This window comes from Telluribacter humicola (genome assembly GCF_017355935.1).
In the GTDB taxonomy this organism is placed as follows: Bacteria; Bacteroidota; Bacteroidia; order Cytophagales; family Spirosomataceae; genus Telluribacter; species Telluribacter humicola.
Window position 1 is genome coordinate 57,672 of record NZ_JAFIQT010000003.1, and the last position, 115,343, is coordinate 173,014.

Annotated in this window: 99 protein-coding genes and 5 tRNA genes (2 of these 104 cut by a window edge); 38 read left to right on the forward strand and 66 right to left on the reverse strand. The window is 48.5% G+C overall.

All coding sequences use genetic code 11. The annotated features are described in order from the left end of the window. The 3 genes from JUB14_RS15560 to JUB14_RS15570 all read right to left on the reverse strand — a co-directional run. Positions 1–164 carry the 5' end (the start) of a c-type cytochrome gene (locus JUB14_RS15560; protein ID WP_207507257.1) on the reverse strand. 2,176 nt of this gene lie to the left of the window's left edge, so the window shows 164 of its 2,340 coding nt (coding positions 1–164); the start codon lies at positions 162–164; its stop codon lies off the left edge, out of view. Positions 165–426: 262 nt separating this feature from the next. After that, positions 427–819, reverse strand: a complete 393-nt coding sequence (locus tag JUB14_RS15565) for an ExbD/TolR family protein (RefSeq protein ID WP_207507258.1) — start codon at positions 817–819, stop codon at positions 427–429. 59 nt (positions 820–878) lie between these two features. Then, positions 879–1,553 (reverse strand): MotA/TolQ/ExbB proton channel family protein, encoded by a 675-nt coding sequence (locus JUB14_RS15570; protein ID WP_207507259.1) that lies wholly within the window; start codon positions 1,551–1,553, stop codon positions 879–881. A gap of 333 nt (positions 1,554–1,886) precedes the next feature. On the opposite strand from JUB14_RS15570, the gene JUB14_RS15575 reads away from it, so the two are divergent. The 12 genes from JUB14_RS15575 (at position 1,887) to JUB14_RS15630 (ending at position 11,305) form a co-directional block, all read left to right on the forward strand. After that, positions 1,887–2,237 (forward strand): hypothetical protein, encoded by a 351-nt coding sequence (locus JUB14_RS15575; protein WP_207507260.1) that lies wholly within the window; start codon positions 1,887–1,889, stop codon positions 2,235–2,237. Between the two features lie 49 nt (positions 2,238–2,286). Further along, positions 2,287–2,754, forward strand: a complete 468-nt coding sequence (locus JUB14_RS15580) for a hypothetical protein (protein WP_207507261.1) — start codon at positions 2,287–2,289, stop codon at positions 2,752–2,754. Continuing rightward, on the forward strand, positions 2,754–3,467 hold the full coding sequence (locus JUB14_RS15585; RefSeq protein WP_207507262.1) for a hypothetical protein: 714 nt from the start codon (positions 2,754–2,756) through the stop codon (positions 3,465–3,467). Before JUB14_RS15580 ends, JUB14_RS15585 begins: the two co-directional genes overlap by 1 nt. Positions 3,468–3,572: 105 nt before the next feature. After that, on the forward strand, positions 3,573–4,016 hold the full coding sequence (locus JUB14_RS15590) for an ABA4-like family protein (RefSeq protein WP_207507263.1): 444 nt from the start codon (positions 3,573–3,575) through the stop codon (positions 4,014–4,016). An 88-nt stretch (positions 4,017–4,104) separates the two neighbouring features. Then, entirely contained in the window at positions 4,105–4,506 is a 402-nt protein-coding gene (locus tag JUB14_RS15595) for a hypothetical protein (RefSeq protein ID WP_229367914.1), read from the forward strand. 134 nt (positions 4,507–4,640) lie between these two features. After that, entirely contained in the window at positions 4,641–5,474 is an 834-nt protein-coding gene (locus JUB14_RS15600; RefSeq protein ID WP_207507264.1) for an MbnP family protein, read from the forward strand. Positions 5,475–5,481: 7 nt separating this feature from the next. After that, positions 5,482–6,567, forward strand: coding sequence for a cytochrome-c peroxidase (locus tag JUB14_RS15605; protein ID WP_207507265.1), 1,086 nt, complete (start codon positions 5,482–5,484; stop codon positions 6,565–6,567). 41 nt (positions 6,568–6,608) lie between these two features. After that, positions 6,609–7,547: a transporter family protein gene (locus JUB14_RS15610; RefSeq protein ID WP_207507266.1), complete on the forward strand. Its 939-nt coding sequence runs from the start codon at positions 6,609–6,611 to the stop codon at positions 7,545–7,547. Between the two features lie 90 nt (positions 7,548–7,637). After that, complete coding sequence (locus tag JUB14_RS15615; protein ID WP_207507267.1) at positions 7,638–8,858, forward strand: thioredoxin family protein; 1,221 nt, start codon at positions 7,638–7,640, stop codon at positions 8,856–8,858. A 217-nt stretch (positions 8,859–9,075) separates the two neighbouring features. After that, positions 9,076–10,398 (forward strand): signal recognition particle protein, encoded by a 1,323-nt coding sequence (ffh, locus tag JUB14_RS15620; RefSeq protein WP_207507268.1) that lies wholly within the window; start codon positions 9,076–9,078, stop codon positions 10,396–10,398. Between the two features lie 61 nt (positions 10,399–10,459). Continuing rightward, on the forward strand, positions 10,460–10,924 hold the full coding sequence (locus tag JUB14_RS15625) for a hypothetical protein (protein ID WP_207507269.1): 465 nt from the start codon (positions 10,460–10,462) through the stop codon (positions 10,922–10,924). Positions 10,925–10,987: 63 nt separating this feature from the next. Beyond that, positions 10,988–11,305 (forward strand): DMT family transporter, encoded by a 318-nt coding sequence (locus tag JUB14_RS15630; protein ID WP_207507270.1) that lies wholly within the window; start codon positions 10,988–10,990, stop codon positions 11,303–11,305. Positions 11,306–11,362: 57 nt separating this feature from the next. On the opposite strand, the gene JUB14_RS15635 is transcribed toward JUB14_RS15630, so the two are convergent. Then, the gene (locus JUB14_RS15635; RefSeq protein ID WP_229367916.1) at positions 11,363–13,087 is read right to left on the reverse strand and encodes a S41 family peptidase; all 1,725 of its coding nucleotides are present in this window, start codon (positions 13,085–13,087) and stop codon (positions 11,363–11,365) included. Positions 13,088–13,199: 112 nt separating this feature from the next. After that, a complete protein-coding gene (locus tag JUB14_RS15640; protein ID WP_207507271.1) occupies positions 13,200–15,179 on the reverse strand; it encodes an acetoacetate--CoA ligase in 1,980 nt (659 codons plus the stop codon). Positions 15,180–15,470: 291 nt separating this feature from the next. Between JUB14_RS15640 and JUB14_RS15645 the strand changes: the two genes are divergently transcribed. Then, positions 15,471–17,186, forward strand: a complete 1,716-nt coding sequence (locus JUB14_RS15645; protein ID WP_207507272.1) for a pseudouridine synthase — start codon at positions 15,471–15,473, stop codon at positions 17,184–17,186. Positions 17,187–17,289: 103 nt separating this feature from the next. Here the strand turns inward: JUB14_RS15645 and JUB14_RS15650 are convergent, their stop codons facing one another. From JUB14_RS15650 to JUB14_RS15660, 3 genes are all read right to left on the reverse strand, one after another. Next, positions 17,290–18,177: an FKBP-type peptidyl-prolyl cis-trans isomerase gene (locus JUB14_RS15650; protein ID WP_207507273.1), complete on the reverse strand. Its 888-nt coding sequence runs from the start codon at positions 18,175–18,177 to the stop codon at positions 17,290–17,292. A gap of 166 nt (positions 18,178–18,343) precedes the next feature. Continuing rightward, positions 18,344–19,000, reverse strand: a complete 657-nt coding sequence (gene nth, locus JUB14_RS15655; RefSeq protein ID WP_207507274.1) for an endonuclease III — start codon at positions 18,998–19,000, stop codon at positions 18,344–18,346. A gap of 324 nt (positions 19,001–19,324) precedes the next feature. Further along, positions 19,325–19,924, reverse strand: coding sequence for an RNA polymerase sigma factor (locus tag JUB14_RS15660; RefSeq protein WP_207507275.1), 600 nt, complete (start codon positions 19,922–19,924; stop codon positions 19,325–19,327). 563 nt (positions 19,925–20,487) lie between these two features. Between JUB14_RS15660 and JUB14_RS15665 the strand changes: the two genes are divergently transcribed. Next, the gene (locus JUB14_RS15665; protein ID WP_207507276.1) at positions 20,488–20,793 is read left to right on the forward strand and encodes a (2Fe-2S) ferredoxin domain-containing protein; all 306 of its coding nucleotides are present in this window, start codon (positions 20,488–20,490) and stop codon (positions 20,791–20,793) included. Between the two features lie 57 nt (positions 20,794–20,850). Then, on the forward strand, positions 20,851–21,546 hold the full coding sequence (locus JUB14_RS15670) for a YjjG family noncanonical pyrimidine nucleotidase (protein ID WP_207507277.1): 696 nt from the start codon (positions 20,851–20,853) through the stop codon (positions 21,544–21,546). Between the two features lie 13 nt (positions 21,547–21,559). On the opposite strand, the gene JUB14_RS15675 is transcribed toward JUB14_RS15670, so the two are convergent. Next, complete coding sequence (locus JUB14_RS15675; RefSeq protein WP_207507278.1) at positions 21,560–21,958, reverse strand: group III truncated hemoglobin; 399 nt, start codon at positions 21,956–21,958, stop codon at positions 21,560–21,562. A 190-nt stretch (positions 21,959–22,148) separates the two neighbouring features. Between JUB14_RS15675 and argB the strand changes: the two genes are divergently transcribed. The 6 genes from argB (at position 22,149) to JUB14_RS15705 (ending at position 34,555) form a co-directional block, all read left to right on the forward strand. Next, a complete protein-coding gene (gene argB / locus JUB14_RS15680) occupies positions 22,149–22,934 on the forward strand; it encodes an acetylglutamate kinase (RefSeq protein WP_207507279.1) in 786 nt (261 codons plus the stop codon). 161 nt (positions 22,935–23,095) lie between these two features. After that, a complete protein-coding gene (locus JUB14_RS15685) occupies positions 23,096–24,412 on the forward strand; it encodes a cytochrome c (RefSeq protein WP_229367918.1) in 1,317 nt (438 codons plus the stop codon). A 19-nt stretch (positions 24,413–24,431) separates the two neighbouring features. Further along, a complete protein-coding gene (locus JUB14_RS15690; protein ID WP_229367919.1) occupies positions 24,432–27,848 on the forward strand; it encodes a VCBS repeat-containing protein in 3,417 nt (1,138 codons plus the stop codon). A 12-nt stretch (positions 27,849–27,860) separates the two neighbouring features. Next, positions 27,861–29,180: a vanadium-dependent haloperoxidase gene (locus JUB14_RS15695; RefSeq protein WP_207507281.1), complete on the forward strand. Its 1,320-nt coding sequence runs from the start codon at positions 27,861–27,863 to the stop codon at positions 29,178–29,180. A gap of 282 nt (positions 29,181–29,462) precedes the next feature. Further along, on the forward strand, positions 29,463–32,816 hold the full coding sequence (locus tag JUB14_RS15700; RefSeq protein ID WP_207507282.1) for a SusC/RagA family TonB-linked outer membrane protein: 3,354 nt from the start codon (positions 29,463–29,465) through the stop codon (positions 32,814–32,816). Between the two features lie 38 nt (positions 32,817–32,854). Further along, positions 32,855–34,555: a SusD/RagB family nutrient-binding outer membrane lipoprotein gene (locus JUB14_RS15705; RefSeq protein ID WP_207507283.1), complete on the forward strand. Its 1,701-nt coding sequence runs from the start codon at positions 32,855–32,857 to the stop codon at positions 34,553–34,555. 90 nt (positions 34,556–34,645) lie between these two features. Here JUB14_RS15705 and JUB14_RS28010 read toward each other — a convergent pair whose 3' ends face one another. The 3 genes from JUB14_RS28010 to JUB14_RS15720 form a co-directional block, all read right to left on the reverse strand. Next, complete coding sequence (locus JUB14_RS28010) at positions 34,646–36,172, reverse strand: FG-GAP repeat domain-containing protein (protein WP_207507284.1); 1,527 nt, start codon at positions 36,170–36,172, stop codon at positions 34,646–34,648. Next, positions 36,169–37,506 carry an argininosuccinate lyase gene (gene argH, locus JUB14_RS15715; protein WP_207507285.1) on the reverse strand — a complete coding sequence of 446 codons (1,338 nt, stop codon included), beginning with the start codon at positions 37,504–37,506 and terminating at the stop codon, positions 36,169–36,171. The genes JUB14_RS28010 and argH overlap by 4 nt, the downstream gene beginning before the upstream one ends. 189 nt (positions 37,507–37,695) lie before the next feature. Continuing rightward, a complete protein-coding gene (locus JUB14_RS15720; protein WP_207507286.1) occupies positions 37,696–38,730 on the reverse strand; it encodes a hypothetical protein in 1,035 nt (344 codons plus the stop codon). A 168-nt stretch (positions 38,731–38,898) separates the two neighbouring features. Here JUB14_RS15720 and JUB14_RS15725 point away from each other — a divergent pair, with 168 nt between their 5' ends. Beyond that, entirely contained in the window at positions 38,899–39,492 is a 594-nt protein-coding gene (locus JUB14_RS15725; protein WP_207507287.1) for a transposase, read from the forward strand. A 68-nt stretch (positions 39,493–39,560) separates the two neighbouring features. Continuing rightward, the gene (locus tag JUB14_RS15730; RefSeq protein WP_207507288.1) at positions 39,561–40,478 is read left to right on the forward strand and encodes a DUF1338 domain-containing protein; all 918 of its coding nucleotides are present in this window, start codon (positions 39,561–39,563) and stop codon (positions 40,476–40,478) included. A 77-nt stretch (positions 40,479–40,555) separates the two neighbouring features. Here the strand turns inward: JUB14_RS15730 and JUB14_RS15735 are convergent, their stop codons facing one another. Next, complete coding sequence (locus JUB14_RS15735) at positions 40,556–42,517, reverse strand: SGNH/GDSL hydrolase family protein (RefSeq protein WP_207507289.1); 1,962 nt, start codon at positions 42,515–42,517, stop codon at positions 40,556–40,558. Between the two features lie 92 nt (positions 42,518–42,609). Here JUB14_RS15735 and JUB14_RS15740 point away from each other — a divergent pair, with 92 nt between their 5' ends. The 4 genes from JUB14_RS15740 (at position 42,610) to JUB14_RS15755 (ending at position 46,165) form a co-directional block, all read left to right on the forward strand. Further along, entirely contained in the window at positions 42,610–44,004 is a 1,395-nt protein-coding gene (locus JUB14_RS15740; RefSeq protein ID WP_207507290.1) for a M24 family metallopeptidase, read from the forward strand. Positions 44,005–44,093: 89 nt separating this feature from the next. Then, positions 44,094–44,480, forward strand: a complete 387-nt coding sequence (locus tag JUB14_RS15745; protein WP_374757817.1) for a nucleotidyltransferase domain-containing protein — start codon at positions 44,094–44,096, stop codon at positions 44,478–44,480. Further along, positions 44,477–44,845, forward strand: a complete 369-nt coding sequence (locus tag JUB14_RS15750) for a HEPN domain-containing protein (protein WP_207507292.1) — start codon at positions 44,477–44,479, stop codon at positions 44,843–44,845. Before JUB14_RS15745 ends, JUB14_RS15750 begins: the two co-directional genes overlap by 4 nt. A 231-nt stretch (positions 44,846–45,076) precedes the next feature. Next, the gene (locus tag JUB14_RS15755; RefSeq protein WP_207507293.1) at positions 45,077–46,165 is read left to right on the forward strand and encodes a glycoside hydrolase family 43 protein; all 1,089 of its coding nucleotides are present in this window, start codon (positions 45,077–45,079) and stop codon (positions 46,163–46,165) included. A 104-nt stretch (positions 46,166–46,269) separates the two neighbouring features. Here JUB14_RS15755 and katG read toward each other — a convergent pair whose 3' ends face one another. The 14 genes from katG to JUB14_RS15825 all read right to left on the reverse strand — a co-directional run bounded on the left by katG (position 46,270) and on the right by JUB14_RS15825 (position 61,506). Next, entirely contained in the window at positions 46,270–48,540 is a 2,271-nt protein-coding gene (gene katG, locus JUB14_RS15760; RefSeq protein WP_207507294.1) for a catalase/peroxidase HPI, read from the reverse strand. A gap of 246 nt (positions 48,541–48,786) precedes the next feature. Beyond that, positions 48,787–49,431 carry a class I SAM-dependent methyltransferase gene (locus JUB14_RS15765; protein ID WP_207507295.1) on the reverse strand — a complete coding sequence of 215 codons (645 nt, stop codon included), beginning with the start codon at positions 49,429–49,431 and terminating at the stop codon, positions 48,787–48,789. 135 nt (positions 49,432–49,566) lie between these two features. Further along, a complete protein-coding gene (locus JUB14_RS15770) occupies positions 49,567–49,998 on the reverse strand; it encodes an outer membrane protein (RefSeq protein WP_207507296.1) in 432 nt (143 codons plus the stop codon). Between the two features lie 267 nt (positions 49,999–50,265). Continuing rightward, positions 50,266–51,222, reverse strand: a complete 957-nt coding sequence (locus JUB14_RS15775) for a DUF4249 domain-containing protein (protein ID WP_207507297.1) — start codon at positions 51,220–51,222, stop codon at positions 50,266–50,268. A 4-nt stretch (positions 51,223–51,226) separates the two neighbouring features. Then, a complete protein-coding gene (locus JUB14_RS15780; RefSeq protein WP_207507298.1) occupies positions 51,227–51,484 on the reverse strand; it encodes a hypothetical protein in 258 nt (85 codons plus the stop codon). Further along, on the reverse strand, positions 51,444–53,579 hold the full coding sequence (locus JUB14_RS15785) for a TonB-dependent receptor (RefSeq protein ID WP_207507299.1): 2,136 nt from the start codon (positions 53,577–53,579) through the stop codon (positions 51,444–51,446). Before JUB14_RS15785 ends, JUB14_RS15780 begins: the two co-directional genes overlap by 41 nt. Positions 53,580–53,797: 218 nt before the next feature. Beyond that, positions 53,798–54,592, reverse strand: coding sequence for a hypothetical protein (locus JUB14_RS15790; RefSeq protein WP_207507300.1), 795 nt, complete (start codon positions 54,590–54,592; stop codon positions 53,798–53,800). A 194-nt stretch (positions 54,593–54,786) separates the two neighbouring features. After that, positions 54,787–55,380, reverse strand: a complete 594-nt coding sequence (locus tag JUB14_RS15795) for a hypothetical protein (RefSeq protein ID WP_207507301.1) — start codon at positions 55,378–55,380, stop codon at positions 54,787–54,789. Positions 55,381–55,445: 65 nt separating this feature from the next. Further along, positions 55,446–56,072: an outer membrane beta-barrel protein gene (locus JUB14_RS15800; RefSeq protein ID WP_207507302.1), complete on the reverse strand. Its 627-nt coding sequence runs from the start codon at positions 56,070–56,072 to the stop codon at positions 55,446–55,448. Beyond that, a complete protein-coding gene (locus JUB14_RS15805) occupies positions 56,069–56,686 on the reverse strand; it encodes an outer membrane beta-barrel protein (RefSeq protein WP_207507303.1) in 618 nt (205 codons plus the stop codon). The genes JUB14_RS15800 and JUB14_RS15805 overlap by 4 nt, the downstream gene beginning before the upstream one ends. Before the next feature lie 168 nt (positions 56,687–56,854). Beyond that, entirely contained in the window at positions 56,855–57,733 is an 879-nt protein-coding gene (locus JUB14_RS15810; protein WP_207507304.1) for an NAD(P)-dependent oxidoreductase, read from the reverse strand. 142 nt (positions 57,734–57,875) lie between these two features. Next, positions 57,876–59,489, reverse strand: coding sequence for an acyl-CoA carboxylase subunit beta (locus tag JUB14_RS15815; protein ID WP_207507305.1), 1,614 nt, complete (start codon positions 59,487–59,489; stop codon positions 57,876–57,878). A 172-nt stretch (positions 59,490–59,661) separates the two neighbouring features. Further along, positions 59,662–60,654 carry an MlaD family protein gene (locus JUB14_RS15820; RefSeq protein WP_207507306.1) on the reverse strand — a complete coding sequence of 331 codons (993 nt, stop codon included), beginning with the start codon at positions 60,652–60,654 and terminating at the stop codon, positions 59,662–59,664. Between the two features lie 51 nt (positions 60,655–60,705). Beyond that, complete coding sequence (locus JUB14_RS15825) at positions 60,706–61,506, reverse strand: N-acetylmuramoyl-L-alanine amidase family protein (RefSeq protein ID WP_207507307.1); 801 nt, start codon at positions 61,504–61,506, stop codon at positions 60,706–60,708. 122 nt (positions 61,507–61,628) lie between these two features. Here JUB14_RS15825 and JUB14_RS15830 point away from each other — a divergent pair, with 122 nt between their 5' ends. Then, positions 61,629–64,496 carry a putative LPS assembly protein LptD gene (locus JUB14_RS15830; protein WP_310586154.1) on the forward strand — a complete coding sequence of 956 codons (2,868 nt, stop codon included), beginning with the start codon at positions 61,629–61,631 and terminating at the stop codon, positions 64,494–64,496. Positions 64,497–64,592: 96 nt separating this feature from the next. On the opposite strand, the gene JUB14_RS15835 is transcribed toward JUB14_RS15830, so the two are convergent. Continuing rightward, positions 64,593–64,997, reverse strand: a complete 405-nt coding sequence (locus tag JUB14_RS15835) for a DUF1573 domain-containing protein (protein WP_207507309.1) — start codon at positions 64,995–64,997, stop codon at positions 64,593–64,595. A gap of 224 nt (positions 64,998–65,221) precedes the next feature. Between JUB14_RS15835 and JUB14_RS15840 the strand changes: the two genes are divergently transcribed. The 4 genes from JUB14_RS15840 (at position 65,222) to JUB14_RS15855 (ending at position 70,163) form a co-directional block, all read left to right on the forward strand. Then, positions 65,222–67,630: an alpha-ketoacid dehydrogenase subunit alpha/beta gene (locus JUB14_RS15840; protein WP_207507310.1), complete on the forward strand. Its 2,409-nt coding sequence runs from the start codon at positions 65,222–65,224 to the stop codon at positions 67,628–67,630. Between the two features lie 11 nt (positions 67,631–67,641). Next, entirely contained in the window at positions 67,642–68,247 is a 606-nt protein-coding gene (locus JUB14_RS15845) for a sugar transferase (RefSeq protein ID WP_207507311.1), read from the forward strand. A gap of 121 nt (positions 68,248–68,368) precedes the next feature. Then, the gene (locus JUB14_RS15850; protein WP_207507312.1) at positions 68,369–68,974 is read left to right on the forward strand and encodes an acetyltransferase; all 606 of its coding nucleotides are present in this window, start codon (positions 68,369–68,371) and stop codon (positions 68,972–68,974) included. 55 nt (positions 68,975–69,029) lie between these two features. Further along, positions 69,030–70,163, forward strand: coding sequence for a DegT/DnrJ/EryC1/StrS family aminotransferase (locus JUB14_RS15855; protein WP_207507313.1), 1,134 nt, complete (start codon positions 69,030–69,032; stop codon positions 70,161–70,163). 52 nt (positions 70,164–70,215) lie between these two features. On the opposite strand, the gene JUB14_RS15860 is transcribed toward JUB14_RS15855, so the two are convergent. After that, positions 70,216–70,674, reverse strand: coding sequence for a thioredoxin family protein (locus JUB14_RS15860; RefSeq protein ID WP_207507314.1), 459 nt, complete (start codon positions 70,672–70,674; stop codon positions 70,216–70,218). 240 nt (positions 70,675–70,914) lie between these two features. On the opposite strand from JUB14_RS15860, the gene yihA reads away from it, so the two are divergent. The 5 genes from yihA (at position 70,915) to JUB14_RS15885 (ending at position 75,217) form a co-directional block, all read left to right on the forward strand. Further along, positions 70,915–71,532, forward strand: coding sequence for a ribosome biogenesis GTP-binding protein YihA/YsxC (yihA, locus tag JUB14_RS15865; protein WP_207507315.1), 618 nt, complete (start codon positions 70,915–70,917; stop codon positions 71,530–71,532). Between the two features lie 132 nt (positions 71,533–71,664). After that, positions 71,665–72,228, forward strand: a complete 564-nt coding sequence (locus JUB14_RS15870) for a DUF5606 family protein (RefSeq protein WP_207507316.1) — start codon at positions 71,665–71,667, stop codon at positions 72,226–72,228. Positions 72,229–72,334: 106 nt separating this feature from the next. Then, positions 72,335–72,994, forward strand: a complete 660-nt coding sequence (gene deoC / locus JUB14_RS15875; RefSeq protein ID WP_207507317.1) for a deoxyribose-phosphate aldolase — start codon at positions 72,335–72,337, stop codon at positions 72,992–72,994. After that, positions 72,991–74,136, forward strand: a complete 1,146-nt coding sequence (locus tag JUB14_RS15880; RefSeq protein ID WP_207507318.1) for a glycosyltransferase — start codon at positions 72,991–72,993, stop codon at positions 74,134–74,136. The genes deoC and JUB14_RS15880 overlap by 4 nt, the downstream gene beginning before the upstream one ends. Before the next feature lie 136 nt (positions 74,137–74,272). Then, positions 74,273–75,217 (forward strand): 3-oxoacyl-ACP synthase III family protein, encoded by a 945-nt coding sequence (locus JUB14_RS15885; protein WP_207507319.1) that lies wholly within the window; start codon positions 74,273–74,275, stop codon positions 75,215–75,217. A 92-nt stretch (positions 75,218–75,309) separates the two neighbouring features. Here JUB14_RS15885 and JUB14_RS15890 read toward each other — a convergent pair whose 3' ends face one another. The 19 genes from JUB14_RS15890 to JUB14_RS15980 form a co-directional block, all read right to left on the reverse strand. After that, the gene (locus JUB14_RS15890; RefSeq protein WP_207507320.1) at positions 75,310–76,554 is read right to left on the reverse strand and encodes an aspartyl protease family protein; all 1,245 of its coding nucleotides are present in this window, start codon (positions 76,552–76,554) and stop codon (positions 75,310–75,312) included. Between the two features lie 139 nt (positions 76,555–76,693). After that, a complete protein-coding gene (locus JUB14_RS15895) occupies positions 76,694–78,688 on the reverse strand; it encodes a M1 family metallopeptidase (protein WP_207507321.1) in 1,995 nt (664 codons plus the stop codon). A gap of 100 nt (positions 78,689–78,788) precedes the next feature. Beyond that, on the reverse strand, positions 78,789–79,118 hold the full coding sequence (locus JUB14_RS15900; protein ID WP_207507322.1) for a DUF3467 domain-containing protein: 330 nt from the start codon (positions 79,116–79,118) through the stop codon (positions 78,789–78,791). A gap of 99 nt (positions 79,119–79,217) precedes the next feature. Then, complete coding sequence (gene rpoC / locus JUB14_RS15905; protein WP_207507323.1) at positions 79,218–83,543, reverse strand: DNA-directed RNA polymerase subunit beta'; 4,326 nt, start codon at positions 83,541–83,543, stop codon at positions 79,218–79,220. Positions 83,544–83,641: 98 nt separating this feature from the next. Next, positions 83,642–87,502, reverse strand: coding sequence for a DNA-directed RNA polymerase subunit beta (gene rpoB / locus JUB14_RS15910; protein ID WP_229367921.1), 3,861 nt, complete (start codon positions 87,500–87,502; stop codon positions 83,642–83,644). A gap of 390 nt (positions 87,503–87,892) precedes the next feature. Further along, positions 87,893–88,276 carry a 50S ribosomal protein L7/L12 gene (rplL, locus tag JUB14_RS15915; protein ID WP_207507324.1) on the reverse strand — a complete coding sequence of 128 codons (384 nt, stop codon included), beginning with the start codon at positions 88,274–88,276 and terminating at the stop codon, positions 87,893–87,895. A gap of 98 nt (positions 88,277–88,374) precedes the next feature. Further along, on the reverse strand, positions 88,375–88,911 hold the full coding sequence (gene rplJ / locus JUB14_RS15920; RefSeq protein ID WP_207507325.1) for a 50S ribosomal protein L10: 537 nt from the start codon (positions 88,909–88,911) through the stop codon (positions 88,375–88,377). 2 nt (positions 88,912–88,913) lie between these two features. Beyond that, positions 88,914–89,612 (reverse strand): 50S ribosomal protein L1, encoded by a 699-nt coding sequence (gene rplA, locus JUB14_RS15925; protein WP_207507326.1) that lies wholly within the window; start codon positions 89,610–89,612, stop codon positions 88,914–88,916. A gap of 26 nt (positions 89,613–89,638) precedes the next feature. Then, a complete protein-coding gene (gene rplK, locus JUB14_RS15930) occupies positions 89,639–90,094 on the reverse strand; it encodes a 50S ribosomal protein L11 (protein WP_207507327.1) in 456 nt (151 codons plus the stop codon). A 77-nt stretch (positions 90,095–90,171) separates the two neighbouring features. Further along, a complete protein-coding gene (gene nusG, locus JUB14_RS15935; RefSeq protein WP_207507328.1) occupies positions 90,172–90,726 on the reverse strand; it encodes a transcription termination/antitermination protein NusG in 555 nt (184 codons plus the stop codon). Between the two features lie 35 nt (positions 90,727–90,761). After that, positions 90,762–90,953, reverse strand: a complete 192-nt coding sequence (gene secE, locus JUB14_RS15940; protein ID WP_207508071.1) for a preprotein translocase subunit SecE — start codon at positions 90,951–90,953, stop codon at positions 90,762–90,764. Positions 90,954–90,971: 18 nt separating this feature from the next. Further along, positions 90,972–91,042, reverse strand: a tRNA-Trp gene (locus JUB14_RS15945). Positions 91,043–91,154: 112 nt separating this feature from the next. Further along, positions 91,155–92,342: an elongation factor Tu gene (gene tuf, locus JUB14_RS15950; RefSeq protein ID WP_207507329.1), complete on the reverse strand. Its 1,188-nt coding sequence runs from the start codon at positions 92,340–92,342 to the stop codon at positions 91,155–91,157. Positions 92,343–92,653: 311 nt separating this feature from the next. Continuing rightward, positions 92,654–92,725: transfer RNA gene (locus JUB14_RS15955), tRNA-Thr, on the reverse strand. An 89-nt stretch (positions 92,726–92,814) separates the two neighbouring features. After that, a tRNA-Gly gene (locus JUB14_RS15960) sits at positions 92,815–92,887 on the reverse strand. A gap of 7 nt (positions 92,888–92,894) precedes the next feature. Continuing rightward, positions 92,895–92,980: transfer RNA gene (locus tag JUB14_RS15965), tRNA-Tyr, on the reverse strand. Between the two features lie 170 nt (positions 92,981–93,150). Beyond that, positions 93,151–94,209, reverse strand: coding sequence for an outer membrane beta-barrel protein (locus tag JUB14_RS15970; protein ID WP_229367922.1), 1,059 nt, complete (start codon positions 94,207–94,209; stop codon positions 93,151–93,153). Positions 94,210–94,274: 65 nt separating this feature from the next. Continuing rightward, the gene (locus JUB14_RS15975; protein ID WP_207507331.1) at positions 94,275–95,093 is read right to left on the reverse strand and encodes a hypothetical protein; all 819 of its coding nucleotides are present in this window, start codon (positions 95,091–95,093) and stop codon (positions 94,275–94,277) included. Continuing rightward, positions 95,074–95,664 carry an RNA polymerase sigma factor gene (locus tag JUB14_RS15980; protein WP_207507332.1) on the reverse strand — a complete coding sequence of 197 codons (591 nt, stop codon included), beginning with the start codon at positions 95,662–95,664 and terminating at the stop codon, positions 95,074–95,076. The genes JUB14_RS15975 and JUB14_RS15980 overlap by 20 nt, the downstream gene beginning before the upstream one ends. Before the next feature lie 91 nt (positions 95,665–95,755). Between JUB14_RS15980 and murI the strand changes: the two genes are divergently transcribed. Beyond that, entirely contained in the window at positions 95,756–96,565 is an 810-nt protein-coding gene (gene murI, locus JUB14_RS15985; RefSeq protein ID WP_207507333.1) for a glutamate racemase, read from the forward strand. A gap of 68 nt (positions 96,566–96,633) precedes the next feature. Here murI and JUB14_RS15990 read toward each other — a convergent pair whose 3' ends face one another. From JUB14_RS15990 to rpsA, 18 genes are all read right to left on the reverse strand, one after another. Continuing rightward, positions 96,634–96,921: a CAMCR motif-containing small membrane protein gene (locus JUB14_RS15990; RefSeq protein WP_207507334.1), complete on the reverse strand. Its 288-nt coding sequence runs from the start codon at positions 96,919–96,921 to the stop codon at positions 96,634–96,636. Then, positions 96,918–97,457 carry a DUF420 domain-containing protein gene (locus tag JUB14_RS15995; protein WP_207507335.1) on the reverse strand — a complete coding sequence of 180 codons (540 nt, stop codon included), beginning with the start codon at positions 97,455–97,457 and terminating at the stop codon, positions 96,918–96,920. The genes JUB14_RS15990 and JUB14_RS15995 overlap by 4 nt, the downstream gene beginning before the upstream one ends. Positions 97,458–97,465: 8 nt before the next feature. Further along, positions 97,466–98,131, reverse strand: a complete 666-nt coding sequence (locus JUB14_RS16000; protein ID WP_207507336.1) for an SCO family protein — start codon at positions 98,129–98,131, stop codon at positions 97,466–97,468. Between the two features lie 6 nt (positions 98,132–98,137). Continuing rightward, a complete protein-coding gene (locus JUB14_RS16005) occupies positions 98,138–98,470 on the reverse strand; it encodes a cytochrome C oxidase subunit IV family protein (protein ID WP_207507337.1) in 333 nt (110 codons plus the stop codon). Positions 98,471–98,508: 38 nt separating this feature from the next. Next, a complete protein-coding gene (locus JUB14_RS16010) occupies positions 98,509–99,279 on the reverse strand; it encodes a cytochrome c oxidase subunit 3 (protein ID WP_207507338.1) in 771 nt (256 codons plus the stop codon). 16 nt (positions 99,280–99,295) lie between these two features. Beyond that, positions 99,296–99,883: a cytochrome c oxidase subunit 3 gene (locus JUB14_RS16015; RefSeq protein WP_207507339.1), complete on the reverse strand. Its 588-nt coding sequence runs from the start codon at positions 99,881–99,883 to the stop codon at positions 99,296–99,298. A 25-nt stretch (positions 99,884–99,908) separates the two neighbouring features. Further along, positions 99,909–100,802, reverse strand: coding sequence for a heme o synthase (gene cyoE, locus JUB14_RS16020; protein ID WP_207507340.1), 894 nt, complete (start codon positions 100,800–100,802; stop codon positions 99,909–99,911). 51 nt (positions 100,803–100,853) lie between these two features. After that, positions 100,854–101,870 carry a COX15/CtaA family protein gene (locus JUB14_RS16025; RefSeq protein ID WP_207507341.1) on the reverse strand — a complete coding sequence of 339 codons (1,017 nt, stop codon included), beginning with the start codon at positions 101,868–101,870 and terminating at the stop codon, positions 100,854–100,856. Further along, positions 101,845–103,728 (reverse strand): cytochrome c oxidase subunit I, encoded by a 1,884-nt coding sequence (locus JUB14_RS16030; RefSeq protein WP_207507342.1) that lies wholly within the window; start codon positions 103,726–103,728, stop codon positions 101,845–101,847. Before JUB14_RS16030 ends, JUB14_RS16025 begins: the two co-directional genes overlap by 26 nt. Before the next feature lie 30 nt (positions 103,729–103,758). After that, complete coding sequence (locus JUB14_RS16035) at positions 103,759–104,892, reverse strand: cytochrome c oxidase subunit II (RefSeq protein WP_207507343.1); 1,134 nt, start codon at positions 104,890–104,892, stop codon at positions 103,759–103,761. Positions 104,893–104,915: 23 nt separating this feature from the next. Further along, positions 104,916–106,262 carry a quinol:cytochrome C oxidoreductase gene (locus tag JUB14_RS16040; RefSeq protein ID WP_207507344.1) on the reverse strand — a complete coding sequence of 449 codons (1,347 nt, stop codon included), beginning with the start codon at positions 106,260–106,262 and terminating at the stop codon, positions 104,916–104,918. Between the two features lie 30 nt (positions 106,263–106,292). Then, positions 106,293–106,946, reverse strand: coding sequence for a c-type cytochrome (locus tag JUB14_RS16045; RefSeq protein ID WP_207507345.1), 654 nt, complete (start codon positions 106,944–106,946; stop codon positions 106,293–106,295). A 12-nt stretch (positions 106,947–106,958) separates the two neighbouring features. Further along, positions 106,959–107,486 (reverse strand): DUF3341 domain-containing protein, encoded by a 528-nt coding sequence (locus JUB14_RS16050; protein ID WP_207507346.1) that lies wholly within the window; start codon positions 107,484–107,486, stop codon positions 106,959–106,961. Positions 107,487–107,547: 61 nt separating this feature from the next. Next, positions 107,548–108,975, reverse strand: a complete 1,428-nt coding sequence (gene nrfD / locus JUB14_RS16055) for an NrfD/PsrC family molybdoenzyme membrane anchor subunit (RefSeq protein ID WP_207507347.1) — start codon at positions 108,973–108,975, stop codon at positions 107,548–107,550. Positions 108,976–109,042: 67 nt separating this feature from the next. After that, positions 109,043–112,177 carry a TAT-variant-translocated molybdopterin oxidoreductase gene (locus tag JUB14_RS16060; protein ID WP_207507348.1) on the reverse strand — a complete coding sequence of 1,045 codons (3,135 nt, stop codon included), beginning with the start codon at positions 112,175–112,177 and terminating at the stop codon, positions 109,043–109,045. Between the two features lie 49 nt (positions 112,178–112,226). Then, complete coding sequence (locus JUB14_RS16065) at positions 112,227–113,552, reverse strand: c-type cytochrome (protein ID WP_207507349.1); 1,326 nt, start codon at positions 113,550–113,552, stop codon at positions 112,227–112,229. 277 nt (positions 113,553–113,829) lie between these two features. Next, positions 113,830–113,900, reverse strand: a tRNA-Cys gene (locus JUB14_RS16070). A 72-nt stretch (positions 113,901–113,972) separates the two neighbouring features. Further along, on the reverse strand, positions 113,973–115,343 hold the 3' portion of the coding sequence (gene rpsA / locus JUB14_RS16075; RefSeq protein ID WP_207507350.1) for a 30S ribosomal protein S1. It continues 468 nt past the right edge of the window; the window shows 1,371 of its 1,839 coding nt (coding positions 469–1,839); the start codon falls outside the window, past its right edge; its stop codon occupies positions 113,973–113,975.

Here is a 115,343-nt window from a genome sequence, read left to right on the forward strand (position 1 = left end):
TTGTCCAGTGCCAGCGTGAGCATACGGGGCTGCTTGTCCAGCACCGAGCGAAAAGCCCATACATCCCGTGGTCTCTGTAGCTTATCATCAGTTCCACCAAAGGCCTGAACCACTGTTAGACCCAGCCATAGCACCAAAACAGAAACAGGTATAGATCTTAACATCAGGGGTTAGGTTCCGGGAAGTACGATCCCTCTGGCAATAAAATGAGCATTAAGCGTTTTCTTACTGTAAAAAGTAGCTTTTTCTGCTTCACACTAATTGTTTTGATTTAGCTTTTGCCACCTCTTCCGGGAGCTGAGAAACTACACCGGTGCCACAGTCCGGAACTGTGGCACCGGTAGCCAAGCAGCCGTAAAAGCAAATCAGCCCGCACTTTCTAGATTCGTGCGGGCTGATTTGCAATAGTATTTATCGGTTCAGGTACTATCTGGCAGTAGCCATTACCATTTTGATATTCTGCCGGGCACCCAGTTCCAGTACATCCACCAGGTCCTGTACGGCCAGATTTTTATCTACGCGCAGTACTACGGTAGGCTCCTGTACATTGGCAAAAACGCCCTGTAGCTGGGCCTCCAGTTGCTCAAACGGCACGGGGTCTTTATCTATGAAGTAATTCTTATCAGCATCTACTGACAGGGTAATCTGCTTCTTGTATACCTGCTGTGACGAACCGGCTTTGGGTAAGAGCAGCTTTATCACGTTCGGGTTGGCCATCGTAGAGATGATCAAAAAGAACAGCAGCAGGAAAAACATGATATCGTTGAGCGAGTGCGTAAACACTTCCGGGGCAAACCGACTCTTCCGACGTATTTTCATCTAACTTAGGTATTAAAGAGTTAGTTACTAGCTTTCTTCGCAGTACCAGTCACTTATGACTAGCGTGAAGCTACCGGCTTCTGAAGTACATCCAGGAAGTCCGAAGCAGCCATCTGCAGCTTCAGCGCAAAGCGATCTATCTTCATGTTGAGCAGGTGATAACCCGCGTAAGCGATCAGACCAATGATCAGACCCGTACCTGAGGTAATCATCTTCTCGTACATACCACCCGCGATAGTACTAATGTTAAAGTCGTTGGAGATAGAGATATCGTAGAAGATACGGATGATACCCGAGATCGTACCTACGAAACCAAGCATGGGCGCGATACCCGCCACTACCCCCAGGTAAGGCAGGTTACCTTCCATCCGCTGCAGCTCGATCTGGCTGGCATTCTCAATAGAAGTTTCAATGTCTTTGATAGGGTACCCGATCCGGCCCGTAGCCCTTTCGAATATACGTCCGGCAGCGGTACGCTGGTTACGACAAAGTGACTCGGCTGATTTGAGATTACCCTGCTGAATAAAGTCTTTTACGTTATCGACAAAACCCTGTTCGATCTTGCCATTGGCGTTGATAGCCAAAAAGCGTTCAATAATCAAGAACAGCGTCCCTAGAAACAGCAAGCCAAGAGGAAGCATTACCCACCCCCCTTTCATAAGAAGATCAATGACAGAAAGGCCTTGCTCTGCAGCAGGAGCTGCCATGGTAGAGTCGACTTGAAGAAACATCATATGAACAGTAAAAGTGAAAAGTTAAGAGTGAATGGTACGATATCAATACATTTCTAAACAACTTCTGACAATAAACGGACGACACCCGCTCTTATTGTTCAAAGTCCAAAGATAGAGAATTTACTTTTCAGGAGGAATGTAACCTGTTCTTTCCTCCTTTCTCAATTTCATTTTGTCACCGACAGAGGCACTTCCGGACTAGTCAAAATCAGGAACAGGAAGATGCATTCATAGCCTCAGCAGCTTCTGGTAAGGATTACAGGAATGGTTTTTTACCTTTGTCCTCATTGATATTTCCCTTACCTAATCATCCCTAAATTTAATATATATCTAATGAAACCATTCTTCACTCCTCAGCTAATACGTCAAATCCCCGTAGCAGTAGTAAGCGGTGGTATCATAGCCATGGTAGGCTTTAAAAGTGAGACAGTACACCTTCCGTTTCTTATCAATGTACTTCTGAGTTTTGGGTTAGGCTGGTTACAGCCCCGCAAAGGGTGGTTTCTGGCCCTGATACAGGTACTCACTCTTTTGATTGCCTACTCGCTGTTCAGCAATAGCAGCCTTCTGGTAGCTACCAGTCCCGATATTGCCCGCTTTACCTCATTTCTCGGTGTATTTCCTACACTGGCCGGTGCACTTATGGGTGGACTACTAGGCCGAACGTTGAAGGAGAATAAGTAGACTGCCCCGACTTTAGCCCTTTTTACCTCTATCCTCTATCTAGTCAAACATGTTTAAATTTCTACGTGCCCTGATCCTGCTGGTACTCCCCTGGATCATGGTCAGTTGCTACGACTGTGGCCCTATGGGCGAACCGTTTGTTGACATCAGCCTGTCCCCAAAAAATCAATTAGTACGAATAAGCGCATTGGGCGCCAAGACTGACTCGCTATTCCGCCTGGACACTCTATCATCATTCGGATACCATGGCCAACTCCCCATCTCCCTGCTTCAGGATAGTACTACCTTTCTTTTCTACTTTCCTAACCACGTTGATACCCTTACCCTTTACTACCAACGGGTATTTGATGAGAGTAAGACATGTGGCTACTACAATGACATCAAGGCGCCTGTAAGGGGTCCCTCCTACCGAAGTACCTTTCCTGGTGTCCATGTAGAATATTATCCGTATCAGGGTTCGACGGCGCCCGGCCGTTATTTCCCGAGAGGTATCCACATCAATATTCAGAATCAATAATGAAAACACTACGTAAAGCACTGTGGATGCTGCTATGGCTTCCTTACCTACTGGTACACCCGGTTCATGGGCAGGTTACCGAAGTAGATACCACTTCAAAAAGTACCCATGCAAGTCAAGCGGGTAGTAAGTTCTCTGTGGGGTTAGATGTATTCAAAAATATCCCTTTGTGGCTCCAGGGAAATAAAGCTCCTATCTTCATAGAAGATAATGGTACCCAACATGACCGGCTCATTCTGGAAGTAGCGCTTCGTAAAAAGATAGATGAGGCTCACCACGCAGTAGCCTTGCTGGGATATACCCAGCTGGATGTTATACATTCGCGGGGAACACAAGATCGTAATCAGATAAAGGGCTGGTACATAAAGGGGGGCAAGGAGCGACCTATGTACGAGGGAGGCAAGCAAGCTCATATTGGTCTGCTGGGGATGGCTACCTTCTGCCAGTACCACACGTATCTCCGCTATTCGGGTCCCACCTACGGTGACTACACGGAGCACCGCCTCATCAACAACATTGGCATTGGGGCGGAGCCTTACTTTGCTTTTGATTTCTTTCCAGACTCCCGCTGGATGCTACGCTGGGTTACCCGTCTGAACTTTCACTACCGCCTGTTCGGCGAGGGGTACACCCCTTACTATCCCGGTATCGGTATTACGACTGGCTATAACTTTACCATGTCGGCAGGTACTACCTTGCAATTACATTATTAATTTAAAGGCCGTTAATCAGGCAGCCACTCCATTATATCTATTTCTGTTCTACAATACATTTTATTTATGTAAATTTCTCCTGTCACACACTCTACTCCTCATCCTATGACTCCCGATCAGGCTTTTCAGATCGCTAACCTGCTGGTACTGCCCCAGTGGTTGCTCATGGTAGTCGCGCCGCGCTGGCGTGTTACTCTGTGGCTGGTGAGATCTTTCATAATCCCGGTGCTGCTGGCGGTACTGTACGCTCTGTACCTGTTTGATGGCGGTCCCATTGATTTCGCGGCTTTTGGTACGTTGGATGGTATAAAGGGTCTTTTCCGGAACGGAGGGGATGGTGTCATGCTGGCGGGCTGGATTCATTACCTGGCTTTTGACCTGGTGGCGGGTAGTGTAGTGCTGCGCGACGCGCAGGAAAAAGAGATTCCCCACTGGTTGATCATAGTACCGCTGCTATTCTGCTTTATGCTGGGCCCTATCGGTCTGCTGCTGTACTGTCTTATCCGTACTATCCGACTACCAGGTACTGTACTCTCTCCTGAGAAGTAAAATTGCCCCGCGGGTAGCACCCCTCGGCTTTCGTTACTACCTTTGTGCCGAACACACTGACGCCTGGTATAGTAGCGTTACTCTCTTGATGAAGAACTCCAGCAGACAATGGGTGGCCCTGAGCTTACTGTTTCTGATGCTTGTGAAAGCATGGGTGATGCCCCTGTTGTACATCGACTACGAACTTCGACGCGACTACATCATCAAAAATCTGTGCGTCAACCGCACCCGGCCTCAGCTACAATGTAACGGCAAGTGCTACCTGGCCAAACGCATGGCCGCTACCCGCAAACAGGAAGAGCGCCAGGCCGAGCAAAGCTTCATGTACAACCTGCTCGTTCAGGTAGCGGAGGGGTGGGATCATCCATCGCTCTTTCAGATTCCCGGGCAGAGCGTAGTATCTGAGAACTCCCCGGCTTTTTCCTACTCGACCTCGTTAGTTTCTTCCACAGCCGTCGCGGACATCTTTCATCCCCCGTCGGTAGTCTAGTATCTACTTCTTTTATTTTCTAAATAAGCACCTGCTGTATAGTAGGCTGTTACGGCTTGTACCGTGACTGACCTATTCATTAGCATCGGGTACTACTTCTATTTATTTCTCATCATTAAATTACCTGCATTCCCATGAAAGGTCTTTCATACTCTATTTATAGCTTTTTTGTTGCCTTTACTTTCTCTGCATTTCTACTGGCCTGTAACAACTCCGATGATGTACCGCCTACGGGTACGGGTGAGGTTACACTAGAATTTGATAATGTAGCCGGCACCAAAAATCTAGTCTTGGGCAGTGGTACTTACCAAAACGCCGCGGGTGAAAGCTTTACCGTAGATATCCTCAATTACTTTGTATCCAATATCAAGCTCCTGCGTGCCGATGGCACCCACTATACCGTACCGCAGGACTCCAGCTACTTCCTGATCCGGGAAGCGGAGCGGGAGTCGCAGTTTGTGAAGCTGAAAAACATTCCGGCCGGAGAATACGTGGGCGTAGAGTTCGTGGTGGGAGTGGATAGCCTGCGTTCGGTATCAGATATCAGCAAGCGTACGGGAGTACTGGATCCAGCCGATGCTTCACACGAAGGCAACAGCATGTACTGGTCCTGGAACTCGGGCTATATATTCCTGAAGATGGAAGGCACCTCCCCCCAGGCTCAAACCGACGCCGCGGGCAATCGCAAATTCAGGTACCATATCGGCGGCTTTGGTGGGTATAGCGCTCCTACATTTAATAATATCCGCACCGTACGGCTTCAGTTTGGGTCTGATAAGGCGCAAGTAAGCCCCGGCTCCTCCCCCGAAATACACCTGCTGGCGGATATTCTTAAGATCTTTAACGGACCGACTCAGATAAGCCTGGCTACTAACCCGACGGTGATGGTATCTCCCTATTCGACTACCATCGCCAACAACTACCTTAACATGTTCAGCTACGACCACATGCACGTTCATAATGATTAGCGATACTATGAATCTTCTTCGTCTTTCCCTCTACGGTATACTGCTTTGTGTTGGCCTCATCCAGCTGTCCTGCCGGTCGGAGCAGGAGAGCCCGGAGCCGGAGCCGATTACTAAGCCCACCCCTTACACCTGGACCAAGCCCCGCCAATTTCCGGAGCCGGTGTATGACTTTCAGGCCAATCCGCTGACGGCGGAGGGCGTGGAGCTGGGCAAGTTCCTGTTTTACGACGGTATCCTGTCCCGCAACGGTCTCATTGGCTGCGGTACCTGCCACCAGCAGTCCTCGGCCTTTACGCACCACGGACACGACCTCAGCCACGGGGTAGATGACAGGCTGGGCAAGCGAAACGCGCAGGCCGTGCAGAATATGGCCTGGAGCGCGGTGTTCTTCTGGGACGGGGGCGTCCATAACCTGGACTTCGTCCCCTTCAATGCCATCGAGAATGAGGTGGAGATGGACGAAAAGGTCGGGAATGTACTGGATAAACTCCGTAAGAGTCCCGACTATCCGAAGCGGTTCCGATCGGCGTTTAGTAGTGAAGAGATTACGACCGAGCGTATGATGAAAGCCTTGTCGCAGTTTATGCTCACGATGGTGTCGGCCACTTCGCGCTACGACTACTACACCATGGGTGACGCCTCCGCGCTCAACGCGCAGGAGCGGCAGGGACTGGCCTTATTTAAGCAGCACTGCAGCTCCTGCCACAGCGGCGAACTATTCACCGACCACAGCTTCCGGAACAATGGCCTCCGTCCACTCCCCGGCAACGACCTGGGTCGCTTTGACGTTACGCAGGTTGAAGCGGATCGTTATAAATTTAAGGTACCTAGCCTGCGCAATGTAGGCCTTTCGTCTCCTTACATGCACGACGGGCGCTACTATACCCTGGAAGAGGTACTGGACCACTACACCGACAGTGTATACAGCTCTGCGACACTTGATCCTATCCTTAAAAATGACACGGGCAAATCAGGGCTGACGCTCTCCCCTACCGACAAACAAGCCATTATAGCTTTCCTGAAGAGCCTGACCGACGAGCAGTTTATCAGGGATCGTCGTCTGGCTGACCCCGGTATTGGTAATGCATTCTAACAGCGATTTATTCTTAAACTACTAATGATTTCTACGTCGTTATGACTACACATATATCCGTATGCACCAGCTATTGGCGCGTACTGCCTCTCCTGTTCACCCTGTTGCTGACGCCGGAGCTTACCTACTCGTGTGATGTGTGTGGCTGCGCCAACGGAGGCTCTTACTTCGGCATGATGCCTGAGTCGCATCGCGCCATGGCTGGTGTCCGGTACCAGTACCTGCACTTCAATACCCACCCTACCAGCCAGGTACTTCGTACCGAGGAAACCTTTCGTATTACCGAACTATACGGCCGGTTCTTTCCGGTACAGCGGGTGCAGGTTCTGGCTTTTCTGCCCTACCGGTTCGACGAGCAGGTGACTACCTCGGAGGTAAAGCAGCAGCAGGGCTTTGGTGACGCTACGGTACTTGCTTCCTACAATGTACTCAATAGCTTTATGGATAGCGACGAGTCCCGGCGCTTCAATCACACACTGCTTGTAGGGGGAGGTATCAAGCTCCCTACTGGTCGCTTCCGCTATGATACAGAGAATCCGCTGGAGGTAGCCAATGCCAATTTCCAGCCCGGTACCGGCAGCACAGACTTTATAACCAATGCTTTCTATACCCTCACTAAGGACCAATGGGGACTGGCTCTTAACCTTTCAAGGAAATTTAACACTACCAACTCCCAGGGATACCGATTCGGTAACCAATGGTACGGCACCGCCGAGCTGTACCGCACCTTCTTACTCAGTAACCTCTCGCTGGTCCCCCACCTGGGAGTATATGCGGAACATTCAGCGCACGGTAGCCAGGGTCATAAACTGCTAACCGAAACCGGAGGAAACTTGGTGAACGGCACGGCCGGTGCTACCCTGTTTGCCAGGCACTGGATGCTGGGAATTACGGCCCAGCGGCCCCTGGCTCAGAACCTGTCGGGTGGACATGTAGTAGCCCGGTCACGGGCTCTGGTGCAGGTAGCGTGGCTTTTTTAAAATACGGTTAATAAAGCGTTCATGGCACGTTTATTGGTTTTTCTTAACTTGCCCGGGTTATTCACCATCCTATATTATATCCACTCTTCTATGATTCGTACCCTTTACCTCTTCTGCCTTTTAGTATGTTTAGTTAGTACTGTTACTCCCGCCTCCGCCCAGATCCGGTTTGAAAAAGGCTCCTGGGAAACCATTAAGGCAAAGGCCAAAGCCGAAAAGAAACTGATTTTTGTAGATGTCTACGCTACCTGGTGCAGCCCCTGCAAGGTACTTGACCGACAGGTATTCAGTACCAAAGAGGCCGGCGAGAAAATGAACCCCTTCTTTATCAGCTACAAAGTAGATGCCGAAGCCGGCGGACGCCCCCTGGCGCTTCAGTACGCTGTCAAAGCCTACCCTACCGGCCTCTTCCTGGACCATGAGGGAAAAGTAGTACATCAGTTTGTAGGCTTCCGACCCGTACAGGCCTTTATTGCTGAGGCCGACCGCGCCTTCCGTACTACCGAAAATGGCCTGGTATATAGTTTATATGAAGAAGCATTCCAGCAAAAAAGAAGAGATTCGGAGTTGCTGCTTATCTACTTCAAATTCCGCCGGGTCTACAATCTGCCTACCCACGAACTACTGGAACAGGTACTGGCCGAAACTCCTGCCGACTCACTACAGGTACCCAACTGGCAGAAGTTCATAGCTCAGAATACGGAGTGGGCCCGGGGCAAAGGCTTTGAGTGGTTGCTAACCCAGAAGGAGGTTCCAAACATCAAAAACAGACTTGAATTCATCATCAGCAACACCGTCCGCCAGGCGCAGGAGACAAAAGACCATGACCTGTTCCGACAAACCCTGGCGTATCTGGATGAGATAGTAGAACCAGCTGCCGCCCGCGAACTGAAAACAAGGTATGAAATAGGTTTTTATACCGAAACCAAAAACATAGATCAGCTGACACGTTCGGCGGAGCGGTACCTTGAGGAGGAAGTAAGGCCCCACCTTACCGAAGAAACCAGGCAGAATGATCCGGAGGCTTACACCAAAGCTCAGGACCAGCTTACCTCGCTCTGCTGGACCTACGTCAATCACATTAAAAAAGACAATCTGTCCAGGATATGTGATTGTATGGCTGATATGATCCGGAAGGAGCAGAACCCACATTTGCTGAATCAGTATGCTTCGCTGCTCTATAAGCAGGGGAATAAGCAGGAAGCGATTGAGGCACAGACCCAGGCCGTTGCCCTCGCCCAGAACCTCAGCCCCGAAGAGCTGAAGGATTTTGAAAATACATTAAAACAGATGAAGCGTAACAAGTTGTAATCAAGCTGCTGCCCGGAAGAGTAGCGGCACGAGCTGACAAAAAAGCAGCAAATAGCCTCTACTCCGCACGATGTACTTATTCTTCTCACGATTCTTCGTAACTTTGTGAGTTAATAGACCTTGATTAGTATAATCAGCAGGTACCTATACACCAGTTCTTAAGGGTGGTACCTCTGTATATATCCAACTGATAACCGGGCACTAGCTCAACATAACCATGTTTGAAAGCTTACAAGATAAATTAAATAACGCCTTCCGCACGCTCAAAGGGAAGGATCGTATATCGGATATCAACGTAGCCGCTACGACCAAGGAAGTACGCCGTGCGCTGGTCGATGCCGATGTAAACTTCAAAGTAGCCAAAGAAATAACGGACCGTATCAAGGACAAGGCCATTGACCGGAAGATCCTGATTTCGGTAGAGCCGGGCCAGATGTTCGTGAAGATCGTACAGGAAGAGCTGACCGAACTGATGGGTGGACAGGCTGAGAGCATCAATATCAAAGGTGACCCGGCGGTAATCCTGATCGCGGGTCTGCAGGGGTCGGGTAAGACTACCTTCTCCGGCAAGCTGGCCAGTATGCTTAAGAAGCAGGGCCGCAACGTGCTCCTTACCGCCTGTGATATATACCGTCCGGCGGCGATAGACCAGCTCAAGGTACTGGGTGAGCAGATCGGGGTAGAAGTATACGCCGAACCTGAAAACAAGAATGCGGTAGATATAGCCCAGAACGCGATGGCGCATGCCCGCAAAACCGGCAAAAAGATCGTGATCGTGGATACGGCGGGACGTCTGGCGGTGGATGAGGTCATGATGCAGGAGGTAGAAAATATAAAGAAGTCTATCAATCCTAGTGAGATCCTGTTTGTGGTGGACTCCATGACTGGTCAGGATGCTGTAAACACAGCCAAGACCTTCAATGACCGACTCAACTTTGACGGAGTAGTACTGACCAAGCTCGACGGGGATGCCCGCGGTGGAGCGGCGCTATCTATCCGTCAGATCGTAGATAAGCCTATCAAGTTTATCAGTACGGGTGAAAAAATGGAGGCACTCGATACCTTCCACCCCGATCGTATGGCGAGCCGTATCCTGGGTATGGGTGACGTGATCTCACTCGTTGAGCGTGCTCAGCAGGCTTTCGACGAAGACGAAGCCAAGCGTATCAACGCCAAGATGCGTCAGAACAAGTTTGACTTTGACGACTTTCTGGGCCAGCTACAGCAGATCAAGAAGATGGGTAACGTGAAGGATCTGATTGGGATGATCCCCGGTATGGGTAATGCCATCAAGGATCTGGACATTGATAACGACTCTTTCAAACCCATCGAGGCTATCATCCAGTCCATGACTAAGAAGGAGCGCGAAAATCCGGATCTTATTGACGGCAGCCGCAAGAAACGTATTGCTACCGGTAGTGGTACTTCTATCCAGCAGGTCAATAACCTGCTTAAGCAGTTTGACGAGATGCGCAGGATGATGAGAAAGATGAATACCATGCAGGCAGCCGGAAAGGTTGGCAAAATGCTCAAAAAATAATATTCTTTATATCAAAATATGACCTCCAGGACTTTAACCTCTTGGAGGTCTCTTTTTATCCATGAAACGTTTTTTTCTACTACTACTTTTTGTGCTGGCTACAAATGGTGTTTTTGCCCAGGCATCGGTAGGCTACTATCCCTGGAGCGGGCTATTATCAGTTAGTACCAATCCCGAGCGGCCTCTTTGGCTGGATACTCGCGTGCAGACCAACTCACTCTTCAGCAGCCTTAGCCTGGACTTACTCCCCCTCATCACGATCAAGCGGACCGAAGTAGTGCAGTGGTACGCAGGTGGCGGTCTGCGCCTGAATCCGCTCTACCGTATTGCGGACAGCAGAGCCAAAGTAATTACGGTAGATGGCTTCTCTATCAATGCTGGGGTACGGGCGGCTCCCTTTGCGGCTAACCGCCGCATCCAGTTTGCCCTTGAGCTTAACCCTTACGTAAAGGATGACCTGGCCAGCGGAGTACTAAAAACACACTTTGGTATAGTGTACCATTTTGCCAAAAAAGAAAAAGAGTAAATTCTGGGAGTGTTCCCTCTCCTGTTTTTCATTCCTATTTACTTCTACTAGTAGTTTTTGCTGATGAGCTGGTTGTATCTGGTTATCGCCGGACTTTTTGAGATAGGCTTTACGACCTGTCTGAAGCTTTCCAATAACTTCTCCAACTTCAGGTGGAGTATTGGGTTCGTCCTGTGCATCAGCCTGAGCTTTTATTTTCTGAATAAAGCCATTCAGCATATACCTATGGGTACGGCTTACGCCGTCTGGACCGGTATTGGCGCGGTAGGTACCGCCATACTAGGTATTGTCCTGTTTCAGGAGCCGGCTGCCTTCTGGCGCGTGTTCTTTATCACTACCCTGATTGCTTCCCTCGTAGGTTTGAAACTGGTAGCGTCCTAAAACAAAAAGAGGTGCGGAGCTTTCGCTCCGCACCTCTTTTTGTGAATATTTACCTGATTACTCTACTTTTTTAGGCAGGTTCAGGCTACTAAAGTCTCCTTTTTCCAGCGCTTCGGCCTTGCTAAACTGATGCAGGGCTTCGCGATAGATATTATCCATAGGGTTCAGTACCTGATAGATCTCATTGCTCAATCCATCCTTGCGCTGGCGGCCCCATATATAACGGCCGATAAGCGCCTTCGTCTGTGCGACGATGATAGGCTTAGAGCGGGCGAGCTCATTATCATTCTGTTTGATACCGGCTTTTGAGGCATCCTGCACCAGATCAGCTACCATAGCATCCGTTACATTGAACGTATTGAGGTACTCTTTGAAGGTCATCTTCTCGAGCTTTTTCTGATTCGCGCTGGTGTAGCGAAGCGCATAGTCACGTATGATGTTCTTGGCGTAGAGCTCAAACAGGAACTTGCTGTTCATGCTGGTATCACGGGGCACGAATATATCCGGCATAATACCACCGCCACCGTATACCACGCGTCCGCCTTCGGTCTTGTACCGCAGCTTCGGATCAAACTTGATACTATCCTGTACGAATAGTTCACCACTCTCAAAGCGCTTCTTCATATCCTTCTCATACTCATCTCCCTTACCCAGTTCGTACGGTTTCTGAATACTGCGTCCGCTTGGGGTAAAGTAGCGTGAGATAGTCAGGCGTAATTCAGAACCATCCGAAAGTTTTACCGGCATCTGCACCAATCCTTTTCCAAAGCTACGACGGCCCACTACCAGCGCCCGGTCATGATCCTGCAGGGCTCCTGCCACGATTTCAGAGGCGGAAGCGCTTCCTTCATCAACCAGTACTATTACCGGTCCCTCTTCAAACATACCCGTAACATGAGCGCGGGTCTGACGGTCAAAGCGGCTGTCTTTTCCATCGGTATACACCAGCAGCTTATTACCGGCTATCATTTCGTCGGCAATACTGGTAGCGCGCTCCATGTACCCACCGGGATTACCACGCAGGTCAAGTACCAGCTTTTTCAGACCGCTGGCTTTTAGTGACGACAGCGCGTTCTTAAACTCATCATAGGTAGTTTCGGAGAAGCGGCTAATCTTGATATAACCAATTTCTTCATCCACCATATAAGCGGCATCTACTGAGTAGGTAGGTATACGGTCACGTTTTACGTTAAATACCATGTCTTTAACGCCCGTACGGCCTATCTCCAGCTTCACTTCGGTACCACGGCGGCCGCGCAGCATCTTAAACACCTTGGCGTTGGTAACACCGGGCCCGGAGAGCGGCTCGCCGTTTACTTTCAGTATCCGGTCACCGCTTTGTATACCCGCCGCTTCCGAGGGGCCTCCGCTTAGCGGAGTCACTACAAATACAGTATCATTATACAGATTAAACTCTACCCCGATACCATCAAAGCCTGACTCCAGCTGTGACCGGGCCGCAGAGGCTTCGTCAGCATTGAAATAGGTAGTATGGGGATCAAGCTTCTCAAGCATTTTCTCAATGGAATAATCTACCAGCTGGTCTGTATTGACAGAATCCACGTAGTTATTCTCAATCAGCATCAGTACTTCTCTGAACTTGGCGTAGCCTTTGGCTACATCGGTCAACTTCCTTCCTCCACTAAAAAAAGTAGCTCCCAGCAGCATTCCGGCCGCCATGGTAATACTAAGAATAATGGGCAAACGTACTACTGTACGTGAATTCTGAACAGGTTTTTCGGGTGTAGGTTCGTTCATGCGGTCTTCCTTTCCTTGCGTCATAATCACTTGCTTCCATTCTTTAATAATTCCTTAACGAGAAATATAAGGAATTCGTTGCGAAAAAAACAGGTTATTGGTCCTGCACCTGACCAAATTCTATTTGGCTCGCAGCTCAACCCACAAATTTTTCTCCCGCCATTTCTACAAAGTAGTCCAGCGATTCTGGGTTACGCATCGTATCGCGGCTTACAACCCGTGACGGGTCATGCCCCATCAGTATCTTCTTAACGGGAGCTTCCAGTTTCTTACCACTGATCGTATAAGGTACTTCGTGAATCTCCAGAATAGCATCGGGTACATGACGCGGGCTAAACTGCGTACGAAGCTCCTGGTTAATACGCGACCGAAGTTCGTCGGTGAGTACTGCATCCGGAGCCAGTACCACAAAAAGAGGCATATAGCCGCTACCATCTTCCCGCTCCAGGTATATCACCAGACTATCCCTCACCTCCGGTATACTTTCAACGGCACTGTATACCTCAGCCGTACCGATACGCACACCTCCCCGATTCAGGGTGGCGTCGGAGCGTCCGTAAATAATGACGGAGCCGCGGGACGTGATCTTGATCCAGTCGCCGTGGCGCCACACACCGGGGTACATCTCAAAGTAGCTACTCCGGTACCGCTCATTGTCCCGGTCATTCCAGAAGTAGATAGGCATCGAAGGCATAGGCTGTGTAATCACCATCTCGCCCAGCTGGTTCCGCACCGACTGCTGCTCGTCGTCATAGGCTTCGAGTCGGCAGCCCAGCATACGGCACTGGATCTCGCCGGCATAGACGGGCAGCATAGGGCTACCGCCCACAAAGGCACTGCACACATCAGTACCTCCGCTGAGCGAAATCAGCCAAACGTCTTTCTTTACCTTTTGGTAGATCCACTCATAGGCTTCGGATATAAGGGGCGAGCCCGTAGAGCCAATCGTCTGCAGCTGGCGCAGGCGCTCAGTAGGTACCTGTACATCGGCTTTCATACAGGCAATGAAGTAGGCAGCTCCGCCCCCAAAGTGGCTGATGCGAGCCCGGTCGGCCAGGGTCCATAGTACCTGCATAGTCGGGTAAGCTACGGCCCCATCGTATACTACCAGCGTAGCTCCCAGTAGCAGAGAAGCGACCGAGTAGTTCCACATCATCCAGCCGGTAGTTGAGTACCAGAAGTAGCGGTCGCCGGGCTTGACGTTCTGGTGCAGACCCAGCGCTTTCAGGTGCTCCAGCAGGCAGCCTCCTACGCTATGAGTGATGGCCTTAGGCTTACCTGTAGTACCGGACGAATACAGGACCCAAATCGGGTGATCGAAGGGCACCGCTTCAAACTCAAGAGTAGCCGAGGGCGTATCCAGTATATCATCCCAGTTGTTCACTCCTTCCATCTCGGCATTCTTGTCGAGGTAGTTGACTAGTACGGCCTCCTCTATTGAAGGCAGGGCATTCAGCAGGTCACGAAGTGCTGAGGTCTTGTCAAATGACTTTCCATTATAGGTATAGCCATCGGCGGCAATAAGTACCTTGGGTTCGATCTGCCGGAAGCGGTCAACGACGCTGGCATGGCCAAAGTCGGGTGAGCAACTGGACCACACGGCCCCTACGGCATTGGCAGCCAGAAAAGCCACCACCGACTCCGGAATATTGGGTAGTACGGAGGCAACCCGGTCACCGGGCTTTACGCCACGCTTGCGCAGCCAGGTAGCTACGGCCGCGACCTGCTGCTCGAGGGTAGCCCAGGATACTTCGGTCAATGACTGCCGTTCCGACTGGAAGAGCAGCGCCGGACGGTCTTTGGTTTTGTTACGAAATACGTGTTCGGCGTAGTTGAGAGTCCCCCGCGAAAACCAGCGGGTGCCAATCATGTTATTCCCATCGGACCGCCGCAACACATCAAGGTATATATCGTGAGACTTGATCTGAAAGTACTGCCAGATACTTTCCCAGAAATCTTCTATGTCGGTAACCGACCATTCCCACAAGTCATGATAATCACGGAAGTATAGCCCTTTTTTCACAAAGAGCCAGTCCATATATTTTTTCAGGTTAGACTGCTCAATGAAGGAACCTCTGGGCTTCCAAAGAGGTTGTACTGGTACATTCTGAGACATAAGGTTAGTGAAGGTAGGGGTGGACGAAATACCACTAATGAATTTCAGTTAATACTAACGACAATTCCTTAGTTTTAGGATAAATATGGATTAAAATTCTTCGTGCTGAAATTTCTCCTAACTTTGCACGCCCATTACAAAACCGGATATAATTTTCTGATAGTCAGCTCAGTCTCGAGCTATCAAATTTTGCAACAGCGTAAAACTTATCAATAATATTCCTCCTACTGTATTAGCATAATAAAAAATTTGGAAAGAGGATAAACCATCCAGTAGTGATACTGCATTCCTATGAAAAAACAAAATCGCAATTCCAAGAACACAAGATCATCGGGCCCGCGCAAAACTGGCTTCGCTCCTACCCCGGAAAGCCGGTTCAGCAAACCCAGTATAAAGAAGTCAAGCCTTAGAGCGGCAGCGTCTGCCCCTGCTAAGCGCAGAGAGGATGACCGTAGCGACAGACCCAGACGCGAGTTTGACAGCCGCCCTGAAGGTCGTACAGAAGGAGATAAGCGGTTCGGCAAACCAGGTTTTGGAAAGTCGGGCTTCGGTAAGCCGGGCTTCGCTAAGCCAAGTTTCGGCAAGGATCGTCCGGAACGCAGTGGAGACTCTTTCAAACCCAAAGGTGAGTTCAGACCACGCAGGGAGGAGGGATCTGACAGACCAGCTCGTCCGTTCGACCGTGAAAGAAATACCCGCTTTAAGTCAGAAGGTGATTTCAAGCCAAGAAGAGAAGGCGGTTTTGATAAACCTGGCTTTGACAAATCAGGCTCTGATAAGCCCCGCCGCCCGTTTAACCGCGACAATAACAATAACTCACAGGATGAACGCACACGCGGCGACTTCCAGCCCAGACGCGAAGGAGACTTTGACAGACCTAGCCGACCATTCAATCGTGACAACAACTCAAAGGATGAGCGCCCACGCGGTGACTTCAAAACCAGACGTGAAGGTGACTTTGACAAATCAAGCTCTGACAGATCTGGTCGCCCGTTTAACCGCGATAACAACTCACAGGATGAGCGTCCGCGTGGCGACTTCAAACTAAGAAGAGAAGGTGGTTTTGACAAGCCGGGCTTCGGTAAGTCGGACTCTGACAGACCTAGATTTGGCAGATCAGGAGCTGATAAGCTCAAATTTGACCGTCAGGACCAGGATCGCCCATCTCGCAAGAGTAATGATGAATCACCAGCCGAAGGACCTAGCCGTCGAGTAGGTCGCTTTGATAAAGCCCCCCGCTACGACTTCAGCCGCTACGAAGACAAACCTCGTGGCAAGCGCAAGGAAAGCGGTGAAGAAGATCTGATGCGTCTGAACCGCTATATCTCTAACGCCGGTATCTGCTCTCGTCGGGAAGCCGATGACCTGATCGCATCGGGACAGATCTCTGTCAATGGAAAAACCGTAACGGAAATGGGCTATAAGGTAAAGCCCGCGGATGTAGTAAAATACGGTAAGAAAGCTCTGAATCCGGAGCGTATGGTATACATACTGCTCAATAAGCCGAAAGATTATATCACTACTACCGAAGATCCGGAAGATCGCAAGACGGTAGTAGATCTGATTGCAGGAGCTTGTCAGGAGCGGGTGTACCCCGTTGGACGTCTGGACCGTAACACAACCGGTCTGCTGCTACTTACTAACGATGGTGAACTGGCCGAAAAACTGACGCATCCGTCGAGCGGTATGAAGAAGGTATACCAGGCCGAACTGGATAAGCCTATCACTACCGAAGACTTCGAGGCCCTGCAGCAAGGTCTGGAGCTGGAGGATGGTTTCATCAAGCCGGATGAAGTAGGTATCGTTACCCCTGATGCTATGGTAGTAGGTCTTGAAATCCACAGCGGACGCAACCGCATTGTACGCCGGATGTTTGAGCACCTGGGCTACGAGGTAAAGAAGCTGGACCGTACGGTATTTGCCGGCCTGAACAAGAAAGACCTGCCACGCGGTAAGTGGCGATTCCTGACGGAGAAAGAAGTAATTCGACTGAAATTCCTTTTGTAACGGTATCAATTGTACTGAGAATATAAAAAAGAAAAGCCCCGGCACATGAGGCCGGGGCTTTCTTGTTGTATTACTCTCTATTGGCAATTACGCTCTGGTACTATTACTTTACGCTTACTACCTCTACCTCAAAGGCCAGTGGCGCAAAGGGAGGAATTACATACTGCCCTGTCTGCTGGTTTATACGGCCACTACGGCCATAAGCCAAAGACGATGGGAATACCAGTACCGCTTTCTCACCGGTACGTAACTTACGGATTCCCTGATCAAATCCCGGAATCATAGTACCCATACCTGTTACGTATTCAAGGGTACCTTTATCAAACTCCGTGCCCTTTAACAGTTTACCCGAATAGTTCACTTTTACAGTCTTACCGGCGCCGATTGAATCACCACTTACGGTATTCTGACGGATGATGTGAAGATTATTAGCTAGCTTCTCGGTACCTGTGTACTCCTTTGTCGATATATAGTCACGAATCTGCTGTTGCTCGGTTCTCAGTCCGACCATCTCCATATCCACCCGGATTACCGAATACGCCGGAATATTACGATAGTCCACATTTCCAAAGGCCAGGTAGTACGGCAGCAATATCGTCGCCTTCTCACCGGTACGTAGCAGTCGGAAAGCCGCCAGTTCCATACCAGGTATTATTAACTGAAGACCTGTACCCACCGGAAATACAAGCGGCTTCTGCTTTAAGGTTTCGGTACTATCCAATAATGCTCCGTCGAGGGTATACATTCTGAAATAAATACTGGCCTCATCGCCGATCTGTGCTTTCTGTCCAGAGGGGTTCGTCTTCTGCATGATATAGAAAATGCCCGTTGTATCCTGCACCGCAGTTAGGTTACGTGTTGTCAAATACTTCTGAATCTGATCCACATTTTCCTGAACCTTATTGGAGTCCTCATTTTCCAGGAAATCATTACAGGCACTCAGCATCACTGCCAGTGCCATACACACTACTGCTGTCCACTTTTTAAGCATAAATAATGTAAAGTAAAATAGGGTAAAAAATTTGTATTGATGATTGGTTGAATTACTGCTTCACTTTATACGTAGCTTCAGATCCGTTTGTTGCATCGCTTCTCTCCTTCGCTATCTACTCTAAGAGTACAGCGAGGATAGGAAGGTTGGAAAGCCGTTTAAAAATTCAGGCTGATTTCTTTTTCTGGAGTTGTTCGTAGTACTTACAGAAATGAGTCAGCGGACACTCGTGACACTTAGGAGTACGGGCCAGGCAGATATACCGGCCGTGCAGAATCAGCCAGTGGTGTGACTTAGGTACCAGGTCCTTGGGTATGTACGGCATCAGGCCTTTCTCTACTGCCAGCGGCGTAGTAGCCGTACGGGGTACCAGTCCCAGCCGGTGCGACACCCGGAACACGTGTGTATCCACCGCCATGGTAGGCTGGTTGAATATAATAGAAGTGATTACGTGCGCGGTCTTGCGGCCCACACCGGGCAGACGCTGAAGCTCCTCCACCGTAGCAGGTATCTCGCCCCCAAACTCCTCCACCAGCATACGGGCCATCCCCACCAGGTGCTTGCTTTTATTATTGGGATACGACACTGACCGGATATAGGAGAACACCTCCTCGACCGTAGATGCCGCCAGCGACTGTACATCAGGGAAACGCTCAAACAACCTGGGGGTAATGGCATTGATACGCTTGTCGGTACACTGGGCTGACAGGATCACCGCTACCAGCAACTCATACGCGTTACCAAACTGGAGTTCTGTCTCGGGTTGGGGAAAATTAGTAGTAAAGTAATCGAGGAAAAATCGAAAACGCTCTTTCTTCTGCATGTTAATTTATACACTAACTATAAGGCAATAAAAATCTACCTTCCCGCTTGTGACACTGAAGCGGGAAGGTAGTCTAAAAACAAATCAACCGACGGAAATATCTATACAGACAGTTCGGCCGGTTGATTTATATTATATTGGCAGGAATAATCCAGAACCCTTTCGATAACCTGATCGGATGGTGTTCGAGAGATAAGGTTCATCTGGTGCTGTATCTCGAGCGCATCGAGATAGAAGTTCATCAGATTGTCGTCGAGGGCGAGTGCCTCAACAATCAGGGCGTTTTCCTCTTGGGTCGTTTCGGCATACAGATACCGTACAACATCATCGTAAGTAAAAGTTTTGGTCATATTGCGGAGTACGTTGGCTAAATTGCTTGCGCAAATTAATCAGCGCGTAGCGCATCCTCCCCAATGCCGTATTAATGCTCACACCCGTGGCGTCGGCGATCTCCTGAAAGCTCATGTCCTCATAGTGGCGCATGATGAGTACCTGCCTCTGCACGTCGGGTAACCGCTGGATCATCTCCCGCAGTTGCTCATGTGTTTCCTGACGAATCTGGATCGACTCTACCGAATCTTCCGAAAAGTCAAGTGTATTAAACACATTGCTTCCATCTTCAAACACTACATTGGGGTAGCGCTTATCACGTCTGAAATAATCAATTGCGAGGTTGTGAGCGATTCGGATAATCCATGGCAGAAATTTACCCTCTTCGTTATATTTACCTGACTTTATAGTATCAACTGCCTTGATCAGTGTGTCTTGCAACAAATCTTCGGCAACGTATTGGTCTTTTACAATCAGATAAATAGTCGTATAGATTCTGGACTTATGACGCTGAACCAGCTTTTCAAAAGCTTTTTCATTGCCACGGATGTACAGCGATACCAACTCACTGTCGCTAACTAGGACTTTATCCATTTAAGTTGTTCGATTTAGTTAACGTAGAGCCGTGTATCGATATTGTACCTCCTTTCGCTTTTAGGTTGGCTATTAATTGAAGCTTATTTTATTGTGTCTTTCGACTAACATATATCAAAGAAATATATTAGATCATTGATTTGCAAGTATTCTATTCGCTTTTTTTATAATAATACCGGGGATTAACACTTGTTAACAAGTTTTGGCCCTGATTTTAAAGGATCTACCCTTTTTTGGATATTTATACTCATTCAGTGAAAAAGTAGAACTATTGCAACTTTTATATCCAATAACTAAACTCTCACGAGCCTGCAGTAGTTCAGATATTTGGATATAAGTTTTTCAACTATTTAGTAAACGGTAAGCAAACTACTGACACCATAGTTCATCCGAGCGTGGTCACCACTAATCTAAACCCAAATCACTACCTTTGCCGGATCAGTAGAAATACCGGATTTAGAGTAGAAATACATATACGAGGATTCACTAAAAAAAGATCTAACGTCTTTAATTTTCAAGCATTTAATACCCATTCATCATAATTATAAGTACTACGAATACCTATGAAATATAGTAAACACGTTTTTATCTGTACAAATCAGAAAGATGCTCCCAAGAAATGTTGCGGTCGTGAGCATGGTCTGGCGCTGGTAGATGCCTTCAAGTCAGCTATGAAAGATCGGAAGCTTATGCCTGAGATGCGCGCCCAGGGTACTGCCTGTCTGGATATGTGCGCGTTTGGTCCGGCCGTTGTGGTATATCCGGAGGGAGTATTCTATGGTAATGTACAACTCTCGGATGTGGAGGAGATTGTAGAAAGCCACTTGGTCAACAATACACCGGTGGAGCGGCTGAAACTGGACGTTTAGGTCGGCCATCCGGCTTTCTGCTAAAAGTGAGGTAAGAGGAGATAAAAGGAATAACCTGTGAAGTACAAGCATCTATTTTTTGACCTGGATCATACCCTATGGGACTTTGAGCGTAACTCGTCCGAATCACTACTGGAAATCTTTGACCGGTTTGAACTGGCCGGACATGGTGTAGCCTCCTGTGACGAATTTATCAGTACGTTCTCCCGCGTTAACCTGGCACTGTGGAAGTCTTTTGACCAGGGTACCCACACCCATACCTATATCCGGGAGAATCGCTTCCGGATGGTATTTGAGGAAATGGGACTGGTAGCTCCAACCTGCTGTACCCAACTTGGTGAATGCTACCTGGAGCTACTCCCGGAGAAGAAGTACCTGCTCGAAGGAGCTATGGATGTACTGGACCACGCCACGGAGCAGGGCTATGTATTACACATAGTTACCAATGGCTTTGATCATGTGCAGGCCCGAAAAATGCAGAACTCGGGAATATTCCACTACTTCACCCATATTGTCACCAACGAAAGAGCACAGGCCAAGAAACCCGATCCGCGCATATTTGCTTACGCCCTGGACTTAGCCCGTGCCCGGCACGAGGAATGTATCATGATTGGTGATAACTGGGAAGCGGATATACTGGGTGCCAAGCGTTTTGGCCTGGATACCGTGTACTACAACCCGCTGGGCCTGCAGTACGATGAAGTACCCACGCACGACATCCGTCACTTACACGAACTAAAAGCGATATTCTAAAAAACGAGGCGGCCTACTGGGCCGCCTCGTTCATGTTATTGAGCTGCTCTACTCTGAACTCCATCATAGAGGCGATATTCAGAGCCCGTACCTTCACCTCAGCGGCTTTCTCGCCCTCAAACAATTGATCTACCGTTTCGTAAAACAGGACCAGCCACCGATCGAAGTGGTGGGGGCGCAGCGGATGCTGCTGGGTAAGCCGGAAGTGGGGCGGCATGGGCCGGCCCCGGTACCCACCCGTTCCGAACAGGATGTTTTCCCAGAAGTCGTACATCTTGGGCAGGTGCAGGTCCCAGTTGACCTGGGCGACTTCGCTAAACAGCGGCCCGATCAGTTCGTCCTCGCGGACCTTGCCATAAAAAGTATTGACCAGTAGCTCCACATCGGCTCTGGTAGTTATATCAGGAAGCATACACTTAGTTATATATACGGTTAGTACTACTACGGAAGCAGTACTCTACTCTCTTCAACACCACAAAGGTACTTCCGCGTTCGGTATGGGTGAATGACATTTATCAGCTACGGCATGATTCGGCAAATTCGGAGGCATTTGTATACCTTTGCTCCCCAAATTTCAAGAACACATCTTATTTCAGCGTCCTATGTCTGGTACCTTACTGGTAGTAAAGATCGGCGGCAACGTCATTGATAATCCCGAAGCCTGTTCACGTTTCCTCCGGGCCTTTGCTCAGCTCCCCTCTCCCAAGATACTTGTACACGGTGGTGGTAAAGTAGCTACGCAGGTAGCGGCGAAGCTACAGATAGAGACCCAGATGGTAGACGGCCGCCGCATTACCGACCGCCCGATGCTGAACGTAGTGACGATGGTGTACGGAGGGTTGGTGAATAAGAATCTGGTGGCGCAGCTACAGGCGCAGCAGTGCAACGCCATTGGACTCACGGGAGCCGATGGAGGCATTATCCGCTCGGTAAAGCGCCCGGTGAAGGAAATAGACTATGGATTTGTAGGCGATATTGAAGCCGTTAATACTGCTCAGGTAGAGGCACTGCTGCAAAGCGGACTGGTACCTATCATAGCCCCCCTTACTTATAGTACCGAAGGGGTACTGCTTAACACCAATGCCGATACCATGGCCTCAGCCATGGCCGTAGGTATGGCGGAGCGGTACGAGGTGAATCTGGTGTACTGCTTCGAGAAGAAAGGGGTCCTCTCCGACCCCGATGATGACAACGCCGTTATTTCTTCCCTGAACCCTGACTCCTACGCCAGCTACAAAGCGGAGGGTATTATCAATAAAGGTATGATACCTAAACTGGACAATGCTTTCAAAGCGCTACGGGAAAAAGTGAGCCGCGTGACCATCTGCCATGCCGATGATCTGGCTGCCGCTACCAGTGGTTCAGCGGGTACTATATTATCACTCTAATAGGCAACTGTACGGGTGTAACCGATTGATACATTAACAATTAGTTGTTATACTTTTTAAAATTTTTTAATTTTGAGGAGATAAATTGTGTAGATAGGTAGCAGTAATCCTCCTCAAATAGAATGTCTTGTCGAAAACTTAATCTTGCTGGCATATTACTGGTGGGCATCCTCTTTTTAACTATAAAAGGGTACTCCCAGTCCGTATCCTTCTATAAGGATGTACAGCCCATTATCCATAATAACTGCTCAGTATGCCATAGACCGGGCGAGGCAGCTCCCTTTTCGCTTATCACCTACGATGATGTAGCCAAGCGCTCCAAGTTTATCCGCCAGGTAGTGAGCAGCCGCTACATGCCCCCCTGGAAAGCCGATGACCACTACACCCAGTTTGCCAATAATCGTTCACTCTCTGAGAAAGAAATAGAAACCTTAGTGTCCTGGATTGATGCCGGTCTGCCAAAGGGAAAAGTAAAACAGGATGCTGAAAAGGCCCTGCTCGAGCGAGCCAACGCCGGTACTGCCTACCACCGCAAGCCGGACCTTACCCTTAAAATGAGCGAGGGCTATGTCCAGAAAGGCGACGGCAAGGAGCGCTTCATCATGTTCAAGGTTCCTTTTGAGTTAGCACAGCGTGCCAACATTGAGGCCATAGAGTTTACTTCTAATGATAAGAAGATCATCCACCACGCCAACTTTGCCATTCACCCCGTAGAGGATACGGTCATTAACCTCAATAATACGGTTAATGTAGTAGACCTGAACGGCGAGTCGGCCAGCCAATACTACCAGTGGGTGAAGTACAAGAAAGAAATGTCCTACTATGGTGGCTGGGTACCCGGTGCCACCTTCGAAACCTACCCCCAGGATATGGGTTGGGAGATGCCCCGCCGTGGTGTCATGCTGCTTACCGTACACTATGGCCCCTCAGCTCTGGACGCCGAAAGTATCAACGGCGTTAACTTCTTCTTTAAGAATACACCTATCAAGCGAAAGGTAAAGGTAATCAGCCTCGGGTCGGGAGGAATCGGGGAAAAAGATATCACCCCACCCTTCATGCTCTTTGCGGATGAAGTCAAGACATTTACCCTTAAAGTAGCCAATAATCAGCCTGATGTGTCGTTACTCTCAGCCTGGCCCCACATGCACCAGTTGGGCAAGTCTTATAAAGCCTATGCTACCCAGGCCAATGGTGATACTATTCCGCTGGTGCGGATACCGGAATGGGACTTCCGCTGGCAGGAGATATACCGCTATCAGAAGCCGGTACGGCTACCAAAAGGGGCCGTGGTGCACATAGAAGGTACTTACGACAACACCGCCCAAAACCCCATGAACCCGAACAATCCGCCCAAGCTGGTACTGTCGGAGGGAAATATGCGGAGCGATCAGGAGATGATGACGCTGCTGCTCATGTACGTAGTACGTGAGGAAGACGATGACCAACTCATATTTGACTGGCAGAACTCCATCAAATAGCTTCAAAAAAACAGACTATATGGCTGCTTACGCATCTGGTACTTACTGGAAGACTATTTCTATTCTGCTGGGGGGTATGATACTCCTGGAAGTAGAGGCATCTGCTCAGCCTCTCTTCACGCGTCTGACTCCCAAAGCCAGCGGTGTTGACTTCGTGAATAAGATTCAGGAAAATGACTCTCTGCATATATTCAGGTACGAGTACCTCTACAACGGCAATGGCGTTGGCATCGGGGACTTTGATGGCGACGGCCGGCCCGACCTGTTTGTGTCGGGTAATACTGTAAAGAACAAACTATACCTCAACCGTTCGGCTCAGACACCCGGTGGCATCCAGTTTGAAGATGTGACCCGCAAAGCTAAAGTAGATGGCAATGGTACCTGGAGTACCGGCGTCAGCGTGGCTGACGTCAACGGCGACGGACTACTTGATATTTATGTGTGCCATTCGGGCTTTTTCAGAGATTCCATTAAACTCTCCAATGAGCTATACATCAATCAGGGGGTAAAGAAGGGGGTACCTGTATTTAAGGAAATGGGAAAACAGGCGGGATTGGATGCGCCCGGTACCTTGTCTACTCAGGCGGCCTTTTTTGACTACGACCGCGACGGTGATCTGGACATGTTCCTGCTGAATCACTCCAACCATACAGTGAACCCGCTCCTGAATACCCGGCAGATACGTAGTACCCCAAGCCGTCAATTTGGCAACCGCCTCTTCCGGAACGACAGCCAGAACGGCAAATTGAAATTTACGGATGTAACGCAGAAGTCCGGGATCATCAACAATGCCCTCAACTTCGGACTGAGCATAACGGTAGCCGATATTAATCAGGATGGCTGGCCCGACCTCTACACCACCAGCGACTATACCGAGGTAGACTGCTACTACGTCAATAACCGCGATGGAACATTTACTGAGTCCCTCAAGCAGTCGTTCGCCCACGTTTCCAAGTTTTCGATGGGAGCGGATGTAGGTGATTTTAATAATGACGGCCGACCGGATGTACTCACGCTGGACATGCTGCCTGAGGACAACCACCGGCAGAAACTCTTGAAAGGTCCAGATCAGTACGACCAGTACCACCTGCTGCTCGATAGCGGTTACTACCACCAGCAGATGCGGAACATGCTCCACCTCAACGTGGGAATGGATGCGCAGAAGCGGGTAAAGTTTAGTGAGATAGGACAACTGGTGGGTATATCCAACACCGACTGGAGCTGGGCCGGCCTGATGGCTGACTTTGACAATGACGGCTGGAAGGATGTCCTGATCACCAACGGCTACCTGCGCGACTTCACCAATATGGATTTCCTGAAGTACACCGTAGCCGACGAGCAGCTCAAGGAAGCCGCGAAAGGCAATATGCAATTCAGAACGTACGGCCTGGTACAGAAAATGCCGTCCAACAAGCTACGCAACTACGTATTCCGCAATAGGGGTAGTGAAGCGGCTAATCTATTAGGGTTTGAAGATGTGTCGCAGTCGTGGGGACTGACCGAGGCTACCGTGTCCAATGCCGCCGCCTATGCCGATTTTGATGGGGACGGGGATCTGGATCTGGTAATCTCTAATATTAACGAACCTCTTTATATATACCAGAACAATGCTCCTAAGCAGCAGTACCTGACCGTCCGGTTGGAAGGCAAAGCTCCTAACCCACAGGCCTTAGGCGCCAAGGTATGGGTATATGCGGGGGGACAGCAGCAGTACAAAGAGCTGTATCCGGTACGGGGCTACCAGTCCTCTGTCACAACCGACTTGCACTTTGGGTTGGGCAAGGCTACCGCCATTGACTCCGTAGTAATCGCCTGGCCTACGGGTACGCGTTCAGTAGTATCGGCACCGACTCCTAATCAGTTACTGAAAGCAAAGGAACCGGCTACGGGTACTCATACGGTAGCTCTCACTCAGAAGGTAGCCCAGCCTACTTTATTCGAGCAGCTTTCTCCTGAAATGACAGGGCTGGACTTTTACCACCAGGAGAATGATTTTGTAGATTTCAAAGTAGAGGTACTCTTACCCTACCAGCTTTCGCGCATGGGACCGGCCCTGGCGCGGGGTGATGTCAACGGCGATGGCCGGGAAGATCTGTACTTTGGAGGCGCGGTCAATCAGTTCGGGGTACTGTACCTACAGACGGTCGATGGCAAGTTTATGGCCGCTCCCTCCCAGCCGTGGCGACAGCACGCGGTATCGGAAGAGGTAGGTGCGCACTTCTTTGATGCTGATCAGGATGGTGACCTGGACCTGTACGTCGTCTGCGGCGGAAACGAATACGATGACCAGTCACCCGAGTACCAGGACCACCTCTACCTCAACCAGGGCGACGGTACCCTGCTCTACGCTCCGGCGGCACTTCCGGCCATGCTCAGCAGCAAGCAGTGCGTGGTTAGCGCGGACATAGACGGTGACGGTGACCTCGACCTATTCGTAGGTGGACGGGCTGTACCCGGCTCCTATCCCGAAGCTGCCCGCAGCTACCTGCTACGCAACGATGGTACATCCGGTCAGCCCCGCTTCACCGATGTCACAGCCGAGTGGAGTCCCCTCCTGCTCAACCCAGGCATGATTACCGCCGCAACCTTTGCCGACCTGGATGCCGATGGCCGCAAGGACCTGGTACTTGTGGGCGACTGGATGGGCATCCGTACCTTCCGTAACAAGACGAATGGCTTTGGAGAAGTAACGGACAAGAGCCTGCTCCAAACCGAGGGCATGTGGGCTTCTATTACCGCTACTGACCTGGATGGGGATGGTGATATGGATTTCGTAGTAGGAAACAGCGGCCTGAACAACCAGTTTAAAGCTTCGGTAGATAAGCCCATGACGCTCCACTTCGATGATTTTGATAAAAATGGAGTCATTGATCCCATTACCAGCTACTACGTAGGCGACAAGAGTTACCCGATGTTTTCGAGGGATGAGATGCTGGACCAGATGGTACCGCTACGCCGCAAGTACACTTCCTACGCCTCCTATGCCGACGCTACCACCGAAGACCTGTTCGGTAAGGCTGCCGTTGAGAATGCCCGGAAGCTCTACTGCCGACAGCTATCGAGTGTAGTCCTGGAAAATAAAGGAGGCTTCAGCTTTGCCGTTCATGAACTACCCCAGGCTGCTCAGGTGTCCCGCATCAGCGGTATAGTGGCGGATGATGTGGATGGGGACAGTAAAACTGATTTGGTTGTAGCGGGTAACTTCTCGCCCTATCGGGTACAGCTAGGGCCCTGCGATGCTTCTTTTGGCCTGTTTCTGAAGCAGGTAGGTCCTATGCGTTTTGAGCCGGTTGGACCCGACCAGTCCGGACTTTGGGCGGGTGGCGACGTGCGCACCATGACGATTATCAACTCCGGTGCTCAGCAGAAGTGGCTGGTAGTAGGGCGTAATGAGGATGAGGTACTGGTATTTAAGATCAATCAAACCCACAAATAGAGACCGCAGGGAATGAGCTATTTTCGGATTTTACTTTTCTTACTGTTCTATTCTACCTGCACACTGTGCCAGGGAGAAGTATATTCGGGAGCCGCTACTCCTTCTACGGCGCTGTTCCACCGAGCTCAGAAGAACCTGACGCGCGCCATTGTTCATGATATCTTTTCGCCCCCGGTAGCCAGCCGCATATATCTATATGCCAATGCTGCCGCTTATGAGACTATCATCTGTGAAAAGGGGACCTACGCCAGCCTACATGGTCAGGTGGCAGGACTTCCTGATATAGCTCACATACCCACGCAGGGCGAGGTTAACTACCCACTGGCGGCACTGTACGCTTTCTTTAGAACCGGCGGACAGCTGGTTTTCTCCGAGCACCTGCTCAAGGATAGTGTAGAGGTACTGCTCAGGGAGGTAGGTGAGAAAAATACCGCCACCTACCAAAACTCCCTTCGTTACGGACAGGCCGTCAGCGATAGTATTATAAAGTGGGCCGCTGGCGATAATTACCTAGCCACCCGCAAGCGCAGACGCTACTCATACAGTAAGACTCCCGGCAAATGGATGCCTACACCTCCGGGCTTTATGGATGCCATCGAACCCTACTGGGGCAAGATCCGTCCCGTCGCTCTGGACTCAGCCCAGCAGTTCAAGCCCCTGCCACCGCCTGCTTTTAGTACGGAGAAGGACAGTGAATTTATGAAACAGGCGCGGGAAGTATATGATGTGACCCGACAGATGACTGATGAGCAGAGGCTGATGGCCAGCTACTGGGATTGTAACCCTTTTTTCCTCAATACCCAGGGCCACCTCAACTTCGCCACCAAGAAGCTCTCGCCCGGCGGACACTGGATATCTATAGTAGGCCTGGCGGCCACGGCAGCCGGTATGGACTGGCCCGCTACCTCGGCGGCCTATGTACTGACTTCAATCGCTCTGTTTGACGGATTTATCAGTTGCTGGGATGAGAAGTACCGTAGTCAGCTCATACGCCCCGAAACGGTTATCAACGCTCATATTGATGAAAAATGGCACCCGCTCCTGCAGACGCCCCCTTTCCCGGAGTACACCAGCGGGCATAGTGTTATCTCCACGGCGGTCGCTACGGTACTTACAGCCTGGTTTGGGGAAGCTTTCGCTTTTCTGGATACGACCGAGGTGGAGTACGGTCTCCCCTCCCGTCGCTTCACCTCCTTCAGGCAGGCTTGTGATGAGGCCGCTATCAGCCGACTCTACGGCGGTATACATTACCGGGCTGCCATCGAGCAGGGACAGGTACAGGGTGAACAGGTAGGAAAATGGGTGCTTCAGAAGGTTCATCTTAAACAGTAGCCAGCTCAGCCCTCACTGTTTGTAACAAACGGATACTTACACGTCTCTCCTCCTTACTTTATAAAAATTTATCTTGCCTGTATTATCAAATTATACACGTGGGGCAGCTATATTTTAAAATAATTTAAAATTCAACATCTTGTTTATAATAAAAGTATTTATATTTGAATCAATTATACTATATTAATAGGTATTACGAGTTACATCGACCCTTAGTAGGTGTAAGAATAACACAATGATTAACCATTCTTTAACCAATCTAACCACTTTTTCAAACTATCTATGCTACCAAGATTTACGTCTTTACATCGTGTACTGATCGTACTTCTCCTGTTGCTAAGCAGCACGTTGAGTATGGCTCAGAACCGCAGAGCCGTCACTGGTACGGTGCGTGATCAGGAGGGGACCCCTCTACCCGGTGTTTCTTTCTTAGTCAAAGGAACTAATACAGGCGGTGCTACAGATGCCAATGGTACTTTCAGAGTAAACATCCCTGCTGATAATGCTACTATTGTTTTCTCTTCTATCGGTTATCTGACCAAGGAGGTACCGGTAGGTAATGCCAGCGAACTAAATGTAACACTGGAAGAAGATACCAAAACCCTGAACGAAGTAGTTGTTACTGGTTTTGGTATGACACAGGAAACCCGCAAGCTGTCATTTTCTGCACAGAGTGTTGACGGACCTGAACTAACCCGTACCAATAACGCTAATCTGGTAAATGCCCTGCAAGGTAAAGTAGCCGGGGTAATGATTAACCAGGGAACGGGTGGACCGATGTCTTCATCACGTATCCGTATTCGTGGTAACGCGTCACTTAGCCCTAACTCACAGCCTCTTTTCGTAGTAGACGGGGTGTTGATCCGTCCGGGTACTACCGGTGCTGACTCATGGGGTGCCGGTCAGGACTTCGGTAACATCATGAAGAACATCAACCCAGATAACATTGAGTCGATGACGGTACTGAAAGGTTCGGCAGCGAGCTCTCTGTACGGTTCAGAAGCGTTAAATGGGGTAGTTGTTATCCAAACTAAGAAAGGCCGTCAGGATAAAGGCCTGGGTGTTACCTACAACCATACTTCTTCTTTTGAAACAGCTTACCGCTTCCTGGATCTTCAGAACCAGTTTGGCGCTGGTCTTAACCCCACTTTCACAAAGGGTGCTGATGGTGTAGACGAAGTAGACCGTAACAACTGGCCTTACTCTTTTGGACCTGAGTTCAAAGGACAGCAGGTTCGTGACCTGGATGGCCGTATGGTGGAGTGGAAAGCTAATGATCCATTGAGCTTCTTCCAGACTGGAAAATTCATCAACCATAACCTGGCCGTTGAAGGTGGCTCCGACCGCGGTTCTTTCCGGGCGTCGTTCTCAAACCTGCGTAACAGCACTGTTATGCCTGCCGGTACCGAAATGAAGCGTAACAACTTCAATATCCGCGGTACGCAGAAGATCGGTAAGATCTTCAACCTGGATGTAAGCGCTGACTACACTGACAATGATATGGTAAACCCAATCCGTCAGGGTGGTAACTTCAACCCGGTATTCCGTTTTGTGTACTACCGTCCCCGCTCATTGGATATTAACTACTGGATGAATAACTACATTGATCCGGTTGCGGGCGGACGTCGTCTGGGAGCTAATGACCCCTACGGTATGAGTGCCTTCTTATGGGAAACATTCCAGTATACCCAAATTCGTAATGAGAAGGTATTCCGTGGTAACGTTGACCTTAATGGTACCATCACTCCATGGTTGAGCTTCCTGGTACGTGGTAACGTACAGACCGAACTTTATGCAGGATCAAACAAGAACCGTGGACCTAACGCCGGATTTACAGGTGGTGAATATGGTGAATATACTGAAAATAAGAGCCAGTCGCGCTTCCAGGGCCTTTTGATGGCTACTCGCCAATTGGGTGAGGACTTTAACCTGAGCTTGAACGTAGGGGGTGAAACTAACTACCTCAACGGTGGTCGTTATTTCCGCGCTGCTACCAATGGTGGTCTGCGTGTACCGGATGTATTCTCTCTGGCGAATACTATCAATAATCTGAATCTGGAAAACAGACTTACTCCTTCCCGCCGAATCGACGCTCTCTATGCCTATGGAGACGTAACCTACCGGGATGCGTTAACGCTTAACTTCAGCTACCGCAATGACTGGTCATCGACCCTGACTTACGCTGACGGAAGTGGTGACCACACCTATTCGTACCCTGCGGTAGGTCTGGCCTGGATTGCTACCGAGTCGCTGACTAACCTGCCTGCCTGGCTTTCGTTTGGTAAACTACGTGCTAACTACGGTTTCACAGGTGGTGATACTGATCCATGGAGAACCAACTCAACCGGTAACTACGGACCTCAGGGTACTTATACACAAGCTAATGGTAGCATTATCAACCTGTCAGGCTACGTAGATAATACTCTTCCTAACTACGCTCTGCGTAACCGTCTGGCTCGTGAGTGGGAAGTAGGTGCTGATATCCGCTTCTTCAGCGGCCGTCTGGGCTTTGACGTAACTGTTTATAACAAGCTAACCCGCAACGAGATTTTGAATCTGAATACTACTCCTGAGTCAGGTGTAGGCCGTCGCATTGTCAACGCAGGTAAGATTCAGAACAAAGGTATTGAGCTATTGATCAATGCTACTCCTGTAAAGGCTAACAAATTTGAGTGGAATACCAGCCTTAACTTTACCCGCAACCGTAACAAGGTGCTCGAACTGGTAGAAGGTACTGACACATATGAACTGGCTCTTGGCTTCGGTGCTGATATCGCGTCAGTAGCCCGTGTAGGTAAGGACTACGGTACACTGGTAACTTCGTATGCCTATGCTACCTATCAGGCCAAAGATGCCAGCGGTAATCCTATCGCCCACCCTGCCAATGGTCAGAAGGTGATTGGTGCTGCCAGCAACACGACCGGAGGTTTTCCTTCGTACCTGCGCAGTGGTGCCTACGGACAGGGTGCTAAAGAACTGGGTACCATGATGGAGAACTTCCTGGCCAGCAACGTTAACACCTTCCGCTACGGTAACCTCAGCGCCAACGTGCAGCTGGATGCTAAGATTGGTGGTCTGATGGCTTCGGCTACTCACCAGTACGGTTCAGCTAACGGAAACTTCGCTAATAGCCTTTTCGGACGGAATACTGAACTGGGTGGTGTTACTTTCACAGATGCCAGTGGTGCAGTTCGTAACGACGGTATCATCCCTGAGGGTGTACTGGCCGATGGTTACCAGGTAAAAGTAAACGATCAGGTAATTGATCTGGGTGGTATGACATACGCAGAAGCGGTAGAGAAAGGGTACCTGACTCCTATCCCTGCTTATGCTTACTACGAAAACCTTTCTCAGTGGGGTTCAGGTATTCGTGAGTATTCAGTATTCGAAAACTCATGGGTGTCACTACGTGAAGTATCTATCGGATATGACATACCTGCCTCTATCACTAACAAGGCTAAGATCCAGTCAATGCGTGTGAGCCTGGTAGGTCGTAACCTGATTTACCTGTACCGCACTGCCAAAGATGGTATCAACCCAGAAGGTCTTTACAGCAACCGTGCGGGCGAATTCATGGAGTACGGTGGACTACCATTCACTCGTAACCTGGGTGTATCGGTTAACATCGGGCTCTAATAACCCATACTCATTAAGAATACAACAACAGAAGCAACATGAACTATTTCAAGCATAAAATTTTGCTACTGGCAGCCGCGGGATTTCTGATGACGTCCTGTGAAAAAGAGGCTTTCGTGGATATCAACACCAATCCCGATGCACTTTCGGCAGTGCCGCCCCAGAATCAGTTCCTCAACGCAACGATCAGCATGCATAGCCAGGACTTTGAGGCCTACTATGACCTGTACCGCCGCATTATGCCCTGGCTCCAGTACTCGACCGACATTAATGGTAACCAGGGAGCATTTACGCAGAACGTTGACAACTTCTCTCAGCGCTACGGACGTTTGTACAACGGTATCGGCGACCGTCTGAACGACGTTGAGAAGCTGGTAGAAAAGCTGCCAGCCGAAGAGCAGCCTCGCTATCAGAACATGATTCGTATTTCACGTATCCTGAAGGCGTACTATACCTTCTACGTATCTGATATCTATGGTAGCATACCGTATTCAGAAGCGTTCCAGGGACGTTACGGTGGTACACTTCAGCCTGGATATGATACTCAGCAGGAAATTTTCGCTCAGCTGGACAGCGAGCTGAAAGAGGCCATCAGCACACTGAAGGCGGCACCGTCCGCTCCTCAGATAAGCCTGGGGCAGTATGATCAGTACTTTAATGGCAACGCTCAGCAATGGGTAAAAGCCGGTAACGCACTGCGTCTGAAAATAGCTATGCGTCAGCTTAAGGCAGATCCTACCAAGGCGGAGTCTATCATCAAAGAGGTACTTGCTCAGCCTGCTGCCGACCTGATGTCATCTAATGATGATAACTGGGTGTTCCGTGCTAATGCTGCCTTCACCGGCGGTGGCAACTGGGATCCTACGTCGCTGCGTGCTCCCAAGCCTATTGTAGACTTTATGTGGGAGAATAAGGATCCTCGTCTGGATGCATTCTTCACACCTAACTCTTATTCACAGGCCAACGTTGATCTGCTTGTAGCGAATAATCAGCTACCGGCTGGTACCACAGCTCCTGTGCGCCGGTACGTAGGTAGCTACACTAGCCCTGATGATGTAAAAAATCAGGCTATTGCTCAGCGTTTTTACCGCCCACGTCAGGTAATGTCGAATGGTCAGCAGGTGTCTATCGATACGCTTTCGTTTATCCAGCCCCGTCTTTTCAGCGCAACGGCAGCTGATGCCAGCGGTAACGCCGGTACAGGATTATCTTACCTGCCGGTTATTACATTTGCTGATTTTGCCTTTATGCGTGCCGAGGCGGCTGCCCGTGGCATTACGGCTGAAAGTGCTAAGGAATGGTATGAGACTGGGGTTAGAAGCTCGATCAGATGGTACGATGCCATTGCTCAGGGAGCCAACCTGACCAACTATACTCCTGTTACACAAGCTGAGATCGATGCTTATCTGGCAGATACCGACGTAGCGTTCAATCCTGCCAAGGCGCTGGAGCAGATCGCCAGCCAGGCGTACTTGCACTTCCTGAAGCAACCAACCGAAGGATGGGCTACCTGGAAGCGTACCGGATTCCCTAACGCAACCTCGGTAGTGCCTATGCCTACCCTGACCAATAACGGCGCTACGCTGGTACTGCCTCGTCGCGCTCCGCTTGGACTGATCAACCCGAACGACCCTAACTTCGCCAACAAGAAAGCGGCTTATGACGCTATGGCTCAAATAGCGGGCTTCGGACGTGATCCCCAGGATGCTACCGGCCGTGTATGGTGGGATCGTCCTTGAAAAATATAGATTGATTGTGGTGTATATTCTAAAAGCCGGGCGGATATCCGCCCGGCTTTTTTGTATCAGTACTTCGCACCTAATGCTTTACTAGCGTAGTTTATTTTCCAATAACACTACTCCTTTGTTCTCGCGGTTCCAGCGTTCTTTCACCTCTTTGGGAGTAGGAGTAATAGTCAGGGAGAAAGATCCCAGCAGGATATCCTGATCACCATCCCGATCTACATCGGCAATATCCATCGTCAGCCAGCGTCCCAGATTCGTATCGCCGAAGGTACGGGGCTGGTACTTACCCCCTCCCTGATTCTCGAGGTACACAAAACTCTCAACGGGCTGCCTGGCATAATTGGGAAAGAATGCAATGGCCGCTATGTCCAGATCACCATCTCCATCGAAGTCACGGGCCTGCGCCTGGGTAGCTCCATGCATCGGGTAGAAAAAGCTTTCTTTGAATACTCCAGAACCATTATTGAGGTAGATGCGGATACCGTGGTAAGGCTTCATGGTATGTGAATGGTCGGCATTATCCCCATTAGAGTACAGAATATCCATATGGCCATCCTTATTGAAATCAGCCAGCTCGAAGTACCCTGAGCCGAATACCGGCGAGAATCGCAGTAGTACTTTCTTGACAAAGTTTCCCCTGTCATCATTCAGGTAGACGGCTATCTGTTCATCACCCTGGGCCCACAGTACCCACAGGTCTTTGCGACCATCGCCGTTGTAGTCGTGCCAGTAGGTCTGGCGAGCGCCGGGCCGGTCTTCAATGATATGCATCCGCATACTGTCGTTAGCCATGGCTTCGTACCAGGCCAGCCGTCCTACGTAGTTACCATATTCAGACACCACCACATCTTCCCGACCATCTTTGTTGATATCAGCTTGTGACATGTGCACGGGGCGACGCAGTCCCTCTACCAAAGCTTTCCCTTTCCATCTCCCCTCTTCCTTACTCAGTCGGAACAGGTCACCCGTACTCTTGTCGTTCGGATCCATAATCCCCATACCGAGCAGATCCCACTCATTTTTCCGGAAACGAATATCAGAAAATGGACTGCGGGAGCGGAACAGCGAGTCTACCGGCCGTAGATTGGGATCCAGTACATAAATAGCTCCTGAGCGAAGCCCCGCCCATATCCGCTGGTTCAACGAATCGTAGCGCACCGCCGTCACCATAGCCTGGATAGGATGCGGAGTGGTACGTACCTGGAATCCAGTTAATAGCTGTGGGGCCTCCTTCCGTACCGTATCCGGCAGCTTCTCGGGAGCATTCTGCAGATAGTAGGCGACAATACTCTCCCACTCCTTCTGGCTTACTACCGGCTCAACCGGAAATATTCCGGCATCAACGACTACCTGCTCATTGGCATTATGCAGGCTATCCAGATTGAGCCCCCGATATGAAATACCCAGACGGGCCGCCATGTGTGGCAGTACTCCCTCGTCCCACACTTTTTTGGGAAGTAGCGAAGGCTCCGGGAATAGGTGGCACCCGCCACAGTGTGTTCGGGCCAGGGCTTCTCCTCCCTGTTGTCCTCCCGTACTGCATGACCAATACCCTATCGCTCCGGTACTAAGCGTAACCAGAGCAAACCAAACTTTACTGAATCGGATCACGCGGTGAGGAGGTTGTTAAGAGCAATGTCTACTTTACCAAATTCAAACCGCGACAGCTCCTGCTCCATTCGCGCTCTGATCTCCTCATTCTGTAGGTTCCCGATGCTTCCCTCGTGGGTATGCTGCAGTTCGCGAGGTGCTTTATAAGTCCCTTCACCTATTTCCTTTCCGACCTGACGGTAGGCATCACGAAAAGGTACTCCCTGCATCACCAGCTCATTGACCCGCTCCACGCTGAACAGCAGGTCGTATTTTTCATCTTTAAGCAGCTCAGGCTTTACCTGCATGTGCTCCAGCATAAAAGCCGCAATGTCCAGGCAGTTCAGGGTTTCTTCAAAGGCAGGCATGAGTATCTCTTTTAGCAGCTGCATATCCCGGTGATACCCCGAGGGTAGGTTGCTTAGTACCAGCGTCACCTCCATTGGCAGGGCCTTCAGGCGGTTAGTCTTGGCGCGAAGCAGCTCCGCTACGTCGGGATTCTTCTTATGGGGCATGATGCTACTACCCGTCGTAAGGTCGTCAGGTAAGACGATGAAGCCGAAGTTCTGGCTGTTGTAGAGGCATACATCCATGGCCATCCGCGACACGGTAGCCGCCAGGGAGGCAATAGCCGTTAGAGCCGCCTGTTCGGTACGTCCGCGGCTCATCTGGGCGTATACCACATTATGGTGCATGCCTTCGAAGCCCAATAATTCGGTAGTCAGTGTACGGTTGAGGGGGAATGATGATCCATAGCCGGCCCCTGACCCCAGTGGATTGCGGTTGGCCAGACGGTAGGCTGCATTGAGCTGTACTACATCATCGATGAGGGCTTCGGCATAGGCACCAAACCATAAGCCAAACGATGATGGCATAGCGATCTGCAGGTGCGTATAGCCCGGCAGCAGATCATCCTTATGCTGATCCGAACGACGAGCGAGTACGTCAAACAGTTTCTGCGTAGCCTGTACTACCTCCGTGAGTTGATCGCGCACGTAGAGCTTCATATCTACCAGCACCTGATCGTTACGGGAGCGGCCGCTATGTATTTTCTTACCAACATCGCCCAGCTTGCGTGTCAACATGAGCTCGACCTGCGAGTGTACGTCCTCCACGCCTTCTTCTATTATAAACTCCCCGCGCTGTATCTGCTCGTGGATGGCTTTGAGTTCAACCCGCAGAGCGGTCAGATCTTCGGTCGTCAGCAGACCAATGGTTTCGAGCATAGTAGCGTGAGCCAGATTCCCTAATACATCAAATTCAGCTAGGTAGAGGTCCATTTCACGATCGCGCCCGACGGTGAAGCGATCTATTTTATCAGAGGTAACAGTATTTTCTTTTTGCCAGAGTTTCAAAGTACTTATTGAATTACAGATGAATACTAGATGAATTGCAAATTTCGAAAGGTTTTAGCAAAATTGATGGATTACTTTTAACAATGTTACTTATACCTATGTGACTCGTATTCTTTGGATAACGAATGTCTACACCTTCCAACGCTGCCATTGCCATGGTAGTACACCTTCAGACTTTGTTGACCTTAATCAGTTACTATCTTCCAGATTAGTATCGAGTGCCCATATTTCTTCCTTGGTACTAACAATCTGGGTAGCCAGATCTTTGGCAGTCACCAAACGGGTCACTTTTATGAAAGTAGGCCATCCTGACCCCATATCTATGTAGTGAGAACTGTAGGCTTCTACCTTCATATCCATCTTTTCCAACTGATTCTGAAGATCAGTAGTAGGTTTTACCCCAGCCTCCTTTGCCGTTTCCTGTAGCGACTTTGCATACCCGTTCATAAACTCATTCAAATCAGCATATTTCTCAACGTCATACCGCACCTCATAGGAAGTAGTATCAATGGAAGTTACGTATAAATAGCAATTTAGATCAATGGTCTTATCCCCAATTAGTCCAGGAACAGACTCTGTGAAGTTAAGCGTATCGTTGATCCCAGTGGCATACCCATGCAAGGTGTGGAACTGACTAACAAAAACATGGTAGACATTATCGAATAGAACTTTGCCGTTTGCCAGTTTGCTGGCTAGAGATTCGGTCAGCTTTTTCTCTGCTTCATCTTTGTAGCTCTTCTTTTTTAGCTCTCCATTAACTACCTCTTTCATCATTTTATCCAGGCCCCTCTCAATCATTTCGCGATTTTTATAACCCTCCATTGCTCCCGTCTCGTCAGTGGTGTAGTAGAGTGTAAGATCATCTTCGGATAAATTCAACGCTTCATAAGGCAACGTGGGGTCATTGGATAAGTCACGCTTGTTTTCTATCATGCGGTACTCCAGATTGTAAGACTGCTCAGTAGAATCAATAACCTGGAATTGTACAATAGCATCAAATTCAGTTTTTTGAGATATCAGGCTATCACCTAGATATTGATAGCTTAGCTTTCTAGCTCTGTACTTCTTTACATCACCCTTGTTCCAGTAAGCAATTATATGTAGCGGAGTAGCGGAGGTATCTCTGGAAATCCATTGAGCATTTTTGATTTCCTGCGCCTGGGATGATAGCGTCGTAGTAAGATAAATAACAAGAAAGCACAGAAATAAGTAGTTTTGTTTCATACTGTTACACAGATTTGTTAGTGAGGAAGATGGAGGTTATTTACGGTCTTGTGGCAAATGTAAGCAAAGCCGTCTGTTTGGGGTTAATAGAGTGGTAGGGAGTAGCCTGTGGCACCGTTGTAAACAGTGCCACAGGTAGCAATACAGGTTCGGAATAAACAATCCCATATGCTTTTAAAGGAAGGCCATATCTACCATGTTTACAATCGGGGCAACAACAGGCAGCCCATCTTCTTCAAGGAGGAGAACTACCTGTACTTTCTCCGGCAGTTCCGACTGTACCTACTACCTCATTGCGACGTACTAGCCTACTGCCTGATGCCTAACCACTTTCACTTTATGATCTATGCCAACCATAATTCTGTAATAGCTACTGGCGATCATTCCATAAAGCGGAACGCTTTCAGCGAGGGACTTCGGAAACTACTAAGCTACTATACCCAGGCTATCAATAAACAGGAGAAACGAACAGGCTCCCTTTTCACACAGAACACCCGATTCAGATGCCTTACTGATACGATTCACAAAGAAATATACAGCAGTACCTGCTTCCACTATATTCACCAAAACCCAATGAAAGCACAGCTGGTTAATTACATGGAAGACTGGACTTTCTCGTCTTTCCGTGATTACGCCGGTTTACGTAAAGGTACACTGTGTAATCAGGAGCTGAGTCAGCAAGTTTTACCTATCAATTTTGATAACTTTTATCAGGAGTCGTATCAGGTAATCAAAGAGGACCTGGTTAAGCAAATTTTGTAAAATACACCTTAAGTATTATCTATGGCACGGTTTCAAACTGTGCCATAGATCCCGTAACCACTAACCCTATGAACGACACTTCACCACAACAACTACAAACGCTGGACACCATACTGGAAGGACTTATGAGCCGCTACCAGGAACGGGTGCCTGATGTAATGGGCATCATCAACGCCATGATGGCCGAAGGCCTGATTGAACAGCCCAACGATATTGAAAACGATCATATTGCTTTCCGGACCATGGGTGTGCCCCACTTGGGCATCCAGTCCTTCGAGAAGATATTCCTCCACTACGGCTACCAGAAGCGCGACTACTACTACTTTGAGGGTAAAAAGTTGGATGCCTACTGGTACAGCCCACCCCAGCCGCACTACCCACGCATATTCGTCAGCGAGCTACGCGTAGGTGAACTGTCAGAAGAGGCCCAGCGCATCATCCGCAGCTATACCGACCAGGTAACCAGTGATCCCGTTGATAGCCTGGACCTGAATGATGGTGCTTCCGTAGATGGATTCCTGCACCAGCCCCTGTGGCGTACCCCCACCCTCAGCGATTACTTGACGCTGCTTAAAGAAAGCGAGTACGCCGCCTGGGTGATCTACAACCGGTACTACCTCAACCACTTTACCATCAGTGTACACAACCTGCCCGAAGGCTACAATACCGTAGCGGAATTCAACCAGTTTCTGGAAAAGCACGGGTTCAGGCTCAATGACTCGGGTGGGAAGATAAAGGAAAGCCCCGACGGAGGGCTTCTGCAGAGCTCAACGGTAGCCGAGATGATCGAAGCCGAATTTGCGGGGGGTGAAAAGCATCGTATATCCGGCTCCTACGTAGAGTTTGCCGAAAGACGGGTGCTACCGGAGTTCGCCAACCTACCCAAAGATCAGATCCGGCGCCAGCACCGCCGCGATGGCTTCGAAGCGGGCAACGCCGATAAGATATTTGAAAGTACCTACACAAGTCAGACTACAAAACAATAGGCTTTGCGCTGGCTGTAGGCTGTAGGCTATATGCCTTAGGCTATAAAAAAAAGCCTATTGCCTAGAGCATACAGCCCTCATTCATTCACCAGAAAGTACACGATCCGGCAGGCGTTCCCTACGCTTGCCGGATTTTTTGTGTCAGTAATAGTCAATTTCAGCGTATGCTTTCCGGGTTTCAGTTCATCGGCCAGCATCAGGTACCAGGGCAGATGTAGTTGTGTGCTCCACTGCGTAAACAGGTCGAGCTGCTGCGGCTTTCTGCCATCAATGCTGTACGAGATGATACCCGCATCAGGACCGGATACAACGGCTATCCCTACGGCTCTGCCTTTGAAGTCAAAGGCTAAAGAAGCACCGGCCGCTTCGCTCACCAGCATAGGTACCTCCACAAATCCGGCTCGCGTCCCACCGGGTTTAGCCCCTACCTGATCCTGTGGCTTCCACGAAGAGTCTATCAAAAATCCTTTTGTACTTCGTACTTCGTTTACCGGATGGTAGCTGCCCTTCTCATAGGCAAAGCGATCCAGTGGCGCGGGTAGGGTGACAGGCTGTACAGACACACCAACAGGAAGCTCCTGCTTGAGTAAGTCTTTCATGGTTTGGAAGTAGATTTCCTGCCCGAAGGGGGACGGGTGCAGGTCTTTAAAATCAAACTTCCAGGAAAACTCTCCGGCTTTCAAACGATCGTATACCTCCTGCGACAGGTTGATAAATGGAGCACCATAATGGGCAGCCACCCGCCGGTGTACCGCTACCTCCACGGGCTCCTTGCCCTGACCATAGTCCCCAAACTTATCTGGATCAGCAAAAGCCATTAGTACCGCGTTCATAGCCGGATTGGCCGCATAGGCCTGCCGCAGGATACCTTCCAGCGCCCGTACCTGAGCCTGCTCACTGAATCCGTTGGTTCGGTCGTTGACCGCCGATTCCACAAAAAGGAGGTCCGGGGTACCTTTCTGCAGGACATCCCGCTGAAAACGGTAGGCATGCGGGGTACTTCCAAGCGAAGGAATGCCCGCCGCTATAAAGGTAAATTGGGTAGCCGGAAAGCGCTCCTGCAGGTACTTCGACACCTTGTCCCGCCAGCCCGGATTATGGGTAATCGACCCGCCCAGGAAAGCGACGGTTCCCTTGCCCGTAGAGGTAAAGGTATGGTAGGCATTAGCCAGTCCCTTGTTTGGTACCAGGTAAGGGGTGGTAGCGACTTCTTTCTGCACGGGTACCGAGTGCTGGTATATAAAATCAGCGAACTGCTCCGGCTGCTCTATGGGAAAGTGATGGCCTTCCAGCTTTTGCTCACCACGCGTCATGGGGTACACGCTGATGGGGCCACCCAGCTTCAGGTAGTTCTGCACCAACGGAAAGGTATTCTCCTCGGGCGGGACTATCTTGTCATTCAGCCCTATCACATGCACGATGGGTACCTTGAAAGCCGCCAGTCCAGCCAGATCGTTGAGAGGTATGTCTTTGAACTCAGCTGCCTGCTCCTCCGTCAGTCCGTACAGCTCCCGCCAGCGCGTCCAGTCCTGTGGCGAACCACTCCCCTTTCCCTTGCCTCCGGGCCAGCTGCGGGGGTCAAGGACGGGCGCTTCGGCATAGATACAGCTCACCTTGGCCGGATTGCGCTTGGCCCAGCCGTACACGTACAATCCGCCCCGGCTCACGCCTTCCAGCGCTACTTTAGGCGCAAAGCCTTTCTCCTGCGTCAGGTAGTCGTAGAACCCGTCCCATAGCTGCATGGCTTTGGGATGCCCGAACAAGTCGTTGGTATTAATATAAGCAATGTGGAAGCCCCGGCTGAGCAGGATGCTGTCCATCTCTATATGCCAGGTTGGGAAGTGCGCCCGCCACACCCACGGCTTACCCGGCAGTGCCTGCCTGGGCTTTACGTACCAGGCAGGAGTATTACGAAAGGTAAGGTCCACCTTCTCGAAGCCCTTCCAGGAGGTGGTCGTTTCATTGGATTGGGCGTGGGCGGTACTGGCCGCAACCAGACAAATGAGCAGGAGGTAAAGGAGTGGCGTGTAACGTTTCATTTTACGATATAAGGTACCGAATAAAGTGCAAGTCGAATGGGATTTAATCTAAATCCTTACTTTTAGAGGATAAAATCCCTAACCTACACTACATGAGACGCCTTTTATTGACTACTACCCTCCTCACGCTTTACTTTTCCTTGCTCACGTTTCACTCCCACGCTCAGTCCCTCCCTACGATCCTGAAAGAGCAGGAACGGGCCCGGGTGGTGGATGATATTCTGGAAGACCGCTTCGAAAACCTCCTGCCCCAACTGATGCGGCGCGAGGGTATAGATATGTGGGTGATTATCTCGCGCGAGTACAACGAGGACCCGGTCATGCGTACTATGTTGCCCAGTACCTGGCTATCGGCACGGCGGCGTACCATCATGGTATTCTTTGATCCCAGCGTGGGAACGTCGGGCGTCGCTACGCCGGGAGCTGGGAAGCCGCTGGACAAGCTGGCTATAGCCCGTTACGATGTAGGTACTCTGCTCAAGGGCGAGTGGGACCTCAGCTCCAACCCTGACCAGTGGGACGCGCTGGTGAAGGTGATCAAACAGAAGAATCCGAAGAAAATAGCCCTCAACTACTCCAAACACTACGCCCACGCCGACGGCCTCACGCTGACGGAACATACAGAGTTGATGGAAAAGCTGCCCAAAGAGTATCAGCAGCGGCTGGTGTCGGCGGATAGGCTGGCCGTAGCCTGGCTTGAAACACGTACCGAAAAGGAGATGGCGGTATACCCTATGATCTGCCGCATCTCGCACCAGCTTATTCAGGAGGCATTTTCGGAGAAGGTCATTCAGCCGGGTGTCACGACTACTGACGATGTAGTATGGTACCTACGCCAGCGCGTGACGGACCTGGGCCTGGATACGTGGTTTCACCCAACAGTGGACATCCAGCGCGCCGACGCTACCAACTTCGACCACCTACGTACCTTCGCCAAGCGGCCGGGCCAGCAGGTCATTATGCCCGGCGACCTCATCCACACTGACTTCGGCATTACGTACCTGCGCCTCCACACCGATCAGCAGCAGCACGCCTATATCCTCAAACCCGGTGAAACTGACGTCCCCGACTACCTCAAACGGGCTTTCCGGCAGGGCAACCGCCTGCAGGAAATCCTGACCGAGCAGTTTAAATCCGGCAAGTCGGGCAACCAAATTCTGGCCGATGCGCTGGCTCAGTCGCAGAAGGAGGGCATCAATGGTACCATCTACACCCACCCCATCGGCCTGCACGGCCACGCCGCCGGCCCCACCATCGGGATGTGGGATAACCAGGGAATTACTAAAGGTGACGGCGATTATCCGTTGTTCGAGAACACGGCCTACTCCATTGAGCTGAATGCAGCGGTGAAGATTGACGAGTGGAACAAGACCATCCGCATCATGCTGGAAGAAGACGGGTACTTCGACAAAAACGGCTTCCGGTACATCGACGGCCGGCAAATGGATATCTATACCATACCGAGGAAGATTGAGTACGTGCGGTAACTTTTAGGGCATTCTGTAGTGTTGCAAACGCTATTTAATTCAACGGTAGCGAGGACCGTCTCAATTGTATACTAATATTAGTAGGGAGAATCCTACATAAAAATTGTTACTTTAATAGATCATTATTCAATAGACTTACTAAACCAGATCATAGAGCAATGAAAGACAAGAATGAACTACTGAGCCGGGTGAAAGCCATAGTCAAAGCAACAGACCCTACGGCCACAGTAATTTTATTCGGCTCTTATGCTCGGGGTGACTATAAGGAAGACTCTGATCTTGATTTGTTAATTCTGATTGAGAAGGATACTATCAAACCGGCAGATAAGAAAAAGATAACCTACCCGCTCTATGATATTGAATTTGAAACAGGAACGCTGATCAGCCCCCTGGTTTTCTCGAAAAAGGACTGGGAGTCCCGGAAGGGGAAAACTCCTTTCTACGAAAATGTAAGGAAGGAGGGGAAGATTTTATGAAAGCACAGGACCGGATCGAGTTATCTAAATATAGGATCAGACGAGCCAGAGAAACTTTCGACGAGGTATCAGTCCTTATAGAAAATGGATTATGGAATACGGCCGTCAATAGGCTCTACTATGCTGTGATCGCTTTGTTGATCAGGAATGAAATTAGTGTAAATACGCATGCAGGAGCAAGGCAGATGTTTGGTCTTCACTTTGTAAAAGCAGGCATCATTGATAATGAGCTAGGGAAGTTTTACTCTAATATTTTCACAATGAGGCAGAGTGCCGACTACGAAGATTATTCTGAAGAAGAAGTCCTTGATTTGGTGAGACCTGCGGATGAATTGATACAAAAGATTGAAGAGTTATTGAAATAGGAGAATAATACCGAATCAGCATCTTGCTGGAAGAAGACGGACATTTTGCTCTCTGTCGCGTCGCAGAAGCTTCTTGATTCAACGGCAGCAGCCGACCGTCCCGATTATAAATCGGGGTTAGCAGGTCTTTTGAACTACTAATAACAGCTACTTAGAGAATCCCATCAAATTTTATGGTTAGAAAGTAGACTTAACTCTCCTTGTTATAGACTACTATAACATTTCACAGTAATGAAACTCCCCTTATTTATTGCTCTGCTAATCTCCTTTACAGGAGCCTTGGCTCAATCTAAAAAAGAGGTAGCTTCCGCTGATACAAAGGCAAAGGAGCTGCTCAAAATAGATAAAGACAAAAAGGTATACATGCTGACGTACTTTCGTCAGCGCTATCCGACGCGTATTGAGATTGATGCGCAGGGAAAAACCGTGGAGGTACCCCTGGAGAACCCTATGCTGGTAGCAAAGCTGCATATAGCCTTATCCACCGATGGTCGTAATTGGACTGCTCTCAACGACAATAAGCCTGTATGGGAGCAGCAAATGCGTGATCCTTATGTTCGCCGGGGGCCCGATGGGCTTTGGCGACTATTGGCAACTGGTGGGGGAAGAGGTAACGACCGGGAGAAAGTAGGACCCAGTTGTCTCTATGCCTCCTCCAAAGACCTGATTCACTGGCAGGTGGAAGGTGCGTTGCCCCTGATGAAAGACGCACGGAACGACTCAGGAGCCTTAGCCAGAAATATATGGGCACCCGAATGGTTTTATGACGAGGATACAAAAGAGTATACTTTAGTCTGGTCTTCATCTTATAAAGATGCGGGATGGAAAGAGAGTCGGCTCTGGTACTGTAAGACCCGTGACTGGAAAACCTTCACACCGGCCAAAGAGCTTTTCAACCCTGGCTATTCGGTAATAGACGGAACAATACTGAAACATGATGGTACCTACTACCTCTATCATAAGGAGGAGGAGTTTGGTGCCAGAACCGGTGAAAGAAGAGCCCTCAGGGTAGCTACATCTAAAAATCTGGAAGGCCCCTACAAGATCATAGATGGACACTTAAATAACGGGCAGATAGTGCCGGTAATCACCGAAGGTCCAACCGTCATGCCGGATCCCCTCAAGCCGGGATGGCTATTGCTCTATGACTACTGTATGACCAATCGTTTTGGTGCTTCTTACTCACCCGATCTGATCAACTGGGAAGTGGAAGAGGACGTGAGTTTTCCGTCGGAAGCCCGGCATGGCTGCGTCTCCCTACTTACTCCTAGGGAAGCCCAAACTTTGATCAAGGCTTATTCAGGTAAAGAACTGAGATAAGTACCTGTTGAAAATTTAGAATCAAGACTTGTTTAGAGAGCACAACAAAAACAGGGTGGCCCGCTGGGCCACCCTGTTACATAGTAAGCAATATAGTACTTCGATTAGGCAAGATCAAAACGATCCAGGTTCATCACCTTGGTCCAGGCGGCTACGAAGTCCCGCACGAACTTCTCCTGCGAGTCGCTGCATCCGTATACTTCGGCAATGGCGCGCAGTTCGGAGTTGGAACCAAAGATGAGGTCTACACGGGTACCTGACCACTTGGGCTCTCCGGTTTTGCGGTCGCTGCCTACGAACACCGTCTGTGCATCAGAAGTAGCTCTCCAGGTAGTACCCAGGTCGAGCAGGTTCACGAAGTAGTCGTTGGTTAAAGTCTCAGGACGCTTGGTAAAGACACCATGTCGTGAGTGATCGAAGTTCGTGTTAAGCACGCGCATTCCTCCAATGAGCACGGTCATCTCTGGTGCCGTCAGTGTCAGTAGCTGCGCTTTGTCGATCAGCATATCTTCTGCTGAGGCCTTGTGCTTGGCATTCGCGTAGTTGCGGAATCCGTCGGCAGCTGGTTCCATAGCATCAAAGGAGGACACATCAGTTTGCTCCTGCGACGCATCCACACGTCCCGGTGTGAAAGGTACTGTCACTTCATGACCGGCGTTACGAGCCGCCTGCTCTACACCGGCACAACCAGCCAGTACAATCAGGTCAGCGAGTGATACCTTCTTACCACCCGATAGCGTACTTTCCAACTCCTGCCGGATCACTTCGAGCGTCGCCAGCACGGTCGCCAGTTGGCCTGGATTATTGACTTCCCAGTCCTTCTGAGGTGCCAGACGAACGCGGGCGCCATTGGTTCCACCACGCTTGTCAGATCCACGAAAGGTAGAGGCCGATGCCCAGGCGGTAGATACCAGTTGAGAGATGGGTAGTCCCGAGGCCAATATCCTTTTCTTGATAGCTGCTACATCCTGGTCGTCAATCAGCGGATGCGTAACAGCCGGAAGAGGATCTTGCCAGATCAGGTCTTCGGCAGGTACTTCCGAGCCCAGGTACAGCACCTTGGGGCCCATGTCACGGTGCGTCAGTTTGAACCAGGCACGGGCAAATGCGTCGGCGAACTCATCCGGATTCTCATGGAAATGTCTTGATATCTTCTCGTAGGCCGGGTCAACGCGCAGGGCAAGGTCGGTCGTAAGCATGAATGGCGCGTGCTTTACAGCCGGATCATGCGCATCGGGTACTGTACCGGCACCACCGCCATTTACTGGCTTCCACTGGTGCGCTCCGCCGGGGCTCTTGGTCAGCTCCCATTCAAAACCAAAGAGGTTTTCAAAGAAGTTGTTGCTCCATTGGGTAGGCGTGGTAGTCCAGGCTCCTTCCAGACCACTGGTAATGGTGTGTGCTCCGTGGCCACTACCATAAGAGTTACGCCAGCCTGTGCTTTGCTCTTCGATGGTGGCTCCGGCTGGTTCTGAGCTTACGTATTTAGTAGGATCTGCAGCGCCGTGGGTTTTACCAAAGGAGTGTCCGCCCGCTATCAGCGCTACGGTTTCGTAGTCATCCATAGCCATACGGCCGAAGGTTTCACGAATGTCATGGGCCGCCGCCAGTGGATCAGGCTTTCCGCCCGGACCTTCGGGGTTCACATAGATAAGTCCCATGTGCGCAGCTCCAAGCGGATGCTCAAGCGTACGTTTATGTTCTGTGCTGCCCGCATACCTCGCGCTGTCACCCAGCCACTCCGTTTCGGATCCCCAGTACACGTCTTCCTGAGGCTCCCATACATCCGCCCGTCCGCCGGCAAACCCAAACGTTTTGAAACCCATGGATTCGAGGGCACAGTTACCGGTAAGGATCATCAGGTCAGCCCACGACAGCTTGCGGCCGTACTTCTGCTTCACAGGCCACAGCAACAGGCGTGCCTTGTCGAGGTTAGCATTATCAGGCCAGCTGTTGAGGGGTGCAAAGCGTTGCATACCGGCACCCGCGCCGCCCCGGCCATCGCCGATGCGGTAGGTACCCGCGCTGTGCCAGGCCATCCGGATAAAGAACGGACCGTAGTGACCATAGTCGGCAGGCCACCAGTCCTGCGAAGTAGTCATCAGCTCAAAAATATCTTTCTTTACCTCCGCCAGATCCAGGGTCTTGAACTCCTCGGCGTAGTTAAAGCCTTCATCCATAGGGTTGGACAGAGCAGAATGCTGGCGCAGAATATTAAGCTTCAACTGATTGGGCCACCAATCCTGGTTTCTGGTGCCTCCGCCAGCGCTTTTGTTAAGAGCACCACTCGAAAAAGGGCACTTGCCTACGGTGTTGACTTTGCTTTCGTCATTCACCTCCCATACGTTAGTGTTTGGACCTATGCTATTAGACATATGTGGTAGATTTAGGGTTATTGATTAGACAAATCTAAAAGAAGCAGCTCTATAATGACAATCTATATTTTTTATACTATCATAGATATTATCTATTAATTAGTCTATGGGTATATCGTCTTTCACAGAAAACTCCGGAAGTCTCCACGATCACTATGCGAGTTATGAACTAGTAGCCTAATTTTAACGAGAAGTAAGGCAGAAGCATTATTGAGAAAGTGGCTGCGGAGTGTGTACTGTCGAGGGCTAGGCAGAGACTTCATTCCTGGCTAGTATCAGCGTATGTCCACCTTTCCCCTCCGGGATAAATCGGTCCCACAGGACTGTAAAGCCTGTATCGGTGAGCCAGGAAAGGTAAGTACTTCGGTCGGTGTGGCTCCAGTACATATGAGCCCCCTCCACATGGAGCCAGTCCTGCTCCTCTCCAGTCCAGGCAGTGTGTCCGGCCGTAAATAGAAAGTAGCCCCCAGGTTTTAACCACTTAAAAACGCTAGTCAGAAGCGCAGGTTGCTCCTCAAGGGGTATATGAATAAGGGCGTAAAAACTGACTACTACGTCAAAAAGATTATCTTCAAAGCTGACCTTACACATATCTTCGCACAGGAAAGTCCCCTGAGGTACCAGCTCCTTAGCCCGCTCAATCTGAACCGGCGACAAGTCAATCCCAAGTACCTGATACCCCTGCCCGGCAAGTAGCAGAGAAGAAGGTACTCCACAGCCACACCCCAGATCCAGCACATATCCTCCCCGGCTCGCCAGGCCCGCTAAGGTATCAATCCATTCCTTATAGCGTAGGTAGGTGTCACCGGATTCATCCGGCCTATCCTCCCGATACGCGTAGGAAACCTTGTCGTAACCTTCTTTGACGATATCCTTTGGTGATTTCTTCATAAATAAACAGAATCAGGTTACCTTGGAAAAAGCATGGTGGTAACTGACACAGAGTTTTATGTTATAGTACTGGATGGTTCAGAGCGATAAGTTGATACCAACTTACAATATATTGCCGTCCTACTTTACTAACACCTACCTCAAGAATACCGATACTCCCAGCCTGAATTTTAGATCTTCATTAGCATCAATAATTCTGGACTTCGTAAAGAAGCGGTAGTTGTACAGTCCTTCAATAGCGACACTTCTGGTTAGCATATACCCCAACCCGATGCCTCCGGCCCCAATGAAGTTGTTGGAAGAGGAAGATACTTCTTCTCCGGTTGTTGTATCTACAAGTTCTTTCTGCCAGTTGTACCCGGCTGAAATCTGCACAAAAGGCTTCACCCGGTAACCAGTCAGATAGTACCTACTGTAAAGCTCCGGAGCAATAGAGTGATATTGATGACCTGGTACCGACGGTAGTTGCGGGCTGTTGTTTTTATAGTTGAACGAATCTTTCCCATAGGAGAGCTGAAATCCCGCTACCAAACGGTTCGCGATCAGGTAACCTAGCTGCGGCGTCACCGACCCCCACTACCGGCAATACTGTTCCGGTAGTTGCCAAAGCCGTTTATGCCTACCATTCGATTTCCCTTTTTTAATTCATCGGATACACGTTTATCAGAGTACGTACCAGAAGCGCTAATACCCTGAGCTACGGTATAAGAGGCTACCCAAACACTTAGAGAAACAGACAGAAGTAGACGAAATAATGTGAGCATAGAGATGTAGGGATTAGTAGTAGACGACATAGAACTTAATTGAATAGGTAACAATTGAATCTTTTGCATATTACAGGGGTGGCAGCCTCACCTGAACACTTTTGCGCACCAGATTCATAGCGGCCACTACTCCATGCCCACCTTCGATATTGGTATAAGTACGCTTAGGCTCTATAAAAGCATTATCAGGCCCCTCTGGTTTGTATTGTGTTTTGGCATACGCTACATATTCTGGAGAGAGTACCGCCATCTGCAAGCGTAGCTCATCGATAGTGTTATTGACTAAGTCTTCCGCTCCATAGGCTACCAATGTTTCGATCACTATTCCAAACTCTTTTTCCTGTTTAGCAAAACATGCATCGTTGTAAAGAATCATAGTGGAGGTAATGCCAGAATTAGGAATAGCAATAAATTCTCCGTTCCAGAAACCGGCCCGGGTAAAGCAATCATCCTCCCGGTTGTTAAGACCACTGTTGCTTACCTCAATGTTGGACACATTAGTAAATTTTAATTCACCTTTGATGAAGGGTGTTACCGCTACCCCATAGTAGTTGCCGGGCTCCTGATAGTCTTTTATGCCTACTCTCAATAGGTGAGGCTTTGCCCAATCGTTCAGCGAAGTTACCTTGGCCTGATAGTCCATATAGGAATGCTGCAAAGGGAATGGCAAGGGTACCCGCACCGGCCTGGATTGCGCCTGCATTCCCAGCCCCTGTACTCGCACAGTATACGTTTTGCCCGCTTCTATCTTATAAGAAGAGAGACCGTACGTACCATTAGAGAGGTAAGTAAGCATACCCACAGGTTGGCCGCCTTCCAGCAGTTCCACCTGGGCATCTTCCACGTAAGGCTTTTCAGGTATCTGACCCGTAGCTGGCCAAGTCTTACCAACGGAAATACGGGGTGATTCACCAGCAACCAGCACACCATTGATGATGAGCTCAGGACCAGCAAAACCCAGCTCATAGGTATCTTCCTGACAACCCCAGATGCCGGTTATGAGTAGTACCTGAACTAAAAACAGCACAGTTTTAGAACTTGATCTGATAGCTGACATAAGGTAGTATAGGTAATACGGCTTGTTTAGAGATTTGATTACGATCGTAGGACAGATTCACCTGCCCGGGTCCCTGTGGAGTAACCTCATAGATAGTCTTGTGCTCGAGGTAGTAAGGGTTAGCCCGGTTGTAAAGGTTGTACACTCCGAAGTTCCAGGAGGCCGGACGGCTGTGCTTACGCGTCAGGTAGCTATATGTAAAGGCGACGTCCAGCCGGTGGTAGTCCGGCATACGGTGGTTGTTGCGCTCGGTGTAGATGGCGGTGGGGCGGCCACTGAGGTCCACGCCCGAAGCCCGGAAGCGTAACCGGGTAGCCCGTCTGGTAAATGAAGTTACCCGCCACCGACCATTTCGGGCTTAGCTTATAGTTTAGTACCAGCGACAGGTTATGCGGACGGTCGTAGCGGGCCGGGTACCAGTTGACGTTGTTGATCTGGTCAAAGCGCCGCTCACTCCGGGAATAAGTGTAGGCCAGCCAGCCGGTCAGATCCCCCTGCTTCTTCTGCACAAATCCCTCCACGCCCCGCATCACGCCCACGCCCCGGGTCAGCACCAGATCCTGCCAGTTGCTCTTGAAGTCAGAGATGACATTGGAGCCCTGCGGGTAGTCAATCAGGTCAATCATCCGCTTGCGGTACAGCTCGATAGAGGCTGTCCACATCCCCTTAGTACCAATATCCCACTGCCAGCCCAGGTCTATTTGCTCACTGCTCACGGGAGCTACCTTGTCCGTAGCGGGTACCCAGATGTCATTGGGGAAGCCTGCCCCATTGGAGGTGAGCTGGTGGCTGTACTGCCGCATACGGCTAAAGCCCAGCCGGAGCGTGTGCCGCTCGTGAAAAGGCACGCCCACCGACAGCCGGGGATCAATGCCGTAGTAGGTCTGTTCTTCTACCTTGAACTGCGATAGACGCAGCCCCAGGTTTATTTTCAGGTAGTTGGTAGGTTCGTAGTCATTCTCCATGTACCAGGCACTCTCCACCGCCGGAATCTGCTTGCTGGCATTGTCAACCGTAAGCGTCGGCTGGCTGGAGTCCACAATACTGATGCGGCCGGGGTAGTAGTTGTGCCAGATACGCTCTACTCCCGTGCGCAGGGTATAGCGGTGGCTGGGGGTGTATTCCAGCGCGGCTTTCAGGCCCCAGTCATCGATGGTGTTGCTCAGGGTGTACTCATTGCGCAGCACCACATCATCTGACACGGGAGCCCGGTTGATATTCTGCATCCGGTAGTTGAAGTGGCTGTAGTAGCCGATCACCTTGCCGAACAGCTTAGGGGTGATGATCCGGTTATAGCGCAGGGTAGCCGTAGTGTTGGACCAGTCCAGAGCGGTCCGGTCCAGGTCACCCCGGCTGGATTGTTCATTGGTGCTGAAATTATCCTTGTTATTGTACAGGCTCAGGTGCAGCTGGTCCTTGGTGCTGATCCGGTAGTTGAGCTTGGCGTTGACATCGTAGAACCACAGGCTGGTAAACTCATCAACGGCTTTACCCGACCACTGCTTAATGTACCGGGGTAGAAAAAGCAGAGAAGTATTCATCTGGCGGGCCGCCAGCATGTAGGAAGCTTTGTTGGATTTGATAGGGCCTTCCAGTAGTACGCGGGAGCTCAGCAGGCCCACCGACAGCTCCTGGCTGTGCTTCTGATAATTACCATCTTTCATGGTAATATCTACTACTGACGAGGCCCGGCCACCGTAACGGGCGGGAAAGCCGCCTTTGTAGAGGTCAATGTTTTTGATGGCATCGGGGTTGAACACCGACAGAAAGCCAAAGACGTGGGAAGGATTGTAGAGCGGAGCCTCGTCCAGCAGCATCAGGTTCTGATCGGGACTTCCGCCGCGAACGTACAGGCCGGAGCTTCCTTCCTGTCCCACCATCACGCCGGGTGTATACGACAGCGCCTTCATCAGATCTGCTTCCCCAAATAGCATCGGTAATTTTTTCAGGATTGGAATGGGGATGGAGAACCTGCCGTTTATAAAACCAGGTGCCCGGTTTTCTTTCACAACTACTTCATTGAGCTGTGCCCCAGAAAGCTCCACGGTCAGTAAGGTATCCTTTTCCAGATCCAGACTGAGCAGTTGAGACTGGTAGCCCACATAGCTAACCTGAATAGTAGTAGCTCCCGAAGGTACGCTGAGGCTGAAATAGCCATACTGGTTGGTGGTGGTACCTAGCTGATGGGTTTTGGCATGAACCGAAGCACCCACCAGACCTTCGCCACTGCCAGCTTCGAGTACTTTGCCTGAAATGGTAACGGTGCGCGATTGGGCCTGGGCTTGAATGAAACTAAGGAAAAAGAATATTGGTAGGAGGTACTTCATAGAGAGGTGCATAAGTGGACAGTTCAGGTTGAGGATGCCTCCTCGGCTGCTATCGTTGCAACACTACCTTCCATTTAAGCTTTTTTAACATTTGATTACGGGAGCAGGCAGTGTTGCGTTATCGCTTCTGTTGATACCTACTTTGCCGCTCACTTCATCTAAATAGGCCTTCTTACAGAAAGTGAAAGTTTAGTAGAGTCGATACCTGAGGCCCATTATTACACTGGTACCAGTAGCACCTGTCTGGGAAGAAAATCTATAGGTGGTCCCCACGTGTCTTCTACTACCTGGCCTTCCCGCAGAAGCACTGTAGCTGGCCCAAATAATCGCTTAGCGGCCACTGTAAGTCCCAATTTTCTCAGGAAGAACCAGTTCAGTTCCATGCCTACCTCTCCCGTTACAAAACTAGACTTCTTTGTATGAGTCGCCGTTATAGTGTAGGTGAGCATTGAGCCATCAGGTAAACCTAATCCCCCCTGTCCACGCATGGGACCGGCAAAAGAGATACCATCTTTTCTGTACCAACTATAACCTACGCCCAAGGTACCCAGCACGCTAATCTTTTTGGAAGGACGCCACACCATCACCTTTCCGGTCACTGGTATATGCATGTAGCTGATGCGTAGCCCTTCCCCGAAGCCAGAACCTGCCGGGGCTCCAAAGGAGTTGTGGAGGTCAAATCGGTACGAATTATAAACTCCCAACCCTTTTAGTCCCATTTCTACTTCCCACTTATCCCGGTAGTTGAAACCGGCAATCAGGCCTGCTTTGGCGTTCAGGCCGTATGGGGCTGGCGAAAAGAACTCACCTCCTGCCAGATGGGAGCGCACACGGAAGGAACTGGCTTCTACCCTGACATAGTAGTGGCTTTTTGTTCGGCCATAGATGAGGCTGGAATCAGGCTTCGGCCTGGGGAGTGATGGGGCGTAGTACTCATCCTGAGCATGTACCATACCAACAGATACTACTATCAGAAACACCAACAGTAGATTACAGAATGAAGTATTTGACATCAATAGTTTAAGTTAGTGGTAGTAGTGACCACATGTTGTTTTATATAGAAGAGGGGCACTTTTCTGGTTATACGTGCAGGCAAGCTAGAAGCTAACAGCAGCTTCGAAATATGTAACGTCCTGTCATAGTTTCCAAACTGCCAGAAACGGCTTATCGTCGGGTATAGTTAATTCATCTTAACCTAGGTTAGCATCTAAAACTGATAACCTACATTCAAGCCTATGTTAGCTACCGTTCCGCCACTTGTATAATTCTGGAAGGATGCTCTTATTCCAGTACTCCACCCGCGGTCAAGAGTTACTTCGCCTTCAAGTACTACGGTATACCCCACTGCCCAATAGTTCATAGGACGCGTATAATTCAAATCAATGGCATAAGTAGCCTGATCAGTGGGATGTTCCGGAATTGGGCCGACGAGAGAATACCCATGGGAAGTTGGCAATGAACTGGATGTATAGCGTAATGAAGGACCAATACCTAGTCGAATCTTGCTCCGATCAAACCACATAGGTGATACAAAAAAGTTAGGGTCAAGAGAGATAGAAGCCTTGGTGAATCGTGCATATCCCTCATCTCTGGAACCATACCCTACGTGCAGGGATGGTGCAAAGGTTACATAGGGGTTAAGGCTTTGATTATATTCATTGTAGTAGTTAAACCCTACCATATCACCGGTACCAAATAGTACATAGGATACACCTGCTTTGACACTATGGCGGGTACCCATCTGACAAATACCCCAGTAGCTGTTGAATAATAGAGCAAGAACAAGGAATAGCTTCTTCATGAAGTAGATTTTGTTGGTGATAAAGGGTTAATAATAATGTGGCAATACGGGATATAAATGCTCTATCAAAACCGGCACACCAGCTGTGTCTGGAGGCTGTATTGGAAGGTACGTGCACCTATCCAATTTTTTGCTTCATAAGTAAATACTGGCTGTATAATGAGCGACAGGTGTTCGTTAAGCTGGTACTTCAAACCAGCACCCAGGAATAATCTTATACGCACTGACTGCACTCTACTACCAAAGTTAACCCCTACTTCTTCACCTGGAACGCCGTAGTTCCAATACTTCCAATTGTGAAGTTGAGTACCTGCAGAAAAATAGGGAGACAGTCGCTTTTGGTTAGTTTGATAGTTTAACAAGATGGGGATAGAGAAATAATGGGACTGGGAAATAAAGTTGGATTCTTTACGTGAATCGTCAGTCCACTCTAGCAATAGACCAGATGAGGCAGACCACCGGTCAGAAAAATGATAATGGAGCATAGCGCCCAGGGGTAAGCTAGTATGATGACTACGATAGCGCCCTCCCTGGTCGTTGTAAGAAGAAGTCTTAATATAACTCGGAGCCAGTAGGGCAGACATTGACAATTTACTCTGTGCCCTGGCAGTGGGCAAACCTATCGCCAGCCAGCACATTAATGCACAAATAACTCCAAACCTTTTCCACACGGTATTACCAAATGCTTTCATAGTTTTGACTTTACGGGAAAAAGGTGGTACGAGAGCTGCGCCTGAAAACTCAGCTGACGCTTAGCAGGGAATGAAGGATACTCTTCTTTTTCATGTCGATCTGATCCCAATACAAGAGTTGGTTGGGCTATAACAGTCAGCCTGGGACTTAGCTGATAGGAAACACCCGCTCCGAGCATGGTCTTAGCGGCCATACGCGACTTATATAATCCTGTTTCTTTGGAGAGTATCACCCCTCCGGAAAAATAAGGAGACACTTTTCTTGAGGAAGGACGCATATTGAGCAGAAGCGGAATATTCATATATTCTTCCTGGGATCGAAAGAAATTAAAAAAGTCACCATACTGACCCTTTACTTTGCCCCACTGGTACCAGTACCCCGTAGTAAGCGACCAAACCGGAGTGAAGTGGTAGTTGATGTTAGCTCCAATAGTAAGGCCGGTACCATACTTGAACAGAAGATAGTTCTGCTTTTGTGAATCTGAATAAGAAGAAAAGGGAGCTACGGTAGGAGCTATCGATAGCTTGCTTTGCGCCCAGACACTATTGAAAAGGGAACTGGTAAAACTGGTAAAGAACAGAAATAGTACGGGCCAATGGCGTAGAGATAGCATTTGAAGAAACTCTGGTTGTTCTCATAAAAGCACAAGAACCAACTTTTTGTCACTCCCGCCAACTATTTTATTCAAAACTTATTTAACGGTTTCCGATGAGCGTAGCTGGTAAAAAAGCAGGCTCCCAGTCTATTCAATACCGGGAGCCTGAGTACTTCTAAGAGATCCTTAGAGACCTGCGTCATCTGAGACGCCCTGCGCGAGAGCAGTCCAGTCGAGGTGGTCGCGGCCTTTGGCTCGGGCCGAGATGAGCCGGTCGCGTAGCATGCTCGCCAGGGGCATAGGTGACTGTACCTCCGACGCTGTTTCGAGTACCAGGTTGAGGTCTTTCAGACCCAGCGGCAGCTTAAAGCCTACGGGTTCGTAAGTATTCTTAGCGATCATGCGGCCGTAGTTCTGGAAGATAGGCGCCGCAAAGAGCGTCTGCGTAAACATCTCATAAATGGCCTGCCGGGCTATCCCACTCTTTTCGGCCATGGTAAAGGCCTCGGCCATCATCTCCATACTGGCGGCAATCATGTAGTTACCGGCGAGCTTGACCACATTGGCCGCCCCTACCTCATCGCCAAAGTCAAACAGGCCCTTTACCAGCGGCTGTACCACGGCTTGGGCCCGCTCCCTGGCCGCTGCTTCACCCGAAAGGCACAGATTACCTACCCGGGCGGACACCGCGTCGGGACGGGCAAAAATGGGAGCCGCTATGTAGGCTACGCCGTACTGGGCATGCTGGTCCGCGAGGCGGCGGGCAGTAGCCGGGGCGATGGTACTCATAGAAATATGCAGACCGCCTTCACCCAATCGTTCCAGTACTTCCTTACTGAAAGTGGCTTCCACCGCGGCATCGTCAGCGAGTACAGATATTACTACTCCGCCGGGTGTTACAGCCTCTTCGGGACTATCGGCTTCTGTGGCTCCCTGATCCAGCAGCGACTGAGCTTTTCCTTTAGTACGGTTCCATACGGTGAGTTCGTGGCCGTCCTGAATAAGGTTGGCGGCGATAGGCGTACCCAGGGTTCCTAGCCCCATAAAGGCAATTTTTTCGGACATGGATTTTAGCTATTAGTGGTTAGCAGGTCGTATTTAATTTCTGGATTTCGCTGACCGGTTCCACGGTTTTGAACCGTGGAACCGGTATTAGTAGTACCTATGGTACTGTGCAGAACTGTACCATAGGTATCAGTATGACGTCCTACACCTGTATCACCCCTACATTAAAGGGTCGGGTAATAGGGGCGTGATTAGCGGCTTCGATACCCATGGATATTACCTTCCTTGATTCGACGGGATCAATGATACCATCTACCCACAGGCGGGCGGCGGCGTAGTAGGGCGATAGTTCCCGGTTATAGCGGTCAGTGATTTCTTTCAGTAGCTCCTGCTCGGCTTCGGGAGTTATTACTTCTCCCTTAGCTTTGAGCGAGGCCGTTTCGATCTGTAGCAGCGTCTTGGCCGCCGAGGCCCCACTCATCACCGCCATCTGGGCAGTAGGCCAGGCGTAGATCAGGCGCGGGTCGTAGGCCTTGCCGCACATGGCGTAGTTACCGGCTCCGTACGAGTTGCCTACAATGAAAGCAAACTTGGGTACTACCGAATTAGCTACCGCATTGACCATCTTGGCTCCGTCCTTGATGATGCCCCCCTGCTCGGCCCGGCTGCCTACCATAAAGCCCGATACATCGTGGAAGAACAGTAGCGGTATCTTTTTCTGATTACAGTTCATGATAAAGCGGGTGGCCTTGTCGGCCGAGTCAGCGTAGATCACGCCTCCCATCTGCATCTCGCCTTTACCCGATTTTACCATCTTGCGCTGATTGGCTACAATACCTACCGCCCAGCCGTCTACCCGAGCGTAGGCACAGAGGATCGTCTTGCCGTAGTCGGGCTTGTACTCATCCAGCTCGCCCCTGTCCACGATGCACTCCAGTATATGGCGCATGTCGTAGGGCTTCATACGGTCAGCAGGAAGCAGGTCATAGAGTTCCTCCGGCTTTCGTGCGGAAGCTACCGGCTCCTTCCGGTCAAATCCTGCCTTGTCCGAATGTCCCAGCTTGTCCATGTGCCTCCTGATAGCGTCGAGGCAGCTCTGGTCGTCGGGGTACTTGTTGTCGGTCACGCCTGATATTTCACAGTGCATGGTAGCGCCCCCCAGAGTTTCGGCGTCCACATCTTCACCAATGGATGATTTCACCAGATACGGCCCCGCCAGGAATACCGAGCCGGTACCTTCCACGATCAGTGCCTCGTCGGACATGATGGGCAGGTAGGCCCCACCGGCCACGCAGCTACCCATAATGGCAGAGATCTGGACGATACCCATGGCTGACATCTGCGCGTTGTTCCGGAAGATGCGTCCGAAGTGTTCCTTATCCGCAAATACTTCCGACTGCATGGGCAGGTACACGCCAGCGCTATCCACGAGGTAGATGATGGGCAGGCGGTTTTCCATGGCTATCTCCTGCGCCCGCAGGTTTTTCTTGGCCGCGATGGGAAACCAGGCTCCGGCCTTGACGGTAGCATCGTTGGCTACTATCACACAGGGCCGGCCCGACACGTAGCCTATACCCACCACTACCCCACCCGAGGGGCAGCCGCCTTCGGCTTCGTACATGCCATCCCCCACAAAGGCCCCTACTTCCAGCAACTCTGAGTTGGGGTCGATGAGGTACTGGATGCGCTCGCGGGCGGTCAGCTTTCCTTTCTTATGCTGAGCTTCGATCTTTTTGGGTCCTCCTCCCAGCTTGACGGTTTCGTAGCGTTGTTTAAGTTCTTCGAGTAGTTGATGAATAGTATCCTGAGTAGTCATTGGGCTTGATGAAGTGTATTTTGGAACAAATGGAATAGTCGGGTAGCCCCTGATGTTGCCACCCGTGAATATATTATAAAACCATATCCTTTTCCATTGTTCTAAAATAAAGAAGACGTCCGGCTCTCGCCAGACGTCTTCCTGTTGTATCTATCAGCTATGTCAGCCCCGGTTATTGTGCCGGTTCGGGATCCAGCGACTTTATTCTGACGGTAGTATCTATGGCTACTTCGGCAGTACCTTTATCCTTCTTCCCGAATACCGAGAAATGAATGTAACGACTAGGATTCTCCCGCAGATTGGTCATCAGCTTATTCATGCTGAGCAGGGTGTAGTTCAGGTTATTGTAGAGGGCCTCATCATTAGCCAGCTTGCCCAACGTACCATCTCCGGACTTGATCTCTGTCAGAATGCCCTTCATCTCAGTAATAGTCTGACGGGTGGCAGCGAGGGTTTCACCCAATCGGAGGGCATTCAGCGAGTCAGCAAACGTGTTGGTCTTAGCCAATATCGGTTTTAGCTGCTTTTCAGTCTGGACCAGCGAATTCGTCAACTGATTGAGGTTAGCCGTCAGAGCCGCGATATTGGCGCGGTTATCTTCCAGGGTACCTTTTAGTACCTGACCAGTTTGATCGTAGTTACGAAGTACCTGATTGAGAATAGTACCGGTTTCGCGGAACCCCAGGGCTACCACGTTCAGATGAGCCATAAGTGAGTCGGCCTGATCGATTACCGGCAGGGCCTTCTCCTGTAGTAAAGATGAGATACCGGCCTCCTTCTTACCTACCAGCGTATCCTGGCCATTAAGCACCGGACCGGTTGAAGCCATATCCAGCCGGATGACCTTACCTCCCAGCAGACCTCCATCGTCAAGTACCGCTACAGTACCCTGATGTACCTGTATGTCTTTGTTAACATCGAGAGTCACCAGCAGGTGGTTACCTCTATTCTGCATGATAGTAATCTCACTCACGCGCCCTATTGATAAACCGTTAAGTAATACAGGGTTAGATGCTGTAAGACCATCTATATTATCATAAACAACGTAGTATTTGTTAGTGCGGGAAAAGAGATCAGAACCTTTTAAAAAATTAAAGCCGAAGTACAGCATCGTCATAGTAACGACAGCCAGTAATCCGACTTTTGCTTCCTTTGATATTTTCATGGACTAGTAGTGATGACAGAACTAATTGCTATTTTCGCTACGAAAATACAATTAATATCGTTCCATCTCACGCTTGTATTGTTTAAAAGCGGTGTAAAGCGATTCGGCTACCTCGTCCTGTCCCCGATCCGAATTCAGATAAGACTCTTCGGTAGGGTTGCTCAGGAAGCCGGTCTCTACCAGTACACTAGGCATGGTCGTACGCCACAGTACCAGAAAGCCTGCCTGCTTCACTCCCCGGCTGGAACGCTGGGTAATGGTCTTGAACTGATGCTCTACGTGATCAGCATAACGTAAGCTGCTGGTCAGGAACGCGCTCTGGTAATTGGCCAGCATGATATGCGCCAGCGGCGAGTCAGGATCAAATCCTTTGTACTTCTGTTTGTAGTTATTTTCCTGAAGGATAACGGAGTTTTCCCGCTTGGCTACTTCCAGGTTACCTTCGGTCTTGTGAAGACCCATTACGTAGGTTTCGGTCCCCCTAACCCGGCTGGAACCAGGAGCGTAGTTGCAGTGAATAGAAACAAAGAGATCAGCCCGGTTACGGTTGGCGTAGGCGGAGCGGTCAGCCAGGTCCACAAAAACATCCGATGTACGGGTATAAAGTACTTTCACCTCCGGCATTTCTGCCTTAATTTTACGGCCCAGAGCCAGAGCTATTTTGAGGGTAGTACGTGACTCGCGAGCCACCCGTCCGCGGGTGCCGATGTCGTGGCCTCCATGTCCGGCATCAATAACAACTACGTCAATTTTCCGCGGGTCGTTCTCTGGTTCGGGTTCTTCTTGAAAAGCAAAGGCTACACTCAACATCAAACAACCTGCTGCGCCTACGATTTTAAGAACTTTTAACATTAAATTTAGGGTTGGTGCGTTACTTGAAAGAGATTTCTCTGCTAATTTTGGCTTCTTATTGCAAAAATAATCTAATTGTACAACTGAAAAAACAAGCTATTATTATATGGCTGGGCCTATTCGTGGTTCTGCTAGTGGGACAGGCTAATGCCCAGCAGCGGAAAACGCGTCTACCAGGTCTACTCCGTCAGCCCCAGTCCACTCGCCCGGTTACAAACCCGGCGGACGGCACAGTTGTACCCGGAACGGCGGTTCCCGGAACGGCAGTTCCCGGTATTAGTGTACCCCGACTCGACACCATTCCTGCGGATACCAGCCAGGCGGGAGCGGGCTTAGCCGTTACAACTGACTCCACCCAGACCGATACTCTGGCTTCACAAAGCGACCTGCAGTCGGTAGTAGAGTATGCCGCCGAAGACTCTACCATTATGGATGTAGACGGCAAGCAGGTGCACTTGTATGGTAATGCCCAAGTTACGTACGGGACCATAAAATTGCAAGCGAATTATATAAGGCTTAACTGGGTAACGAACGAAGTGTTTGCAAAAGGTACTTATGACTCTACGACTAAGAAGGCAGTCGGGGAACCTATATTCCAGGATGGACCGGAGACCTACAACAGCCGTGAGCTACGGTATAACTTCAAGACCAAGAAAGGATTTATTCGAGAGATAGTGACCCAGCAGGGCGAAGGAAACATACGCGGAGACCGAGTCAAGCGGGACAACGTAGGGAACCTGTATATCAGAGGATCTATCTATACTACCTGTACCCTGGCGGAGCCGCACTTCCACATCAATGCGCCCAAGCTCAAAGTAATTGAGAACAAGCAGGTCGTGTCGGGGCCATTTAACTTGGTCATAGCTGATGTACCCTTACCAATAGGCCTTCCCTTTGGCTTTTTTCCCTTCCCCAAAAAGAAAGAAATAGGTACTTCAGGAATCTTATTTCCGCAGTATGGTGAGGAGCCCAACGGGCGTGGTTTCTACCTGCGCGACGGGGGCTACTACTTTGCCATCAGCAAATACGTCAATGCCGCCATTACCGGGCAGATCTATTCTACCGGTAGCTGGGGAGCCGGTATAGCCTCTACGTACGCTATGCGCTACCGCTACAATGGTAACTTCGCGTTCCGATTTAACCGCAACCGCTCCGGCGACGAGATCGACCGGATACTAAGAGTACCCGGCCGTAATGACTTCAGCCTGCTGTGGTCGCATGCGCCAGTCCCCCGGGGTAATTCTACCTTCTCGGCCAACGTCAACATCACGAGCAACAGCTTCAACCAGTTCAATGCCATCGAGACGCAGCGGTATATATCTAACATCGCTACTTCATCGGTACAGTATAACCGTACTTTCGGACAATACGCCCGGGCCGGAGCCAGTGTGCGTGTCAACCAGAACTTCGGCCAGTACAGCCAGCAAACCGGACGACGTGAAGGTGGTAGAACAGCCGTATCGTCCGACTTCAACTTTGGCATCAACCAGATCGCCCCCTTCGCCCTTAACGGCGGTACCGGGCGCTGGTACGAGAGTTTCCGACTGGGTATGGAATTTACTGGTAACTACACCGTATCCAATGCCCTTACTCCCATTGATACTTCATTCTCCCGGCTTGGATTTATCATTGCTAATCCGGTAGATACGTCACGAATCAAAAGTGGTGACGTGGTTATCCCGTTTGAGTTTGCCAACCTGCCCACCATGCTCCGCGATGCGCAGTTCGCGGGCCGGTACTCACTCCCTATCTCGCTGCCTAACTTTAAGTTGCTGCGCTATATCAACTTTACTCCCAATATATCTTTACAGGGGGAGGTATTTACCAAGAAATACAACTACCAGTACCTGGGCAACAACCGGATCCGGATCGACACCGTCAATACCATCTCCACCGAATACACCTATGGGTTCGGAGCGGGAATGAACACCCGCTTTTATGGTACTTTCTTTGTACGGGGGCGCCGGCTGGAAGCCATCCGGCATACGGTAATTCCATCCCTCTCATTCAGCTATACGCCTGATTTCTCGACCAACAGCAGCTTTTATCAGCAGGTGACTATCAACGACATAGGCGACACCCGTCTGCTGTCGCGTTTCCGGGGGCTTGGAAGTGGTATCGGTGGGGGATCATCGCGTGCAGCGGGGGTGGTATCGTACAGCCTCAACAACTCCTTTGAGATGAAGTTACGATCCAAGAGTGATACGGCAGCTTCCCAATTCGAGAAGGTATCTCTGCTGGACAACCTTAGTATAGGAGGGTCCTATAACATGCTGGCTGACTCACTTAACCTATCCAACATCAACGTTAACGCCAACGCCCGGATCGGACAGAACCTGAACCTGAACTTCAACATGAACTTTGATCCCTACGCGTATATACCTGATACACGCGGATCATTTACCAGCGCGACAGGAATCAAGATCAATGAATTTGCCATCACCAGAGGACAAGGGCTCGCCCGACTCCAGAACCTGAACCTGGCTCTGGGCACCAGTTTCTCACCAAAGAAGGGGAACAACAAGACCCAGCCCACTCCGACCGGGGTAAACAATATCACTACTCCTCCTAATAATCCTTTGGTAACAGAGGAGCAAATGGAGTTTATAGAACGGCACCCGGATCTGTACGTGGACTTTAATATTCCCTGGAACGTGACGCTGAACTATAACTTCGGCCTGTCACGCATAGGCTTACAACAGCCCAGCCTCATACAGACCGTCAACGTGACGGGTGACCTGAGCCTGACGCCCAAGTGGAAACTAAGCGTTCAGTCCGGTTTTGACTTTGTGGCTTTCAGGCCATCCATTACTACTCTTTCGCTCTACCGCGACCTGCACTGCTGGGACATGAGCTTCAACTGGACTCCTTTTGCCGGTAGCCAGTTCCGGGCTAGTAACTACAACTTTACGCTGAAAGCTAAGTCATCGATCCTGCAGGATCTTAAACTATCCCGCCGCCGCTCCTTCTACGACCGGGGTGGTTATTAAGAGCAGCCATCTACTGGCCCCGCCTATACACCACAAGAGCGGCCTCCCCGTCTGGGGAGGCCGCTCTTGTGGTGTAATACTATATAATCAGAAAGATTACTTCTTGGTCGATGCTTTGGCAGCCTGATCTTTCGAAACTACCTCACCTTTCAGGAACAGCGTAATGCTTGGTGACTCGGAGTTGCTAAATACAGTTACCGACTTATTAAAGGTACCCATAGCAGCGGCATTATACGTAGCCTTGATCGAACCAGTCTTACCGGGTAGTACAGGATCTTTGGTATAGCTGGGAGTAGTACAGCCACATGAGGCACTTACGTTAGAGATAACAATCGGATCAGTACCTGAGTTGGTGAAAGTAAACTCATGGGTAACAGGCTTACCCTGCTCTATTTTACCAAAGCTATGCGTTTCTTCCTTAAACTTCATTACCCCTTTCTGCGCATAACTGAAGGTTGCTACTGATAACAACACTACCAAAACTGAAAAAAACTTTTTCATGATACCCTCAAAATTTAGTTGTGAAAAATTTGTTTGCTAAGACAACACTTGGTTAGTATACAAAAGGTTTGCCAAACTTTTGACTATTCAGGCTCTTCTCCAACAAAGAAACATAAGAATTCGTTTTTTTGAAAGGAGAAGGATTTTAATTTATTTTTGACGTAAAACGTTCAAAGCTGTATATTACTTACACAATTATCGAACGTGCTGTTACCGGAAATGCTATGCTTATAAACGATATTTTGCCCAAAAATAGTGTACTTAGTCAGGAGAAGATCCTTGAAGACTATCGCATGGCCTGCGAGAGCCGACAGGTAAGCTTACTGGGGCGTAAAGATGTGATGGGCGGCCGGGCAAAATTCGGAATATTTGGTGATGGTAAGGAGGTAGCACAGGTAGCGATGGCACGTGCTTTCCGGCTGGGTGATTTTCGCTCGGGCTACTACCGTGACCAGACTGTTGAAGCGGCTCTGGGTAATCTGACGTGGCAGCAGTTTTTTGCTCAGTTATACGCGCACGCTGATATAGCTCACGATCCCCATACGGGTGGGCGCTCTATGAATGGCCACTATGCTACCCGCTGGCTTGACGCGGATGGACACTGGCGCGACCAGACCCAGCTCTATAACTCCGTATGTGATATCTCACCAACGGCCGGACAGGTTCCGCGCTCTCTTGGACTGGCTTATGCCTCCAAATTATACAGGCTCAACGAAGCACTGCATCAGCTCAGTACCTTTTCAAAACAGGGAAATGAGATTGTATTCGGCGCTATCGGTGATGCCTCTACCTCGCAGGGGATGTTCTGGGAAACTATGAATGCGGCCGGCGTCTTACAGGTGCCGCTTCTGATGTCGGTATGGGATGATGGCTACGGTATATCCGTCCCCATCGAGTACCAGACGACCAAGGGTAGTATATCCAAAGCCCTGGCCGGCCTGCAGCGCACCGAAGACGAAGCCGGTATTGAGATATTTACTGTGAAGGGGTGGGATTACCCTGCTCTTATTGAAACCTACCAGAAGGCTGCCGCCCTGTGCCGAACCGAACAGGTACCTGTACTGGTACACGTGCAGGAGCTTACTCAGCCGCAGGGGCACTCTTCATCCGGCTCCCATGAGCGCTACAAAAACAAAGAGCGCCTGAAGTGGGAAGCTGACCATGACTGCAACCCACGGTTCAGAGAGTGGATACTCGAGAATGGCTACGCTACCGAAGAGGAAGTAAATGCCATCGAAAAAGAAGCGAAAGAAACAGCCCGCGATAGCCGCAACAAAGCCTGGAAAGCGTTTCGTCACGACATCGAGGAGGAACAGCGCCAGGTAGTAAGTCTACTCGAAAAGGTTTCGCAGGAGGTATCCAACGGACAGGCGATACAGGAGCTGACTACTGAGCTACGCAAAACCTATCAGCCCCTGAGACGGGACAGTGTATCTACCGTACGCAAGGCCTTACGTATATTGGCTACGGATGCTCCGGAAGTGCGGCGTCCGCTGCAGGACTGGCTACATCAGGAACTGGAAAACAATGCAAAGCGGTACAGTCATAACCTGTACAGCCAATCGGATGAATCACCCCTGAAGGTAGAGGCAGTCTCGCCTACCTACGAAGAAGCCAGCCCTATGCTGGACGGACGTGACATTATCCGCTCCTACTTCGACGCACTTTTTACTAGGGACCCTCGTGTGGTGGCTCTAGGAGAGGATGTAGGGCATATAGGTGATGTGAACCAGGGAATGGCTGGCTTACAGGAAAAATTCGGTGAGATTCGTATTTCTGATACGGGTATTCGTGAAACGACTATTATCGGTCAGGGTATAGGCATGGCCATGCGTGGCCTTCGCCCCATCGTGGAGATCCAGTACTTCGACTATATATTCTACGCGCTGGCTACCCTTACCGACGACCTGGCTACCCTGCGCTACCGTACAGCAGGCGGCCAGAAAGCACCGGTAATCGTGCGGTCGCGGGGCCACCGTCTGGAGGGGATATGGCACTCGGGTTCACAACTGGCTGCTATGCTCGGAAGCCTCCGTGGCATGCATGTACTGGTACCCCGTAACTTTACTCAGGCGGCTGGCTTATATAATACCCTGATCAAAGGCGATGATCCGGCTCTGGTAATAGAGCCGCTCAATGGCTACCGCCTCAAGGAGCGTCTGCCTTCCAACATTGGAGAGTTGTGCCTGCCCCTGGGTGAGCCCGAAGTACTGCATGAAGGTACTGACGTCACTGTCGTAACCTATGGCTCAATGTGTCGTATTGTACTGGAAGCAGCCGTACAACTCGAGCAGATGGGTATTAGTGTAGAAGTAATAGATGTGCAATCGCTCCTGCCTTTTGACATCAACCATCGCATTGTAGACTCAATCCGGAAGACCAATCGGGTCTTGTTTGCGGATGAGGATGTACCAGGTGGTGCATCGGCTTATATGATGCAGCAGGTAGTGGAGAGACAGAATGCTTATCGCTGGCTTGACTCTGCTCCACAGACCTTGTCGGCCAAGCCACACCGCCCTGCTTACGGTTCCGATGGAGACTACTTCTCGAAGCCCAACGTAGATGACGTATTTGAGGCGGTTTATGCCATCATGCACGAAGCAGAACCACAGCGTTTTCCTTCTTTGTACTGATCCGGGGGCGTATGTACCGAGCTTTTGGTAAAAGGTTAATAGATGTTACGGCGGCGGCGGCAGGACTAATGGTCCTGTCGCCGCTTCTTCTTATACTCACCCTACTCCTCTGGTTTGCCAACGGTGGCTTCCCCTTCTTCCGCCAGCTACGACCCGGTCTGCACGAAAGGGTATTCACGCTGGTCAAGTTCAAGACCATGAATGATCGCCGCGATGCCAGCGGCCAGCTACTCCCCGACAGCGAACGGCTGACTCCCGTAGGGCGGTTTGTTCGCAAAACCTCCCTCGACGAACTCCCTCAGCTCTGGAATGTACTCCGGGGCGACATGAGTCTGATCGGCCCGCGTCCGCTGTTGGTCGAGTACCTGCCCCTGTACAACGAGCAGCAGCAGCGCCGCCACCAGGTACGTCCGGGCATCACCGGCTGGGCCCAGGTCAATGGTCGTAACACCATCAGCTGGACGCAGAAGTTTGCGTATGACGTGTGGTATGTAGATAATCTGTCACTCGGGCTGGATCTGAAAATCCTTCTCCTGACCATCTGGAAAACCATTCGCCGCGAAGGCATCAGCTCCGCTACCTCCGTTACGATGGAGAAGTTTGAGGGCAATGGATGAAAAGAATTCTGAATTTTTGAATGATGAATGCTGCGTTTTTTAGTTATTACTACTAGAAAGAGGCAAGTGTGTGTAGAATACATCTATAACTCAGAATTCACTAATTCATAATTCTAACCCTATGCTACTGTACGGTGCCAGCGGCCATGCCAAAGTAATAGCCTCCTGCCTCCACTCCAACGGACGGACAGTTAAAGCTGTTTTTGACGATGATCCGGCTAAGAAATTGCTGGGTAACATTCCAGTGGTAGGTCCTTATAATCCCTCGTATGAGCACGAAAGAGCCATTATTGTCGCTATCGGCTATAATGATGTTCGCCGCAGGATAGCTCAGCAGGTTCAGCACCCGTTTGGAAGGGCTGTTCATTCGTCGGCTCTGGTAGATCCCAGTGTCAGGGCAGGTGAAGGTACAGTCATCCTGCACCGGGCTACGGTACAGGCTGATACCACCATAGGCCGTCATGTCATTATCAATACTGCCGCTTCTGTTGACCACGACTGCCGTATAGCTGACTTTGTACACATAGCACCGGGGACTATCCTGTGTGGAAATGTACAGGTGGGCGAAGGTACCCTGATAGGAGCAGGTACCGTGGTAGCACCTAACCTGACCATTGGCCGGGGCTGTAAAATAGGTGCCGGAACTGTAGTAGTCAAAGATGTACCTGATGGTGCCATCGTACGGGGTAATCCGGGTAAAGTGGTAGAGGTGGTGGATGAGTGGTAGTACTTTCCGAAAGCTTCTTTGATTCATATACACCTTACCATTAGCACATTACATAATGCCTCAGGATAAGATATGGCTGTCGTCGCCTCACCTCAGCGGAAACGAATTCAAATACGTACAGGAAGCTTTTGACACCAACTGGGTTGCCCCACTGGGACCTAACGTGAATGCCTTTGAGGACGAACTAGCCAGTTATGTGGGCACCGCTCACGCGGCGGCCCTGTCGTCGGGAACTGCGGCTCTGCACCTGGCGCTGGTGATGCTTGGGGTAGGTCCGGGTGATCTGGTGCTGTGCCAGTCTTTTACTTTCGCGGCCAGTGCCAACCCGATCATGTACCAGGGAGCCACGCCTGTATTTATAGATAGCGAACCTACTACCTGGAATATTTGTCCTGACGCACTCAAAACGGCTCTGGAAAAATATACTGCACGGGAGCAAAAGCCTAAGGCTGTGATCGGAGTACACCTGTACGGAATGCCCGCTCGACTGGACGAAGTACTGGCTGTCTGTGCTAAGTATGGAGTACCCTTTATAGAAGACGCGGCCGAAGCCCTGGGCTCCAGCTATCGGGGACAGAAGCTAGGTTCTTTTGGCTCTCTCAGCGTATTATCCTTCAACGGTAATAAGATCATTACTACCTCCGGTGGCGGCGCTTTGCTCTCTAATGATGAAGCACTGATCAACCAGGCTCGATTCCTGGCTACGCAGGCGCGTGATTCGGCTCCGCACTACCAGCACTCCCAGATCGGCTACAACTACCGGTTGAGCAATGTATGCGCGGGCATAGGGCGCGGACAACTGGAAGTACTGGACGAACGCGTAGCCCAACGCCGCTCTAACTATGACTACTACACACAGGTACTTTCTGACTTACCCGGTGTAACCTTTCAGCAGGAGCCCGCTGATTCTTTCTCCAATCGCTGGCTCAGCTGTATTACCATTGACCCGGCGTCATCCGGTGGTATCACCTGGGAAACTGTCAGGCTACGCCTGGAAGAGGAAAATATCGAGTCGCGGCCTCTCTGGAAGCCCATGCACCTGCAGCCCGTGTTTCAGAGTGCTCCTTATTGGGGTGGCCGGGTAGCGGAAGGGCTTTTTGAGCAGGGGCTATGCCTCCCCTCCGGCTCTAACCTTACTGATCACGATCGTAGTCGAATTGCAGAAATAATCAGAACTCTCTTTAAATGAAAAAAGCCCGGCCTTATGGCCGGGCTTTCCTATTTCTTTCAATGTTGTCTCTTTATTGAGCGGTTGTCAGGCTCTTCCCAATGCTAATGAGAGCTTCGGGAGACTGATAGCCGATTACTTTCTTGAGTACTTTACCATTGGAATCAATAAAGAACAACGTTGGGTAAGCTTCCAGCGGGAACAGACGTGACAACTGGGGACCTTCACCCTTCTCCATATCTACCTTCACATTTACGAAGTTCTTGTTGAACAGATCGCCTACATCCGGACGAGTAAATACATTTTTCTGGAGTAGCTTACAAGGTCCACACCAGCTGGCGTAGGCATCCAGAAAAATAATCTTCTTCTCTGCTTTCGCTTTCTTTACAACGGCTGCCCAGGCCGCTTCCGTAAATTGTATTCCTTCCTCAGCCGGCGCCTTGGTTGGTTTCTTATCACCCTCAGCCAACGCTGATGTAGCTACGATTAGTACTAGTCCCCACACCCACGCTACTCTCTGAAATGTTCTCATTAGATTTGGTTTTGTTAGATCCATGCTTACCAATAATTGTATAACGCCAGTGGCCCTGTATTTCGTTTCGTCCTTAGATAATTCTTCAGGGGCTATCTGACCGTTCGGGCTTTTGTACCACCAAATTATAAAATAAATTTTAATTGTGCCATTAGCCTCCTTCTATCCCCCCTTACAATGAGGCTATTCGGTGTTAGGGCAAAAATGGTGTACCTTTGCCCCCTACTAACCAGGTGAACCATGAAGATTAAAGAAGCGAAATTTATAACAAGTAATACTGACTACCGCCTTTGCCCGGAGCCGGACAGGCCGGAGTATGCTTTTATCGGACGCTCCAACGTCGGTAAGTCTTCGCTGATCAACATGCTGACAGATCGCAAAAATCTGGCCAAAACATCCCAGCAGCCGGGTAAGACCCAACTGATCAACCATTTTATGATCAATGACTCCTGGTACCTGGTAGACTTACCCGGATACGGTTATGCTAAGGTGAGTAAGACGGATCGTGAAAGCTGGCAGCCGATGATTGACAACTATCTCCGCAACCGGCCCAACCTGGTATGTACCTTTGTGCTCATAGATAGTCGTCACGATCCGCAACGCGTTGACCTTGAATTTATGGAGAAATTGGGCGCCGATGGAGTTCCCTTCCATATAGTATTTACAAAGGTGGATAAGCTGAAAAAGAGTAATCAGGTAGCGGCGCACGTAGAAAGTTACAAACAAAAGCTCCTGGAAGTATGGGAAGAACTACCTCCGATATTTGTGACCTCATCCGAGAAGGGAGAGGGACGCGAAGTACTCCTCGAAACAATAGAAAACTATAATCTGGCGTTTGAAGAGGCAAGGTCCCGGTAGAGTTGTTTACCGCCTAATCTTTCTGTTATTTTGCGGACAGAAACCGGGCCTGATCCTGATTTCTAATACCAGTTTGCTTGCTATTATCTAGTCATCAATACGTAAATAAGTGTTAAAGAAGAATCTGTAGGTATGGATTTGTTAAAAGAGATTGCCAATATTTCAGGTAAAAGTGGCTTGTACCGTATTCTCAAACCCAGCCGCGCTGGTGTGATCGTTGAAGGCCTCAATGAGAAAAGAGAGAAAACGATGATCGGCCCCACGGCGCGGGTATCTGTGCTGAAAGATGTATCGGTATTTACCGAAGGTGCTGAGGACTCTGTACCCCTGGCCGATGTATTTATGCAGATCCGTGAGAAGCACGGTGAGGAAGTAGAAGTAAATACGAAGACTGCCTCTGACAAAGAACTCATCGAGTTTATGGATGATATACTGCCTGAGTTTGACCGCTCACGGGTGTATATTTCTGATATCAAGAAGATCATCAACTGGTACAACCTCCTGTCGCAGTACGCACCTGAGGCGTTCGAAACCTCTACAGAGGCCGCTACAGAAGAAGCCACTGAGGATACAGCCACTGAGGAAACAGCTACTGTGGACACAGCCGAGACAGAAGAGTCAGCGCCCGTAGAAGCTAGCGGCGAAGCCGAAGCTACCGAGACAAAAGGCACCAAGTCTAAGAAAAACAAAGCCTAATCAGCTATACCCGACCGGCCTGCGCCGAGCGATGGACTATAAGCGAACCCCGTCGGACCGACGGGGTTTTTGCTTTATCTTTACCGCATATTTTGAACAGACCCGTATGAACAGCTTATCTTCCTATATAGATCATACATTGTTGAGCCCCATAGCCAGTGAAACCGACGTGCGGAAACTCTGCGAAGAAGCCTGGATCCATCAGTTCAAGGCAGTATGCGTTGCTCCTACCTATGTAGGTTATACCAAAGATATGCTGGAGTTCTGTCCTGTTCGCATTGAGATAGCGACGGTCATAGGCTTTCCACTGGGCTACTCCACTACCGACACCAAAGTACGGGAGGCCCAAAACGCGCTACACGATGGTGCTACTGAATTGGATGTCGTTATTAACCTGTCGCAGTTCAAATCCATGGCGTACCTCAGCGTACGCGAAGAGTTGCGCCAGCTGACTACCCTCGCCCACGAGCAGGATGCACTGCTCAAGGTAATCATAGAAACAGCCTACCTGGACCTGTTTGAGCTGCATACTGCCTGCGAAATATGTGTCGAAGCCGGTGCTGATTTTGTCAAAACCTCCACCGGGTTCTCACCCAAAGGGGCCGAGCTGGAAACTGTGCGCCAGATGCGTTCCATTCTTCCTGCTCCTATGCAAATAAAGGCTTCGGGAGGTATCCGTACCCGAGAGCAGGCTCTAGCCTTCATTGAAGCAGGAGCCGATCGTATTGGTACCTCAGCCGGAGTAGCCATCGTATCCGAAGCATGAGGCCCAGAGTTCTGCTACTAAGTACTGTACATCCGCCTACTGATCCACGCATTGTCTACAAAATAGCTCCGGCCCTTGCCAGTACGTATGAGGTGTATTGTGCGCTACCTAATGCCACGGCTTCCTCCGTACTGGGAAGGCAAGTCTGTATGATCCGGCTTCCCTTTTACAGCCGGTTGCTCTTCCGGCTGCTTCTCTGCCACCCTGTACTACTCTGGAAGTGCCTGAGGCTGCGTCCACAGGTAGTACATATATTTGTCCCCGAGCTGATACCTATAGCTTTTCTTTTCAGGTGGCTGGGCGCTGAGGTAATCTATGAAGTGCAGGAAAACCTGTACAAGAAGTTTTCGCTCAAGCGCTACAACAATGAGCCCCTGTTTCAGCAGATTTTCCGTTGGTTTGACCACCAGGCCAGGCGCCACTTCCGATGTGTCCTGACTGAGCACGCGTACCTGGACGAATACCGGAATACAAGGTACCCTTCCACCGTTATTCACAACTACGTATCGCTCGCTTTCATAGATCAGTTCAAGGGAACGGCATCACCGGCGCCTGCTCAACCGACTTTCTTTTACAGCGGCGTCATATCTATGGAGCGATCCTTTGACACCCTGGTAGCGGCTTTTGCTAGATTAAAAAACATTTATCCCACATTCAGGGTACATCTGTTTGGACCGGTTCAGTTTGACTGGAAGGAGGCCTATTCGCTTCCTCACTTCGAATCAGTACAGCCGCACCTTACTTTCTACGGCTATACCGATTTGCGTATTGCTCTACCCTATGCTCATGGCGCCATAGCTGGTATAGCTCTGCTCAAACCCGTAGGCGACTACCCCGACTCCTACACTACCAAACTATTTGAATACATGGCGCTGGGGTTACCCGTTATTACATCGGACTTTCCTCTCTATCGGGAGGTGGTCGAGCGCACTCAGTGTGGGTTTTGTATTTCCCCCTTTGATGCAGATGCTTTAGCTGATGCTTTTAAGTGGCTGGTCGACCACCCGGAGGAGGCTTCCGCTATGGGTCAACGCGGTAGACAGGCTGTCGAAAAAAAATATAACTGGCAATCTGAAGAAACTGCTCTGCGGCAGCTTTATAGTACTCTTATACCTTCCAAATCTGTAACCGATATTTCCTAAAAGTAAATAGCCGCAACTATTATAATTATAATAAGTTATTATTTAATTGTTCAAATATACAATACCACGCCTTCTACGAAATATTTAACTTTCGGCCATATTTAGAAATGCCGCTTGTAAAGACATTTTCTTAACCATGTATATAAATAAAGTCAGCCATTATCTCCCATCGGAAGTAGTTGGCAATGAGTATTTTACAGAACTCAACAACCTATCCAGCGAATGGATCATCTCACGAACCGGAATTTGTGAACGTCGTAAAGCTGGCGAAGGTGAGAATACATCCACCATGGCTATTGAAGCTGTGAAGTCATTGCTTGAATCAAGTCCATACGGCACGGATGAAATAGATCTGATTGTAGGGGCTACTTATACTCCCTATGATACCATCGTATCGCTGGCTCACGCGGTGCAGCACTACGTTGGTATTGCTGATATTCCGGTAATATCGGTGTCGTCGGCCTGTTCGTCACTGCTTAACGCCATTGAGGTTGTACAGGGGTACTTTGCGCTGGGAAAAGCATCCAAAGCCATCGTAGTCGTATCAGACCATAATACAGCCTACAACAACGAACGTGATACCGTATCGGGACACCTGTGGGGAGACGGAGCTTCGGCTATGCTGATCTCCAAAGAGCGCCAGTCTGATTCGGATATGTACATTCAGGAGGTTGTTACGGGTGGTGCCGCTACCAGTGGTAAAGCGACGGAGGGAGTAGTACTACGCCCCAACGAGCGTGGTGTTATTATGCCGTATGGACGTGATGTATTCCAGTACGCCTGTATCTATATGCCGAAGGTAAGCCAGCAAGTACTGGACCGTTGTGGATTGACGATTGATGATGTTGATTACCTGATCCCCCACCAGGCCAACCACCGCATTAGCCTGAATGTCATAAATACGCTGGGCATTCCGGAAGAGAAACTGATCTCCAATATTCAGCGCTACGGCAATACCGGATGCGCCGGATGCGCCATTGCCTTGTCCGAAAACCAGGATCGCTTTAAGAAAGGAGATCGCATTGTGGTGACGGTATTCGGAGGTGGCTACTCTTTTGGAGCCATGCTTATAGAAGTATAATTAATACTAACTTATAGTTGATTTTGCAAGCAGGCTGCCCAGTAAGGGCAGCCTGCTTGCTAGTATATGTACCCTATCCTGAGGAGAGGTACTCAAATAGTACGCTTCAGAATGAAGCTGGTAAAGACCAATTGGTCCCCCCGCTTCAGTACCAGGTTTATCTCCTTTCCTTCCTTATGCTGCAGGGTCTTATTTATTTCTGTAAGTGATAGATTACTGGCCTGCGTGTCATTAATGAATACGATCTTATCGCCTTTCTGGATTCCGGCGTGGTACGCGGGTGAATCTTCCTTGACATGATCCACCTCATAGGAGGTATATTTGTCTCCTTTAGCTCTTAGCTCCATACCACTCATGTCATGCTCAAAGGTTTCCTTTAAGGCCTTTTTTATAGGTTTCAGGACGACATATTGGTCACGATAATGGAAGGTAACTACAAAGCGGCGAAGCAGTTCTCCACCAATATTTCCCTGTCGTCCGCTCATGGAGTTGATCTTGGAACCAAACGAAGACTTATCGGGAAAAGAAGACAATACATCATGCAGCTCAAATCGCCCCACCTGAAGCTTAGACAAACGTCCAAGATGGCCGCTCACTACTCCCCCCAGTCCCACTCCCAACTGCACCCGAACTACCTTTTCGGGCAAAGCAATACTGGATGAATACGTGTCCAGCATCAGAGCGTGTCCCGCACCGGTATCCAGAAGTACTTGCACATTCTTCTCCTCCCCTTTCTCGGTTATCTGTACTGCACTTAAGTAAGGGCGCCGGTTCACGATCTGGATCGGAAGTTTATCTCCGTACTTAGGCCTGTACCGGTAGTGATCAGGAGGCCTCAGTATAAGCTCCTGTCGGCGAAAATCAATAGTGATGACAAACCGCTCAAATAGTTCATAGCCAAATATGCCGTGAATGGGGGTACCCAGAAACTCCGATAGCTTTAACATATCGCTTTCCAGCACGACCAGATTCTGATCAAAGGCCTGGATGTGGGGCATTTTGAATGTATTGCCAATGCTAACATTGGCTTTTCGGGAGGCCTCATTCCCTACGCCATCGATGGTAACAGTCCGGGAGTAGCCTTTATCGACAAATCGGGAAACCTGTGGGTCAGTAACGATAATTGTACCAACGCCTGAATCCAGGATGAACTGCAGCGTATCGGAATCATTGATCTGAACAGGTACAATGACGAGGTTAGCGTGAAGCTTGAATGGAACCCGTACGCTTTTACGCTTTTGTACCATATGAAAGCCAAATGCTTTCTGCTGAGCCCGCGCACAGATCGGGACCAGATGAAGTAATGAAGCCGCTATAAGGAACAATAGCTTTATCATGTTCATGGCTATTCTATTGTTCCTAAAGTTGCAAAATATCCGGTAGATATCCTACACAACAAATACAAGAGCTGCTATGGTCTGATAAACGGTGGTTATCAGACCATAGCAGCTCTTAACGTGGCCAATACACCTGCTCTTAGTTAGTCACTGAACTCCCTATCTGAGAAGGCTTCCAGCTATTGTTACGTGGATTTACATCCGGCAGTTTATTATCAGGATCAATGGTCACTGACCGAAGCGGCTGCTCCGTATTAGCGCGGAAAGACCAGCTTCCGCCACGCTGCCAGATTTCTACTGGCAACTCTACGCGTGTTTTCTTACCATTTACCTCTTCCAGTTCAACGGTAGCCGGCATAGCCCACTGCTCAAGGTTATCAATGGTTATAAGAGATCCCTTCTGCGGATTCTGCTCAATGTATGTAACCTCCTTCACGGCTTGGTCCAGCTTGTAGTTCTCAAAGAACCAGCCTTTCCAGAACCAGCCCAGATCTTCTCCGGCGGCATCCTCCATCGAACGGAAGAAATCGTAAGGAGTAGGGTGCTTAAAGGCCCAGCGCTTCACGTACTGACGGAAGGCGTAGTCGAAACGCTCTTTGCCCAGTACCTGCTCACGCAGCATTACCAGACCAATAGCAGGCTTATAGTAGGCTTCCCACCCCAGGTTCCGGGCCTGTACTACATCAGGAATAGTCATAATGGGATCTGCACCGGGACGATAAATCATGGGCGCTACGCGATGCAGGTCCTGTAGCTGATTGTTTCGGTACTCCCCGTTATTGAAGTTGTCTGTGGAGAGGAAGTTAATAAAGGTATTGAAACCTTCGTCCATCCAGGCGTACTTACGCTCGTTGTTACCCACGATCATCGGGAACCAGTTATGGCCGAACTCGTGATCTGTTACATTCCAAAGGTCCTCTCCACGGTCGCTGTGGCTACAGAAAATGATACCCGGGTACTCCATACCGCCTACAATACCGGCTACGTTAGTGGCCACCGGATAGGTATACTCATATACGTAGTTGGAATAGAACTCAATGCTTGACTTAACATACTGCGTTGAACGGCCCCAGGCGTTATTGCCGCTATCTTCCACCGGGTACACCGACTGCGCCAGAGCAGTTTTACCACTAGGCAGGTCTATTTGTGCAGCATCCCAGATGAAAGCCTTTGAGGTAGCCCAGGCTATGTCACGGGAATCCTGACAGCGGAAACGCCAGGTCAACGTACCTGACTGCTTAGGGCGTGAAGTAGGACTTGTTACCTCTTCGGCTGTACGGATCATCACTGTCTGGTCACTTTTACGAGCCTGATCCAGCTTTTTCATCTGCTCGTTGGTAAGTACTTCGTTGGGATTTATCAATTCACCCGAACCTACTACGATGTGATCCCAGGGTACCGTAACGGCATATTCAAAATCGCCATATTCGAGGTAAAACTCGCCGGCGCCCAGGTAAGGCAGCAGGTTCCAGCCTTCGATGTCGTCATACACGCTCATGCGCGGGTACCATTGAGCTATTTCATAAATGATACCATTCTTGGTCTGCAGGGTACCCATGCGGTCCGAGCCATACTGAGGGATCTTGAACGAATAGCCGATACGGATCTTGATAACATCGCCATTGGCTTTCAGTGGATCAGCCAGACGTATCTGCATACGGGTATCGGTGATATGGTAGTTGGCTTCCGTAGCCTTACCCTTACCCTGCTGTATAGTTACACTTTTGATGGTATTACCGCCATCAAAACCCAGGTTGCCGAAGCGGCCTCCGGTGACGGGAGTAGTTTTGGCTCCACGCGAAGTAGCGCTGAAGGCATTCTGGTCCAGCTGTAACCAGAGGAACTCAAGTGCTTCGGGACTATTATTCTTATAGGTAATTTCCACATCTCCATTAAGAGTGGCGGCCGCTTCATCCAGAGCTACATTAATTTTGTAATCAGCACGGTTCTGCCAGTAGGCCGGGCCGGGAGAGCCCCCGCCGGTGCGGTATTGGTTGCCGGGCTGAAAGTTAAATAGTGGGTGAAACAATACATAATGGTCATACTTTGACTTATCAGCTTCCTGGGCAAAGGTGCTCAGGCCGCTCAACAAGCAAAAGATCAAGACCCATAAACGTGAGTTTGGTATCTTCATTATTTTCTCAAAGGTTTGTATGTAATACTAAACGAGCCGGAGTAGCTTTTGGTCAATTAACCAAAGGATATTTTTAGAATCCTGGTGCTGAGCCAGGAGCCTACGCTTCCCCTCCGGGACCTCCAAAGCTCATCGGAAAGTTGAAGCTAGTGCCATCATCCGAAGTCTGCTGAATGGTACCGTGTGCATCCTCGTATTTACGTACATTATCATTAAGAGCCAGCAGGAGTCGCTTGGCGTGCTCGGGCGTCAATATGATTCTGGCTTTGACCTTGGCTTTGGGCAAGCCTGGCATCAACCGTATAAAATCTACAATAAATTCACTGTTCGAATGAGCGATCATAGCCAGGTTTGAGTATACCCCCTCAGCCATTTCTTCGGATAGCTCTATGTTAATCTGTTGTTCAAAATCCTGATTATTGTCTTTCATAAGTTTAAGGTATTAAATTTTTACAAAACTATACTTTTCAAACAAAAAGCCAGCCTCTGGTGTGAGGCTGGCTTTTTGTATTTATTGGGTTCGAATGGACTACTGAGCCAGTTCGCGTTTCTTACGAGCTGACTTCTCGCGTGATTCTACTAATGTATCGAACTCTTCTTTCGAACCTACGAGCAGATCAACGTAGCGACGCATACCTGTACCGGCAGGGATCAGGTGACCTACGATCACATTCTCCTTCAGACCGTTCAGTTCATCGCGCTTACCGCGTACAGCTGCTTCGCTAAGTACCTTGGTGGTCTCCTGGAACGAAGCCGCTGATACGAAGCTCTCGGTACCTAGTGACGCCTGAGTGATACCCATCAGCGTTGGTCTTGCCACCGCCGCTTGTGCATCACGTGCTTTCACAAGGTTCAGGTCACGACGCTTCAGGCTTGAGTTCTCATCCCGCAGACGACGTACCGACACGATCATACCAGGCTTCAGAGTTTCTGAATCACCGGCTTCCTCAACTACTTTCATGTCAAGGATCTTATCGTTCTCCTCGCGGAACACCCAGCGGTCTACCGGCTGCATTTCGAGGAAGTTGGTATCTCCGGCGTCAAGGATCTCCACTTTCTGCATCATCTGGCGTACGATACATTCGATGTGCTTATCGTTGATCTTCACACCCTGCAGACGGTATACTTCCTGAATTTCATTAACCAGGTACTCCTGTACGGCGGTAGGTCCTTTGATAGAAAGGATATCGGCCGGAGTGATAGCTCCGTCTGACAGCGGATCACCTGCCCGTACAAAGTCACCATCCTGAACCAGAATGTGCTTCGACAGAGCTACCATGTAACGGCGCTGTACGCCATCACGTGATTCGATGATAATTTCGCGGTTACCACGCTTCACACCACCGTAGCTTACTACACCGTCGATTTCACTAACGGTGGCAGGGTTAGATGGGTTACGAGCTTCGAAAAGTTCGGTAACACGTGGCAGACCTCCCGTAATATCACGGGTCTTACCTACTACACGCGGGATCTTGGCAAGAGGCTGTCCTGCTTTTACAGCAGCACCGTTCTTCACTACCAGGCGTGATCCTACGGGTAGGTTATATGATTTTTCGGTTTGATCTTTCAGCAGGTTGCTCTTACCTTTTACGACCAGCGCAGGGTTCTTAGTCTTGTCGCGGGTTTCGATAATTACAGCCTCCTGGAAACCGGTCTGTTCGTCAAACTCTTCGCGGTAGGTAATACCTTCCTCGATCGCGTCAAACTGTACAGAACCATCAAACTCCGAAAGAATTACTGCGTTATATGGATCCCAGGTACATAGTTCCTGTCCTTTGAATACAACATCTCCTTCTTTTACCTGCAGGTGTGCACCGTAAGGTACGTTGTTAGAGATAAGCAGTTGCTTCGTTTCAGGGTGTACGATCTTCACCTCACCCGAACGACCCATCACTACGGTAATAGGATCGCCTTCTGAGTTGGTAGACTGAACCAGACGAAGATCTTCGAACTGAATCAGACCTTCAAATTTCGCCTTAATGTTGGCATCTACGGCAATGTTCGAAGCAGTACCACCCACGTGGAAGGTACGAAGTGTAAGCTGTGTACCAGGCTCACCGATAGACTGAGATGCAATAACACCTACTGCTTCACCATTATCTACCATACGGCCTGATGCAAGGCTACGTCCGTAACACTTGGCACATACACCGTTGCGGGTTTCGCAAGTCAGCACCGAGCGGATTTCTACGCTGTCAATGCTGGTCTCGTCGATATAGGCAGCGATCTCTTCGGTGATCTCCTGACCTGATTCAACGATCATGTTACCATTCAAAGGATCGAATACATCGTGTACGCTCACACGACCCAAGATACGCTCTGACAGTGGCTCTACGATGTCTTCGTTGTCTTTCAGAGCGGCGATCTGGATACCACGCAGAGTACCGCAATCCTCTTCAACAACTACTACATCCTGTGCTACGTCATGCAGACGACGGGTCAGGTAACCGGCATCAGCTGTTTTAAGAGCTGTATCGGCAAGACCTTTACGAGCACCGTGGGTAGAGATAAAGTACTCGAGTACGTCAAGTCCCTCTTTAAAGTTAGAAAGGATCGGGTTCTCAATGATTTCTCCGGCTCCACCGGCGAGGTTCTTCTGAGGCTTAGCCATCAAACCACGCATACCACCCAGCTGACGGATCTGCTCACGCGAACCACGGGCACCTGAGTGCATCATCATATAGATTGAGTTAAATCCACCCTGATCAGCTTCGAGCTGCTTCATCAGCGTCTCGGTGATACGGGAGTTTACACGCGTCCAGATATCGATCACCTGGTTGTAACGCTCGTTCTCCGTAATCAGACCCATCAGGTAGTTACTCCAAACACCTTCTACATCTTTCTTGGCTTCTTCGACCAGTTTCTCCTTCTCAGCAGGTACCATCACGTCGCTAAGACCGATAGACAAACCACCTTTGAAGGCCATCTGGAATCCAAGCTCCTTAATATCATCCAGGAAGTGAGCTGTACGAGCGCTACCGGCCAGTTTGAATACCTGTCCGATGATCTGCTGCAGCTTCTTCTTGGTAAGCAGCTCATTGATATAACCTACCTCATCGGGTACATTCTGATTGAACAGAACGCGTCCGGCTACGGTATCAATTAGTTTTATTTCGAAGCTACCATCTTCGTTACGTACCCGTACACGACACTTGATGTTAGCGTGCTTCGAGATACGGCCCTCATTGATAGCAATTACTACCTCGTCGGGACCATAGAAAGTCATACCTTCACCTGCAATAGGATACTCAGGTGTATTCTTACGTCCTTTGGTTACGTAGTATAGACCCAACACCATGTCCTGCGAAGGTACCGTAATAGGCGCTCCGTTGGCAGGGTTAAGGATGTTGTGTGAAGAAAGCATCAGCATTGATGCTTCAAGTACTGCCTCCTGTCCAAGCGGCACGTGAACGGCCATCTGGTCACCGTCAAAGTCAGCGTTGAATGCAGTACATACCAGCGGGTGCAGCTGAATAGCTTTTCCTTCGATCAGCTTAGGCTGGAACGCCTGGATACCCAGACGGTGTAGCGTTGGAGCACGGTTCAGCAGAACAGGGTGCCCTTTCAGTACATTTTCCAGAATATCCCAGATCACAGGATCCTTACGGTCTACGATCTTCTTCGCTGATTTCACTGTTTTCACGATACCACGCTCGATCAGCTTACGGATAATAAACGGCTTGAATAGCTCAGCCGCCATGTCCTTAGGCAGACCACACTCGTGTAGTTTCAGCTCAGGACCTACCACGATTACCGAACGACCAGAGTAGTCAACCCGCTTACCAAGTAGGTTCTGACGGAAACGTCCCTGCTTACCTTTCAGCATATCCGAAAGTGATTTCAGAGCACGGTTTCCCTCCGAACGTACGGCGTTTACTTTACGGCTGTTATCGAATAGTGAGTCTACCGCTTCCTGTAGCATACGCTTCTCGTTACGAAGGATCACCTCAGGTGCCTTAATTTCGATCAGACGCTTCAGACGGTTATTCCGGATGATTACACGACGGTACAGGTCATTCAGGTCAGAGGTAGCAAAGCGACCACCGTCCAGAGGTACCAACGGACGCAATTCGGGTGGAATTACAGGCACCATCTTGATCACCATCCACTCAGGACGGTTCTCTACGCGTGTATTGGCATCGCGAAAAGCTTCTACAACTTTCAGACGCTTTAGGGCCTCAGCCTTACGCTGCTGTGAAGTATCCGTAGCAGCCTGGTGACGCAGTTCGTACGAAAGCTCATCCAGATTAATACGGCTCAACAGCATTTCGAGTGCATCAGCACCCATCTTAGCGATGAACTTATTAGGATCTGTATCCGGCAACATCTGGTTGTCGCGGGGGAGCTTGTCAATAATATCAAGGTACTCGTCTTCGGTCAGGAAGTCCATCGCGTTAACGCCATCTTCTCCTTTGATACCAGATTGTACTACCACATACCGCTCGTAGTAGATGATCTGATCGAGCTTCTTGGTAGATAATCCTAACAGGTATCCGATCTTGTTTGGCAAGCTGCGGAAGTACCAGATGTGAGCTACAGGTACCACCAGTTCGATGTGTCCCATACGCTCACGGCGTACCTTCTTCTCGGTTACCTCTACCCCACAACGGTCGCAGATGATACCCTTATAGCGGATACGCTTGTATTTACCACAGTGACATTCCCAGTCCTTAACAGGTCCAAAAATGCGCTCGCAGAATAACCCACCCATCTCCGGCTTGTAGGTCCGGTAGTTGATGGTTTCAGGCTGGGTTACCTCACCGTAGGAGCTCTCAAGGATAGACTCCGGTGACGCCAGACTGATAGTTATGCTGGAAAAGTCACTATTGAGTTTTTTGTTCTTTTTGAAAGACATATTGTTGATCGTTATTCTGTGAGTCAATAGTCCTTAGATAAACTTCGGAATGTTAGGCTGGAAGAGCCGTTAAGGCCCTTCCAGCTATTAACTATGTATTAGTCCAGCGTAATTTCCAGTGCCAAACCACGTAGTTCGTGCACCAATACGTTGAATGATTCCGGGATATTTGGTTTCGGCAGGTTCTCGCCTTTTACGATAGCCTCGTAAGCTTTGGCGCGACCTACCACGTCATCTGACTTCACAGTCAGGATCTCCTGCAGGATGTGAGATGCACCGAAAGCTTCGAGTGCCCACACTTCCATCTCTCCAAAACGCTGACCACCAAACTGGGCTTTACCTCCAAGTGGCTGCTGCGTAATGAGCGAGTAGGGTCCGATTGAACGGGCGTGCATTTTATCATCAACCAGGTGACCCAGTTTCATCATATAGATAAGACCTACGGTTACAGGCTGATCAAAACGCTCACCAGACAGACCATTGTACAGGTACGTACGTCCCCAGTCAGGTAGTCCGGCTTCTTTCAGCTCGGCGGCTACTTCATCCTCGGTAGCTCCGTCAAAGATAGGCGTAGCGTAGCGACGTCCCATTTTCAGACCAGCCCACGCCAGGATGGTTTCGTAGATCTGACCGATGTTCATACGTGAAGGTACCCCAAGTGGGTTCAGCACGATATCAACTGGTGTACCATCTTCTAGGAATGGCATATCTTCGTCACGTACAATACGGGCAACTACCCCTTTGTTACCGTGGCGACCGGCCATCTTATCCCCTACTTTCAGCTTACGCTTCTTCGCGATGTACACCTTAGCCAATTTCACAATACCTGCTGGTAGCTCATCCCCTACTTCGAGAGCGAAACGGTCACGCTTGAAGCGTCCCATCAATTCGCTACGACGGTTGAGGTAGTTACGAACGGCACGTGATACCAGACGGTTCAGATGTGTATCCTCAGTCCAGGCGTCAGTCAGTACATCACCGATCAGGTTTACTTCTTCAGCTACGGAGTACTGGCTTTCGTCACGGTATGGGTTGGCCGATGGGAACAGGTTCTCCGAGATATTTCTGCGGTTGAACTTCACTCCTTTGCTTACCAGCTCATCACCAAATTTATGCTTAACTCCCTGGCTTGTCTTACCATCCAGAAGCTCAACCAGCTTATCGATCATACGATCGCGAAGCATAGTAAGATCGCGGCTGTAACGCTTCATGAGCAACTTCAGCTCATCTTTGTGCTTAGCACGCTCTTCTTTGGTAGGACGAGAGAATAGTTTTGTATCAATAACCACCCCTTTCATGGATGGTGGTGCTTTCTTGGAAGCATCCTTCACATCACCGGCTTTATCACCGAAGATCGCACGAAGTAGTTTTTCTTCCGGGGTAGGATCTGACTCACCCTTAGGTGTAATCTTACCGATCAGAATATCTCCTTCTTTCACTTCAGTACCGATGCGAACGATACCATTCTCATCAAGGTTTCTAACAGTTTCCTCACTTACGTTCGGAATTTCAGCGGTTAGCTCTTCCTCTCCGCGCTTGGTGTCACGTACTTCGAGTTCGAACTCTTCGATGTGGATGGAGGTAAAGATATCCTCACGTACCACTTTCTCCGAGATCACAATAGCATCCTCAAAGTTGTATCCCTGCCATGGCATGAACGCAACCATCATGTTGCGCCCCAGTGCAAGCTCACCACCTTCGGTACCATATCCCTGACACAAAGCCTCACCCTTCTTCACTTTCTGGCCCTTCAGAACCATAGGCTGCAGGTTCAGGCAGGTATCCTGGTTGGTGCGGCGGAACTTGATCAGATCGTAAGAAATACAATCGTCATCGAAGCTTACCAGACGATCTTCGTCCGTACGGTCATAACGTACCACGATCCGGTCGGCATCAACATAATCAATGACACCATCACCTTCGGCTACAATCAGAGACCGTGAATCCATGGCCACCCGCTGTTCCAGTCCGGTACCTACGATAGGTGCCTGCGGACGCAACAGAGGCACAGCCTGGCGCTGCATGTTTGATCCCATCAGGGCACGGTTAGCATCATCGTGCTCCAGGAACGGAATCAGCGAAGCCGCTACCGATACGATCTGGTTGGCAGCGATGTCCATATAAGACGCCTGCGCCGGATCTACCATTGGGAAATCACCCTCAAAACGGGTTTTGATTTTTTCTACCGTGAAGTTTCCACTTTTATCCACCGAAGCGTTAGCCTGGGCGATATATTTAGAATCTTCTTCTTCAGCAGTCATATAAATGATCTCATCGGTTAGCTTACCATTGCTGTCAATAACACGGTAAGGAGTTTCGATGAAGCCCATTCCATTCACTTTTGCATAAGTACATAGTGAAGAGATCAGACCGATATTAGGACCTTCGGGAGTTTCGATAGTACACAGACGACCGTAGTGCGTGTAGTGTACGTCACGAACCTCGAAACCGGCACGCTCACGTGAAAGACCACCAGGTCCGAGAGCTGACATACGACGCTTGTGCGTCACTTCAGCCAGCGGGTTGGTCTGGTCCATGAACTGAGACAGCTGGTTGGTTCCGAAGAACGAGTTGATTACTGACGACAGCGTACGTGCATTGATCAGGTCAACTGGTTTGAAATCTTCGTTATCCCGTACGTTCATACGCTCTTTGATAGTACGAGCCATACGAGCCAGACCTACTCCAAACTGAGCATACAGCTGCTCACCTACCGTACGAACACGGCGGTTGGAGAGGTGATCTATATCATCCACCACGGCCTTGGCATTAATAAGGCCGATCAGGTACTTAACAATTGAAACGATGTCTTCAGTAGTCAGTACACGTACATCAAGACTGGTATCAGAACCCAGCTTCTTGTTAATACGGTAACGACCTACATCACCCAAGTCATAACGCTTATCACTGAAGAACAAGCTCTGGATAACTTCGCGTGCTGTCTGCTCATCAGGAGCTTCGGCATTACGAAGCTGACGGTAGATCTGCTCCACCGCTTCTTTCTCTGAGTTAGAGCTATCTTTCTGAAGAGTATTGTAGATAATGTTGTAATCAGCTACGTTCATATCTTCCTTGTGCAGGATGACTGATTTCTGACCTGACTCTACAATTACTTCGATATCATCAGCCGTGATAAGAGAATCGCGCTCCAGCAGTACTTCATTACGTTGGATAGATACTACCTCACCGGTATCTTCATCTACGAAGTCTTCTGTCCAAGTACGCAGTACCCGTGCTGCCAGACGACGTCCTACTGCTTTCTTAAGATTAGCAGGAGTAGCGCCAATCTCTTCAGACAGACCGAACAGATCCAGTATATCTTTGTCGGAACCAAATCCGATGGCACGCAGCAGCGTAGTTACCGGGAACTTCTTCTTACGATCGATGTACGCGTACATCACGTTGTTCACGTCCGTAGAAAATTCAATCCAGGAACCTTTGAAAGGAATGATACGAGCTGAATATAGTTTTGAGCCGTTGGTGTGCTTGCTCATCGAGAAGAACACACCAGGAGAGCGGTGCAGCTGTGAAACAATCACACGCTCAGCCCCGTTTATTACAAAAGAACCCTTGTCGGTCATGTAAGGGATATTCCCTAAGAACACTTCCTGCTCAATGGTCTCAAAATCTTCGTTATCAGCATCATTACAGATCAGACGTAATTTTGCTTTCAGAGGCACGGCATAAGTCAATCCACGATCAATTGATTCGTCAACTGAGTACTTTGGTGGCTCCAGTAGGTAATCTACAAATTCTAGTACGAAGTTTTCACGAGAGTCCGCAATGGGGAAGTTCTCAGCAAAAACCTTGTATAGTCCTTCATCCGACCGATCTTCGGCCGACGTGTCAAGACTGAAGAAATCTCTGAATGATTGTACTTGGACGGCCAAAAGGTCAGGATAATCAATGACCGGATTAATCCGTGCGAAATTCTTTCTGGGAGTTGTTTTGGTAGCCAAGGCTATATTTGTTTTGGTTTGTTAGAACAAAAAACGGAGCGCTGATGCAAGACTATAAATACGCACAACACTCAAATCAGTTTAAACCGCAAACGTATGCCTCGTAGGATATGTCGGAAAGCGGTCCCTCTTCTTCTTTCCTACGAGTAAGGAAGTGTTTCGGACAAGCTCTCCCATAAGGAAGAAATAGGATCTATGATAAAATCAGGAGAGAGTAATCTACTTTAAGCGGTATCCTGATAATCATTCACTAAGGGTTTCTTTATAACAGACTTACGAAATATAACGTGTAACTGCTAATCTTAGTTCACCCTCTGTATACAAAACAGGAAAAGACCTGACGTTAGTCAGGCCTATTCCTGGAATATTCCGGCTATGCAGAAAAGAAGATTACTTCACTTCTACAACGGCGCCAGCCTCTTCGAGTTGCTTCTTAAGAGCTTCTGCCTCATCTTTAGCAACACCTTCTTTAACAGGCTTAGGAGCACCGTCTACCAGTTCCTTAGCTTCTTTCAGACCAAGGCCAGTCAAGTCTTTTACCAGTTTAACAACTGCCAGCTTGCTTGCACCTGCTTCTTTCAGGATTACATCAAAAGACGTTTGCTCAGCAGCAACAGGAGCGTCTCCACCACCTGCAGCACCACCTGCAACCATTACTGCACCAGCAGCAGCCGGCTCAATACCATATTCGTCTTTCAGAATTGCTGCCAGTTCGTTCACTTCTTTAACCGTCAGGTTAACAAGCTGCTCTGCGAAAGCTTTCAAATCTGCCATTTTTTATTCTTGATTAAGTGATTACACAAAAAGTTGAAAATGATTTATAGCTCTTAATAATTCCACAAGCTGAGCCAGTTCCTGCGGCTATTCTAATACTATTGCTCTTCTTTCTCAGACAAAGTCTTAAGGATACCAGCCAGTTTGTTACCACCACCCAATAGAGCAGAAAGTACATTTTTGGCAGGTGACTGCAGCAAGCCGATAACATCTCCAACAAGCTCCTGCTTTGACTTCAGAGTCGTCAGTGTTTCGAGTTGATCTTCACCGATGAACAATGAATAATCTACAGAAGCACCTTTGAACAGTAACTTATTATTGCCCGCTTTTTTTCGGAATTCTTTTATCAGTTGTGCAGGGACTTTACCTGACTCCGGATGAAACATTACTCCTGACTGTCCTTTCAGAACTTTATCTTCGAAAGGAGCGTAATCAGTATCTAATGTTTCTAGTGCTTTTTTAATCAGGGTATTCTTGATCACACGATACTCAATACCACGATCGAAGCACAAACGGCGAAGTTGGTTTACTTCAGCTACGGACATGCCTTCTGCACCGGTAATATAGAAGTATGGCGTGCTGGAGAATTTCTGACTCAGCTCGTCAATTATTACTGCTTTTTCTTCCCGTGTCATGGTTATAATCCTGCTATCGTGTTTTTATCAATCGTAACACCCGGACTCATCGTGCTTGATAAGTGAATGCTCTTCACATACGTACCTTTGGCTGATGATGGCTTAAGCCGAACCAGCGTATTAATTACTTCCTGGGCATTCTGTACAAGCTTCTCAGCACCGAAGGAAACTTTTCCAACACTAGTATGAATGATACCGGTTTTGTCAACCTTAAAATCAATCTTACCTGCTTTAACTTCTTGTACTGCTTTTGCCACGTCAGTAGTCACAGTTCCGGACTTAGGGTTAGGCATCAATCCGCGAGGACCGAGAATTTTACCTAAACGACCTACCTTCGCCATAACGCTTGGCATAGTGATGATTACATCAACATCCGTCCAGCCTTTTTCGATCTTTTGGATATATTCATCCAGACCTACATAATCAGCTCCGGCTTCTTTCGCTTCCGCCTCTTTGTCAGGCGTACATAACACCAGTACACGAACTTCTTTACCCGTACCATGAGGTAGAGTTACTACACCACGTACCATCTGATCAGCTTTGCGGGGATCAACGCCCAAACGAACGTCAATATCTACAGAAGAATCAAACTTAGTATTTGATATAGTGCCAAGAATTTCGGCAGCCTGATGTAGGGAATATGACTGCGTTGCGTCATATTTCGAAAGAGCCTCTTTTCTCTTTTTCGTCAATTTTCCCATGTTCTTGTTTGCTTAGGCGTAACGATTTACGCTTCTTTGTTTTCTTCCCACGGGGCTTTGCCTGATACGGTAATACCCATACTACGTGCCGTACCTGCGATCATTTTCATCGCTGAATCTACTGTAAAGCAGTTCAGGTCAGGCATCTTGGTTTCAGCAATCTGACGAACCTGATCCCATGAAACTGAACCTACTTTTGTACGGTTAGGCTGAGCCGATCCGGACTTAATTTTGGTTGCTTCCATGAGCAGAATCGCAGCAGGAGGAGTCTTAATGACGAAGTCAAAAGACTTATCCTTGTAGTATGTAATAACTACCGGCAAGACCATACCCATTTTATCCTGTGTACGGCCATTAAACTGCTTGCAAAACTCCATGATATTCAAACCCTTTGATCCTAAGGCAGGACCGATTGGGGGTGAAGGATTGGCCTGGCCACCCTTCACTTGGAGTTTGACGTATCCAGCTATTTCTTTTGCCATTGTTTTTTAATTTGTCGGTTTGTTGTTTGTTCAGACGGCTCACTTGCAGGGGGAAGCAATCCTGCCCGTACGTACACTCAACTTTCCTTTTCTACTTGTGCGTAACTAAGTTCAACAGGCGTACTCCGCCCGAATATTTTTACAACTACATTGAGTTTTTTCTTCTCGTCAAATACCTCTTCAACGGTACCAATAAAGCCGCTGAAAGGTCCATCCACTACCTTCACGCTCTCTCCTTTGATGAAGGACATGCTTGGTGCCTCTTCTTCCTGAGCTGCTTCATCAACTCTACCCAGAATACGGTTTATTTCGGACTGGCGAAGTGGGACAGGTACTTTTGAAGCCCCTTCTGAGTTTCCCAAGAAACCAATTACTCCTGGTATGCTGGTAAGAATGTGAAGTACCTCACCCTTAGAGAGATCCGCAGAGATAATGATATAGCCAGGAAAAAAATTCTTTTCCCGTACGCGCTTTTTACCATTGCGCATTTCATATACCTTTTCTGCGGGGATCAGGATCTGGGGGACGTATTCGTTAAGGCTCTGGCGGGTGATCTCGTTCTCGATGTAAGACTTGATCTTTTTTTCTTGACCCGATACAGCTCTCAGTACATACCAATTAACACCACTCATACCGTTTGGGGGTTTCAGGCACAGTTAAAGGTACCTTAAAAGGACTGATAAAATAGATTGAGTGCGTTCTCGAAAATAAAATCCATTACACCTACTACCAGGGCAAAGATGAGTGAACCCACCAGCACCAGCGTTGTGTTAGACTGCAACTCATTGAAAGGAGGCCAAGTCACGTGCTGGGTTATCTCTTCCCAGGAAGACTTAAAAAATGCGGTGAATTTTTCCATTTCCTTATAAACACTTAGCACGGGTGGAGAGATTCGAACTCCCATCAACGGTTTTGGAGACCGCTATTCTACCCTTGAACTACACCCGTTTGTTTTGCCCTAAATCAATTAACTATCATTTCGGGCTGCAAAGATACGAACTAATTATAAAAAACAAGTGCATTCCATAAAGAAATGCACCTGTTTTTTAAACTATTTTTATTAGTCAAGGATTTCAGTCACCTGACCCGCACCTACGGTACGGCCACCTTCACGGATTGCGAAGCGGAGACCTTTTTCCATTGCGATCTTATTGATCAGTTTTACTTCGATAGTGATGTTATCACCTGGCATAACCATCTCTACACCAGCTGGCAGAGAGATCTCACCTGTAACGTCAGTGGTACGGAAGTAGAACTGAGGACGGTACTTGTTAAAGAAAGGAGTGTGACGACCACCTTCTTCTTTTGACAGTACGTAAACCTCTGCTTTGAAGTGAGCGTGAGGCTTCACTGAACCTGGCTTACAGATAACCATTCCACGACGGATATCTTCTTTGTCGATACCACGGAGCAGAAGACCTACGTTATCACCAGCTTCACCACGGTCAAGGATCTTACGGAACATCTCAACCCCTGTTACAACAGACTTAAGGTTCTCAGCACCCATACCCAGGATTTCAACTGGCTCACCTGAGTTGATTACACCACGCTCAATACGGCCAGTAGCAACAGTACCACGACCAGTAATTGAGAATACGTCTTCAACAGGCATCAGGAATGGAAGATCTGTTTGACGAGGAGGAATTGGAATGTAGTTATCAACTGCATCCATCAAAGCCTCAACAGTCTTAACCCACTTGTCTTCGCCGTTAAGAGCACCAAGAGCAGATCCCTGGATTACAGGAATGTTATCTCCATCGTACTCGTAGAAGCTTAGAAGCTCGCGGATTTCCATCTCAACAAGCTCAAGAAGTTCTGGATCATCAACCATGTCCACTTTGTTCATGAACACTACCAGCTGAGGTACACCTACCTGGCGAGCCAGAAGGATGTGCTCACGAGTTTGTGGCATAGGTCCATCAGTAGCAGCAACTACGATGATAGCACCGTCCATCTGAGCAGCACCCGTAACCATGTTCTTCACGTAGTCAGCGTGACCTGGACAGTCAACGTGAGCATAGTGACGATTTTCGGTTTGATATTCTACGTGTGATGTATTAATAGTAATACCACGCTCTTTCTCTTCAGGTGCGTTATCGATTGATGAGAAGTCGCGTTTTTGTGCGAAACCCTTGTTAGCTAGTACAGTTGTGATTGCAGCTGTCAGGGTAGTTTTACCGTGGTCAACGTGCCCGATTGTACCAATATTCACGTGCGGTTTCGAGCGGTCAAACGTCTCTTTTGCCATGTTTATGTACGCTTAAAATTAGAAATTATTACGAATTTGTTAACGTTTGCTGATTCACCTATTGGCATTGACAGACCTTAGCAGGAATGCACAATGCCAAATCTACATATCGAAAAATAATCAACTTCTCTTGTGGAGCCTTAAGGGGTCTGAGCCACAGTGGCGGTCTTCCTACGACCTCTTCACTACCTGCGAAGAAGCCTTCCGATTTGTTTTAAATCTGAGCCTTTGAGGGGATTTGAACCGCGGCGGCGGACCGTCCCTGACCTCTTCCTTACCAAGGAAGTGCTCTACCATCAGCTCCAAATCTGAGCCTTTGAGGGGATTTGAACCCCTGACCTCTTCCTTACCAAGGAAGTGCTCTACCCCTGAGCTACAAAGGCATTAACTCAACTACATGTAAAAAGCGACCAGCGAAAGGGCTCCAAAATTGAATTTTTCACTGATCGCTTGTACGTATTGAGACTTAATGAGCGGGCGACGAGGTTCGAACTCGCGACCTATAGCTTGGAAGGCTATCGCTCTACCAGCTGAGCTACACCCGCGTAATTTTGGTGGGGGCGGATGGATTCGAACCACCGAAGGCATAAGCCAGCAGATTTACAGTCTGCCCCATTTGGCCACTCTGGTACACCCCCCCTTTCAACATTTCAAATCAGTTGTGAATGCCGCTGTCATTCACTTTGGAGGCACAAAATTAGGCGCTTTTATATTATTGTCAAATACTTTCTCAAAAATATTCGCAAAAAAAATAACTGGCTGCAGCGGCATTACCCGCAACAGCCAGTTATACAGATGCTAAGCTATTCTATAACCTTATTCCAAAACTTATCATTCTTACGGCTGGTCCGCGGTTGTCTTCAAAAAGTGTATTGAAATCATAATTTACGAACAGGTCCGGGAAGTTACGGATACCTAACTCGAAGGCAGCACCATAGCGGAAGTCATCAAGGTAATAGTTAGTACGAACGTGATCCTTTTCGCCGGTACCTGCCGTTTTTGTTTTAGTATACCCGCCTAGTCGGTACCCGCCATACACACCGGCACTGATGTACGAGATTGCTGATTTGGGAAAGCTGAGAGTTGGCATCAGGGAAAAATTGATGTATGGAACTGTCAGCTTACTTTTTGAAAGCTCTAATTCACGGTTATCCCGATCCATCAGTGGCACAAATGCTACCCCAGTGGCTGTTTTCTCAACTGTATTGCTTCCGTCGAACATAAGGTTGTACCAGGATGCATTGAGTCCAAAATCCATATGTAAGCCAACTGAGTTTCCACGTGCGATAGTAGCACTCCGAACCAGACCTAAGCTTATGTACCTTGAACCAAAGGGTCGGAGGTCGTAGTCGGAGGTATTGTATCCCATGGGTTGGTTATCGCCATAGGCATTCAGTCCGACGTTGACATTAAATCCTTTTCGAGGGCTGGAATATCTGTTCACCTTCCGTATACGTGTCACGTGATCATCGTCGTCATCCTCTTCGGTGGAGTCTTTTTCCACACTCCCGATTTTGACACGTTCTCCCCCGTCTTTGATATCTACCCCACGGCTGGTGATATTTACTTCCGTATCTCCATCTTTGATGCGTATACCTCTCAGTCCTATGCGTACGTAGTTTTTATCTTTGTCAGCATCCGACTTGTCTTTGAGGTAGTCACGGCCGTCCAGTTCGTCATAGTAGATTTTTGTATCGCCTTCTATGGTATCCAGCCTTGCCTCCAGGTCTCTGAGTAGCGCATTGAGATCATACTTCAGGAGTTTCTCAAGCTCCTGCCGGTCTTCACCGTATATGATCAGGCGAGTCTTCTCGCCAAATGTTATGATGATGGAGTCCTTACTAACCGGATTGGCATTAACTGCCATAGCAGACAGTAGAAGGAACGCGCTAATTGCAATTGTTTTAAGAGTACTTATCATGGCTAATCGTTTTATAGTTCTAGTTTTTCTTTCAGGGTGTTATATTGTTTAGACACTTTTTCTTCTTCATTTCTGATACGCTCATCAGCCCGGGCCATCAGCTTCTTTGGGTTGATTCCTACTTCATTCCAATTCACTGCTTCTCCTTCTTTAGCATTTTTGAGCTGCCGTAGTATCCGTATCAGGCGTGATGACTTTTGGTTGTCATCAAGCTCGTCTTCTACTTCTACGTGAGCTATCACTACGCGGTTCTCCGCATTTTGTCGGAGTGCTTTGCTAATATCCTCTACTGGCTGGGTAGCGGGTACACTCAGCTCGGGCGAGGTTATGGTGGTCGCCGGAGTTGACACCTCTTCTTTTGATAAAGTAGCTACCTCCATTCTCAGCGCCGGCTCTAGTTCTTTATCAGCAACTGACTCCACCTCGGAAGCTTTTTCTCTGGCAGTACCCATAGCAAGCGCTTCTCTTTCCTGAGAAGAAGTTACCGGCCCCTTTACATCAGCAGGCACTTGATATACCTCCGTGTTCATTGATGGTTCTGCCGCTTGCTGATCAGCAGGTCTGGCCGGTGTTTGTTGAACAGGCATTTGTACCTTAGCCAATGATTTTTCTCCGAGTGGGGTTGATTCGTCCGCCTGTCCCTTCCATACTACGTAGCCAACAGTAAGCACCAGTGCTACACTAGCTGCCGCATACCAGTACCAACCGCCTAGGCGACGTTGCTTTTTTTGCTGTCCAGCCTGGATCCTTTGCCACACATCAGAGGATGGCTCCGGCTCCCATGTATTTAATTTGCGGGCGAATAAATCATCAACTGGATGCTTTTTCATAGGTCCCTTTTTTTTTATATCCATTTTCCCAATCCTTTACAAGTTGCTGCAACAAAGCTCGAGCCCGATGCAACTGTGACTTTGATGTACTTTCGCTTATACAAAGCAAATCGGCAATCTCAGCGTGTGAATACCCCTCAATGGCGTAGAGGTTAAAAACAGTTCGGTAACCGGTTGGCAGCTCCTCTATCATACGCATCAGCTCCTGTACTTCCAGATCCTGGTTAGTATTGCTATCGTCAGGGACTGTCTGGGCTTCTTCCAGATCAACATCTTCCAGCAGACGTTTACGTTGACGGAGATACCCAAGTGCTTCGTTTACCATTACGCGACGTATCCAACCCTCCAGACTCCCTTCACTTTTAAATTGCTCAATCTTGTCAAACACCCTCATGAACCCTTCAACCAGTACATCTTCGGCAGCCATCCGATCACCTATGTAGCGCATGCAAACACCTAGCATCCGGGAGGAGTACTTTTCGTACACCTGCCGCTGCGCCTTTGGATCGGCTTTCTGCAGTGCCCTTACAAGCTGTGCTTCCTGATTGAAGAATGGTAAAATTTTGCCCATACCTTTGGGGTGGTTTCATTAACTAGATGCATATTCGCATCGGTCAGGTTGCACGGCCTCCTAACTTTTTTCGTTTTTTAGTAAAAAATATATGCTTGAATCCTCAGCTCCCATTGGGATATTTGATAGCGGAATCGGTGGTATGACCGTTGCCAGTGCGGTAACCCGCCTCCTACCCCGCGAAAATACTATCTATTTTGGCGATACGGCCCACCTCCCCTACGGGGACAAATCTACTGCTGCTATACAGGCCTATTCTATCAAGATATGCAATATGCTACTTCAGCAGCAGTGCAAACTCATCCTGATAGCCTGTAACTCGGCTTCGGCAGCTGCTTATGAGCTGGTACGTGAATATGTGGGCAGTAAGGCCAAAGTTATGAATGTAATAGATCCTGTTGTTGATTACATCAAAGATCGATACGATGGAAAAACTGTGGGCCTGATAGGTACTAAACAAACAGTACTGTCAAATGTCTACAAGAAGAAGGTAGATGCGCTGAATAAGAACATCACGCTGAAGTCACTGGCTACTCCGCTGCTGGCTCCTATGATTGAGGAAGGTTTCTTTGATAACTCTATAAGCGAAAGTATTATAGACAAGTACTTGTCTGATCCGGCTCTGGAAGGAATAGAGTCCCTGATCCTGGGGTGTACCCACTACCCGCTTATCAAGAATCAGATCAGACAGTACTACGAAGATCATGTAGAGATACTGGATACTTCGGAGATTGTAGCTCAGTCTCTGAAAGCATGGATGGAGCAGCACTACCTGCTCAATGCAAAAGGGAATGGTGAGCGGCGGTTTTATGTATCTGATTACACGCAGTCATTCGAAGCATCCACTAACTTGTTTTTTGGGAAGCAGATTCAATTGTCGCACTATCCGCTGTGGGAATAAAAACAAAAGCTCCGGATCACACGATCCGGGGCTTTTGTTTTTATAGCATCTGCTTACTTGACTTACAACTAGTGCTTGGGATAAGCCTGCTGTATCCGCGACGCCACCAGCTGACGTTCTTCTCTCAACTTTTTACTGTTACGGTACCACAAGTACCCGATAATAGCTACTGCCAGATAGGGGATGAAGAATAGATACATGATACCAGTATTTAGTCCAATACCGACGTTGTTACGTCCGTTACCCATGGTACTCTCCACTGAGCCCCGGCACATAGCACATTGAGCCCAGATATCTGCCGAAGTAAGTAGTACTACCACAAGCATGGCAATACATTTCATCATTATCTTTTTCATTGGTAATAGGGGCTAATTAATAAATAAACAATCACACCAGTTACACTTACATATAACCAGATAGGGAGAGCCCATTTAACAGCTTTTCTATGCTCGGCAATCTGATTACTAAACGCAAAATAAACTGCTCTCAGTACAAACCATACTACCACTACCGACAGTACGATATGTGATATGAGCAGGAAGTAATAGACTGGCCTGATCAAACCTTCTCCTCCGAAGGCAGTAGACTCATTAGAAAGATGGTATAGTACATAAGACACCAGAAACAGTGAACCTAATACAAAAGCTCCTGTCATTGATCTTCGGTGAGCATCTACATTTCCCTTTCTAACAAAATACCATCCAGCAACCAGTAATACAGATGTAAGCGTATTGATGACGCCATTCAGATGTGGCAGCACTCTGGTCCACTCTCCCAGGTCTACCTTCTGCCGTATGCCCAGCAGTACAGCTACCACTACGGGTATAAGTACCGCTACTATGTTAATCAGTTTGTTGTATTTGGGGCTTTTATCAAGAACTAAAGCTTCCATGAGGGTTATTATTTCAATGATTGACTATACTCCAAAACCTTTATTTCGGCCATCAGCCGATCAACTTCATCTATTTCCCGAGCATCATAATATCCCCGGATATATCTATTACCATCTATAAGAATTAACCTATTGCTCAGCGAAATAGTTTGCATCCCTTCAGGTATGTTTACATTTAGGCGTAGTACTTCACCGGCTGCTTTACTTACCTCCTCCGGATTACCTGAGACTACTATCCAGGAGTTTGGATTTGCTCCATTCTGTTTTAGAAGAGAATCTAATTCTGGAGTAGCATTTCCAGTTTCTTTAATAGAAATAACCTGTAGCTGGGGAATTGTCTGCGTCAGATCATGTACTCTTGAAAGCTGGGCCAGTGCTTTCTGACAGGTATCGCCACATTCAGCAGGAAGCAAATGAACAACTGAGAATTTACCCCGAAGATTAGCTTCGGTAAAGGCTTCGCCAGTACGAACATCAGAAAGCTTCAATCCATTGATAGTATAGTACACAGTATCACTACCATTCAAAGCTACTTCACCGGTAGTAGGATCCCTAACCGGATGAAAGGTGGGAAGATCATAATGATTGATCCCGAAAAGCTTGAGGAAAACAAAGATAAAAGCCGGTACTGCTAATAGAATTATCAGCAGCCCGGCCTTACGGTATTTATGCATATCTATTTATCGCACATCGAAGATGGCACCACCTTCAAGAATCAAAGCAACTAACAGCCACGCTACAAAAATACAAGGAACGAGAATAGACCAGATAAGCGACTTAGTTTCGTGCTTAAGGTGCATAAACTCTCCTACAATATAGAATGCCTTTACGATAGTCAATCCAATGAATATCGCTACTTTAAGCATACCAGCACCTAAAGTAAAGGCGATCAAGAACTCCAGCGCTGTGATAGCAGACAGTATGGTAAAGGTTTTCCAGATGGCTTTGCGTTGCTCTGAACCATCTCCATGCTCGTGCTCGTGCCCGTGATCATGTACGTGTATATCTGCCATGTCTTTATACAGTTTATAATATCAGTCTGTCTTTAAAATTATACCAGGTAGAAGAAAGTAAATACAAACACCCATACCAGATCCACAAAGTGCCAGTATAAGCCTACCTTTTCTACCATTTCATAATGACCGCGACGCTCATACAATCCGGTAGCAGTGCGATAAAAAATCAGGAAGTTTAGAACAACACCACTGAATACGTGTGTACCGTGAAAACCAGTGATGAAGAAGAAGAAATCCGCAAAAGCCGGAGGTCCATACTGATTTTCGGTCAGGTTAGCTCCAAAAATTGTTCTTTCTACCAAGTTACCGTTTACCAATTCGCTAATAACAGTACCTGATTCTGTTCCATGAATAAAGTGTGCCCACTCCCATGCCTGGCAACCCAAAAAGGTAATACCTCCCAACAGGGTCCAAAGCATATATTTCTCGACAGCAGCACGATCCATACGATGGCCAGCTTCTACCGCCAATACCATAGTCACACTACTGAAGATCAGGATGAAGGTCATGATACCTACGAATACCAGAGGCAGCTCAATTCCATGCAGGAAAGGAACTGCTTCGTAAACTTTTTCAGGAATAGGCCAGTACAGGTTAGAAAAGGTAAAATCTTCAACCGCTCCCTCATAGGCAGGGTTGCTAAATCGAACCATTCCATAAGATACCAGCAAAGCTGAAAAGGTGAAAGTATCTGAGATGAGGAAGAACCACATCATCAATTTTCCGTAGCTTGCTTTCATGGGCTCGATACCCCCCATCCACAATCTGGGTTTTACCGTGCTCGTTGTCGTTGCAGTAGACGCCATTGGTTAATTTAATTAATCAATTAAAAGTCAATAAAAAGAAAAACAAATATACCCACAGAATATCCAAAAAGTGCCAGTACGTCGTACATATCTGTATTCGTCTGAGGTTTTTGGAATGTACACGAAGTTGGAAAGCGGCTACCAAACCATACACTAGCACGATCAGACCCGTAATAAGGTGAAAACCATGTAAGCCGGTGAAGACATAAAAGAAGGAGCCTGAGGGATTACCTACAAAAAACACCTTCATATCTACCAAATCCTTCCAACCCAGGAACTGCATCCATAGGAATACCATACCTAGCACAAAAGTAATAGAAATTGCAATTCTCAAACTTCTAAAATTATCTTTTTTTGCCGCAAGGTATGCCCAATGCATTGAAATACTACTAGCCACCAATACATATGTACTATACCAGAATATCGGAGGCATATCAAACTCAAGCCAGTTCCCCTCAGCTCTGCGCACGAGGTAAGCACTAGTCTGTGAAGCAAAAATCATGATGATACTTACAATGAACAGCCAAAGTATAAACTTCTTAGGATCCATTGAAAGGGTTTCTTCCGGTTCCCGCTGTGCACTTAGTTGATGAATATTTTCCATTTATTAAATCAGAATAGATTAGGTATTACATTTTGTCCAAAAGAAAGGCTATCTGAACAATGGGCAGGTATATAAAGGACCCAAACATCAGCTGCAAAGCCGTCTTATCGGAACACTTACGCATTAAATGAAAAGTTTGAGCTAAGAACAACACTCCACAAACAGTTGCCACAAGAGCTGAATTGATATCAGTCATTCCGAGCTTAAAGGGCAACCATCCCACCGGAAGCAGGAAAAGCGTATATATCATAATCTGGATTGTTGTACGCAGATCCTTTCCCCCTTGCGAAGGCAACAGCTTAAATCCTGCCTTTTTATAATCTTCATCTAATACCCAGGCAATAGCCCAAAAGTGGGGGAACTGCCAGAAAAACTGAATCGCAAATAGGATACCCGGCTCAAGCCCAAATTGATTGGTAGCGGCCACCCATCCAATCATCGGAGGAAAAGCACCCGGAATAGCTCCAACGAATACCGCTATTGGACCAACTCGCTTAAGCGGTGTATACACAAATCCATACAGGATCAAAGAAAGCAGAGCAAGTAGCGCCGTTGTCAGATTAAAGTACACCAGGAAGATATACATGGCTGTTACACCTAAGACTACAACCCAGACGATTGCCTCCTCAACGGAAAGACGACCACTTGGAAGCGGACGATTAGCCGTGCGCTTCATAAGCTTGTCCAGATCTTTCTCTATGATCTGATTGATAGTGTTAGCTGCCCCTGTGATGCCAATAGCACCAATCGAGAATAATATCAGCTTAGGCCAATCAATTGCTTCTGCTCCTAAATAATACCCGAAGATTCCGGAAAAAGCCACCAATGAAGCCAATCTAAATTTGATTAGTTCAAATAGCGCTTTTACTTTACCACTTATTTTCTCCCCTATTGATAAGCTACTTTCAGATGATATCATTGCTGTCTATGAACTGAATTTCAGATAAGAAGGTCTATATATTTAATCTTTTTATACCACTTTAAGTTCACTGTGGGCACTGGTTCTGAACACTATTTCAGCGTTCAAAAACAGGTAAAGTACAAACTGTGCACCGAGCATAGCAACAGCTAAAGTAAGGTGCAAAGGCTGCGAAAGTGCAGGTACAGCTAAGTAAGCCATAATGACTCCGGTCAGTATCTCCACAGCTATAATTGCCATTATACTCTTGGCTAACATACGTATGGGGCCCTGTCCAGCTGAATACTTGTATATCCAATAGAACAACCAGGCGTTAGTACCTAATATGATCAGTGAGAAGGAGCGGTGGACGTAGAAGGTAATTCCTAATGCATCTATCCATTGACTACGGGCTGCATAGCCAAGATTGTCAATAACAATATCCATAGCCTCACGCACCTGAGTACCTATTAGTACCTGAGCCGTTGATAGCACCAACACCACCAAAAGTAATTTGTTGATCTTTGGCTTGTTTTGAACAGCCTCAACCTTCATAGTCCCTACATAGGATCTAGCCATTACATACAGTAGAATAAATACTATAACAATGGCCAGTAACATGTGAAGGGTAATCATGACCGGAAGTAATTCAGAAGATACCACTTTTGCTCCCAACCAGCCCTGGAAGCCTACCAGAAGAAACGTAAGAAGGCTCAGATAGAAGATTGGTTTATCTGAACGAAGAAATGGAATAGAAGCTAGTAGCGTAGCAAAAATCATCAAACCAGTAAACACACCAAAGAGGCGGTTAACGTATTCGGTCCAGGTCTTTACGGCATTGAACTCAACTTCTCCCTTTAGCTTGGCACCGTAAATCTCCTTATAATTTAATGGTAGCTGGGACTCCTCCGTTGGAGGAACCCAGCTACCAAAACACTTAGGCCAATCAGGACATCCCATTCCAGCTCCGGTACTTCTTACTATACCACCTATCATAATCAGGAGGTAAACTACTGCAACTGTAACCAGAGCCAGGCGCCTGAACAGGCTATTATTTCTACGCTCAGTGAGCGTTTCTGAATTGGTCATTGAAATTCTGTGCCTCTATATCTTTCTCGATAGCTATCTCCTCATTTTCGTGAGGCAGGTTAGACTCCGGAGTCTGAGAGTGAGGTACTGTTTGAGGAATAAAATCTTCTTTTGCACCAGGCTTACTATAGTCGTAAGGCCAACGATATACAGCAGGGATTTCACCAGGCCAGTTTCCATGTCCAGGTACTACCGGAGTAGTCCACTCCAGTGTATTAGACTGCCATGGATTTTTAGAAGCTTTCTTGCCTTTAAATATGCTATAAAAGAAGTTATAAAGGAACAAAAATTGAGCTATGAAGGTAAAGATAGCCGCGATCGTTACAAACGCATTCAGATCGGTAAAGCTCTTCGTAAACTCATAGCTTGTAAATGTATAGTAACGACGAGGGAAACCGGCGATACCTGTATAATGCAATGGGAAGAATACCAGGTATACTCCTATAAAAGTAGCCCAGAAGTGAATCTGTCCCATTGTTGTATTCATCATACGGCCGAACATCTTAGGGAACCAGTGGTATACACCCGCGAAAAGTCCGAATGCCGATGCCGCACCCATTACAATGTGGAAGTGAGCAACTACGAAGTAAGTATCGTGCAACTGAATATCAAGAGCACTGTTACCAAGGATAATACCAGTCAAACCACCTGTTACAAATAGCGATACCAGACCGATAGAGAATAGCATAGCTGGTGTAAACCGGATATTACCTCGCCACAGCGTAGTGGTATAGTTAAATGCTTTTACTGCCGAAGGTACCGCAATGATCAGTGTCAGGAACATGAACACAGAACCAAGGAATGGGTTCATACCTGATACAAACATGTGGTGAGCCCACACTATAAATGCCAGGAATGCAATACCTATGATAGAAGCAATCATTGCACGGTAACCAAAGATCGGCTTACGTGAATTGGTTGCAATAATTTCGGATGTAATACCCAAGGCAGGTAGAAGTACAATGTATACTTCCGGGTGACCAAGGAACCAGAACAAGTGCTGATAAAGGATAGGGCTACCACCTACGTTTGGCAGAGCCTCACCATTAATATAGATTTCAGACAGATAGAAGCTGGTACCGAACTGGCGGTCAAAAATCAGAAGCAGAGCTGCTGAGAAAAGAACAGGGAACGATATCAAACCCAGAATGGCAGTGATAAAGAATGCCCAGATCGTCAAAGGAAGACGATTGAAAGACATTCCACGGGTACGCAGGTTGATAACAGTAGTGATATAGTTAATACCGCCTAGCAGCTGCGACACGATAAACAACGCCATACTCACTAACCATAGTGACATACCTAAGCCTGAACCCGGCATAGCCTGAGGAAGTGCACTCAAAGGAGGATAAACTACCCAACCCCCCGAAGCAGGACCTGTTTGAATGAATAGCGATATAAACATGACCACTCCCGCTATGAAGAAGAACCAGTAGGAAAGCATGTTCAGAAACCCTGATGCCATATCACGGGCACCTATCTGCAGGGGAATAAGGAAGTTACTGAATGTACCACTCAAACCGGCAGTCAATACGAAGAATACCATGATGGTACCGTGCATCGTAACAAGTGCCAGGTAAAAGTTAGGATCCAGTTTACCGGTTTCATCTAACCACTGTCCCAGGATTGGTCTCATCCAGGACATATCTATCCCGGGAAAGCCCAGTTGCAAGCGGAAAATTACCGACATGCCCAATCCGATAATTGACCAGAAAATACCAGTAATCAGATACTGCTTTGCGATCACTTTGTGATCTTCTGAGAAGACGTACTTACGCCAGAAGCTCAACTCTTCATGGTGCGCGTGATCATCGTCGTGCACCTTTGTAATGTCAATTCCTGTCTCTAATGATGACATATCTTCTGCTACTTTTTTGAATTTTAAATATTAACGTACCGATGCACTTGCTCCTACACCTACAGCACCTGCTTCCTGAGCCGTAGTACTGTCGGCTGGGGCAGTTGCTGGTGCAGTTGGATTCTCTGGCAAGTACTTCATCGCCTTTGACTTCAAGTTATCAGGCACTTTGGCCAGATATTCAGGATAGGTCTGAAGGAATGTTTTCTGCTCAGAAACCCATTTACGGTAAGAAGCTTCATCCTCTACAATAACTCGCATACGCATAGCGAAGTGACCACGGCCACAAATCTCCGTACAGGCTAACTCATAATCGAAGTTAGGATCTCCTAACTCAGCACGAATCTCATTGGTAGTCTTATCAGGCACGAACCAGAACTTAGTAGGCATACCTGGTACCGCATCCATCTTCACCCGCATGTGAGGGATAAACACGCTGTGCAATACATCACGCGCTCTGATTTTTAGAAGCACTGGTCTGCCAGCCGGAATATGAATTTCGGTATTGTTGGTAAAATCATCCAATGAGTTTTCATCAGTCAAATCAATACCTACTTCATTCTGGGCATCGATTAACTTATAGTTGTAGTTACCAAGACGGTTATCATCCACACCACCGTAGCGAACAATCCAGTTAAATTGCTTTCCGACAATCTCAATTACTTCGGCATCAGCAGGTGCTTCCGAAGTGATGTCAGACCATGCTCTCCAACCTGTGAATACTAGCAGGGCCATCACGATTGCAGGAATAGCGGTCCAGATAATTTCAAGCTTATGATTCTCGGGATAATATGTAGCAATTCTACCAGGCTTGTACTGGTACTTGTAAGAGAAGTAGAACAACAAAAAGTTAACGACCAGGAAAGGAATCGCTAACACGCCCATCGAAAACCAGAACAGATCATCGAGGCGGCGTCCGTGTACTGATGATGCAGCAGGAAGGAAGTCTTCCTCAGCGGCTATGTAAGTACCTATCACACCTATAATACTAAATATAGTAAACAGGATGAAGAGGTTCGCATTCCAACTATTGCCAGAAGGTATGTTCTCAGGACGGGTTTCCGTTCCACTATTTACACCTTTGACAACATTACGCAATCTTGCGATCACCATAACGGTGAGCACCAGAAAGACAAGGGTAAGTAATCCAATAATATAAACCATAACGATTGAACAGGTTGTGCTAATTACGCTATATCATGATGCAATGACTCTTCCAGCATAGGATGATTCTTTGGAATCAGATTAGCTTTGGCCAACTGAGCAGAAACAAACCAGATGAAAGCACATGCAAATACTAAAATAAAGCCAAATTCTACAGGTCCGAAACCAGCGTTAGCACCTACAGTACCAGGCATGATGTTTACGTAGAAATCAAAGTAGTGACCCACGATTATACTCCAACAAGCTAGCTTCAAAATACTGTGAGTACGCTTTGAATCCCTTGTCATTAGAACGAGGAATGGAAAGAAAAAGTTTAGTATCAGATTGATAAAGAAAGGTGCTCTGTAGATACCACCGTAACCGCTAAAACGCTCTTTGTAGTGGATAATTTCTTCAGGTAAGTTAGCGTAATAAATGAGCAAAAACTGAGCAAACCAAACGTAGGTCCAGAAGATACTAAAAGCGAATACAAACTTACCCAAGTCCTGTAAATGGCTATGGTTAACTGCCTTCAGGTAACCTCTTTCACGTAGCGTTACTACCATTAGAGTGATCACTGCCAGACCTGTTACGTGCCAGCTTGCCAGGGTATACCAGCCAAACATAGTACTGAACCAGTGTGTCTCGATTGACATCACAAAATCCCAGGCTGAGGTAGATGAAGTAACAGCAAAGAACACCAGGAATGCGGTACCGAATTTAACGGATTTGTCATAGTTAGTAAGACCACCAATCCGGTCTTCTTCCAGAGAGGCTTTCCGTAGTACGGTCCACAGGAAGTACCAGCCGACAAAGTACAGTACCAGACGAATCAGGAAGAAAGGTGTATTCAAGAAGCCACTCTTTCCATCGATGATAGCATCGTAGCCTTCGTTGCTTGCGTCATACAAATCTTCATGGGTCCAGTGAAACAAGTCATGCCCACCCAGGAAGAATGTGATCAGCATAATAACACCTGTAACGGGAAGGAAAGAAGGAAGAGCTTCTGGAATACGCTTGAATACAACTGACCATCCTGCCTGTGCCAGATAGTTGTAGGACATGAAGAACATTCCTATAACTGATATACCAGTAAAATATACAGCGTTAAGCCATATGTTCGCCCAAATACGGGTCATCCAGCTACTACCACCATGTCCACCAGCTGCACCTGCCTCATGTTGAGCGGCAGTAGCACCATGGTCTGCTCCAGCGTTAGCAGCATTTTCTGCGGCGTGTGCAGTTTCGTGTCCACTACCGTTTGCTAACAAAAATGCACCGATTATGATAAGAGCCAAACCGATGGCTCCTCCAATCAATAAATTTCGTTTCGCGCCCGAAGTGAATTCAAATCGTTCTTCTATTGAAGGAATCGCGTGTACTGATGCCATTATGATTTTAATTACGCAGTTATCAAAAAATTAGGATCCTTTTTTAAGCTGTTGTACGTAGTGTACAATTTCCCAACGCTCCTCAGGTGTTACTTGTGACTTGTGAGGCCACATACGTCCCCAACCGTGTGTAATTACATGGAAGATATGTCCATCGTTCATATCCTGGAAATTGGCAGCTTTGTAGTTAGGTACCCCTTTGTACACTTCAGCCACGGGTCCATTACCTTCTCCTTCGGGTCCATGACAGTGCTGGCAGTATCTTTCAAATAACACTTTACCTTCTGCCAGAGTCTTCTCATTCAGAGGAACGGGATTTCTTAGTACTCTCTCTGAAGTACGGATACTGTCCTTTGGGATGTTATACACCATCAGATCAGTAGTCATATTCAGATTGGTATTAGTATTGACTGCTGCAGTTGAATCACCTCCGCCAAAGTCGCCTCCTCCTACATTGGTGTAATGCTGACGTGCCACTGTACCATTTACTGGTTCACGCATGTTCAGTCCCATAGGGTTGATAGGGTGCTTCTCTACCTGCTTATAGGCTTCATATCCTACCGAGCGGTACATGTTAGGAGCAAACTCCCATCCGGTATCATTCGGGTCACGCTTACAACTTGTAAAAGCTATGGCAACAACTGCCAGAACTCCTACATACTTATTTATTACTTGAAATTTCATCAGTGCAATGTTTTAGAATTGTTTGATGTTGACTTCCCCAGCACCCAGGTCTCTTAGTGCCTTGGTAATGTCTTCCTCACTCATCTTATTCTTACCCATTTCAATGGCCATTACAAACTTATTGTCAGTTGAACGTGGGTCGAACAAAACAGGAGCCGGATTAGGACTCAGACCATTTGTAACGAAGAAAGTAGTCACCATTCCGAATGCAGTAAAGAGTACTGTCATCTCGAAGGTAATGGGTATGAAGTTGGGGAGAGATATATAGTCCTTACCGCCAATGTTCATAGGCCAGTCAAAGCCCAGCATCCAGGTCATCATTGTTAAAGCGCAGGCGCACCCTGTCAGACCAAAAAGGAAAGCTGCTATACCTATGCGGGTACGAGGATGTCCGAGCGCGTCATCCAACCCGTGGATCGGGAAGGGTGAGTATACTTCGTGAATCTTTACACCTGCTTTACGGAGTTTAGGTATTGCATGGAGAATGACATCATCATCATCAAATACTCCGACTAAATATTTTCCGGTTAGCTCTGCCATAAATGTTTATATCTTTTACAAGCAGGTCGGCAGGAATCTCCTGCCGACTCTGGCTTTTTGATTATTCAGCGTCTTTGTTAAATGATGGATTTGCAACTCGTGCTCCCTTAGCTACGCCAGATATATTCTTTGGCAAACGCTCAGAAGATGATCTGATGATAGCTTTTACTTCAGCCATGTTTACTACGGGCAGGTACTTAGAGAAAAGTAAGAACAAGGTACCAAACAGACCGAAAGAGAAGATGTAGTCACCAATGTCATAGAAGGTAGGTGAGAACATAGCCCAGCTAGAAGGCAGGTAGTCACGGTGTAGTGACGTAACAATGATCACAAAGCGCTCAAACCACATACCAATGTTTACGATCACCGATATGAAGAATGTCCAGGTAACACTACGACGTAGTGAACGTGACCAGAACAGCTGTGGAGAGATTACGTTACAGGTCATCATAGCCCAGTATGCCCACCAATAAGGACCAGTAGCACGGTTGATGAACGCGTAGCTCTCATACTCAACCCCGGAATACCACGCGATAAAGAACTCAGTCAGGTAAGCTATACCTACGATAGATCCAGTTAGCGTGATGATCTTGTTCATCGACTCGATGTGCTCGATGGTAATGTAGTCTTCCAGACGATATACTACGCGAGTAATAAGCATCAGGTTCTGTACCATGGCAAATCCTGAGAAGATCGCTCCGGCTACGAAGTAAGGAGGAAAAATGGTTGTGTGCCATCCGGGAATTACCGAAGTAGCAAAGTCCATACTTACAATCGTGTGTACCGAAAGTACCAGAGGAGTTGACAAACCAGCCAGGATCAAGCTGATGTACTCATAACGAGACCAAGTCTTGGCGGATCCGTTCCATCCCATTGCGAAAGTACCGTAGATAAAACGGGATACTTTATTTTGAGCGCGGTCACGGATAGTAGCCAGGTCAGGAATAAGACCAATGTACCAGAATACCAGCGATACTGAGAAGTAAGTACTGATCGCGAACACGTCCCATACCAGTGGTGAGTTGAAGTTAACCCACAATGAACCAAAAGTATTAGGTAGAGGAAGTGCCCAGTACGCTAACCAGGGACGGCCCATGTGCATCAGGATAAACGAAGCCGCACAGATTACTGCGAAGATGGTCATCGCCTCAGCAGCACGGTTGATAGAAGTTCTCCACTTCTGACGGAAAAGCAAAAGGATCGCTGAGATAAGGGTACCGGCATGACCAATACCTACCCACCATACGAAGTTGGTAATATCCCATGCCCACCCAACGGTTTTATTAAGGCCCCAAACGCCAAGGCCTTCCCACCAAGTCCAGAAGAGACAAGCCGTACCGTAGATCAGTACTACTAGTGCTGCGATAAAAGCGATCTTCCACTCTTTGGTCGGCTTTCCTTCTACGTGACGACATACGTCTTCCGTAACATCGGCGTATGTTTTTCCGCCAGTTACCAGCGGCGGTCTTACGGGTGAAGTAACATGCATACGACTAATTAGTTATAATGATTTAAACTTTCGCTATTCAATTGATTAGATCTGTTAATGCTCCCGCCTAGGTATCTACGGTATGAGGAGTTTTGATTTCACCCTCTTCATCGAGTGTTGCTGAGGCATCTGGATCTACGTTTTTAACCTTCACCAGGTAAGTAATCTGTGGCCGGGTGTTGATCTCTTCGATCACCTGGAAGCCACGTCCTCCTTTTCTTTCAACCAAGGTTAATTGATGAACAAGACTGGTAGGATCATTCAAATCACCGAATACGATAGCGCTGGTCGGACAAGACTGAGCACAAGCTGTAACGATTTCGCCATCTATCGGACGTCTTCTTTCCTTCTTAGCAGTCAGTTTACCTTCCTGAATACGCTGCACGCAGAATGAGCACTTCTCAATAACCCCACGTGAACGAACAGTAACCTCAGGGTTAATCACCATTTTACCCAGGTCATTGTTGAAGTGGTAGTCGAAGTTGTCATTATCAAAGTACTTGAACCAGTTGAAGCGACGTACTTTATAAGGACAGTTGTTAGCGCAGTAACGGGTACCTACACAACGGTTATAGGTCATCTGGTTCAGACCTTCGTGACTGTGCGTAGTAGCCGCTACCGGACATACTGTTTCACAAGGAGCGTTGCTACAGTGCTGACACAGCATAGGCTGGAATACTACTGCAGGGTTTTCAGAAGCAATTTCCTGTCCCTGGAAGTCTCCCTCCTCCGCATCGCTGCTATAGTAGCGGTCAATACGGATCCAGTGCATTTCACGACGTCTTGTTACTTCCTGACGTCCTACAACAGGTACGTTATTTTCAGCCTGACAGCTGATCACACAAGATCCACAACCTGTACAGGAGTTAAGGTCGATAACCATACCCCATGAGTGATTAGGGTACTTGTGACCATTCCACAGTGACAAATCAGGAGCAACAACAGGTCCCTCGGAGGTTTCTACTTCCGGAATAAAGCGTCCTGCTGCATTATTTTTCTGATAAGCGCTCAGGATGGTTTCCTGAATAACTGACTCACGGCTCATTACTGTTTCGTGGGTCTGTGTCTGCGCTAGCTCACGGTATCCACCCGTATTTGTAACATTGACATTACCAGGGTAGAAAGAGAGGAATCCACCTACGAATGTGGCCATAGGGTATACATTCACCCCTACTCCATTACCGGCTTTACCCGCTTTCGCACGACCATAACCAATAGCAACAGCTACTGTACCATTCGCAAGACCAGGCTGAATAAGCGCCGGTAGTTCGACGGCGTAACCTCCTTTGGATTCTACACGTACCAGATCTCCCTGCTTAATACCTAGTTCTTCGGCAGTCTTCTTAGAAAGTTTAGCGTAGTTATCCCAGGTAGCCTTAGTCATTGGGTCAGGGAACTCCTGAAGCCATGGGCTATTAGCCCAACGACCGGTACCCATACCTACTTTTTCATAAATAATAAGTTCAATTCCTGATGCAGACCCAGCAGCTGCGCTTGTTCTTGCGATAGAAGAAGCTGCAGCATCTACATTACCAGCAAAGCTAGCCGTAGCAGCCGTAGTTGCTTTACGCTCGAAGACACCATCGTGCAGAGCTTTCATCCAGAATTGGTCGAAGTCTCCTGCGCCCCCTTGCGTAAATATATTTCTACGCCAGTATGACCGGAGATATTCGTGGTAATTAGCCGGCAGTCCAGCCCATGTCAGAAGACTTTCCTGGCCCTGACGCGTATTGAATATCCGGCTGATGGTAGGCTGAACCAGGCTGTAGTAACCTACTCTAGGCTCAGAGTCTCCCCATGACTCTAGATAGTGAGGAGCAGGACAGATATATTTTGTTAAACCAGCAGTTTCATCTGCACGATCCGAGATAGCAATGCTTAGAGGTACTTTAGGAAGTGCTTCTGCGAGTTCAGCACCACGAGGATGATCATATACAGGGTTGGCTCCGTAAAGAATAACGGCTCCTGCACGACCTCCTTTTACCTCATCAATGAATGCGTTCATGGCAAGATCGTTACCTTGATGAACATTGAGAGGTGCACTTAGGTCAATGGTTGAACCATAGCTTCCCAGCAGGCTGTTCAGCGCGTTGGTCACAACCTGAGCAGCGGGATCATTTAATCCACACATTACTACAGCCTGCCCCTGAGCAGCTATAAGATCAGCTGCAGCTTTGTCAAGGTAAGGTACCTCTACGGCCGGAGCAGTGATAGTCTTACCGCCCAGTTTGGTAGCTACTCTATTATATAATGCTGTAAGAACAAGACCAATCTGAGAAGGCTTCACTGCCGCACGGTAGTCAGCGTTTGCACCGGTTAGAGAGAAGTCAGACTCGAACTGATAATGACGAGACATGTCTTTCTTTCCGTTGGGAGCACTGCTCACCTTACGAGTAGCAGCATATTGCGTATCAAAGAAACCAGGATTTACCCAGGTTCCCAGGAAGTCAGCCTCAACACCAACTATAACCTTAGCTTTGGTAAGGTCATAGGAAGGGAATACTGGTTGTCCAAACGACTCTTCATTGGCTCTTCTGATAGCCGACAAAGAGTTCGCATCGTACATGATGTGAGTTGTGGATGGGTACTTTGCAATAAAATCAGCGATAACGGCCTTAGTAGAAGGGCTCATGACCGTATGCGATACGATACGAATAGCTCCGTTGCGTCCTGCAATCTGTGCCAGCTGAGTGGTGATCTCACGATCTACCATATCCCAACTTACTTTTGTATCCTCTCCTTTTTGCGGTCCCTTCAGCTTTTCTATATCATAAAGGCTCAGGAGGGAAGACTGCACACGTGCACTAACACCATGTGTTATGCTGGACATTGTATTAGGCTCCAGCTTAACGGGACGTCCTTCGCGTGTTTTCACCAGGATGCTGCTATAGTCGCTACCTTCTGAATAGGTAGAAGCATACCAGTTGTCAAGGGTTGGGAATTCACCCTCAGGCTTATTGAGATAAGGAACAGCTTTGGTAACCGGTGCGTCGCAGGCAGCCAGAGATACAGCGGCCATACCAAAACCAAGTACCTTAAGGAAATCACGTCGATGGGTATTAGTACCATCGACTATACTCTGATATTCTTTTTCTTCGCCGGGAGTAAGTTCGGCAAATTCACTTTCGGCGTGCTTGACAAAGCTTTCGTCATTACGTAACTCTTCCAGACCCCGCCAATACCTTTTTTTATTATTTTCCATACAGTTATTCAATACAAATTAAATGTATTTCGGAATTTCTCTCAGGCGATTAGTAGTGACACTTTGAACATTCCAAACCACCTATATCCGATACCTTCAAAGAGCCTTCACTATACTTATCATGCAGCTGTACCAGCTTGTCATAGTAAGCATTGCCTTTGGTATTGACATCAGTCTTACGGTGACAGTCAATACACCATCCCATAGTCAGGGATGAGCGCTGCTCTACTACTTCCATCTGCTGGATTTCGCCGTGACACTGCTGACACTCCAGACCAGCAACGTTTACGTGCTGTGAGTGGTTGAAGTAGGCGAAGTCAGGAAGATTATGAACACGCACCCATTCGATAGGCTGATTGTTTTCAATGGCTGTGTATATTTTTTGAATTTCAGGAGACTCGTTTTTGATCACACCGTGGCAGTTCATACAGATGTTAGCCGAGGGAATGTGAGCTGACTTACCACGATTCACACCAGTGTGACAGTAGTTACAGTCGATGCTATACTCTCCTGCATGTAGTTTATGAGAAAAAGCGATAGGCTGCTTAGGAGCGTATCCCTGCTGGACACCGATGCTATAAGCACCGTCGATAGTAGCCTTTACAACCAGAAGAATAAATACCCAAATAGTTGCGGAACGAATAGCTGGATTATTGGCAGCAGTAAGCAGATTACGCTTCAGGCGATCACCGAAGCTTACCTTATCCCCTTCGGCAGTGGTGGCATCACCAGTTACCGCCTTTGACAGGATAGTTACGATTACCAGCAGAACACCAAGCACCAGTAACATTACAACCAGCAATGCAACCAGCACCAACACGAACAAATCAGACGGAGCGCCGGACTGTACAGTAGCAGCACCAGCGGCACCACCTGCAGCAGCAGCGGGAGCAGCACCTGCGGCAGGAGCAGCATTAGCCTGCTCAACGTAAGCAAGAATTCCCCGAATATCGTCTTCTGACAAATTAGGGAATGGAGTCATTTGTGCCTGGTTGTACTCGTTGTAGAGCTTTACAGCGTAAGGATCACCACTGGCAATAACAGCTTGTGAATTGTGAATCCAATCTACAAGCCAGGGAAAATCACGACGCTCGGTGATTCCTTTCAAACCTGGTCCTACAGATTTCTCTGCTGTAACATTATGACAGGCAGCACAGTTGTTTTTGAAAAGGGCTTCGCCTTTAGCGGCATCCCCTGAGGCACCTCCGCCTGCATCTGCGGCAGCACCAGTAGCAGCTCCGTCAGCAGGGGCAGCTGCGTCCTGAGCCGAAACATGTGTTAGACCAACCAGAAGGGCCACCAAGAGGGTGAATAGTGAAGTCCTAACTGATCTTTTTTGGCCAAAAAGAGAGATTTTTTTAAATTGTTTATACATAATCAGTTATTCATTGATTCTTCATCACACAAATCTACTGCACGAATTTTTATCCACAAAAGTATTTCTTTGATATTTTATAGTACTCACTTATTTATACTTTTTCTAATCTCTCTGCTTCTTTTTAAGCCTTTTTAGTTATCCCACTAGCATTTGCTTTTCAGCTAATTACAAAAAAAATACCATTTGCGCAGGTACAGGGTACATTCAGCACAAATGGTATTTTTCCGTTTATAGAAAAGCGTTACAGGACTATTAAAATCCTCTGCTTTTTGGGAGGTTCCGAGCGGATTCGAACCGCTGTACAAGGTTTTGCAGACCTCTGCCTAGCCGCTCGGCCACGGAACCTTATGAGCCGCTTAGCTGATCGTAGCTGGTGTACTTTCAGCTAAGCTGGCGCAAAATTATAAATTATTCAGATTACTCCTCGTCTTTAGCGTCTTTTTTAGCAGCTTTTTTATCTTTCTTTTCTGTCTCTTCCATTTGTTCTTTCAGAGCGGACAGAACGTCAAGGTCACCGAAGGTAGCTTTCTCTGCTTCTTTGGCAGCTGGGGCATCGGCTTTAGGAGCTGATTTCTTAGCTTTGTCCTCTTTTTTCTCTTCTACAACGCTACCACCCTGCCATACCTTAGTATGAGAAAGTACGATCTTCTTTTCGTCCTTAGAGAATTCGAGTACAGTGAAGTCAAGGCTCTCGCCTACTTCAGCTACCGAACCATCTTCCTTAGCAAGGTTTTTCAGTACTACTACGCCTTCGATTCCGTAAGGAAGCTCAAGGGTAGCAAACTTATCACCTTTAGATACGATTGTACAACGGTGTACTGAACCTACTGCGAAGATAGACTCGAATGTATCCCATGGGTTTTCTTCAAGCTGCTTGTGGCCAAGGGCCAGACGACGGTTGTCGGCATCCAGCTCAAGTACTACTACTTCCAGTTCCTCACCTACTTTGATGAAGTCAGAAGGGTGCTTGATCTTCTTAGTCCATGACAGATCAGATACGTGTACCAGACCGTCGATTCCTTCTTCCAGTTCGATGAACAGACCGAAGTTGGTCAGGTTACGAACGATACCCTTGTGACGGGTACCGATAGCGTACTTGTCTTTCAGGTCAGCCTGAGTCCAAGGATCTTCGGTCAGCTGCTTAATGCCAAGTGACATCTTGCGCTCCTGACGATCCAGTGTAAGTACTACTGCTTCGATCTCGTCGCTTACGCTCATGAACTCCTGTGGGTTACGCAGGTGCTGCGACCATGACATTTCAGACACGTGGATCAGACCTTCAACACCCGGACGGATTTCAAGGAATGCACCGTAGTCAGCTACATTCACGATACGGCCCGATACTTTGGAACCAACCTGAATCTCCTCTGACAGTGAATCCCAAGGATGTGCCTGAAGCTGCTTCAGACCCAGTGAGATACGCTTCTTCTCTTCGTCGAAGTCGAGTACTACTACGTTGAGTTTCTGGTCGAGGTTCAACAGCTCTGATGGGTGGTTGATACGTCCCCATGAGATATCTGTGATGTGCAACAGACCATCTACTCCACCAAGGTCGATGAACACACCGAAGTTGGTCATGTTCTTGATAACACCTTCGAGTACCTGGCCTTTCTCGAGGTTGTTGAGGATTTGCTGACGCTGAGCTTCGAGATCTTTCTCGATCAGGATCTTGTGCGATACTACTACGTTATCGTTAGCGTAGTTGATCTTTACAACCTTCACCTCCATGCGCTTACCAACGAATACGTCGAAGTCACGGATAGGTTTCACATCGATCTGTGAACCTGG

Bases quoted from the DNA above. Each gene is read 5' to 3' on its own strand.
- JUB14_RS15565 (WP_207507258.1), bottom strand. From the start codon at position 819: ATGAAAATACGTCGGAAGAGTCGGTTTGCCCCGGAAGTGTTTACGCAC.
- JUB14_RS15570 (WP_207507259.1), bottom strand. From the start codon at position 1,553: ATGATGTTTCTTCAAGTCGACTCTACCATGGCAGCTCCTGCTGCAGAG.
- JUB14_RS15575 (WP_207507260.1), top strand. From the start codon at position 1,887: ATGAAACCATTCTTCACTCCTCAGCTAATACGTCAAATCCCCGTAGCA.
- JUB14_RS15580 (WP_207507261.1), top strand. From the start codon at position 2,287: ATGTTTAAATTTCTACGTGCCCTGATCCTGCTGGTACTCCCCTGGATC.
- JUB14_RS15585 (WP_207507262.1), top strand. From the start codon at position 2,754: ATGAAAACACTACGTAAAGCACTGTGGATGCTGCTATGGCTTCCTTAC.
- JUB14_RS15590 (WP_207507263.1), top strand. From the start codon at position 3,573: ATGACTCCCGATCAGGCTTTTCAGATCGCTAACCTGCTGGTACTGCCC.
- JUB14_RS15595 (WP_229367914.1), top strand. From the start codon at position 4,105: ATGAAGAACTCCAGCAGACAATGGGTGGCCCTGAGCTTACTGTTTCTG.
- JUB14_RS15600 (WP_207507264.1), top strand. From the start codon at position 4,641: ATGAAAGGTCTTTCATACTCTATTTATAGCTTTTTTGTTGCCTTTACT.
- JUB14_RS15605 (WP_207507265.1), top strand. From the start codon at position 5,482: ATGAATCTTCTTCGTCTTTCCCTCTACGGTATACTGCTTTGTGTTGGC.
- JUB14_RS15610 (WP_207507266.1), top strand. From the start codon at position 6,609: ATGACTACACATATATCCGTATGCACCAGCTATTGGCGCGTACTGCCT.
- JUB14_RS15615 (WP_207507267.1), top strand. From the start codon at position 7,638: ATGATTCGTACCCTTTACCTCTTCTGCCTTTTAGTATGTTTAGTTAGT.
- ffh (WP_207507268.1), top strand. From the start codon at position 9,076: ATGTTTGAAAGCTTACAAGATAAATTAAATAACGCCTTCCGCACGCTC.
- JUB14_RS15625 (WP_207507269.1), top strand. From the start codon at position 10,460: ATGAAACGTTTTTTTCTACTACTACTTTTTGTGCTGGCTACAAATGGT.
- JUB14_RS15630 (WP_207507270.1), top strand. From the start codon at position 10,988: ATGAGCTGGTTGTATCTGGTTATCGCCGGACTTTTTGAGATAGGCTTT.
- JUB14_RS15635 (WP_229367916.1), bottom strand. From the start codon at position 13,087: ATGACGCAAGGAAAGGAAGACCGCATGAACGAACCTACACCCGAAAAA.
- JUB14_RS15640 (WP_207507271.1), bottom strand. From the start codon at position 15,179: ATGTCTCAGAATGTACCAGTACAACCTCTTTGGAAGCCCAGAGGTTCC.
- JUB14_RS15645 (WP_207507272.1), top strand. From the start codon at position 15,471: ATGAAAAAACAAAATCGCAATTCCAAGAACACAAGATCATCGGGCCCG.
- JUB14_RS15650 (WP_207507273.1), bottom strand. From the start codon at position 18,177: ATGCTTAAAAAGTGGACAGCAGTAGTGTGTATGGCACTGGCAGTGATG.
- nth (WP_207507274.1), bottom strand. From the start codon at position 19,000: ATGCAGAAGAAAGAGCGTTTTCGATTTTTCCTCGATTACTTTACTACT.
- JUB14_RS15660 (WP_207507275.1), bottom strand. From the start codon at position 19,924: ATGGATAAAGTCCTAGTTAGCGACAGTGAGTTGGTATCGCTGTACATC.
- JUB14_RS15665 (WP_207507276.1), top strand. From the start codon at position 20,488: ATGAAATATAGTAAACACGTTTTTATCTGTACAAATCAGAAAGATGCT.
- JUB14_RS15675 (WP_207507278.1), bottom strand. From the start codon at position 21,958: ATGCTTCCTGATATAACTACCAGAGCCGATGTGGAGCTACTGGTCAAT.
- argB (WP_207507279.1), top strand. From the start codon at position 22,149: ATGTCTGGTACCTTACTGGTAGTAAAGATCGGCGGCAACGTCATTGAT.
- JUB14_RS15690 (WP_229367919.1), top strand. From the start codon at position 24,432: ATGGCTGCTTACGCATCTGGTACTTACTGGAAGACTATTTCTATTCTG.
- JUB14_RS15695 (WP_207507281.1), top strand. From the start codon at position 27,861: ATGAGCTATTTTCGGATTTTACTTTTCTTACTGTTCTATTCTACCTGC.
- JUB14_RS15700 (WP_207507282.1), top strand. From the start codon at position 29,463: ATGCTACCAAGATTTACGTCTTTACATCGTGTACTGATCGTACTTCTC.
- JUB14_RS15705 (WP_207507283.1), top strand. From the start codon at position 32,855: ATGAACTATTTCAAGCATAAAATTTTGCTACTGGCAGCCGCGGGATTT.
- JUB14_RS15720 (WP_207507286.1), bottom strand. From the start codon at position 38,730: ATGAAACAAAACTACTTATTTCTGTGCTTTCTTGTTATTTATCTTACT.
- JUB14_RS15725 (WP_207507287.1), top strand. From the start codon at position 38,899: ATGCTTTTAAAGGAAGGCCATATCTACCATGTTTACAATCGGGGCAAC.
- JUB14_RS15730 (WP_207507288.1), top strand. From the start codon at position 39,561: ATGAACGACACTTCACCACAACAACTACAAACGCTGGACACCATACTG.
- JUB14_RS15735 (WP_207507289.1), bottom strand. From the start codon at position 42,517: ATGAAACGTTACACGCCACTCCTTTACCTCCTGCTCATTTGTCTGGTT.
- JUB14_RS15740 (WP_207507290.1), top strand. From the start codon at position 42,610: ATGAGACGCCTTTTATTGACTACTACCCTCCTCACGCTTTACTTTTCC.
- JUB14_RS15750 (WP_207507292.1), top strand. From the start codon at position 44,477: ATGAAAGCACAGGACCGGATCGAGTTATCTAAATATAGGATCAGACGA.
- JUB14_RS15755 (WP_207507293.1), top strand. From the start codon at position 45,077: ATGAAACTCCCCTTATTTATTGCTCTGCTAATCTCCTTTACAGGAGCC.
- katG (WP_207507294.1), bottom strand. From the start codon at position 48,540: ATGTCTAATAGCATAGGTCCAAACACTAACGTATGGGAGGTGAATGAC.
- JUB14_RS15765 (WP_207507295.1), bottom strand. From the start codon at position 49,431: ATGAAGAAATCACCAAAGGATATCGTCAAAGAAGGTTACGACAAGGTT.
- JUB14_RS15780 (WP_207507298.1), bottom strand. From the start codon at position 51,484: ATGCCGGACTACCACCGGCTGGACGTCGCCTTTACATATAGCTACCTG.
- JUB14_RS15785 (WP_207507299.1), bottom strand. From the start codon at position 53,579: ATGAAGTACCTCCTACCAATATTCTTTTTCCTTAGTTTCATTCAAGCC.
- JUB14_RS15790 (WP_207507300.1), bottom strand. From the start codon at position 54,592: ATGTCAAATACTTCATTCTGTAATCTACTGTTGGTGTTTCTGATAGTA.
- JUB14_RS15795 (WP_207507301.1), bottom strand. From the start codon at position 55,380: ATGAAGAAGCTATTCCTTGTTCTTGCTCTATTATTCAACAGCTACTGG.
- JUB14_RS15800 (WP_207507302.1), bottom strand. From the start codon at position 56,072: ATGAAAGCATTTGGTAATACCGTGTGGAAAAGGTTTGGAGTTATTTGT.
- JUB14_RS15805 (WP_207507303.1), bottom strand. From the start codon at position 56,686: ATGCTATCTCTACGCCATTGGCCCGTACTATTTCTGTTCTTTACCAGT.
- JUB14_RS15810 (WP_207507304.1), bottom strand. From the start codon at position 57,733: ATGTCCGAAAAAATTGCCTTTATGGGGCTAGGAACCCTGGGTACGCCT.
- JUB14_RS15815 (WP_207507305.1), bottom strand. From the start codon at position 59,489: ATGACTACTCAGGATACTATTCATCAACTACTCGAAGAACTTAAACAA.
- JUB14_RS15820 (WP_207507306.1), bottom strand. From the start codon at position 60,654: ATGAAAATATCAAAGGAAGCAAAAGTCGGATTACTGGCTGTCGTTACT.
- JUB14_RS15825 (WP_207507307.1), bottom strand. From the start codon at position 61,506: ATGTTAAAAGTTCTTAAAATCGTAGGCGCAGCAGGTTGTTTGATGTTG.
- JUB14_RS15835 (WP_207507309.1), bottom strand. From the start codon at position 64,997: ATGAAAAAGTTTTTTTCAGTTTTGGTAGTGTTGTTATCAGTAGCAACC.
- JUB14_RS15840 (WP_207507310.1), top strand. From the start codon at position 65,222: ATGCTTATAAACGATATTTTGCCCAAAAATAGTGTACTTAGTCAGGAG.
- JUB14_RS15845 (WP_207507311.1), top strand. From the start codon at position 67,642: ATGTACCGAGCTTTTGGTAAAAGGTTAATAGATGTTACGGCGGCGGCG.
- JUB14_RS15850 (WP_207507312.1), top strand. From the start codon at position 68,369: ATGCTACTGTACGGTGCCAGCGGCCATGCCAAAGTAATAGCCTCCTGC.
- JUB14_RS15855 (WP_207507313.1), top strand. From the start codon at position 69,030: ATGCCTCAGGATAAGATATGGCTGTCGTCGCCTCACCTCAGCGGAAAC.
- JUB14_RS15860 (WP_207507314.1), bottom strand. From the start codon at position 70,674: ATGAGAACATTTCAGAGAGTAGCGTGGGTGTGGGGACTAGTACTAATC.
- yihA (WP_207507315.1), top strand. From the start codon at position 70,915: ATGAAGATTAAAGAAGCGAAATTTATAACAAGTAATACTGACTACCGC.
- JUB14_RS15870 (WP_207507316.1), top strand. From the start codon at position 71,665: ATGGATTTGTTAAAAGAGATTGCCAATATTTCAGGTAAAAGTGGCTTG.
- deoC (WP_207507317.1), top strand. From the start codon at position 72,335: ATGAACAGCTTATCTTCCTATATAGATCATACATTGTTGAGCCCCATA.
- JUB14_RS15880 (WP_207507318.1), top strand. From the start codon at position 72,991: ATGAGGCCCAGAGTTCTGCTACTAAGTACTGTACATCCGCCTACTGAT.
- JUB14_RS15885 (WP_207507319.1), top strand. From the start codon at position 74,273: ATGTATATAAATAAAGTCAGCCATTATCTCCCATCGGAAGTAGTTGGC.
- JUB14_RS15890 (WP_207507320.1), bottom strand. From the start codon at position 76,554: ATGATAAAGCTATTGTTCCTTATAGCGGCTTCATTACTTCATCTGGTC.
- JUB14_RS15895 (WP_207507321.1), bottom strand. From the start codon at position 78,688: ATGAAGATACCAAACTCACGTTTATGGGTCTTGATCTTTTGCTTGTTG.
- JUB14_RS15900 (WP_207507322.1), bottom strand. From the start codon at position 79,118: ATGAAAGACAATAATCAGGATTTTGAACAACAGATTAACATAGAGCTA.
- rpoC (WP_207507323.1), bottom strand. From the start codon at position 83,543: ATGTCTTTCAAAAAGAACAAAAAACTCAATAGTGACTTTTCCAGCATA.
- rplL (WP_207507324.1), bottom strand. From the start codon at position 88,276: ATGGCAGATTTGAAAGCTTTCGCAGAGCAGCTTGTTAACCTGACGGTT.
- rplJ (WP_207507325.1), bottom strand. From the start codon at position 88,911: ATGACACGGGAAGAAAAAGCAGTAATAATTGACGAGCTGAGTCAGAAA.
- rplA (WP_207507326.1), bottom strand. From the start codon at position 89,612: ATGGGAAAATTGACGAAAAAGAGAAAAGAGGCTCTTTCGAAATATGAC.
- rplK (WP_207507327.1), bottom strand. From the start codon at position 90,094: ATGGCAAAAGAAATAGCTGGATACGTCAAACTCCAAGTGAAGGGTGGC.
- nusG (WP_207507328.1), bottom strand. From the start codon at position 90,726: ATGAGTGGTGTTAATTGGTATGTACTGAGAGCTGTATCGGGTCAAGAA.
- secE (WP_207508071.1), bottom strand. From the start codon at position 90,953: ATGGAAAAATTCACCGCATTTTTTAAGTCTTCCTGGGAAGAGATAACC.
- tuf (WP_207507329.1), bottom strand. From the start codon at position 92,342: ATGGCAAAAGAGACGTTTGACCGCTCGAAACCGCACGTGAATATTGGT.
- JUB14_RS15970 (WP_229367922.1), bottom strand. From the start codon at position 94,209: ATGGCAGTTAATGCCAATCCGGTTAGTAAGGACTCCATCATCATAACA.
- JUB14_RS15975 (WP_207507331.1), bottom strand. From the start codon at position 95,093: ATGAAAAAGCATCCAGTTGATGATTTATTCGCCCGCAAATTAAATACA.
- JUB14_RS15980 (WP_207507332.1), bottom strand. From the start codon at position 95,664: ATGGGCAAAATTTTACCATTCTTCAATCAGGAAGCACAGCTTGTAAGG.
- murI (WP_207507333.1), top strand. From the start codon at position 95,756: ATGCTTGAATCCTCAGCTCCCATTGGGATATTTGATAGCGGAATCGGT.
- JUB14_RS15990 (WP_207507334.1), bottom strand. From the start codon at position 96,921: ATGAAAAAGATAATGATGAAATGTATTGCCATGCTTGTGGTAGTACTA.
- JUB14_RS15995 (WP_207507335.1), bottom strand. From the start codon at position 97,457: ATGGAAGCTTTAGTTCTTGATAAAAGCCCCAAATACAACAAACTGATT.
- JUB14_RS16000 (WP_207507336.1), bottom strand. From the start codon at position 98,131: ATGCATAAATACCGTAAGGCCGGGCTGCTGATAATTCTATTAGCAGTA.
- JUB14_RS16005 (WP_207507337.1), bottom strand. From the start codon at position 98,470: ATGGCAGATATACACGTACATGATCACGGGCACGAGCACGAGCATGGA.
- JUB14_RS16010 (WP_207507338.1), bottom strand. From the start codon at position 99,279: ATGGCGTCTACTGCAACGACAACGAGCACGGTAAAACCCAGATTGTGG.
- JUB14_RS16015 (WP_207507339.1), bottom strand. From the start codon at position 99,883: ATGGAAAATATTCATCAACTAAGTGCACAGCGGGAACCGGAAGAAACC.
- cyoE (WP_207507340.1), bottom strand. From the start codon at position 100,802: ATGATATCATCTGAAAGTAGCTTATCAATAGGGGAGAAAATAAGTGGT.
- JUB14_RS16025 (WP_207507341.1), bottom strand. From the start codon at position 101,870: ATGACCAATTCAGAAACGCTCACTGAGCGTAGAAATAATAGCCTGTTC.
- JUB14_RS16030 (WP_207507342.1), bottom strand. From the start codon at position 103,728: ATGTCATCATTAGAGACAGGAATTGACATTACAAAGGTGCACGACGAT.
- JUB14_RS16035 (WP_207507343.1), bottom strand. From the start codon at position 104,892: ATGGTTTATATTATTGGATTACTTACCCTTGTCTTTCTGGTGCTCACC.
- JUB14_RS16040 (WP_207507344.1), bottom strand. From the start codon at position 106,262: ATGGCATCAGTACACGCGATTCCTTCAATAGAAGAACGATTTGAATTC.
- JUB14_RS16045 (WP_207507345.1), bottom strand. From the start codon at position 106,946: ATGAAATTTCAAGTAATAAATAAGTATGTAGGAGTTCTGGCAGTTGTT.
- JUB14_RS16050 (WP_207507346.1), bottom strand. From the start codon at position 107,486: ATGGCAGAGCTAACCGGAAAATATTTAGTCGGAGTATTTGATGATGAT.
- nrfD (WP_207507347.1), bottom strand. From the start codon at position 108,975: ATGCATGTTACTTCACCCGTAAGACCGCCGCTGGTAACTGGCGGAAAA.
- JUB14_RS16060 (WP_207507348.1), bottom strand. From the start codon at position 112,177: ATGGAAAATAATAAAAAAAGGTATTGGCGGGGTCTGGAAGAGTTACGT.
- JUB14_RS16065 (WP_207507349.1), bottom strand. From the start codon at position 113,552: ATGTATAAACAATTTAAAAAAATCTCTCTTTTTGGCCAAAAAAGATCA.